Annotated in this window: 117 protein-coding genes, 1 tRNA gene and 4 pseudogenes (1 of these 122 only partly in view); 89 read left to right on the top strand and 33 right to left on the bottom strand. The window is 52.5% G+C overall.

Translation table 11 applies throughout. The features are described from left to right. The 23 genes from ACL2XJ_RS03485 to pilV all read left to right on the top strand — a co-directional run. On the top strand, window positions 1-1,034 hold the 3' portion of the coding sequence (locus ACL2XJ_RS03485) for a ParB family protein (RefSeq protein ID WP_187514545.1). Its footprint begins 703 nt before the window's first position; 1,034 of the gene's 1,737 nt are visible here — the last part of the coding sequence; the start codon falls outside the window, past its left edge; the stop codon is at window positions 1,032-1,034. Continuing rightward, window positions 1,024-1,275, top strand: coding sequence for a TraR/DksA C4-type zinc finger protein (locus ACL2XJ_RS03480; protein ID WP_072270529.1), 252 nt, complete (start codon window positions 1,024-1,026; stop codon window positions 1,273-1,275). The genes ACL2XJ_RS03485 and ACL2XJ_RS03480 overlap by 11 nt, the downstream gene beginning before the upstream one ends. Beyond that, the gene (locus ACL2XJ_RS03475) at window positions 1,259-2,017 is read left to right on the top strand and encodes a DUF2786 domain-containing protein (RefSeq protein WP_187514544.1); all 759 of its coding nucleotides are present in this window, start codon (window positions 1,259-1,261) and stop codon (window positions 2,015-2,017) included. The genes ACL2XJ_RS03480 and ACL2XJ_RS03475 overlap by 17 nt, the downstream gene beginning before the upstream one ends. Window positions 2,018-2,101: 84 nt before the next feature. Beyond that, on the top strand, window positions 2,102-2,683 hold the full coding sequence (locus tag ACL2XJ_RS03470) for a DUF2857 domain-containing protein (protein WP_060435768.1): 582 nt from the start codon (window positions 2,102-2,104) through the stop codon (window positions 2,681-2,683). Continuing rightward, on the top strand, window positions 2,680-2,913 hold the full coding sequence (locus ACL2XJ_RS03465) for a hypothetical protein (RefSeq protein ID WP_187514543.1): 234 nt from the start codon (window positions 2,680-2,682) through the stop codon (window positions 2,911-2,913). The genes ACL2XJ_RS03470 and ACL2XJ_RS03465 overlap by 4 nt, the downstream gene beginning before the upstream one ends. Before the next feature lie 101 nt (window positions 2,914-3,014). Next, a complete protein-coding gene (locus tag ACL2XJ_RS03460) occupies window positions 3,015-4,274 on the top strand; it encodes an STY4528 family pathogenicity island replication protein (protein ID WP_413725610.1) in 1,260 nt (419 codons plus the stop codon). Between the two features lie 266 nt (window positions 4,275-4,540). Next, on the top strand, window positions 4,541-5,281 hold the full coding sequence (locus tag ACL2XJ_RS03455; RefSeq protein ID WP_047609017.1) for a PFL_4669 family integrating conjugative element protein: 741 nt from the start codon (window positions 4,541-4,543) through the stop codon (window positions 5,279-5,281). Between the two features lie 10 nt (window positions 5,282-5,291). Next, on the top strand, window positions 5,292-7,304 hold the full coding sequence (locus ACL2XJ_RS03450) for a DNA topoisomerase III (RefSeq protein ID WP_187514541.1): 2,013 nt from the start codon (window positions 5,292-5,294) through the stop codon (window positions 7,302-7,304). 625 nt (window positions 7,305-7,929) lie between these two features. Further along, a complete protein-coding gene (locus ACL2XJ_RS03445; RefSeq protein WP_047609019.1) occupies window positions 7,930-8,430 on the top strand; it encodes an STY4534 family ICE replication protein in 501 nt (166 codons plus the stop codon). A 75-nt stretch (window positions 8,431-8,505) separates the two neighbouring features. Further along, window positions 8,506-9,054: a single-stranded DNA-binding protein gene (locus ACL2XJ_RS03440; protein ID WP_187514540.1), complete on the top strand. Its 549-nt coding sequence runs from the start codon at window positions 8,506-8,508 to the stop codon at window positions 9,052-9,054. 87 nt (window positions 9,055-9,141) lie between these two features. After that, window positions 9,142-9,777: a hypothetical protein gene (locus tag ACL2XJ_RS03435; RefSeq protein WP_187514539.1), complete on the top strand. Its 636-nt coding sequence runs from the start codon at window positions 9,142-9,144 to the stop codon at window positions 9,775-9,777. A gap of 99 nt (window positions 9,778-9,876) precedes the next feature. After that, window positions 9,877-10,308 carry a DUF29 domain-containing protein gene (locus ACL2XJ_RS03430; RefSeq protein ID WP_047609022.1) on the top strand — a complete coding sequence of 144 codons (432 nt, stop codon included), beginning with the start codon at window positions 9,877-9,879 and terminating at the stop codon, window positions 10,306-10,308. Window positions 10,309-10,543: 235 nt separating this feature from the next. Then, entirely contained in the window at window positions 10,544-11,794 is a 1,251-nt protein-coding gene (locus ACL2XJ_RS03425) for a TcpQ domain-containing protein (RefSeq protein ID WP_187514538.1), read from the top strand. Then, window positions 11,794-12,231, top strand: coding sequence for a type IV pilus biogenesis protein PilM (gene pilM, locus ACL2XJ_RS03420; protein ID WP_187514537.1), 438 nt, complete (start codon window positions 11,794-11,796; stop codon window positions 12,229-12,231). The genes ACL2XJ_RS03425 and pilM overlap by 1 nt, the downstream gene beginning before the upstream one ends. Window positions 12,232-12,242: 11 nt before the next feature. Continuing rightward, window positions 12,243-13,931: a PilN family type IVB pilus formation outer membrane protein gene (locus ACL2XJ_RS03415; RefSeq protein ID WP_413725609.1), complete on the top strand. Its 1,689-nt coding sequence runs from the start codon at window positions 12,243-12,245 to the stop codon at window positions 13,929-13,931. Further along, window positions 13,931-15,223: a type 4b pilus protein PilO2 gene (gene pilO2 / locus ACL2XJ_RS03410; protein WP_413725608.1), complete on the top strand. Its 1,293-nt coding sequence runs from the start codon at window positions 13,931-13,933 to the stop codon at window positions 15,221-15,223. The genes ACL2XJ_RS03415 and pilO2 overlap by 1 nt, the downstream gene beginning before the upstream one ends. Next, the gene (gene pilP / locus ACL2XJ_RS03405; protein WP_187514534.1) at window positions 15,210-15,731 is read left to right on the top strand and encodes a type IV pilus biogenesis protein PilP; all 522 of its coding nucleotides are present in this window, start codon (window positions 15,210-15,212) and stop codon (window positions 15,729-15,731) included. Before pilO2 ends, pilP begins: the two co-directional genes overlap by 14 nt. Before the next feature lie 13 nt (window positions 15,732-15,744). Continuing rightward, a complete protein-coding gene (locus ACL2XJ_RS03400) occupies window positions 15,745-17,313 on the top strand; it encodes an ATPase, T2SS/T4P/T4SS family (RefSeq protein ID WP_187514533.1) in 1,569 nt (522 codons plus the stop codon). After that, window positions 17,306-18,424, top strand: a complete 1,119-nt coding sequence (locus ACL2XJ_RS03395) for a type II secretion system F family protein (protein WP_187514532.1) — start codon at window positions 17,306-17,308, stop codon at window positions 18,422-18,424. Before ACL2XJ_RS03400 ends, ACL2XJ_RS03395 begins: the two co-directional genes overlap by 8 nt. A gap of 10 nt (window positions 18,425-18,434) precedes the next feature. After that, on the top strand, window positions 18,435-19,025 hold the full coding sequence (locus ACL2XJ_RS03390) for a type 4 pilus major pilin (protein WP_187514531.1): 591 nt from the start codon (window positions 18,435-18,437) through the stop codon (window positions 19,023-19,025). A gap of 6 nt (window positions 19,026-19,031) precedes the next feature. Further along, window positions 19,032-19,508 (top strand): lytic transglycosylase domain-containing protein, encoded by a 477-nt coding sequence (locus tag ACL2XJ_RS03385; RefSeq protein ID WP_047609031.1) that lies wholly within the window; start codon window positions 19,032-19,034, stop codon window positions 19,506-19,508. Then, a complete protein-coding gene (locus tag ACL2XJ_RS03380) occupies window positions 19,505-20,185 on the top strand; it encodes a prepilin peptidase (RefSeq protein WP_413725607.1) in 681 nt (226 codons plus the stop codon). Before ACL2XJ_RS03385 ends, ACL2XJ_RS03380 begins: the two co-directional genes overlap by 4 nt. Window positions 20,186-20,188: 3 nt before the next feature. After that, window positions 20,189-21,571, top strand: a complete 1,383-nt coding sequence (gene pilV / locus ACL2XJ_RS03375) for a shufflon system plasmid conjugative transfer pilus tip adhesin PilV (RefSeq protein WP_413725606.1) — start codon at window positions 20,189-20,191, stop codon at window positions 21,569-21,571. 49 nt (window positions 21,572-21,620) lie between these two features. On the opposite strand, the gene ACL2XJ_RS03370 is transcribed toward pilV, so the two are convergent. Next, window positions 21,621-22,721, bottom strand: coding sequence for an acyltransferase family protein (locus ACL2XJ_RS03370; protein ID WP_413725605.1), 1,101 nt, complete (start codon window positions 22,719-22,721; stop codon window positions 21,621-21,623). Window positions 22,722-22,954: 233 nt separating this feature from the next. On the opposite strand from ACL2XJ_RS03370, the gene ACL2XJ_RS03365 reads away from it, so the two are divergent. The 9 genes from ACL2XJ_RS03365 (at window position 22,955) to ACL2XJ_RS03325 (ending at window position 29,858) form a co-directional block, all read left to right on the top strand. Further along, complete coding sequence (locus ACL2XJ_RS03365) at window positions 22,955-23,800, top strand: plasmid transfer protein (protein ID WP_413725604.1); 846 nt, start codon at window positions 22,955-22,957, stop codon at window positions 23,798-23,800. A gap of 33 nt (window positions 23,801-23,833) precedes the next feature. Continuing rightward, complete coding sequence (locus tag ACL2XJ_RS03360) at window positions 23,834-24,532, top strand: TIGR03759 family integrating conjugative element protein (protein ID WP_413725603.1); 699 nt, start codon at window positions 23,834-23,836, stop codon at window positions 24,530-24,532. Beyond that, a complete protein-coding gene (locus ACL2XJ_RS03355; protein WP_187514525.1) occupies window positions 24,511-25,146 on the top strand; it encodes a transglycosylase SLT domain-containing protein in 636 nt (211 codons plus the stop codon). Before ACL2XJ_RS03360 ends, ACL2XJ_RS03355 begins: the two co-directional genes overlap by 22 nt. Beyond that, the gene (locus ACL2XJ_RS03350; protein ID WP_413725602.1) at window positions 25,143-25,661 is read left to right on the top strand and encodes an integrating conjugative element protein; all 519 of its coding nucleotides are present in this window, start codon (window positions 25,143-25,145) and stop codon (window positions 25,659-25,661) included. The genes ACL2XJ_RS03355 and ACL2XJ_RS03350 overlap by 4 nt, the downstream gene beginning before the upstream one ends. After that, window positions 25,658-26,245: a restriction endonuclease gene (locus ACL2XJ_RS03345; RefSeq protein WP_187514523.1), complete on the top strand. Its 588-nt coding sequence runs from the start codon at window positions 25,658-25,660 to the stop codon at window positions 26,243-26,245. The genes ACL2XJ_RS03350 and ACL2XJ_RS03345 overlap by 4 nt, the downstream gene beginning before the upstream one ends. A 10-nt stretch (window positions 26,246-26,255) precedes the next feature. Next, on the top strand, window positions 26,256-26,657 hold the full coding sequence (locus ACL2XJ_RS03340; protein WP_187514522.1) for a hypothetical protein: 402 nt from the start codon (window positions 26,256-26,258) through the stop codon (window positions 26,655-26,657). Further along, window positions 26,654-28,756: a type IV conjugative transfer system coupling protein TraD gene (traD, locus tag ACL2XJ_RS03335; RefSeq protein ID WP_187514521.1), complete on the top strand. Its 2,103-nt coding sequence runs from the start codon at window positions 26,654-26,656 to the stop codon at window positions 28,754-28,756. Before ACL2XJ_RS03340 ends, traD begins: the two co-directional genes overlap by 4 nt. Further along, the gene (locus ACL2XJ_RS03330) at window positions 28,756-29,508 is read left to right on the top strand and encodes a TIGR03747 family integrating conjugative element membrane protein (protein WP_187514520.1); all 753 of its coding nucleotides are present in this window, start codon (window positions 28,756-28,758) and stop codon (window positions 29,506-29,508) included. The genes traD and ACL2XJ_RS03330 overlap by 1 nt, the downstream gene beginning before the upstream one ends. 116 nt (window positions 29,509-29,624) lie before the next feature. Next, on the top strand, window positions 29,625-29,858 hold the full coding sequence (locus ACL2XJ_RS03325; RefSeq protein WP_187514519.1) for a PerC family transcriptional regulator: 234 nt from the start codon (window positions 29,625-29,627) through the stop codon (window positions 29,856-29,858). Window position 29,859: 1 nt separating this feature from the next. Here the strand turns inward: ACL2XJ_RS03325 and ACL2XJ_RS03320 are convergent, their stop codons facing one another. Further along, window positions 29,860-30,012, bottom strand: coding sequence for a DUF4113 domain-containing protein (locus ACL2XJ_RS03320; protein WP_413726843.1), 153 nt, complete (start codon window positions 30,010-30,012; stop codon window positions 29,860-29,862). A 128-nt stretch (window positions 30,013-30,140) separates the two neighbouring features. Between ACL2XJ_RS03320 and ACL2XJ_RS03315 the strand changes: the two genes are divergently transcribed. The 3 genes from ACL2XJ_RS03315 to ACL2XJ_RS03305 all read left to right on the top strand — a co-directional run bounded on the left by ACL2XJ_RS03315 (window position 30,141) and on the right by ACL2XJ_RS03305 (window position 32,504). Further along, window positions 30,141-30,440, top strand: coding sequence for an ArsR/SmtB family transcription factor (locus ACL2XJ_RS03315; protein ID WP_187514517.1), 300 nt, complete (start codon window positions 30,141-30,143; stop codon window positions 30,438-30,440). Window positions 30,441-30,475: 35 nt separating this feature from the next. After that, window positions 30,476-31,186 carry an arsenical resistance protein ArsH gene (gene arsH, locus ACL2XJ_RS03310; protein WP_187514553.1) on the top strand — a complete coding sequence of 237 codons (711 nt, stop codon included), beginning with the start codon at window positions 30,476-30,478 and terminating at the stop codon, window positions 31,184-31,186. 136 nt (window positions 31,187-31,322) lie between these two features. Next, window positions 31,323-32,504, top strand: a complete 1,182-nt coding sequence (locus tag ACL2XJ_RS03305; RefSeq protein WP_187514516.1) for an MFS transporter — start codon at window positions 31,323-31,325, stop codon at window positions 32,502-32,504. Window positions 32,505-32,569: 65 nt separating this feature from the next. Here the strand turns inward: ACL2XJ_RS03305 and ACL2XJ_RS03300 are convergent, their stop codons facing one another. The 6 genes from ACL2XJ_RS03300 to ACL2XJ_RS03275 form a co-directional block, all read right to left on the bottom strand. Next, the gene (locus ACL2XJ_RS03300; RefSeq protein ID WP_187514515.1) at window positions 32,570-33,067 is read right to left on the bottom strand and encodes an arsenate reductase ArsC; all 498 of its coding nucleotides are present in this window, start codon (window positions 33,065-33,067) and stop codon (window positions 32,570-32,572) included. Between the two features lie 63 nt (window positions 33,068-33,130). After that, the gene (arsC, locus tag ACL2XJ_RS03295) at window positions 33,131-33,559 is read right to left on the bottom strand and encodes a glutaredoxin-dependent arsenate reductase (protein WP_187514514.1); all 429 of its coding nucleotides are present in this window, start codon (window positions 33,557-33,559) and stop codon (window positions 33,131-33,133) included. A 64-nt stretch (window positions 33,560-33,623) separates the two neighbouring features. After that, on the bottom strand, window positions 33,624-34,913 hold the full coding sequence (locus tag ACL2XJ_RS03290; protein ID WP_187514513.1) for an arsenic transporter: 1,290 nt from the start codon (window positions 34,911-34,913) through the stop codon (window positions 33,624-33,626). 48 nt (window positions 34,914-34,961) lie between these two features. Beyond that, window positions 34,962-36,719: an arsenical pump-driving ATPase gene (gene arsA, locus ACL2XJ_RS03285; protein ID WP_187514512.1), complete on the bottom strand. Its 1,758-nt coding sequence runs from the start codon at window positions 36,717-36,719 to the stop codon at window positions 34,962-34,964. Between the two features lie 29 nt (window positions 36,720-36,748). Further along, entirely contained in the window at window positions 36,749-37,114 is a 366-nt protein-coding gene (gene arsD / locus ACL2XJ_RS03280; RefSeq protein ID WP_187514511.1) for an arsenite efflux transporter metallochaperone ArsD, read from the bottom strand. Window positions 37,115-37,223: 109 nt separating this feature from the next. After that, window positions 37,224-37,577 (bottom strand): metalloregulator ArsR/SmtB family transcription factor, encoded by a 354-nt coding sequence (locus ACL2XJ_RS03275; RefSeq protein ID WP_187514510.1) that lies wholly within the window; start codon window positions 37,575-37,577, stop codon window positions 37,224-37,226. A gap of 566 nt (window positions 37,578-38,143) precedes the next feature. On the opposite strand from ACL2XJ_RS03275, the gene ACL2XJ_RS03270 reads away from it, so the two are divergent. Genes ACL2XJ_RS03270 through ACL2XJ_RS03220 form a run of 11 tightly spaced genes read left to right on the top strand, consistent with a single transcriptional unit; the run spans window position 38,144 to window position 46,552 of the window. Beyond that, window positions 38,144-38,461, top strand: a complete 318-nt coding sequence (locus ACL2XJ_RS03270) for an RAQPRD family integrative conjugative element protein (protein WP_187514509.1) — start codon at window positions 38,144-38,146, stop codon at window positions 38,459-38,461. Further along, window positions 38,461-38,706, top strand: a complete 246-nt coding sequence (locus ACL2XJ_RS03265) for a TIGR03758 family integrating conjugative element protein (protein ID WP_060435735.1) — start codon at window positions 38,461-38,463, stop codon at window positions 38,704-38,706. The genes ACL2XJ_RS03270 and ACL2XJ_RS03265 overlap by 1 nt, the downstream gene beginning before the upstream one ends. Before the next feature lie 15 nt (window positions 38,707-38,721). Further along, window positions 38,722-39,072: a TIGR03745 family integrating conjugative element membrane protein gene (locus ACL2XJ_RS03260; RefSeq protein WP_061552882.1), complete on the top strand. Its 351-nt coding sequence runs from the start codon at window positions 38,722-38,724 to the stop codon at window positions 39,070-39,072. A 9-nt stretch (window positions 39,073-39,081) separates the two neighbouring features. Continuing rightward, a complete protein-coding gene (locus ACL2XJ_RS03255) occupies window positions 39,082-39,456 on the top strand; it encodes a TIGR03750 family conjugal transfer protein (protein WP_187514508.1) in 375 nt (124 codons plus the stop codon). Continuing rightward, complete coding sequence (locus tag ACL2XJ_RS03250) at window positions 39,453-40,112, top strand: PFL_4703 family integrating conjugative element protein (protein WP_187514507.1); 660 nt, start codon at window positions 39,453-39,455, stop codon at window positions 40,110-40,112. The genes ACL2XJ_RS03255 and ACL2XJ_RS03250 overlap by 4 nt, the downstream gene beginning before the upstream one ends. After that, the gene (locus ACL2XJ_RS03245) at window positions 40,109-41,002 is read left to right on the top strand and encodes a TIGR03749 family integrating conjugative element protein (protein ID WP_321187218.1); all 894 of its coding nucleotides are present in this window, start codon (window positions 40,109-40,111) and stop codon (window positions 41,000-41,002) included. Before ACL2XJ_RS03250 ends, ACL2XJ_RS03245 begins: the two co-directional genes overlap by 4 nt. Then, window positions 40,999-42,525: a TIGR03752 family integrating conjugative element protein gene (locus ACL2XJ_RS03240; protein WP_187514506.1), complete on the top strand. Its 1,527-nt coding sequence runs from the start codon at window positions 40,999-41,001 to the stop codon at window positions 42,523-42,525. Before ACL2XJ_RS03245 ends, ACL2XJ_RS03240 begins: the two co-directional genes overlap by 4 nt. A 14-nt stretch (window positions 42,526-42,539) precedes the next feature. Continuing rightward, on the top strand, window positions 42,540-42,926 hold the full coding sequence (locus ACL2XJ_RS03235; RefSeq protein ID WP_187514505.1) for a hypothetical protein: 387 nt from the start codon (window positions 42,540-42,542) through the stop codon (window positions 42,924-42,926). Between the two features lie 4 nt (window positions 42,927-42,930). After that, the gene (locus ACL2XJ_RS03230) at window positions 42,931-43,338 is read left to right on the top strand and encodes a TIGR03751 family conjugal transfer lipoprotein (RefSeq protein ID WP_187514504.1); all 408 of its coding nucleotides are present in this window, start codon (window positions 42,931-42,933) and stop codon (window positions 43,336-43,338) included. Continuing rightward, window positions 43,338-46,157: a conjugative transfer ATPase gene (locus tag ACL2XJ_RS03225; protein ID WP_187514503.1), complete on the top strand. Its 2,820-nt coding sequence runs from the start codon at window positions 43,338-43,340 to the stop codon at window positions 46,155-46,157. Before ACL2XJ_RS03230 ends, ACL2XJ_RS03225 begins: the two co-directional genes overlap by 1 nt. After that, the gene (locus ACL2XJ_RS03220; protein ID WP_187514502.1) at window positions 46,154-46,552 is read left to right on the top strand and encodes a hypothetical protein; all 399 of its coding nucleotides are present in this window, start codon (window positions 46,154-46,156) and stop codon (window positions 46,550-46,552) included. The genes ACL2XJ_RS03225 and ACL2XJ_RS03220 overlap by 4 nt, the downstream gene beginning before the upstream one ends. 747 nt (window positions 46,553-47,299) lie before the next feature. Here ACL2XJ_RS03220 and ACL2XJ_RS03215 read toward each other — a convergent pair. After that, window positions 47,300-47,620 (bottom strand): metalloregulator ArsR/SmtB family transcription factor, encoded by a 321-nt coding sequence (locus ACL2XJ_RS03215; RefSeq protein ID WP_187514501.1) that lies wholly within the window; start codon window positions 47,618-47,620, stop codon window positions 47,300-47,302. 460 nt (window positions 47,621-48,080) lie between these two features. On the opposite strand from ACL2XJ_RS03215, the gene arsL reads away from it, so the two are divergent. Genes arsL through ACL2XJ_RS03180 form a run of 7 tightly spaced genes read left to right on the top strand, consistent with a single transcriptional unit; the run spans window position 48,081 to window position 54,598 of the window. Continuing rightward, on the top strand, window positions 48,081-49,352 hold the full coding sequence (gene arsL, locus ACL2XJ_RS03210; protein WP_187514500.1) for an arsinothricin biosynthesis radical SAM protein ArsL: 1,272 nt from the start codon (window positions 48,081-48,083) through the stop codon (window positions 49,350-49,352). A 13-nt stretch (window positions 49,353-49,365) separates the two neighbouring features. Further along, on the top strand, window positions 49,366-49,641 hold the full coding sequence (locus ACL2XJ_RS03205; protein ID WP_187514499.1) for a hypothetical protein: 276 nt from the start codon (window positions 49,366-49,368) through the stop codon (window positions 49,639-49,641). A gap of 10 nt (window positions 49,642-49,651) precedes the next feature. After that, on the top strand, window positions 49,652-50,857 hold the full coding sequence (locus tag ACL2XJ_RS03200) for an ATP-grasp domain-containing protein (protein WP_187514498.1): 1,206 nt from the start codon (window positions 49,652-49,654) through the stop codon (window positions 50,855-50,857). Beyond that, entirely contained in the window at window positions 50,826-52,046 is a 1,221-nt protein-coding gene (locus tag ACL2XJ_RS03195) for an MFS transporter (protein ID WP_187514497.1), read from the top strand. The genes ACL2XJ_RS03200 and ACL2XJ_RS03195 overlap by 32 nt, the downstream gene beginning before the upstream one ends. Next, window positions 52,033-52,824, top strand: a complete 792-nt coding sequence (gene arsM, locus ACL2XJ_RS03190) for a putative arsinothricin biosynthesis methyltransferase ArsM (RefSeq protein ID WP_187514496.1) — start codon at window positions 52,033-52,035, stop codon at window positions 52,822-52,824. The genes ACL2XJ_RS03195 and arsM overlap by 14 nt, the downstream gene beginning before the upstream one ends. A 10-nt stretch (window positions 52,825-52,834) precedes the next feature. After that, window positions 52,835-53,932, top strand: coding sequence for a GTP-binding protein (locus ACL2XJ_RS03185; protein WP_413725601.1), 1,098 nt, complete (start codon window positions 52,835-52,837; stop codon window positions 53,930-53,932). 3 nt (window positions 53,933-53,935) lie between these two features. Next, window positions 53,936-54,598: an aquaporin gene (locus ACL2XJ_RS03180; RefSeq protein ID WP_187514494.1), complete on the top strand. Its 663-nt coding sequence runs from the start codon at window positions 53,936-53,938 to the stop codon at window positions 54,596-54,598. A gap of 39 nt (window positions 54,599-54,637) precedes the next feature. Here ACL2XJ_RS03180 and ACL2XJ_RS03175 read toward each other — a convergent pair whose 3' ends face one another. After that, entirely contained in the window at window positions 54,638-55,135 is a 498-nt protein-coding gene (locus ACL2XJ_RS03175) for a GNAT family N-acetyltransferase (RefSeq protein ID WP_187514493.1), read from the bottom strand. A 244-nt stretch (window positions 55,136-55,379) separates the two neighbouring features. On the opposite strand from ACL2XJ_RS03175, the pseudogene ACL2XJ_RS03170 reads away from it, so the two are divergent. Then, a pseudogene (locus ACL2XJ_RS03170) lies at window positions 55,380-55,712 on the top strand (metalloregulator ArsR/SmtB family transcription factor). Between the two features lie 115 nt (window positions 55,713-55,827). On the opposite strand, the pseudogene ACL2XJ_RS03165 reads toward ACL2XJ_RS03170, so the two are convergent. Further along, window positions 55,828-56,073: pseudogene (locus tag ACL2XJ_RS03165) on the bottom strand (transposase); the annotation flags it as partial. A 46-nt stretch (window positions 56,074-56,119) separates the two neighbouring features. Here ACL2XJ_RS03165 and ACL2XJ_RS03160 point away from each other — a divergent pair. The 7 genes and pseudogenes from ACL2XJ_RS03160 to ACL2XJ_RS03130 all read left to right on the top strand — a co-directional run. Beyond that, window positions 56,120-56,699, top strand: a pseudogene (locus ACL2XJ_RS03160) (transposase); the annotation flags it as partial. 97 nt (window positions 56,700-56,796) lie between these two features. Then, entirely contained in the window at window positions 56,797-56,964 is a 168-nt protein-coding gene (locus ACL2XJ_RS03155; RefSeq protein ID WP_187514491.1) for a hypothetical protein, read from the top strand. A gap of 89 nt (window positions 56,965-57,053) precedes the next feature. Continuing rightward, window positions 57,054-57,458, top strand: a complete 405-nt coding sequence (locus ACL2XJ_RS03150; protein ID WP_187514490.1) for a TIGR03757 family integrating conjugative element protein — start codon at window positions 57,054-57,056, stop codon at window positions 57,456-57,458. Continuing rightward, window positions 57,455-58,429 (top strand): TIGR03756 family integrating conjugative element protein, encoded by a 975-nt coding sequence (locus ACL2XJ_RS03145; RefSeq protein ID WP_187514489.1) that lies wholly within the window; start codon window positions 57,455-57,457, stop codon window positions 58,427-58,429. The genes ACL2XJ_RS03150 and ACL2XJ_RS03145 overlap by 4 nt, the downstream gene beginning before the upstream one ends. Window positions 58,430-58,490: 61 nt before the next feature. Next, a complete protein-coding gene (locus ACL2XJ_RS03140) occupies window positions 58,491-59,855 on the top strand; it encodes an integrating conjugative element protein (RefSeq protein WP_187514551.1) in 1,365 nt (454 codons plus the stop codon). Further along, window positions 59,855-60,202 (top strand): hypothetical protein, encoded by a 348-nt coding sequence (locus ACL2XJ_RS03135; RefSeq protein ID WP_187514488.1) that lies wholly within the window; start codon window positions 59,855-59,857, stop codon window positions 60,200-60,202. Before ACL2XJ_RS03140 ends, ACL2XJ_RS03135 begins: the two co-directional genes overlap by 1 nt. A 9-nt stretch (window positions 60,203-60,211) precedes the next feature. Then, complete coding sequence (locus ACL2XJ_RS03130; protein WP_187514487.1) at window positions 60,212-61,738, top strand: conjugal transfer protein TraG N-terminal domain-containing protein; 1,527 nt, start codon at window positions 60,212-60,214, stop codon at window positions 61,736-61,738. A 43-nt stretch (window positions 61,739-61,781) separates the two neighbouring features. Here ACL2XJ_RS03130 and ACL2XJ_RS03125 read toward each other — a convergent pair whose 3' ends face one another. After that, complete coding sequence (locus ACL2XJ_RS03125; RefSeq protein WP_187514486.1) at window positions 61,782-62,063, bottom strand: hypothetical protein; 282 nt, start codon at window positions 62,061-62,063, stop codon at window positions 61,782-61,784. 227 nt (window positions 62,064-62,290) lie between these two features. Between ACL2XJ_RS03125 and ACL2XJ_RS03120 the strand changes: the two genes are divergently transcribed. After that, complete coding sequence (locus ACL2XJ_RS03120) at window positions 62,291-62,998, top strand: SOS response-associated peptidase family protein (RefSeq protein ID WP_187514485.1); 708 nt, start codon at window positions 62,291-62,293, stop codon at window positions 62,996-62,998. Here the strand turns inward: ACL2XJ_RS03120 and ACL2XJ_RS03115 are convergent. The 3 genes from ACL2XJ_RS03115 to ACL2XJ_RS03105 all read right to left on the bottom strand — a co-directional run bounded on the left by ACL2XJ_RS03115 (window position 62,995) and on the right by ACL2XJ_RS03105 (window position 65,527). Continuing rightward, window positions 62,995-64,260, bottom strand: a complete 1,266-nt coding sequence (locus ACL2XJ_RS03115; protein WP_187514484.1) for a Y-family DNA polymerase — start codon at window positions 64,258-64,260, stop codon at window positions 62,995-62,997. The two genes, ACL2XJ_RS03120 and ACL2XJ_RS03115, sit on opposite strands and share 4 nt — an antisense overlap. After that, a complete protein-coding gene (gene umuD / locus ACL2XJ_RS03110) occupies window positions 64,260-64,682 on the bottom strand; it encodes a translesion error-prone DNA polymerase V autoproteolytic subunit (RefSeq protein WP_047609079.1) in 423 nt (140 codons plus the stop codon). Before umuD ends, ACL2XJ_RS03115 begins: the two co-directional genes overlap by 1 nt. Window positions 64,683-64,969: 287 nt before the next feature. Further along, window positions 64,970-65,527, bottom strand: coding sequence for a recombinase family protein (locus tag ACL2XJ_RS03105; RefSeq protein ID WP_187514483.1), 558 nt, complete (start codon window positions 65,525-65,527; stop codon window positions 64,970-64,972). 218 nt (window positions 65,528-65,745) lie between these two features. Here ACL2XJ_RS03105 and ACL2XJ_RS03100 point away from each other — a divergent pair, with 218 nt between their 5' ends. The 4 genes and pseudogenes from ACL2XJ_RS03100 to ACL2XJ_RS03085 all read left to right on the top strand — a co-directional run bounded on the left by ACL2XJ_RS03100 (window position 65,746) and on the right by ACL2XJ_RS03085 (window position 70,996). Further along, window positions 65,746-66,993: a DUF3644 domain-containing protein gene (locus ACL2XJ_RS03100; RefSeq protein ID WP_413725600.1), complete on the top strand. Its 1,248-nt coding sequence runs from the start codon at window positions 65,746-65,748 to the stop codon at window positions 66,991-66,993. Between the two features lie 909 nt (window positions 66,994-67,902). Next, entirely contained in the window at window positions 67,903-68,793 is an 891-nt protein-coding gene (locus tag ACL2XJ_RS03095; RefSeq protein ID WP_413725599.1) for an integrase domain-containing protein, read from the top strand. 84 nt (window positions 68,794-68,877) lie between these two features. Further along, a pseudogene (locus ACL2XJ_RS03090) lies at window positions 68,878-69,453 on the top strand (transposase); the annotation flags it as partial. 415 nt (window positions 69,454-69,868) lie between these two features. Further along, entirely contained in the window at window positions 69,869-70,996 is a 1,128-nt protein-coding gene (locus tag ACL2XJ_RS03085) for a DUF3800 domain-containing protein (protein WP_413725598.1), read from the top strand. A gap of 167 nt (window positions 70,997-71,163) precedes the next feature. Here ACL2XJ_RS03085 and ACL2XJ_RS03080 read toward each other — a convergent pair whose 3' ends face one another. The 3 genes from ACL2XJ_RS03080 to ACL2XJ_RS03070 form a co-directional block, all read right to left on the bottom strand. After that, entirely contained in the window at window positions 71,164-71,952 is a 789-nt protein-coding gene (locus ACL2XJ_RS03080; RefSeq protein ID WP_413725597.1) for a hypothetical protein, read from the bottom strand. Between the two features lie 291 nt (window positions 71,953-72,243). Further along, complete coding sequence (locus tag ACL2XJ_RS03075) at window positions 72,244-72,861, bottom strand: LysE family translocator (RefSeq protein ID WP_055773908.1); 618 nt, start codon at window positions 72,859-72,861, stop codon at window positions 72,244-72,246. A gap of 270 nt (window positions 72,862-73,131) precedes the next feature. Next, window positions 73,132-74,139 (bottom strand): hypothetical protein, encoded by a 1,008-nt coding sequence (locus ACL2XJ_RS03070; RefSeq protein ID WP_013576003.1) that lies wholly within the window; start codon window positions 74,137-74,139, stop codon window positions 73,132-73,134. A 624-nt stretch (window positions 74,140-74,763) separates the two neighbouring features. Here ACL2XJ_RS03070 and ACL2XJ_RS03065 point away from each other — a divergent pair. The 9 genes from ACL2XJ_RS03065 to ACL2XJ_RS03025 all read left to right on the top strand — a co-directional run bounded on the left by ACL2XJ_RS03065 (window position 74,764) and on the right by ACL2XJ_RS03025 (window position 80,155). Continuing rightward, complete coding sequence (locus ACL2XJ_RS03065) at window positions 74,764-75,105, top strand: hypothetical protein (protein ID WP_336369277.1); 342 nt, start codon at window positions 74,764-74,766, stop codon at window positions 75,103-75,105. 107 nt (window positions 75,106-75,212) lie between these two features. Continuing rightward, window positions 75,213-75,542: a hypothetical protein gene (locus ACL2XJ_RS03060; RefSeq protein ID WP_240433009.1), complete on the top strand. Its 330-nt coding sequence runs from the start codon at window positions 75,213-75,215 to the stop codon at window positions 75,540-75,542. A gap of 75 nt (window positions 75,543-75,617) precedes the next feature. Next, a complete protein-coding gene (locus tag ACL2XJ_RS03055) occupies window positions 75,618-76,223 on the top strand; it encodes a hypothetical protein (RefSeq protein ID WP_314523310.1) in 606 nt (201 codons plus the stop codon). A 68-nt stretch (window positions 76,224-76,291) separates the two neighbouring features. Next, a complete protein-coding gene (locus ACL2XJ_RS03050) occupies window positions 76,292-77,293 on the top strand; it encodes an ArdC family protein (RefSeq protein ID WP_413725596.1) in 1,002 nt (333 codons plus the stop codon). 8 nt (window positions 77,294-77,301) lie between these two features. Then, complete coding sequence (locus ACL2XJ_RS03045; RefSeq protein WP_413725595.1) at window positions 77,302-77,589, top strand: TA system toxin CbtA family protein; 288 nt, start codon at window positions 77,302-77,304, stop codon at window positions 77,587-77,589. A 99-nt stretch (window positions 77,590-77,688) separates the two neighbouring features. Further along, entirely contained in the window at window positions 77,689-78,612 is a 924-nt protein-coding gene (locus tag ACL2XJ_RS03040) for a DUF1281 domain-containing protein (protein ID WP_413725594.1), read from the top strand. Window position 78,613: 1 nt separating this feature from the next. Beyond that, window positions 78,614-78,946, top strand: a complete 333-nt coding sequence (locus ACL2XJ_RS03035) for a DUF5983 family protein (RefSeq protein WP_060435712.1) — start codon at window positions 78,614-78,616, stop codon at window positions 78,944-78,946. Window positions 78,947-79,038: 92 nt separating this feature from the next. Next, window positions 79,039-79,392 (top strand): DUF3085 domain-containing protein, encoded by a 354-nt coding sequence (locus ACL2XJ_RS03030; protein ID WP_162906078.1) that lies wholly within the window; start codon window positions 79,039-79,041, stop codon window positions 79,390-79,392. A 100-nt stretch (window positions 79,393-79,492) separates the two neighbouring features. Continuing rightward, complete coding sequence (locus ACL2XJ_RS03025; protein ID WP_413725593.1) at window positions 79,493-80,155, top strand: N-6 DNA methylase; 663 nt, start codon at window positions 79,493-79,495, stop codon at window positions 80,153-80,155. 71 nt (window positions 80,156-80,226) lie between these two features. Here the strand turns inward: ACL2XJ_RS03025 and ACL2XJ_RS03020 are convergent, their stop codons facing one another. The 6 genes from ACL2XJ_RS03020 to ACL2XJ_RS02995 all read right to left on the bottom strand — a co-directional run bounded on the left by ACL2XJ_RS03020 (window position 80,227) and on the right by ACL2XJ_RS02995 (window position 85,396). Next, a complete protein-coding gene (locus tag ACL2XJ_RS03020; RefSeq protein WP_413725592.1) occupies window positions 80,227-80,832 on the bottom strand; it encodes a serine acetyltransferase in 606 nt (201 codons plus the stop codon). Between the two features lie 127 nt (window positions 80,833-80,959). Then, on the bottom strand, window positions 80,960-81,505 hold the full coding sequence (locus tag ACL2XJ_RS03015) for a hypothetical protein (RefSeq protein WP_413725591.1): 546 nt from the start codon (window positions 81,503-81,505) through the stop codon (window positions 80,960-80,962). Window positions 81,506-81,555: 50 nt separating this feature from the next. After that, window positions 81,556-82,287 (bottom strand): hypothetical protein, encoded by a 732-nt coding sequence (locus ACL2XJ_RS03010; RefSeq protein WP_413725590.1) that lies wholly within the window; start codon window positions 82,285-82,287, stop codon window positions 81,556-81,558. 50 nt (window positions 82,288-82,337) lie between these two features. After that, window positions 82,338-83,546: a conjugal transfer protein TraF gene (locus ACL2XJ_RS03005; protein WP_413725589.1), complete on the bottom strand. Its 1,209-nt coding sequence runs from the start codon at window positions 83,544-83,546 to the stop codon at window positions 82,338-82,340. Between the two features lie 95 nt (window positions 83,547-83,641). After that, window positions 83,642-84,610 (bottom strand): hypothetical protein, encoded by a 969-nt coding sequence (locus ACL2XJ_RS03000; protein WP_413725588.1) that lies wholly within the window; start codon window positions 84,608-84,610, stop codon window positions 83,642-83,644. Window positions 84,611-84,841: 231 nt separating this feature from the next. Beyond that, window positions 84,842-85,396: a hypothetical protein gene (locus tag ACL2XJ_RS02995; RefSeq protein WP_413725587.1), complete on the bottom strand. Its 555-nt coding sequence runs from the start codon at window positions 85,394-85,396 to the stop codon at window positions 84,842-84,844. Window positions 85,397-85,806: 410 nt separating this feature from the next. Between ACL2XJ_RS02995 and ACL2XJ_RS02990 the strand changes: the two genes are divergently transcribed. After that, a complete protein-coding gene (locus tag ACL2XJ_RS02990; RefSeq protein ID WP_413725586.1) occupies window positions 85,807-87,300 on the top strand; it encodes a TraI domain-containing protein in 1,494 nt (497 codons plus the stop codon). A gap of 34 nt (window positions 87,301-87,334) precedes the next feature. Then, the gene (locus ACL2XJ_RS02985) at window positions 87,335-88,291 is read left to right on the top strand and encodes a tyrosine-type recombinase/integrase (protein WP_115061113.1); all 957 of its coding nucleotides are present in this window, start codon (window positions 87,335-87,337) and stop codon (window positions 88,289-88,291) included. A gap of 265 nt (window positions 88,292-88,556) precedes the next feature. On the opposite strand, the gene ACL2XJ_RS02980 is transcribed toward ACL2XJ_RS02985, so the two are convergent. From ACL2XJ_RS02980 to aspA, 5 genes are all read right to left on the bottom strand, one after another. After that, a tRNA-Phe gene (locus ACL2XJ_RS02980) sits at window positions 88,557-88,632 on the bottom strand. Between the two features lie 108 nt (window positions 88,633-88,740). Next, window positions 88,741-89,316 (bottom strand): division control transcriptional repressor DicD, encoded by a 576-nt coding sequence (dicD, locus tag ACL2XJ_RS02975; protein WP_413725585.1) that lies wholly within the window; start codon window positions 89,314-89,316, stop codon window positions 88,741-88,743. Between the two features lie 57 nt (window positions 89,317-89,373). Continuing rightward, on the bottom strand, window positions 89,374-91,107 hold the full coding sequence (locus ACL2XJ_RS02970; RefSeq protein WP_413725584.1) for a protein-disulfide reductase DsbD: 1,734 nt from the start codon (window positions 91,105-91,107) through the stop codon (window positions 89,374-89,376). After that, a complete protein-coding gene (cutA, locus tag ACL2XJ_RS02965; RefSeq protein WP_413725583.1) occupies window positions 91,083-91,472 on the bottom strand; it encodes a divalent cation tolerance protein CutA in 390 nt (129 codons plus the stop codon). The genes ACL2XJ_RS02970 and cutA overlap by 25 nt, the downstream gene beginning before the upstream one ends. Before the next feature lie 62 nt (window positions 91,473-91,534). Next, window positions 91,535-92,971 carry an aspartate ammonia-lyase gene (gene aspA / locus ACL2XJ_RS02960; RefSeq protein WP_132925598.1) on the bottom strand — a complete coding sequence of 479 codons (1,437 nt, stop codon included), beginning with the start codon at window positions 92,969-92,971 and terminating at the stop codon, window positions 91,535-91,537. 293 nt (window positions 92,972-93,264) lie between these two features. Between aspA and ACL2XJ_RS02955 the strand changes: the two genes are divergently transcribed. From ACL2XJ_RS02955 to ACL2XJ_RS02940, 4 genes are all read left to right on the top strand, one after another. Next, on the top strand, window positions 93,265-93,735 hold the full coding sequence (locus ACL2XJ_RS02955; protein WP_132925600.1) for an FxsA family protein: 471 nt from the start codon (window positions 93,265-93,267) through the stop codon (window positions 93,733-93,735). Window positions 93,736-93,949: 214 nt separating this feature from the next. Next, window positions 93,950-94,243, top strand: coding sequence for a co-chaperone GroES (locus ACL2XJ_RS02950; protein WP_132925602.1), 294 nt, complete (start codon window positions 93,950-93,952; stop codon window positions 94,241-94,243). 45 nt (window positions 94,244-94,288) lie between these two features. Next, a complete protein-coding gene (groL, locus tag ACL2XJ_RS02945) occupies window positions 94,289-95,938 on the top strand; it encodes a chaperonin GroEL (protein WP_413725582.1) in 1,650 nt (549 codons plus the stop codon). A 207-nt stretch (window positions 95,939-96,145) separates the two neighbouring features. Next, window positions 96,146-96,502, top strand: coding sequence for a DUF4156 domain-containing protein (locus ACL2XJ_RS02940; RefSeq protein WP_132925606.1), 357 nt, complete (start codon window positions 96,146-96,148; stop codon window positions 96,500-96,502). 56 nt (window positions 96,503-96,558) lie between these two features. Here ACL2XJ_RS02940 and epmB read toward each other — a convergent pair whose 3' ends face one another. Beyond that, the gene (epmB, locus tag ACL2XJ_RS02935; RefSeq protein ID WP_413725581.1) at window positions 96,559-97,587 is read right to left on the bottom strand and encodes an EF-P beta-lysylation protein EpmB; all 1,029 of its coding nucleotides are present in this window, start codon (window positions 97,585-97,587) and stop codon (window positions 96,559-96,561) included. 41 nt (window positions 97,588-97,628) lie between these two features. Here epmB and efp point away from each other — a divergent pair, with 41 nt between their 5' ends. The 7 genes from efp (at window position 97,629) to epmA (ending at window position 104,409) form a co-directional block, all read left to right on the top strand. After that, a complete protein-coding gene (gene efp, locus ACL2XJ_RS02930) occupies window positions 97,629-98,195 on the top strand; it encodes an elongation factor P (protein ID WP_413725580.1) in 567 nt (188 codons plus the stop codon). 83 nt (window positions 98,196-98,278) lie between these two features. Next, window positions 98,279-98,404 (top strand): entericidin A/B family lipoprotein, encoded by a 126-nt coding sequence (locus tag ACL2XJ_RS02925; RefSeq protein ID WP_413726842.1) that lies wholly within the window; start codon window positions 98,279-98,281, stop codon window positions 98,402-98,404. A gap of 111 nt (window positions 98,405-98,515) precedes the next feature. Continuing rightward, window positions 98,516-98,647 (top strand): entericidin A/B family lipoprotein, encoded by a 132-nt coding sequence (locus ACL2XJ_RS02920; RefSeq protein ID WP_132925614.1) that lies wholly within the window; start codon window positions 98,516-98,518, stop codon window positions 98,645-98,647. 540 nt (window positions 98,648-99,187) lie between these two features. After that, window positions 99,188-99,961 (top strand): fumarate reductase cytochrome b subunit, encoded by a 774-nt coding sequence (locus ACL2XJ_RS02915; RefSeq protein ID WP_132925616.1) that lies wholly within the window; start codon window positions 99,188-99,190, stop codon window positions 99,959-99,961. Then, window positions 99,958-101,943 carry a fumarate reductase flavoprotein subunit gene (locus ACL2XJ_RS02910; protein WP_132925618.1) on the top strand — a complete coding sequence of 662 codons (1,986 nt, stop codon included), beginning with the start codon at window positions 99,958-99,960 and terminating at the stop codon, window positions 101,941-101,943. Before ACL2XJ_RS02915 ends, ACL2XJ_RS02910 begins: the two co-directional genes overlap by 4 nt. A 7-nt stretch (window positions 101,944-101,950) precedes the next feature. Next, a complete protein-coding gene (locus ACL2XJ_RS02905) occupies window positions 101,951-102,757 on the top strand; it encodes a fumarate reductase iron-sulfur subunit (RefSeq protein WP_132925620.1) in 807 nt (268 codons plus the stop codon). Between the two features lie 674 nt (window positions 102,758-103,431). Beyond that, on the top strand, window positions 103,432-104,409 hold the full coding sequence (gene epmA / locus ACL2XJ_RS02900; protein ID WP_132925622.1) for an elongation factor P--(R)-beta-lysine ligase: 978 nt from the start codon (window positions 103,432-103,434) through the stop codon (window positions 104,407-104,409). Between the two features lie 15 nt (window positions 104,410-104,424). Here epmA and mscM read toward each other — a convergent pair whose 3' ends face one another. From mscM to rsgA, 3 genes are all read right to left on the bottom strand, one after another. Next, window positions 104,425-107,730, bottom strand: a complete 3,306-nt coding sequence (mscM, locus tag ACL2XJ_RS02895; RefSeq protein WP_413725579.1) for a miniconductance mechanosensitive channel MscM — start codon at window positions 107,728-107,730, stop codon at window positions 104,425-104,427. A 31-nt stretch (window positions 107,731-107,761) separates the two neighbouring features. After that, the gene (gene asd, locus ACL2XJ_RS02890; protein ID WP_413725578.1) at window positions 107,762-108,652 is read right to left on the bottom strand and encodes an archaetidylserine decarboxylase; all 891 of its coding nucleotides are present in this window, start codon (window positions 108,650-108,652) and stop codon (window positions 107,762-107,764) included. Between the two features lie 68 nt (window positions 108,653-108,720). Then, entirely contained in the window at window positions 108,721-109,767 is a 1,047-nt protein-coding gene (gene rsgA / locus ACL2XJ_RS02885) for a small ribosomal subunit biogenesis GTPase RsgA (RefSeq protein ID WP_413725577.1), read from the bottom strand. A 103-nt stretch (window positions 109,768-109,870) separates the two neighbouring features. Here rsgA and orn point away from each other — a divergent pair, with 103 nt between their 5' ends. Beyond that, window positions 109,871-110,416, top strand: a complete 546-nt coding sequence (gene orn / locus ACL2XJ_RS02880) for an oligoribonuclease (RefSeq protein ID WP_203523996.1) — start codon at window positions 109,871-109,873, stop codon at window positions 110,414-110,416. Window positions 110,417-110,434: the final 18 nt, after the last annotated feature.

Raw genomic sequence — 110,434 nt, 5'->3', positions numbered from 1 at the left:
TTGCTCCTGACGTATCGGCTAAACGTGATTTTCATGAGGTTTTCGCCAATACCTGCTGTTTGTTCAATAACCCAGAACTGTACTCCTTTGAGATGTTTCGCGATGAGCTCATTGGCGAGCTTCTCAAAGCATTACCTCACCCATCTCTGAACTATGACCGCTGGCTGATTGAGCTTGACCCGAAAGAGCAGCAGCGTCGAGAGATGTTTGGTGAACCGCCAGCACCGCCCGTAATGAGCCCAGTTCAGGATACGTCCCTCTCAGTATTACAAGAAAAAGAAGTGAGGCAGTTACCACCGCAGCCTGATGATAAAACGCACTTAACCGGGCTGCGCTCCGGCACGCTGACAGGAACGCATAACCGACCTGAACCTGCTCCGGATAACAATGCTGAAGTAGAGGTTCCAACATTACCGGCTTCTTTGCAGTCTCTTACAGATGGTAGTCAGCTGCGCCCTGCGGAACGAACGGAGACACAGCCAGATCTTTATGGTGGGCCCGCTGTTCTCAGCGGTGAGCCGAGTGGGCAATCAGCATTTAATGATATTAGTTTGTTTTCCGCGTTGTCTGAGTCATCTGATGAGTCTGCTCAGTCGGTGGTTCATGAGTCATCTGTTGCTTTTGCCGCGACGGGGCTTGAGCCGGTCACTGATATCTGGCACATCCCGGTACTACAGGATGATATCGAGCACCTGCAGGACATGGCCTACCGTCTGGCCTTTGAACTCGCAGAGGCTATGGGATGTGAAGAGAGCATTTATGAAGATAAATCTAATCAATCAGCGGGTTACAACGCTTCCGAACAGAGCAGCAATGAGTTCGTCCTGTTCTTGGCGGGCATGACGGGTGATCTTCCGAAGCAGCCCTTCAATATGTTTATGTTCTGCCTGAATTTTTTCGGCTCACCGGTTATCAGCGACCAGCCCGTTTTTACCGATCAGCACGTCGTTAAAGTTATGCGCCTGATCCGCGTTTTACGTCGCCTGCGTGAGTTACAGCGTGATGCAGCGAAGGGAGGTTCCCATGACCTTTGATCTCAATGATGAAATGGCACAGGCAGTCACTGAGCAGCAGCTCAGGGCAAGTCTGAGTCTTATTCTTGACGAAGTCCGTTCTGATAAACCGTCACATCACTTTTGTGAGGACTGTGGAGCAGCCATCCCAGAAGCGCGCCGTCAGGCGGTTCGTGGCGTCCGTTTTTGCATCGGCTGTCAGGAAGTCCGGGAACATTATCAGCACATTGGTACGGGGAAACGCTATGACAGCCGGAGATAATGAAAAGCTCTTGCGCCGTATCCGTAAGCTTATGGCTTTAGGAACCCGCAATAACAACGCTTATGAGGCCGCGCGCGCCGTGCGTCTTGCACAGGTTCTTATGCAGCGACACAACCTCTCGCCAGAGGATTTAGCACTCGGCGACGTCCAGGAAGCGGTCAGTTATCAAATCTATTCCGATGCCATCAGTATCCCGGGGTGGCTGAATGCACTGGCTGCCGTGGTATGCATGGCAACGGGATGCCGTTGCTGGTTTAGCTGGCATCACTCCGCCACCCGAACCGGCCAGGCCCGCCGCCGGCGCTCACTGCACTTTTATGGACTGAATGAACGTCCTGAGGTGGGGTTGTACGTGTTCACTGTCCTCTCCCGCCAGCTCAGGGAGGCCACCGATTTGCACATGCACTCAGCCTACCGGCTTAAGCGCCTCAAGGTACAAACAAAGCGAAACCGGGCTGACCAGTTTCGTGAGGGCTGGGTAGTGGGAGTTTGGAACGTTCTTGAGTCGTTCGAACCCTCAGAGAAAGAATCGGGAGTTTTGCGGAACTGGTTGACACAGCGATGCGGAAATCAGGCGCTGTCTGAGCTTAATGTAAGGGAGGCACGCAGTTGCCGCGGTGACTCAAAAGCCCGCGAATCAGGGTGGATGGCCGGGCGGCAAGCCCAGCTGAGTCGGGGGCTTAATGGTCAGGCGTCGCATTTGAAAGCCTTGTCCGTGATCGGAGGAAAAGATGATGAGTAATGCGCTGATTTTCATAGCATGTACTGCCTGCTGGATGACGGATGCTTGGTTACTTGCGGATTTGGGGATGAACGGGGGGTTACTGTGAGCCAAAACTTATCTCAGGCAACGAATGCCATATTGACACACCTCCTTATGGAGCTGAAATCAGGGAATATTCGCCGGTGCGAGTCGTTAGGGATGACAATCGAAGAAGTGCGTCAGTTGAGTCAATTGACCGTCGACGACCTGCATTACCTGATGCAAAGCAGCGTGTCGGTACTGAATCTTAGCATCAATCATGACAATTTCTGGATCATCGTTCAGCAGTCCAGAACTGAGCAGAAGCGCATGCAGCGCATTGACCGGGCGTTAGCGCTCGGCGGTTCCATCGAGCTGATGCAGACTTACTTTGGCCTCAGTGCGGCAGAGGTCAGCGCCCGGCGTCGTCTCAAAGGGATTGATACCGCCCGTGGGCGGACGCAGGCACCGGATGAAGAGGCGGATGCCGGCATCTGGACGCAGTGGGACGCATCGGGTCTTAACTCGCCAGACTCTCATGACGCACTGGATGTAATGATGCTCGCCGCCGAACTCCATAATGTCTCACTGACTGCCGTCTGGACGCGCGTAACCACATGGTGTCGTGAACGTGAACGTAAGGGCAATAAACGGGAGGCGGTATGACTGAGCTTCTCGATTTCAACCCGCGTCAGCACATCACCCCTGCGGTGCGTCGTAAAGCCATAGGGATGGTGAACTCTCTTGAGAGCGGCCAAAAGGTATGCAAGCGTCTGGATGTAAAAGGCTATCTCAAAATTGATATCGGTCCATTCTGGCGGATGCTTAGCAAAGACGGCGGGCACCGCTGGTTCCTGATGAATCACGAGACCTATAACCGTGAAATCAAGAAATAACGCAGAAGGTTAAGCACAGTTTTACGATGACGCACACATCCAGAAACGGGGCCTTTATGGCCCCGCAGTGCTGTCACTGTCATGTATCAAGAGGACGCGAGATGGGATTACCGCCAGACAGTATCGTAGAGTTTACGCTGTCACGAATGCAGAACAGCCTTGCCAGCAGAACGCCGGAAAATGACGTCACCAGCGAACGCAGCGGCCTGCTTTTCCTGGGAAACGTGCATGATGCTTTTCCACGTCAGCTGTTTATGGATACGCGTCTTTCGCCGCTGGATAAAACGGCGTGGGTAATGATCCGCCTCTATGCGCAGCAAAATGAGGGCGCGGTGTTTCCTACCTACGATGAATTGCAACTCCAGCTCGCTTCGCCTCATGCGGAAAAGGCGTCCCGCGAAACCATCAGCAGAGTGCTTCTCATGCTGAGGATAACCGGCTGGCTGAGCCTGTGTAAGCGCGTCCGTGATGCGCGCGGTCGCGTAAGGGGAAACATTTATGCCCAGCACGATGAACCGCTCAGTTGCCGTGATGCGGAAACCTTTGATCCCGGTTGGCTTGACCTTGTTGCATCGAGTTGCCAGCACCGTAATAAGGCAGTCCGCTTGACAGCCATGGCCGTGCTTGCCGACATTAAGAATGACCCCACCATGCGTCACCGTCATTCGCGTTTGGCCATGATTGAAAGTCGGCTCGGTTCGCCATCAGCGCCGCGGGAGATGGCTAGCCTACGCCGTGCTTATCAGCCGGGTTCGGTTCCCGAACTAAGTATAAAAAACGCAGAAAAGCATTATGAGATACCGGGTTCGGATACCGAACTCAGTAAAAAAGAGGGAAGTGTTGAACCGGGTTCTGATACCGAACTCAGTCTAAAATCAGCAAGTTACGCCGGAGTTCGGAAATCGAACTGTAACGTACGTATTTTCACACAAGGTGTGAATAAAAAAACGTACGTACCGGATGAGAACGGTGGTAAGGGCTTGTCGGTACCGGAACTGCCTGAGTCGCTGACCAGCAAGATATCAACTGAGGATGCGGCAGCGCTGTCTGCTCAGCTGGCTGCCTTGCCTGAGCCGGAGTCTTCTGCGCTTATGGGTATGCTGAAAAAACAGCTGCGTAAGGGCCAGTTAACCAACCCTATGGGCTGGATGCTGGCCATGCTCAAACGGGCCCGTGATGGACACCTTGTGATGCCCGACGCTGTCACTTCGTCCCAGACTGTCGGACAGGCAAACGCCGCCTTATCACCGATGCCAGTATTTCAACGGCCTGCACAACGGGCCTCTGCCGAAAGTGTTTCAAGCGTTATCGCTGACATTCGGAATGCGATGTTGCGGGGCACAGAGGTGGTTAAAAAGTAATCTTGTTGCGGCCCGCAACAAGATTAAAAAATAGCCAGATATTTTAGTGGTTCCATAAAGTGATTATTAATTATCGCTGGTTGCCTAAAAAATAACCTTGTTGCGGGGCGCAACAAGGTCAAAAAATGCACATTAACCTATTTCGCAACCGGCTTTGGGATAGTGTGGCCTTATATTCAGAAAATGAATGAAGACTTTTACGTTGTTGGGACCTCTGTATTTTCAGGACTATCAGCTCCTTCTTAACTGATAAGACGGTGACAACGATGGCGGATAATACCGAGAAAAGAACGGGTGCATTGCACTCAGAGTTGAAAATTGAACTCCACAGCCACTATGCGATTGGGTTATGGCAGGGCAGGCGAGCAGAGAAAGGAGTAGAGGGGAGTAAAGGCAAGCCTGCCATCATGGGAATGCCGCGTTTTCTCAGTCTGGCATCCAAAATCAATCAGGACTCTCTTAAGAATAATCCTTGGGCAGATGCCACAATGTGGACGATGGAGGTGAAGCTCAATGCCGCGAATAAAAAGATGCAATCGCTGATCGAAGGTCTTGAAAAAGACATGCAATGGTTACCGAAAGGGGCAACGTTAAGTGAGGCTTCCGTTTCTGAACCCCTTGATATCCGGGTGTTCAGTAATACCCCCCTTGGTTACCGCTGTGTTTTTCTGCTTCTTGGTTTTGATCAGTTTGCCAAGCAGGTCCTTCAGGCTTCGCACTATGGAATGATTTCACGTCAACAACGTTACGACATGTTAAGTGAAGGAAGTCGCCTCCTTCGTGAGATTTATGGTACTGCGATGAGTTATCGCTCAGTAAATGTTTCCAGGCAGGACGCAGTCGAAAATAACCCTGTTTGGAAGCAGGCCGTTTTGGAGCTTGGTGAACCTGATGTTGACGTGCTGCTGGGTAACCATCGGTCTGCTTTCTCCCCGCCCGTTAATGAGGCCAGTGTTAACCTCCTGCGGATCCGCTACCGGGCTAATAATAGCGATAATGCTAAATAAAGGAGGGAGAATGCGCCTATTCCTTTGTGAAAAACCCTCTCAGGGGAGGGACATCGCTGCCATAGTCGGTGCCACGAAAAGAGGCACCGGCTTCCTTCAGGGGCCTGGGGTGACGGTCACCTGGGCAGTTGGCCATTTACTAGAAAACGCCTCTCCGGAGGCGTATGGTCCTCAGTTCGGGAAACCCTGGAACATTTCAGCCCTCCCGGTATTGCCAGCACAGTGGCAAATGACAGTGAAGAAGGACACGGAAGATCAGTTTAAGACGATCGCAAAATTATTGAAGCAGGTTGATGAAGTGGTGATAGCCACCGACGCAGACCGGGAAGGCGAAGTCATTGCCCGGGAGTTGCTGGACTTTTGCCAGTGGCGGGGACCGGTAAATCGGCTATGGCTATCAGCGCTGGATGAACAGAGTATTCGTGATGGGCTCAATCACATCAAACCCGGTAACGAGACTCAGGCTTTATACTATGCGGGACTGGGGCGCGCCCGTGCTGACTGGTTGACGGGTATGAATCTTACCCGCCTTTATACATTAAAGGCCCGTGAAAAAGGGTTTGATGGGGTGCTGTCGGTAGGTCGGGTACAGACACCGACGCTGGCACTTCTGGTAACCCGGGACAGAGAGATTGCCGCTTTTGTCCCGAAACCCTACTGGCAGGTCAGTGCGGTTTTGCATGCGGGTGATGTGACGTTTGCTGCCCAGTGGGTAGCTGCGAAAATGTACACCGACGAGGAAAAACGCTGTGTCCATCAGGGCATTGCCCAGCAGGTGGCCCAGCTGTGCCGTCAGACGGGGCAGGCTCAGGTTCTTGAGCAGGAGAAAAAGCGTGAGACACAAGCGGCTCCGCTGGCCTTTTCATTAGGTGCTTTGCAGCAGGCCTGTGGGAAACTCTGGGAAATGTCACCTCAGCAGGTGCTTGATACCGCCCAAAGTTTGTATGAGACCCATAAGGCCACGACCTACCCCCGTACCGACTGTGGTTTTTTGCCGGAGTCGATGCGTGAAGAAATCCCTCAGGTACTTGCCGCCCTGACCAAAACTGACCCTTCCCTCACACCTGTGATTGCAACCCTGGATCCCCGTTTTGCTTCACGTATCTGGAATGATAAAAAGCTCACGGCTCACCACGGGATCATTCCGACTAAGCATGCCTGCGACCTGGGAAAAATGAATGACGCAGAGAAGCGGGTGTATGAACTCATTCGTCGCCACTACCTCGCCCAGTTCCTTCCTTTGCACGAGAGCGATGTGACACGCCTGGACCTCAGCATCGGGGGACAGCTTTTTCGCACAACTGGCCGGGTGGTCGTAGTGCCCGGTTGGAAAATATTGTTTAACTCAGTCACTGACGGGAAAGAGAACACCGGGGACGAGCAGGACAACGCGCTCCCCGCGCTGAACAAAGGTGATGTGTGCACAGTGACGGCTGCTGAGGTCAAGAGTCTTAAAACGAAAGCACCGCTGCATTTCACGTTCGATACGCTGATAGCCGCGATGATGAACGCGGCGTCTTACGTGACAGATTTGCAGTTAAAAAAGGTCCTGAAAGAGAATGCGGGTCTGGGAACAGAAGCGACCCGCGCCGGTATCATCGACACGCTCCTGAAGCGGGGATATATCGTCATTAAGGGCCGCTATCTGCGGGCCACCGAAGTGGCGATGGATCTGATAGATGCCTTGCCTGCCCCTTTGAAAGAGCCGGGTATGACAGCACTATGGGAGCAGGCGCTCGATGAGGTTGCTGCAGGTCGGATGCGACTGGAAGACTTTATGGCGCGACAGACGGGCTGGACTCGACAACTCGTTGCTCAGGGGCAGGTTCAAAATGTCACTATCCGCGTGCCCCCGACCCCGCAATGCCCCCTTTGTGGCAGTAAAACCCGGCTGAGGCACGGCGAGAAAGGGACGTTTTACAGCTGTGAGAAATACCCGGCCTGCAAAGGCGTCGTCAACGCCACTGACCAGGCGAAGAAAAAGCCTTCTAAGCCTAAGTCACGTAAGTCAAAGCAGAATTAACCGATTGCGGGTGGGGCATGTATTTTGCTATGTTTCTCGTGGCTCTGAAGCCGCACCCCGTGACTGCGGTCTGCCAGAATGCTACATGCATTGCGTTCTGGCCGAACAGTCTGACAGACCGCTCCCACACCTGAGAGAAGAGTCTGTAAGGCACATAACCTCCGTGAAAACCGTGCCGGGTCCTGAACATGCCCCGGAGCTGCTGTGCAAACAGCTTAACCTCAGATCGATGGTGCAGATCGCAATGGCGGTACCTTAGGGTGCCGCTGTTTATTTATGCCTCTCCATTTTCAATTTTTTAGACCCGCTATATTGACTTCTCCCCGCCGCGGTTTAAAACTGAACAGGCCAATCGTTGTCTCTGACAACTGCCAATGTTCCGGTGATTTGAGAGGAACGCCTTCGGGTAATCACATGCCAATGCCATCACAACCTGAGAGATGGCGCTTTCGGGCGGTTACGTTAAATCTGTTAACCTTTGTAAACAGAGACCTTCGGGTTAAGGCCACCTTCACAAATTCAGCCAGTCAGTGACCTCGTTACTGACTTCCCTGCGGGAAACACTCTCCCGCACGGGATGATTGTTTCTCCGCTACCTGTTTATTTTCACTCCGGAGAGAACATCATGACTGCTACTGCAAATACCCCTGCTTCAAACAACGCTTCACATTCTTCCTCTCAGCCTAAGGCTGAATATTTCAATCTCAATGTTACCGGCATCGGATACCTTAAAAACATCCGCAAAGTGGCTGGCACCACCGGTGAATTCACCTGTGCCGTTATTAATGCCCTGACCGGCCCTACAGACAATGCGTCATACACCCGTTTTGACGTGACTGTTGCAGGCAAGGAAAGTGTTTCGCTCATCAATCGCTGCCAAAAGTCAGTGGATGAAGAGAAACAGGTGCTGATTGGTTTTGTCCTGAGCGGTCTTACTGCTGACGTATTTACCTTGTCTAAAGGAGATCACGCCGGTGAAAGTCGCCCAAGCTTAAAAGCCCGGCTTATTGCGGTCGAGTGGATAAAGATTGGTGGCGAGATCGTGTTCAAGTCCGAAAAACCGACCTCTACTCCGCCGGGACAGAATGCAGAGCAGCTGAAAAGCTACGCTGACAATTCATTCTGACCTGACACGGATACACACCCAGCTGGAACACACCAGCGGGTGTGTTCCTCTCACCTTTTTTAAGAGGAATTCAATATGTCCAGTCGCGGCGTAAACAAAGTTATCCTGATCGGTTTTTTAGGGCAGGAACCTGAAGTTCGTTATCTTCCAAACGGTATGGCAGTGACGAACATTTCATTGGCCACGTCTGAATCCTGGCGTGATAAACAAACAGGCGAAGAGAAAGAGCGTACTGAATGGCACCGCGTGGTGCTGTTTGGCAAGCTTGCTGAAATCGCCGGAGAATACCTGCATAAAGGTTCTCAGGTTTACATCGAAGGCCAGTTGCAAACCCGTAAGTGGACTGACAATGCAGGGGTCGAACGCTGGACAACTGAAATCGTGGTCAAACAGCAGGGCACAATGCAGATGCTGGGCAGCAACAATCGCACCAACACCAGTGGAAGTGGTCAGCCTGCAAATAAACAGCATTCTGCTGCAGCGCCTGCGCAGAGCGGGACACCTCAGTCACAGTCAGCGCCGCAGTCTATGGGCAATGAACCGCCGATGGATTTTGAAGACGACATCCCGTTCCTTGGTTATGGATATGGAGTATGTCGCGGCGCGCTTTACGGTATTTCCTGAGCAGTATTTTTACTCATTGCTTGTAAGCATCCACCCTGTGGGGAGAACTCCCCCAGGGAGATTCTCCTTTTTTATCGGAGAATATTTATGACTCACCTTAACCCTCAGTTTATCCACACGCCTTACGAACCCGGCGTTTCGCTTCGTGCCGATGTCTATGCTCGTCAGTTTTCGGTCGTTGTTGCAGGTACTACAACGTATCCGGAAGATGATCTTAACTGCGGGACTTACACCCGTGAAGAGACATACAGTGTTTGCACCGGTGCGACGCTGAGTGAGGTTATCACTCAAATTACTGACATCAGTCAGCGGAAAGCCTGGGCTTTCCGGGACGATGAGAAAGACTACTATGACGCTGAGTTAGGTCATGATTGTGGTCCGGTAAGCTTCTTTGCTCAGTCTGTTTGCATCAGTGACAGACTGGGTCGAAAAGTCCTCGGAGGGTGTATCCGTAACGGTAAAATTTTCTGGATCATCCCGGTAAAAGACAACGCTGCGGCAGCAAAACTTCATCAACAATGTGATGCCTTGCTTGCCGAGGCTGCTTTTGAAAGCGGGTGGGATAATTTTTCCACAGCTAAAACGCTCAGGCGTGAGGCCAGACAGCTTCTTCTTGCCGATGTAGCCCCTTTTTGGCGTCAGCATCCGGAAGTGTTAGCCCTTATGGAACCTGAACTTTTTGATGTTCAGGACCCGGAGGTTTTAGCCGCTTACGCTGTATGAAGCCTTGTGTACATTACTCTTCGCCAGTTTTGACTGGCGTTCGATTCTCTGACAGACTCACCTTATCGAAGGTAAAGTGCGCTGTTGGCGGAGGACACTATGACTAACCGTTATAATACTGATTTTTATGGCTGGACTAAGGAGCAGGCAGATTTGCTGCGTTCCGGCAGCCTGGGTCAGTTAGATACACAGAACCTTCTGGAGGAAATCGAGAGCATGGGCAATAGCCAACGAAGCGAGCTGGAGTCACGCCTTGAGGTTTTGTTCCTTCATCTTCTTAAGTGGGCTTTCCAGCCTTCCCATCGAGGGCGCAGCTGGCAACTGACCATTGCAGAGCAACGTCGTAAAGTTGCGCGTCGTCTTTCAAAAAGTCCAAGCTTAAAGCGTGAGCTGGATGAGATGACGACAGACGCTTACGGCGATGCCATTTTGTCTGCAGCAAGAGAAACAGGGATGGATGAAAACACGTTCCCAAAATCATGTCCGTGGTCGTTTGAACAGATCATGGACAGTGAATTTTATCCTGATTAATCCCATCAGTTTTTCTGCACGAAACGCCGGCTTGTCCGGCGTTTTTTTTATCCTTCTGCTGTAAAAAACTGTCTCCTCATGCACTCCCCGCTAATGCTCACGTCCTAGCTATCACTTCTGCTAACCCGGTTACAGGGTTTTTCTTCAGTTTTCAGAAAGAGTTTAACGTTGTCCCACTTTATGCCGTCGTCAGAATATCCGTCTCTCATTAGGAATACTCTTACGGTGAACATCGATGGCACAACTGACCCAGCATCCCGGGCGCAAACTGGCATGGCTTACGCTGTCACTGCTGACCGCCGGATGCACCAATAACGGCACGTCCACTGACGTGTTGCCGCGTATTTCCGCCAATCCCCGTGTCAGCGATATCTACCAGGGCCAGTCGCCCGAGGTGGTGCGCTATGACAAGTACACCCTGGTCAGCACCCGGCCAGCGGATGCGCAGCGTGATCCGTTAAACCAGATGGTCGATATTACAATGCCGGCGCAGTTAGTGCGCTCCGTCGGGGATGGTTTCCGCTACCTGCTGCTGGAGTCTGGTTACTCTCTTTGCCCGGCATCCTCTTCCGTATTTACCGAGTTGCTCAGCAGCCCGTTACCGGCCGTGCAGCGCTCGATAGGTCCTGTTCGTCTGAGCGAGGCGTTGCAGGTCCTGGCCGGCCCCGCATGGCGTTTACGCGTTGATGATGTCAACCGCGAGGTGTGTTTTACGCTTCGTGATGCTTATCGTGATTTCGCTCCACGCGCATCGACGCCCGTATCCTCCCGTGCACTGACTACAGTGACGGCTTCCCCGCGACTGTCGGGTAATCCCTTCACCGCTGCGTCAGTTGGAGTCTCAGACAATAATCCGGCTACATCTCTGCTTCCCGTGACCGCTGCGGGACAGCCAAAACCCGTGCTGAAACCGGAAAGTGTCCCGGTACCCTCTCCGGTGCTGACAACCGTGAAGAGCGGAACACTGGGAAGTAAATCAACCCCCGTTGGCTCGAAATATTCGCCTGCTGTGTCACCAACCAGGCAACCAAGGCTGACGGTGCAACCCCCAGCAAAAACGTCATCACCTTCTGTCGCGGCAGCGGGCACGACGTCTTTATTAACTTCCCAGACTTCCCCGGTGCCTAAAGCACCTCCTTTACAAAATCCCTCGACCTCTGCCTCAGGCCCGCTGTTTGTCCCAGGCACGCCGGTAACCGCAGCCCAGTCCGGGCAGCTGTGGCGTGCCGAGGTGGGGTCCACGTTAAAAGAGACGCTAACCCGTTGGGCAAGTTCGGCGAAGTGCGACAACGGCGGGAGTTGGGTCGTTATCTGGCCGGTATCACTCGATTACCGCATCGATGCGCCTCTGACGTTTCACGGCAACTTTGAGTCGGTGCTGGTTCAGGTTTTTGACCTGTATCGCCAGGCTGACAAACCGCTTTATGCCGCCGCCAGCCGACTGCAGTGCTTGGTATCGGTCAGTGACCAGCCCGGTCGTAACTAATGGGATACGCCATCGCCGCACTGGCCCTGATTTTTTTGCTGATAGTCGGCAACGTTCAGATCCGGGAGGCCTCCCGCTTTGAGCGTCAGGGGATCCAGGTGAATGCCAGCCGTCTCGCCTCGGACATGCTTCGGTTGGCCAGCGCGGTGAATGACTGGCGATACACCCGCCAGTTAGCCGAGGGGGCGCTTGCCGTTGGTCAGTTTGGCATTGTTCCGGTCCCTGACAGTCACATTCAGGCAGCAATTCAGGGAGGGAGACTTTGGGTCTGGTCTGGGGATAGCCCGGGCCTGGTCGACTCCCTGAACAGCCAGTCAGTCGGTTCAGCCCTGGTATGCACAGTATCGGGCGGACGTCTGAAAATGTCTGATGGTACCGATATGAATTTGTCCCTTCCCGCCGGCGTGGCGGAAGGCAACGTTGTTTATCTCAACTGAAGGAATCGAGAATGCTGAAGTTTTGCCTTTCCCGACCCGTTCTCCTCGCTGCTATCACGGCCGCATTGGTGATGCTGGCCGGATGTTCTCTCAAAGAAATTAATCGCATGGACCGCCAGGCGGATAGTGATGCGGATACCGCACAACGGATCACCCAAAGCCGAACGAATTTACAGCAAGCACCGGTGACCTGGACGGATAAGCCCTGGGTAAATCTCCAGCCTGTCATCCCTGTCGTGTCAACCCCAGAAGACAGCGCATTCCCTGACTGCGATATCTCCATTAACCGGCCTGAAGGAATGACCCTGCCTGAGATTGGGCAGCGCATCACGGCAATGTGTGGTCTGAGGGTAACTATTACACCTGATGCCTTGCAAGCGCTGGTCTCAACAGGTGGTGGGAGTATCACTACCCAGCAGCTGACGGGCAAACTGCCAGCACCGGATGATAATGGCAGAGTTCCTCTGCCCAATATTGGAGGACAAGCGCAGCAGGCCGCTTCTGTCTCGTTGACAGACCCGGTACTCACCGGCCTGAAATGGCAGGGCAAACTTCGCGGGTTCCTGGATATGGTGTCCAGCCGCCTTGGACTGTCCGCGCGTAATGACCACGGTACGATTGTTTTTTATCAGCTCGATACCCGTACATATCAGTTGGTGATCCTGAATACCAAAATCGACAGTACTGCGTCGGTTAACTCAGGTTCCGGTAATCAGTTGGGCAGCAGTGGCGGGGGAAGCTCAGGTACCTCAGGGGATATCAACTCGGCGCAAAAAACAGCCTATGATCTCAGCAGCAATCTTTATGATGATATCCGTAAAACCATCGATAACATGATCACCCCATCCAAGGGGCGCTATTGGCTATCGTCTGCCAGCGGAACATTAACGGTAACGGATACACCGGTCGTGCTCGACCGCATTGGTCGTTATATCGATTACCAGAACAAAGTTTTAAACCGCCAGGTGCAACTGAGCGTACGTGTACTCAGTGTAACGCAGACCCGTAATGAACAGATGGGACTCGACTGGGGGCTGGTGTACAAATCTTTGCATACGGCCGGCGCGACGCTTTCCGGTAATTTCACTAACGCTGCTGACAATGCCGTCTCATCAGGATTCTCCATTCTGGATACGGCCAGCGGCAGTGCGGCGCGTTTTTCCGGCTCACAGCTGCTGATCAAGGCCCTGTCTGAGCAAGGTAACGTCAGCGTTGTCACCCAGCTCAATCGTGCGACCACAAACCTTACACCTGTTCCTTATCAGCTCTCCAATCAAAAAGGCATTCTGACCAGCTCAAGCTCGACAGCGACGGCGAACGTCGGGGTCACATCCTCTATGCAAACCAGCATTCTGACGACTGGCCTGTTCATGACCATGCTGCCGTATATCCAGGAAAACGGTGATGTGCAGCTGCAGTTTGCGTTCAGCTATTCCAGCCCCCCACAAGTCGAAAAGTTTCTCAGCAAAGACGGCAATACCCGCAATGATGTCCCGACGTTCCAGCAGGAAGCGCTGACCCAAAAAGTCAACATGCGTGCCGGGGAAACGCTGGTTTTGACAGGGTCTGACCAGGTCACCACCTCAGCAGATAAACAAGGAACATTCACGCCGGGCAACTTCATGTTTGGCGGAGGGCAAAATGGCAGTACTACGCGCACCACCCTGGTCATTTTAGTTACACCAGTATTGCTGAGGTAATGATGAAAAATCCTAAAGAAAATCGTCCTTCACCGGCGACACAGCCCGTTCTTCTTAAGGGGCGCTGCGGATGGCTGGCAGGAGTACGCTGGGCAGATGAAAAGGGCGCCGGGATTGGTTTTGGACGCAATAACCGCGGCGATACCCATCGGATCCTGACGGGCAGAAAACCCAACAGGATGGTTGGCTTCGCCAGACCTGCCCGGGTCAGGCGTGGCGTTGGCCTCTTTTCGCTGGCTGCTGCATTTTTAATACGCGAAGGGGACAACAGCTACGGCATTTATCGTGTTGAAGAAGGCGCTGACCGCTGGGTGTTTTTTGCGACGGTCGGGGGGCGCCTCTCCGTCATGGGAGACGTGGTCGGAACATTGCAAGAGGTGAACGCTGCCCAGGAACGTTTCATTGAGTTCAATGAGCCGGGTGATGTGCAGCGCGGCTGGCAATGTACTGCGACGCCCGAAGCCCCTCAATCCTGGCAAAGCCTGAGCGGTTCATTAACTCGCCAGCAGCGTCGTCGCGTTCAACTGCGTCAAATCCCCTCTTTGCCAAAATTAGGCGCGCTGGTATTGCTGGTAGCAGGTATCTGCGCCGCGCTCTTTTACTGGCGTGATGATGCGGCCTTGCGGGCCAGGCAGGCGGCTGCGCTGGCCGAGTATAAAGCGCAGGCCCTGACGGCGACGAAGCCCAGTATTCCAACAAAGGCTGCACATCCGTGGGCCTCTTTATTGCCATCCTCTGTTTTTCTGAGTCAGTGCTGGTTTACCCGCGAGCCCCTGCCTGTTTCGGTGGTGGGATGGCGGCTTACCGCCGGCGAATGTACCCAGACGGGGCTGCGCTTGCGGTATGTGGCGATGCCCGGTACCACGGTGGAGGATTTTGCCCGCCGGGCTAAACAGATTTTTGGGCAGAGCGCGGAGTTCAACCTGAAAGAGGGCGGACAGAACGGGGATGTCAATGTGCCCTATGCTTCCAGCACTCAGCCCGTGAGAGATGAGGACGTACCCGACGGCAACGCACAACTGATGCGCTTTGTTTCTCATCTGCAGCGGCGCGACATCCACGTCCAGTTTACCGAGATAAAACCGCCGGAAGTCATCCCCGGTGCAGCCAATCCTCCTCCCCCTCAGGACTGGCGTGAGTTTACCTTTGCGGTCAATGCCCGTCTGGCTCCGGAGTGGATGCTGGCCGGCTGCGATGATACCGGGCTTCGTCTCTTCAGTATTGCCTTTACGCTCAGCCCACAGGGGCAGTTTGACTACACCGTTAAGGGGAGTCTCTATGCACAACGTTAAGCCCGCCTCCCGACTCTGGCTGCTGGGCATTTTTGCTGTCTTTAGCCCACCGTGCCTGGCGGCAGAAAGCCCGGTCTCTGCCGATACGGGGAATGTCACGATCGGCCAGCTCGAGGCCATTCAGTCCCGCAACTTCCTGCTGGAACAGCAGGTGCAAACCGCCAGACTCACGCGGCAGCTGCGTGAGAGCGAAAGTGAAATTCAGATGAGTCAGGCAAGCCCTGTGGCCAATGCCCCCGCGTCGCTGCCTTTCATCCCTTCAGGCTCCCCGACTGCGGGGGCGGAGCAGCAAGCTACCCGAGCACCGTCAGAGAAGAGTGTCCCGGCACCTGTCCGCCTTCAGGAGATTTATGGAAAGGGCGCGCAGCTGCGTGCCCGCATTGTTCTGCCTCAGGGTGGGGTGACCGAGATTTCTCCAGGCGATCAGTTGCCGGGAAGCAAGCTGACGGTCAAATCAGTCACCCTGAATGCAGTGAAACTGAGTGACGGGACAGAACTGTCCTTCTGATTAAGGAAAAACCATGCAACCGGACAGTGAAATTATGGATTTTGTGCTGGCTGAGGAGGTTCCCGACAGTCATGGGGCCGTCAGGCTGGTCATTGACACCAACCGCCGAACGGATCCTCGGGTTCAGCGCTGGGTCATGGATAGGGTCAAGGCCTATCCGTTGGCCACAAAAGAGTTTGTGTCACTCAGTGAGCTCAATGCCCGGCGTGACAGGCAGGCAAATAGCGGGGCCAGCGCGCGCTCTACCGGTCCGCAGATGCAGGATCTCAGTGCAACCCAGCAAAAAGTGCTGACCTATATGGGTGCCGCGGGACGGCTGGCGTCCTCGGATATTCACCTGACACTGAGCAAGAATGAAAAGATTACCGTCATTGAAATGCGCATACACGGTGAGCTGGAAGTCATTGACGAGCTGACCTATGACGAAGGCTTGTCTCTGGTATCAACGATTTACCGCTCCATGTGTGACTTGCTTTCGACTGACTTCCTTGAACATATTGCGCAAAAGGGCAGGGTAGCCTCGGAGTATGCCCGCCGTGCCGGGGTGTTTGGCGCGCGTTATCAGCATATGGCGACACCGGACGGGCTTTACGTCGTGCTGCGTATTATTCCGGACGACAGTGATAAAGTGCCTACTTTGGAACAACTTGGCTTCCTTCCCGAGCAACAGGCATTGATTGAAAAAATCCTGAGAATACCGGAAGGCATGGTGACGCTGACGGGGCCAACGGGGTCCGGGAAAAGTACGACGTTGCGCACCTTTAGCCGGCTCTGGCTCGATCGTACAAGGGGTAAAAAACGCCTGCTGACCATCGAATATCCCGTTGAGGGTCGCATTGCCGGGGCTATTCAAACCTCAGTAACACCCAAAAGTAGTGCCCGCGAAGACGTTGTTGAGGCCTGGGAAGACTCCAACGCCGCTGCTCTCCGCTCAGATCCGGACGGTATCGTGATCGGGGAAATGCAGGAGCGCAATTCCGTCATGGCGGCTATTCACGCCGTTGAGTCTGGCCACGTCGTTTTCGATACGCTGCATGCGCCCAGCGCAGCCGGTGCTATTCCCCGTATAAGTTCGATGGGTGTTAATCTTCAACTCATTGCCGATCCGCAAATCATGGTTGGGCTGCTGAGTCAGCGCCTTGTTCAGACTCTGTGTCCGCATTGCCGCGTTTCCTGGTCTGAGAAGGCCCCGACCCTTACGGCGCATGTCAGAGAAAGACTGGAGAAATACTGCAATGAACCCGACATTTGCTCACCGGAGCAGCTTTGGTTTCGTCACCCCGACGGCTGCGAGCATTGTCAGAAAAAGGTCGAGCTTACCGGACGCATCGTCAGCCGCGGCGTGACCGGCCGTACCGTACTGGCCGAAGTGATCCGACCCGACGCCCGTTTTATGAGCCTGTTACTGTCTCATGGAACCTCTGTCGCGCGGCAATACTGGTTGCAGCATCTTGGCGGGATCAGCCGGCGCACACATCTTCTGAGACGCCTGGCCGAAGGGCTTGTAGACCCGCTTGACGGCGATCTCGTGTGTCCGCTCGATGAAGATGAGCTGCTCGCCTGCGAGGTGCCTCATGTCTGAGTATTCCACCGTAACCTACCGCGCACAGGAGATGAACCTGTTAGAACGCGTTCGTTACGAGCTTGTGCGCAGGACCTTCACCGGGAGATACCGTCAACCCTTTTACGAGACGCTGCGTTTTCTGCTGGAAAACAAGAAATCATTCAAAGAGGCATTGACGATGATCGGGGAGGTGCATACCGATTTTGGCCGTCGCTGGCATCCTTATATCGAACTGGTGGAGGATTGCCTTGAAGCGCTTGCAGATAACAGCGCAGGCCATTCTCTGTCTGACGTTCTGGCCACCTGGGTTCCGCGGGAAGAGGCCGCGCTTATCAGCGCCGGTATCCGCAGCGGCAGCGTGCCTCGCTCTCTTGAGCAAGCCGACAAGTTGATTGTCGCCCGGCGGCGGATTATGGCACAGGTAATGATGGCCTCCGTCTATCCGATTTTACTGCTCTCCCTGGGCGCCGGCCTGCTGACAGTCAATAACCGGCTGCTTATTCCGACGCTCAGCAAACTGTCTCCTCCTGAGTCCTGGACGGGCTCCCTCGGATTCATGAACCAGGTGTCAGCGTTCACCACGGCTTACGGCAGCGTGGCTGCTATTGGTAGTGTGGCATTAGTGGGACTCGTGTTTTGGTCACTGCCGCGCTGGCGGGGCCGGCTGCGTCGCTTTGCTGACCGGCTGATGCCGTGGTCCATTTACAAAGATCTGCAGGGTGCCGTTTTTCTCATGAACATCTCTGCGCTGCTTGAGGCGGGCGTGCCGCATCTTGATGCCGTCAGAATATTGCATGATTTTGGCTCCCCCTGGCTACGTGAGCGGCTTAGTGCCGTGATGGACGGTATCAGCATGGGCAGCGGCCTTGGCAGGTCGCTGCGCGATTGCGGATACCAGTTCCCCAGTCAGGAAGCGGCCAACTACCTGTCGATTTTGGGACAGGGCGACGGCGCATCCACGCTTATCAGTCGCTACGCTGACCGCTGGCTTGAGCAGGTGCTGGTAGTGGTTGGCCAGCGCGCCAATGTCGCAAAACTTTTCTCTCTGTTTTTGATAATCACTTTCTTCTTACTCATGTTGGGCATGGTGATGCAAATTCAGGACATGACCCACACTTCTCCTCATTAAAGGACCTCTTATGTCAGCTAATCCGTTATCCCTTTCAGTTCGTCGTCAGCCTCATCGCGGGTGGGGCATTATTGAAAATGGAACGCTCGCCATCTTGGCCATTATTGTCATCGTGTACGTCGTCAGTAAGCTGTGGGGGTTGTGGACGCAGAAGGATGTGGCCATGGAGGTCACGAATTACCAAAGCATCATCACCTATGTCCGGGGCAATTTTAAACAAACGAGCGGGTATAACTTCACCAGCGCAGCCACAATGACTGGTACCGTGATTGCTGCTGGCGGGGCCAAGGGCATGACCATTCAGGGGGACGAAACCTCAGGGACTGCCACAATGACCAACACCTTCGGTGGTCAGGTGGTAATTACGCCTGTCGCGGCCAATGGCTTCAACAACGGATTCTCCCTTTCTTCTGCCAAAATCCCGCAGGATGCCTGTATTTCTATCGCGCAGCAAATGGGTAACGGTGCGTATACCAGCGTGAGTATTAACAGCTCGGCACACACAGACGGCAACGTGTCTGCTGAAACGGCGACTAAGGAGTGCATTAAAGACAGCGGTGGTACGGGGCAGAACACGCTGACTTTTACGGTTAACGGGTAAAAGTGCATGGCACGCGTTCTTTTCTTCCTGCTTCTGGTCGTGTGCCAGCCGGCGGCCGCATTTTGTTTTGATGCGGCCGGTGCCAAATACCACATCGATCCTCTTTTGTTAAAGGCCATTGCCCGGGGAGAAAGCAGCCTGAATCCCTCCGCCATTAACATTAACCGTGACAAACGGACCGGCCGTGCCCTGAGTGAGGATTACGGGCTGATGCAGGTCAACTCAACGCATATCCCGGAGCTTATTCGCGACGGGGTGATTACTCAAAAAAGCGATCTCCTGACGCGCCCCTGTCTCAATGTGCAAATCGGAACGCGGATTCTGGCGTCACATTTTCAGGTCTGTGGCATCAGCTGGAACTGTCTGGGCTCCTACAATGCCGGTTTTCGTAAAGACCGCCATGAAACGCGTGAGTCCTACGCCAACCGTATTTATGCCATCTACAAACGGATCCTGAAACAGGAAAAGGGAATAGTCATATGACCGAACCTGTCACAGTATTGACGATAGTGGGCCCCTGGCCGCTGTCGCTCCCGCTGTTTTGCCTTGCACTACTGTTCTTGCGTTCTGAGAGCGCTCAGGTAACGGACGTGATGAAGGATTACGGGCATCAGGCATTTTCTGAATCTGATGCGCGTGCTATCAAACAGCACATCTGGCTTCACGCCATTGCCCTGTGCGCAATAGTCATGTTGTCTTCACTCAGCAAACCGTTTGAGCTGATGACGTCGGTTCTTTTTGTCGTATTTATCTTTCGGATGAGCCTCATCGACGCCCTGACGGGATGGTTACCTCGGGATTTTACCTGGCCGTTTACTGCAGCAGGTTTTTGCGTTGCCTGGGGTAATCAGTGTCTTCCTGCCCATGCGTTAACGTCCTTCATTCTGTTCAGCTTCGGGTGGCTCATCCGCGATCTGGGAGAGCGTCTCGCTCAGCGGGAAGTGCTTGGGCTGGGCGACGTCTGGCTGGCTGCAGGTCTGGGTGCCTGGTTTGGTTCACCCCTCACGCTGTTTACTCTCATGGTGGGGCTGGTCGGTTTTATTCTCTGGCACGCCGGATCGCGGGAGGCCTCCCGCGGTGGTCCCCTGGGACCGTGGCTGGGTTACGGGGCGCTGCTGTGCATGGCGCTCAACGTTTCAGATCCTTTATTCATGTGGTGACGTATGGCGACAAATTCTAAACGTGTTCACCGCGGCTGGACGGTGATGAGTACCGGTATCGGACTGCTTATCCTCCTGGCGGTGGCGGTGTGGTCCATGGGGTATTACAACGATTATATCCAGCAACGCGGCTGGCAGGTCACGGCATCCCAACTGACCCGCTTCCGATCGTCGGTGAAAGCCTATGTGGGCCGCTACTATGACACTCTTCTGTCCGCTGCAGGAACCACTGCACCGGTGATTATTACCCCGCAGATGCTTAAAAATACGGGGCTTATCGAACCCGGATTCAGTAATACCACGGCTGACGGGCAGCAGATCAGTGCAGCGGTCACGCGCAATGCGACGAACACTGACCAGCTGCAGGCGCTGGTGATCACCCAGGGCGGAGAAAGCCTACCGTATGCCGCACTGCGACAGATCTCCGTGGATATTGATAGCCAGGGTGCGTACGTCTGGAAAAGTACCAATGTGACCGGCGCGATGGAGAGCTGGAGCGTGCCCTTAGCCAGCTTTGGCGTCAGTACATCCAGCGGGCACGTCGGAGCGCTTATCCCTTCTGATGAGCTGGGTGTTGCCCGGGAGGAGAGTGACCGTCTGTACCGTTTTTCGGTGACAGGAAAACCTGACCTGAACCGCATGCATACGAGCGTTGATATGGGGAGTAATAACCTCAACAATACCAATACGGTCAACGCGCAGACGGGAAACTTTAGTGGCAATGTTACTGCTGCTGGTACAGTTCAGGGGGGAAATGTGAATGCTATCTCCAACGTAACGGCCAATAATAGCATTACCGCTGGAAACGCCATCACCGCAGGCGGTGATATTCGCAGTAATAACGGGTGGCTGATAACCCGAGACAGTAAAGGTTGGCTCAATGAGACCCATGGGGGGGGCTTTACCATGACTGATAATGACTGGGTACGAGCCATCAATGATAAAAACATCTACACCGGTGGTCAGATCAGAGGGGGGAGCGTTCGTGCAGATGATCGTCTTTCTGCAGGGGGTATCCTGCAGCTTGACCAAATAAACAATGAGGGTTGGGGATGTGATGCGGGAGGTGTTAGTCATGATTCCACAGGGGCCTTGCTTTCATGCCAATCTGGAGTGTGGAAACGTCAAACTCCAGCATTTGACATTCAAACCGTGATTAGCCCATCTGCGTGCGCTAACCTAACGGTGGCTTATGCGACTTGTCCAGCAGGAACTAAATTAATTTCTGGAGGGTATCAACTGACGAAGTGGACTGAAGGTGGAGCTTACAACTCTCCAGACTCAAATTATGCAGATAATCCTGGAAATCGTTGGGTAATAACAACGCCGAATAATCAAGGAAGGCCATCATGTTATGCCGCAGTGGCATCCTGTGTTCGACAATAAAATGGCCTTGTGATTATCAGGCAGAAGGCCATTTTATTATCTGCCGACTTCACTGGTCGGCAAGTAAATTATCTGCTTTTCTATTTTGATCGCCTTTTTTACTTCTGCTGAAAAATAATGCTTCAATGTATCGATGTGAAAGAGTTGCTAATATCAACGAAATAAGAGAATAAACCACAAACCCAATTACTCCATCAGTAAGACCAGTCCACGCAAGCCTTTTTCCAAGGCCTGTGTTCATTAATGTATGGATTAAGTACAGTGAGTACGAAATGTTCCCAATGAAAATTAACCATCTCGGGGTGAGTCGTCTCAACCATGTATCATTCATAACCACCCCACTCATAAGGAATATCAGAGCTAAGCCAGATGATAACAACCCATGACCAATTTGCTTAAGGAAAAACAAGCTATATACGGCATAGAGGGTTACACATGCTAAGTAGGTTACTCTTAGTGGTGCCGGTAAGCGTTGTGCAAGAGGTACTAACTGAGCAATAAGCACACCGGAAATGAACATCCAACTTATTGGATTTGTGAGAAGATTTAAATAAGGGTTATTGAATTGATACCCTTCTGAGGATAAAGTGAATTGCTGTCCACTTATGATGGGTATAATAACAAGTGCGGTCATGAAAAATGACAGTAAACATAATAATGGTCTTTTAGTTAAAAGACAGAGCGAGGAAATTAAATAGAAATAAATCTCGTAATTTAACGTCCATCTAACACCATATACGCCGCTGTCATTAATATAGAATGGTGCGTTAGAGGTATATATTGGGCGGAAGGATAGCGCGCTGACAAAATTAGCTAATTTATCTGAATAATGAAATATACTCATGCCGCCAGATAATATGAAAACTACCAGAAGAATGATAAAGTAGGTCGGCATTATCCTTTTTAATCTACTTTTAATAAAGGTCAAGGATGCTCTTATTCCAGTGCCTAGTTTTTGTGCGGAGAGTGTAATGACAAAACCGCTGATAATAAAAAACAGGTCAACGCCGATCGCTCCCCACCCAAAAAGATAATTTCCGGTATTAGGGAATTCATTGTTTATGAGATATCTGAAATGGAAGAGCATTACGGCTAATGCGGCAAGTCCCCTAAAAGCTTGAATCGAATCATACGTCTTAACATTGTGCATGGTTTTTAAACTGCTATGTTGGCCCTAACAGGGTAAGGGCAATTTGGAGAGGCCATTATCTTACGAATACCCAACACTTCTTACAATAAAATTACATAGATTTTGATCTTTGCGGTTAAGTTTTGAAGCTTAACCCTGGAAATTTTTAGACAGTAATATTGAGTTAAGCATCGCCTTATTTCCTTGGTTTTTGCACCTTACACCTTTCTGAACCGTTGTAAGGATGATGTGCAATGACCTTCGAAACATTGCCAGAACACGAACCTGTCCCAGACCCCGTTATAAGTGAAAGCGTTGGTGAACGAAATGCCACTGCCGTTCGACGTTCCTCGTTCTCGCTTAGTCAGTCAGCCCTGCTCAAACGTACTGCCATCGGTTTCGCTGCCCTCTTTGTTATTGCTCCGGGCGTGCTCAGCGTCGTGTTGTATCTTCAGCTGAATAACATGGACATTCGGGTTAACTCTCTCGAAGCCGCATTCCGCAGCGGCCAGATCAGCCAGCTCTCATCGTCAGTGGCCGCGCTGGAAAAGCACGTTGCTGAGCAAGATGAACGCTTTGCGCTAAGAGCCGGCGTGCTGAAAGGAATGAGTGAACTCGGTAAAGTGCTGGACGGTCAAATCGCTGACCAGAACAAAAAAATTGACCTATTAGACAGTCAAATCAGTGAGCAGAAAAAAGCGCTTCAGTATGAGCTTGATAATGGTCAGGCGAGCGCTCTCGAGTTTTCCTCCCTCAAAGCCACTGTTGACGCCCTCAAGGCAAGTCAGGCTCAGAAACCACCCGCTACCGCTTCAGGCGGTGCGGTGACCGCTGGAAAAAAACATAAAACCAGTGTCTCAAAAAAGTCTCTGCGGTCAGCCAGAACTGTGCCACTGGCTGCGCCGTTTATTCTGACGGGCATTGAGCAGCGGGGCGGTCAGAATTTTGCTGTCATTGCGCCGCAGGGCGCTACGAACTTATCTCAGATGCAACTTTTGTCGCCGGGCGATTCTGCCTGGGGATGGCAGCTGCGCAGCATTGAGGGCAATCAGGCAGTGTTCTCTGTTAACGGTATACCACAGCGCCTCAGCGCGCAGTAAACAGGAGTCGTGATGAAAATCAGTCGCTTAGTGATGCTATTCATATTGTTGGCAACGTGTGCCGCCAGAGCGGATACCGTTAACAGCGCAACCAGCACCACGTCAACCGCAAGCAGTCTTCAGGATAAGTCTCTCCAGTCTCAGTCTCAGCAATCCTCCCAGCAATGGGGGCTAAGTGATACAGAGTGGCAGAAGTATCAGCAACTGAAACAGGGTAAGCGAGGGATCCAGTCTCCCGGGCTTGATCCGCTGACCACGCTGGGTGTGGAAAGCGACAGCGTTTCAGAACGCCGTCGGCTCGCAGAACTGTGGGTGAAAGAAGAATACCAGCGCACGGAAAAAGAACTGGCGTTCCAGCGGGAAGTTAACGCGGCCTGGAGCCGTCTGTACCCTAATGCGCTGTCGGTCAATATGGGGAACGCCTCTGGGCTTGCTCATGACACTAACGGCCGCATGGCGTTGTTTGTTCGCGACAACTGTGAACGCTGTGATGCGCGTCTCGCCGCCGTCCTGGCGGACAATCGCCCGGTTGATATCTACCTGGTGGGCAGTGATGGCAAAGATGACACGGTGCGCAAATGGGCGGTCAGCCACAACATTCCGGTGGACCGGGTCAGAAGTCGTCAAATCACACTGAATCACGATCGCGGCTTGTGGCTGACCTACGGTCAGGGGCAAATGCCGGTGATCCTGCAGCAAGGGGAAAACGGATGGCAACTCGCCGCATTCTGATGTCAGCACTGTTAATGCTGCCGCTGTGCGGCGTTGCGAAAAGCGTTCAGCCGCTTCAGCAAATTCCGCCCGCCTATCATCAGATTGCGGCAGCGGCACGGGTGCCGGCAGAATCCTTATATTCCCTGGCCCTGACCGAAAGCTCCCGGCGGCTTTCGTATGGCGAACGCCCGTGGCCCTGGACAATTAATGTGGCGGGCAAAGGCTATCGTTTTGAGACCCGCGAAGCCGCCTGGCAAGCCCTGCTGCAATTTGTCCGTAAATATCCGCTCAAACGCATCGATGTCGGTATTGCCCAGGTCAACCTGGGGTGGAATGGTCATCTGTTTACCTCCTTTTATGAAGCCTTCGACCCGTACACCAACCTGCGCGTCGCGGCCAATATCCTGCGAACCTGCTATGACGCCAGTCCGGGGAGCTGGATTAAAGCTGCTGGGTGTTACCACCACCCAGCCGGCGGTAAAGCCGCGGCTATCTATATAGCGATCGTGCGCCGTAAGCTCGACACCCTGGCCCCCGTTCAGCAGGCCTCTGACACACAATATCTGATGCCGACGCCGCTTAAGGGAGTTGCGCTGGCCAGTAATCAACTCACCTGGATAGAGCCCAAATGAAATTCTTAAAAATGATGGTATTGATGTGCGCTGTGGGGTGTTCAACGGCGGGGTATTCGGCGTTGACTGTGGTGGGAGACCTCGGGGGAGAGCCGACGGATACCTATTTTGATGCGGTGAATGACCAGCCCGGTGAATTTACGCCGCCGGAATCAGTGGCGCAGGCTCAGGTACCCGCGCAGGTCTCGGTGGCGACTGCATTACCTGTCCGCACGCCTGAGCTTTCACCCGGTGCCGTGACGCCCAGAAAGCTCACCCTCCCTGGGATGCCGCCCGTTTTTATTATCGGCGATGATGACCTGTCCAGACAGTGGCTGGCTCAGCGCAGGGTCGAGCTTACGCGTCTCAATGCCACGGGATTTGTGGTGAACGTTGCCGACCAGGACCGCCTGAAGGCTTTGCAGGCATTGCTCCCGGGAAGCGATATGGTGCCGGTTTCCGGCAGCGACCTGGCTCGCCGTCTGCAGATAACCCACTACCCGCTGATCATTACCGAGAAGGGGCTTGCACAATGAGTCCTGCACTTACAGGGGGCGAGTTTCTCAGTGCCCTGCGACAGGGCGCGCTGGGATGGTGGTTGAGCGTTCTGCTACTTCCTCTGGCATTCATGCTGCTGCCGTTTCTCTTCGGCACGGCAAGTCAGCGCCGCCACCGGCGTTATCAGCGTCAGGCCGAGCGTATTCTTGCCCGTCTCCCGCAACTGAGGGATGACGCTGCCAGGCTGGTTTACCTTCGAAAAATCAATCCCTATGTTTTTGAAGAAATGCTTATGACGGCGTTTGCCCGTCAGGGATGTCGGATAAAGCGAAATGCCCGCTACAGCGGCGACGGCGGGGTCGATGGTCAGGTCTGGATTAATGGCCAGCGCTGGTTAATACAGGCAAAACGCTATTCCAGCTGCATTTCATCCGGGCATGTCCTGGACTTTGGGGCGTTGGTACGTCAGGAGCGCTGTCGGGGATTCTTTGTGCATACCGGGCGAACCGGGGAGGTCAGCCGCGAAGCGTTGCGCGCCGTTCCCGACGTTTCGCTTATCAGCGGCAATCGTCTGTTAAAACTGCTGTCCGGTAACGCCGGCTGGCAATACATCGATCAGTGAGAGGCCGGTTATGACATCCCCTCAATCCTTTATTTCAAAATTCAATCGACTGCGACAGCTGGGCTTTGGTCGTCTTGAAGCATTTGCATTGCTTATGGTCGATCCATTTCGTTATGGGCTTAGGCTGTTTTGGCGGGTGTGTGTCGCAGTGCCTTTCTTCTTAATTGGTGCGTCGACGTTCGGCTTCTGGCTTTTCCTTCCTATGGGACAACTTGTTGACTTGGCCAGAATGGTTCTGGGAGATCACTACCTGATGAATCAAATAGGGAAGTGCGTCCTTCTCTTTAGCGTGCTGCTGGAGGGAATGCGCTACGTCTGGAGTATGAATGCGTCATTGCTAAAACCGGCAGTAAGTGCGGTAGAAACAGCAGAGGAAAAGGTCAGCAATAATCTGAAGGATAAGCAGCGATGAGCGACCGTTATGTCATGGAATCCCTTTTGCGACCTGCGGTAGAGCTGTATACGGCAGGGACCGCCTGGAGTGCAACCTACATCTGTCTAACGGCACCCTGGGCCGTTGCCCTGGCCCCTTCTGTCAGTTGGGTCACTGCCGCCGGCTTTGGCGTGTTGGCTCTTCAACGTACGCGGCAAGGGCTGCGTATCCTGCGTTATCGTCGTAATATTAAGCGGTTGCCGCGCTATGAGTTGAGCAGCCGGCAAATCCCCGTCAGCCAGCGGTATTTGTTTCTGGGGCGCGGATTTCATTGGACGCAAAAACACACGCAACGTCTGCTGGAGGCGAGGCGGCCTGAAGCGGAACATTATGTTCAGCCTTCCGTTATCTATCGCATGGCTCGCGACCTGGAGAAACGGCTGGAATACAGCCTGCCGTGGCTGTGTCGTCTTACGCAGACCGACTCAATATTCAATCCCGCACGGCCTTTACCGCCAGTGGGAGGCAGTCCTGTTTATCACGGTGTCGAACCTGATGAAAGTGACGTGCTGTATGACCTGGGTGAGCGGGTGGGGCATACGCTGGTGATCGGTACCACCCGTGTGGGTAAAACCCGTCTGGCCGAGGTGCTTGTTACCCAGGACATTCGTCGCGGTGATGTTACGGTAATGTTTGACCCCAAGGGGGACGCAGACTTGCTCAAACGCATGTATGCAGAAGCTCGGAGAGCGGGAAGGGAGAATGAGTTTTACGTCTTTCACCTGGGGTGGCCAGACGTCAGCGCACGGTATAACGCCATCGGCCGCTTTAGCCGCATCTCTGAAGTGGCCTCACGCGTCGCAGGGCAGCTGTCCGGTGAGGGGAACTCGGCGGCGTTTCGTGAATTCGCCTGGCGTTTTGTGAATATCATCACCCGGGCGCTGGTGGCACTTGGACAGCGTCCTGACTACACCCTTATCCTGCGCTACGTCACCAACATTGGTGAGCTCTATGAAACCTACGTAGAAAATATGCTGGCCTCGAAGGCGCCTCACCTGCTGATGCAGGTAGAAAATTTGCTGTCTTCGGGCATGCTCAAAGAAAAAGACTTGCCACGCAACATGCAGGGACAGGCCAACGCGCTGCGGGTATGGGCCATTGAGATGACATTGAGCACGGATGAAGGGAAGAAACTGTGGGATCCGGTACTGGACGGACTGCGGAGCGCAGTTCGCTATGACCGAACCTATTTTGATAAAATCGTGGCCTCCCTGTTGCCCCTGCTGGAGAAGCTGACCACGGGCAAGACGGCGGCGCTGCTGGCTCCGGATTACAACGATATGGACGATAAACGTCCCATCTTTGACTGGCAGGAAGTGATCCGTAAAAAAGGGATTGTGTATGTCGGCCTCGACGCACTCTCGGATTCGGAGGTCGCCTCGGCCGTTGGCAACAGCATGTTTGCAGATCTGGTTTCTGTCGCCGGCCATATTTATAAATTTGGTCTGGCAGATGAAACCGGCTCCGCTTCGCAAAAGAAAGTCCCTATCAATCTGCACTGCGACGAATTCAATGAGCTGATGGGGGATGAGTTCATCCCGCTTATCAACAAGGGGGGCGGTGCCGGTATCCAGGTGACGGCGTACACCCAAACTCTCTCTGATATCGAGGCCCGCGTAGGGAGCCGTGCGAAGGCGAACCAGGTTGTCGGTAACTTCAACTCACTGATTATGCTGCGGGTACGTGAGAACAGCACGGCGGAGCTACTGACCAAACAATTGCCAGAAGTCGATGTGTACAATAAAACCCTCACCTCCGGCGTGACCGACGTGTCGCGCCCTGGTGAGGGAACCGATTTTAACAGTAACGTGCAGGATCAGGTGACACTGGCCAGAATGCCGATGATCACACCGGCGGATATCATCAACCTGCCTAAGGGGCAGGCATTTGCCCTGCTGGAAGGGGGGCGGTTGTGGAAAATCCGGATGCCGTTACCGGGGAGCGGTAACGACCCGCTGATGCCGGAAAGCATCAGCCGCATCGCAGAATACATGCAACAGAATTATCGCACCGGCGAAACCTGGTGGACGGGCAGCGCCTTACCTTCTGATGCCCTGGCGGCATCTGCGGAGGGATAATGGCCGAGGAGAAAGTTCAGCAGAGACAGCAGACGGCTCCGCCCAAGCAGCCCGGTCTGTTCATTACCCTGTTCTGGCTGATGCCCTGGAAGGTGATTGGGATATTACTGGCCTCTCTTCTGGTCAGCCTGCTTATCGAGTATGCCGGCATGACGTTTATCTGGGCGGGTGAGGGGGCCGAACACAGCCGACAAGTCATGCTAACGGAAAGCGGTTATTTGTCTGAAGGCTTTACCCGCAGCCTGATACTCTCACAGCCGGTGACAGTCATCAGCGCGTGGATACAACAGGCGTACCAATGGATTTTTGTGGATACCGGATTTATCAGCTGGGTGAACACCGCCCGCAGTGTGCACAGTCAGGGCGGTACAGTAGAGACGCTTAGCCGGGCTGGTAGCTGGCTGGCGAGGGCATTGTGGGAATATTTACAGGCCACGGTGTATGTAACCATTATCTTCGCCATTCGCGTGGCTATCCTGGTGTTGTCAGTACCGCTATTTATCATGGTTAGCGTTATTGGCATTGTTGACGGCCTCGTTCGTCGGGATTTACGTCGCTACGGCGCTGGTTATGAGTCCAGCTTTGTTTACCATCACGCGAAGCGTTACGTGAAACCCGCAATGTACGGCCCCTGTATGCTCTATCTAGCCTGGCCAACGGCGGTATGGCCTAATTTGCTGCTGTTACCCTCGGCGATTATGTTGGGTTTTGTGCTGACGGTTGTTACGGGTGCCTTTAAAAAATACCTGTAAAAAACATCGCGTATTTTGGGTGAGCGTCGCGTGCTGAATCCGACGGGCTTCTGTTACCTTGTAATGAATGTTTCTTCCCCGCCTCTCCCTGAGGCAGTTTTATTAGTGAGAAAGGAATGAGAGTAAAAGACGACATCGCAGAATCACTGGAGCATAAAGGATGGTGGCACCGTGCAGCTCGTCGTTGGCTGGAAGTGCTTGACCTGACTGATGACGATTGTGCTCGAGAAGCTATTGCCAGGCGTCGAGATCATTGTTTTGGCATGGTAGGAGTTATATCTCCCGAGCAGCGCCGTAGGAAAAACCGTAAACAATATAAACAACAATGTCGATTTAATGAGGGATACTGATTTACCGTATAACAGCCAAGGGAAGTTCCTTCCAACTAGTTGTGTAAGCTGGCGATAATATCTCACAGCGCATTTTCCAAAAGGTTTCAACCAGTGAGCGAGATCCAATATCTGTGCTAACGAATAGTGTTTCTTCTTCAAAGGATCCCTGCATGCAAGCAACTTTTGTCCATTTTGACTGATTAGTATACATAACCATTCTAACTCAGTACTTAAAATTCCGGGGTATTGATTTATTCTATATTTCTATTATTCTAGAAATATAGAATTATGGAGATTGTAATGGAACTCAATGACGTCGCCAACGCGCTAAAAGAGCTTGGCCACCCAACCCGTCTCACCGTGTATAAGTCGCTTGTGAAGTCGGGGCATAAGGGCCTGCCCGTGGGTGAGTTGCAAAAACGCCTGGACATACCTGCCTCCACACTCAGTCATCATGTCGCTGCCTTGGTTGCGGTGGGGCTGGTACGCCAAAACCGGCAGGGCAGAACGCTGTATTGCTTACCGCAGTATGAGGTTCTGAACGAAATTATAGTCTTCTTTATCGACGAATGCTGCGCCGAGAAGGACCAAACCTGTTGAAGACACTACACAGAGAACGAAATATGTCAGATTCGATGAACGAACTTATCAACATTCAGCCTGAAATTTTCGATACCCATATCAGCACGGAAAGGCTCTCCCTGACCGCATGCCGCCATGCCCCGCGAATTTTGATGCTTTACGGTTCAGTACGAGAACGGTCATACAGCCGGTTAGCTACAGAAGAGGCTGCCCGCCTGCTTACGGCGATGGGCGCCGAGGTGAAAATATTCAATCCTTCCGGGCTCCCGCTTCCCGATGATGCGCCGGATACGCACCCAAAAGTCCTTGAACTGCGTGAGCTTGTGATGTGGTCAGAAGGTATGGTCTGGTGTTCACCTGAACGCCACGGTGCGATGACCGGCATCATGAAGGCCCAGATTGACTGGATCCCGCTATCGGTAGGCGCTGTTCGTCCTTCTCAGGGGAAAACCCTTGCCATTATGCAGGTCAGTGGCGGTTCACAGTCGTTTAATGCCCTGAATCAGATGCGCATTCTTGGCCGATGGATGCGCATGATCACCATCCCGAATCAGTCCTCCGTCGCCAAGGCGTTTCTGGAGTTCGATGAAAACGGCAGGATGAAGCCTTCCGCTTATTACGACCGCATTGTCGACGTGATGGAAGAGCTATTGAAATTTACGTTGTTAACCCGTGGTAATGCTGAATACCTGGTTGACCGTTACAGCGAACGCAAAGAAAGTGCCGCCGAATTGTCCGTCAGAGTTAACCAGAAAAGCATTTGAGAGCGTCACATCCTGCATGCAGTGGCGCGGCTGTGTAGCACGCGCAGCCATAGCCGGATAAATGCCTCAGATGAGTAAGTAGAGGTGTAATAATTCTCCTGTAATCTCCCGGTCTTTTCCCCAAGGAGCATTCCCGTTGGAACAGGTCATTGTAAAGGGCAGGGTGACGTTATTCGTGGGGTTAACCCAGCTGATTAACTGGGGCATTACCTTTTACCTGCTGGGCGCATTTGGTCAGGCTATCGGCAGAGAGCTGGGATGGACGCAGGTGATGACCTATTCCGGGCAGACGTTGTCCATGGGCATAATGGGGCTCACCTCGCCATTTTCCGGCAGAATATTGAAACACCTGGGCGGAAAAAAGATGATGGTCAGCGGCATCGTGCTGAACGCCACCGGATGTCTTTTGTTAGCGGCCAGTCAGGGGCCTCTGAGCTACTGGGCAGCCTGGGTTATCATGGGCGCAGGGATGCGATTGTCTCTTTATGACGCTGCCTTCGCCGTTCTGGTGGATATCGCGGGTCCATCGGCACGAAAATCCATGACGCAGGTAACGCTGCTGGGCGGTCTTGCTTCCGTGGCCTTCTGGCCGGTAGGTGCGTGGCTCTTAACGGTGATGGGATGGCGTGCAGGTACGGTTTGCTATGGGCTGTTTGCGCTGATGAGCCTTCTCTTACTCCGTTGTCTGCCCGATAAAATGTCATCGCCAGTGACTTCCGGTACCCAACCAGCCCCGTCACCCTGTGGGTTAGTCGACGACAATAACCGGTGGTCTGGCTGGATTTACGCCGCTCTGATGGCCTTGCTGAGCTTTTTATCCACGGGGATTTCCGCGCATCTCCCCGCCATGCTTGCAGGCTTCGGCGTACCGGTATTGATTGGCACACTCTGGGGTGTCGGTCAGGTCAGCGCCCGCCTGAGCGACGTTTTTATGGGCGCAAAAGGCTCGCCGCTTGGGCTGAATATGCTGGTGGGGGGAATATTGCCATTCTGTTTTGTGTTCAGTCTGTTCAGTTTCCACTCTACCGTAAGCGCTGCTCTCTTTGTATTAAGTTATGGTGCAGCCAACGGCCTGTCGACGCTGGTTAGGGCTACTTTACCTCTCGTTCTGTTCGATAAACATCAGTATGCAGACAAACTCGGTACACTGCTGATGCCAAGCTTTTTCCTTTCCGCTCTGGCACCGGCCATCTATGCCAGCCTGCTGGACGCCATGGGCATTTATGACACCTTGTTGTTTTCTCTGTCTGTGTCACTGATAATTACGGTCCTGAGTGTTGCTCTTTCGTTTAGGGAACGGTACAGGCAGGGTGCATGAGGTGAGAAAGCCGGGGAGAACAGGGCGTGGGTCTCAGCAGACTGTCTCGCAAGCAATGTTGAGGATTAATCGTCGCTTCCCCATTGTCGAAGCTGGACCTGAAGAGACATGCGTTCAATTTTATCAACGGGCAGGCTGACGAACAGCCGCAGCCGTGTGGCTATTTGTTTCTCAACCTGGATAAAACCCCGCATCTTCTCCTCTTCAGTGCCTTCAATAGCTGTGGGATCAGGAAATCCCCAGTGAGCTGTTATCGGCTGCCCAGGTATAGCCGGACAGCCTTCTCCGACGGTTTTGTCGCAAAGCGTAAAGATAAAATCCATGTGCGGGGCATCACTGCCGGTAAAATGCTCTAATCCCTTGCTGTATAACGATGACGTATCCATACCCTGCATGGTCAGCACCTCCAGCGTCAGCGGATGAGGTGCGTCCATCGGAGCGCTCCCTGCGCTGAACGCCTCAAATTTATCGCCGGCAATCTTATTGAGCAGAGCTTCGGCAAACAGGCTTCTGGCTGAGTTGCCCGAACACACGAACAGAACCCGATGTTTTTTCATAGCCATTCTTTAACCCCTTATGGAAGAGAGGCACCCCTTTGATGGGGTGCCTCTCTGTTTCACTCTGGTTTATTTAGAAACCCGCTTTCCCTGGGCGTCGACTACGGCTTCACCGTCTTCTTTGGTGAAGGCACCCTGCTGCGCGTCCGGGAGAATATCCAGAACGGCCTCCGACGGGCGACACAGCTTGGTGCCAAGCGGCGTCACGACAATAGGGCGGTTAATGAGAATGGGATATTGCAGCATGTAGTCCACCAGTTGCTCATCGCTGAACTTATCTTCAGTCAGGCCCAGTTGTTCATAAGGTTCGACATTTTTTCTCAGCAGTGATCTCACTGAAATCCCCATGTCGCCGATCAGCTTTATCAGCTCATCGCGGCCCGGTGGCGTTTCAAGATAGTGAATAACGGTTGGCTCAACGCCGCTGTTGCGGATGAGTTCAAGCGTGTTGCGCGAGGTGCCGCAGGCAGGATTATGATAAATCGTGATAGAAGTCATAACGGTGCTCTCTTGTGAGTAAGGCCCGCCGTGCCGTCACGGCAGGCGGGTAGCCAGGGATGAATTAATGGGCGAAAGATAAGCGTAAGGCAAGGGCGGCCAGCGTCACAAACAGTACCGGGAGGGTCATGACAATCCCGACCCGGAAGTAATAGCCCCAGGTGATCTTGATGCCTTTCTGCGACAACACGTGGAGCCATAGCAGGGTCGCCAGGCTACCAATCGGGGTGATTTTTGGCCCCAAATCACTGCCGATGACGTTGGCATAAATCATGGCCTCTTTGATCACACCCGCCGCGCTGCTGCCTTCAATGGACAGCGCGCCGATCAGTACCGTCGGCATGTTGTTCATGATGGAGGAGAGAAAGGCGGTCAGGAAGCCCGTGCCCAGGGTCGCCACCCACAGACCTTGCTCAGCAAAGCGGTCGAGGATCATTGACAGATAATCAGTCAGGCCAGCGTTGCGCAGGCCGTATACCACCAGGTACATACCCAGAGAGAAAATGACGATTTGCCATGGGGCGCCGCGGAGCACTTTGCCGGTGTTGATCGCATGACCGCGCTTTGCCACAATAAATAGAATAAGTGCACCCACCGCTGCGACGGCACTGACCGGCACGCCCAGCGGCTCAAGCCCAAAGAATCCTACCAATAGCAGCAGTAACACAAACCAGCCCGTTTTAAAGGTCAGAGGATCCTTGATGGCCTTGTGCGGCTCCGGCAATTTAGATACGTCGTAGGTGGCCGGAATGTCTTTACGGAAGAACAGGTGCAACATGACCAGCGTTGCCACGATAGACGCAATGTCGACAGATACCATGACGGATGCATAGTCGTTGAAGCCAATTTTGAAAAAGTCGGCCGAGACAATATTCACCAGGTTTGACACGATAAGCGGCAGGCTGGCACTGTCGGCGATGAATCCCGCAGCCATCACGAAGGCCAGCGTCGCGCCGCGGCTGAAGCCCAATGCCAGCAGCATGGCAATCACTATCGGCGTGAGAATGAGCGCGGCCCCGTCGTTGGCAAAGAGCGCGGCAACGGAAGCGCCGAGTAGGACAATGTAAGTAAACAGCAAACGCCCGCGACCATTACCCCACCGTGCGACGTGCAGCGCTGCCCACTCGAAGAAGCCTGACTCATCCAACAGCAGGCTAATGATGATGACCGCGATAAAGGTGGCTGTCGCATTCCACACAATGTTCCACACGACGGGAATGTCGCCAACGTGGACCACGCCGGAGACCAAAGCCAGCGCGGCGCCGATAATGGCGCTCCAGCCGATACCCAGACCTTTAGGCTGCCAGATAACTAACACAATCGTCAGAACAAAAATCGCTCCTGCTAACCACATACTTTCTCTCCTGCGCGGAACTGTTATGCCCGCACGCAATGCCGTTTATTATTGTTTTCCAGCGAGAATGCTAAGACGGTCAATACCGACCGGCTCATCTTCCTGTAGCGGGATCAATGCCAGACGTGTCGCAAGGCCTGACTGAACTTTCCTGATTTGCTCTACTTCATGTGCCGCGCGTATTTTGAGCAACGGGGACGTCGTACGTGCTGCGGCAAGGCTGTTGTTGATGATCCACGCCCACGGCTCAATACCCGCACGGCGAAGATCCTCCTGCAAATTGGCCGCCTCCAGCACCGGTGTCGTTTCAGGTAGCGTCACCAGCAGCACTTTAGTGCGTTCCGCATCCTGTAACTGCATCATCGGCGTAAGATAATGGCCGTTTTCGCCCATGCGCTTCGCCACTTCACGATGATACGCACCGGTGGCATCCAGCAGCAGCAGCGTGTGGCCCGTCGGTGCGGTATCCATCACCACAAAGCGTTTGCCGGCTTCGCGTATGACGCGGGAAAATGCCTGAAACACGGCAATTTCTTCGGTACACGGCGAACGCAGGTCTTCCTGCAGCAGGGCTTTGCCCTGCGCGTCCAGGCCCTTGCCTTTTGTCGCTAACACCGTCTCGCGATAGCGCTCGGTTTCGGCCTGCGGATCAATCCTGCTGACCTGCAGGTTTTTAAGCTGACCATGTAGCGTGTTTTCCAGGTGTGCGGCCGGATCTGACGTGGTGAGGTGAACGTCCAGCCCTCTTTCAGCAAGCCTGACCGCCAAGGCGGCGGCAAGCGTCGTTTTACCTACCCCCCCTTTCCCCATCAGCATGATCAGGCCGTGATCCTGGCGGGCGATGTCCTCAACCAGTGCATCGAGAGAGGGAATATCCGGAACCGCTTCGTCCTGCAGAAAAACTGTTGCGCCCCCGGATTTTTGTGTCTGGAAAAGGCCACGCAGCGCGTCAGGGCCCACCATGTTGACCGGCTGAAGCGCTAAGGTTTCGTGCGGTAAGGCCGCTAATGCTGGCGGAAGGCTTACTAACACGCGCTGCTCGCGTTGATAGAGAGACCGGGCCAGCGCATCTCCCGTGGTTGCGCTTTCAGGCAGCACGCCGTTGATGACCAGGGTCTGATTCTCCAGCCCAACCTGATGAAGCTCATCATGCGTGCGGGCGACCTCAAGCAGGGCAGAGGCCTGAGGACGAGCTACCAGAATCAGACGAGTCTTGGCGGAGTCGGCCAGAACCGACAGGGCATGTGCATAACGCTCACGCTGTTTTTCCAGCCCGGCAAGGGGACCGAGACAGGAAGCCCCCTCCGGATTTTCTGCAATAAAACTGCTCCAGGCACCGGGCAGTTGCAGCAGCCGGATAGTGTGCCCGGTAGGTGCCGTATCGAAAATAATATGGTCGTACTCCAGCAGCAGGGCGTCGTCCGTCAGTAAGCCGGTGAACTCATCAAAGGCGGCAATCTCCGTCGTACAGGCACCGGAGAGCTGTTCTTCAATACTGCGCACCACGTCGTCGGGAAGCACCCCCTTAACGGGATCGACGATGCGTGCGCGATAGAGCTGCGCGGCGGCTTGCGGGTCAATCTCAAGTGCAGTGAGGCCCGGTACGCTATGAATGTCGGTCAGTTGGTTACCAATGGTTTGACCAAAGACCTGCCCCACGTTTGACGCCGGGTCGGTGCTGACCAGTAAAACGCGTTTTCCCTGATCCGCTAGCGAAATGGCCGTCGCGCACGACAGGGAGGTTTTCCCGACTCCGCCTTTGCCGGTGAAAAAGAGAAACGTGGGGGGATTATTCATGAATTGCATGGAGGTATCCTTCTTCCGAATTAATGAGCTCAGCAGCAGTTCGTCTTGCCGCCGGTGCAGCAACCTGATGACGCGGCTTGTTCGCCCTCCAGGGCAAGGCCACACCATCGAGCCAGCTCCTGACGCGTCGGATAGCGGCCGGCCAGTGCAACGTTATTGTCGAGCAGAATCAACGGTAAAGATGAAGCCCCGGAATTCTCAAGAAAAGCTTTAACCTGAGTGTTATTTGCGAACGCCATAGGTTGCTGGGAAAGATTGAAGCGATTTACGGTGACACCTGCCTGTTTAAGCCAGTCACAGTCCGCGGAAAAGTTGACCAGGGCCTGATCAACTTCGCTGCCGCACACGCCCGTGTTACAGCACATTGCTGGATCAAAAACTGAAATGGTTTTCATGACCTTTCCTCTAAATGTCATTTAATGAGTGCGGTCAGCGTGGGCCGCACTTCTCATCGGCTGTGGTGGGGTTTAAATCTGGTTTATCGAATGTATTTTTCGCCTGAGATTACAGACAGACGGCCTTACCCCCGGTGGTATTCTGCTTGCGGGTAATGCTTTTTACCTGTGCAGTGATTTTGTCCTGCTCGCTCAAAAAGGCCTGCTCAATTATGGCCGCTGCCCATGCAGGCATATGCGGAGACAGGCGGTAGTAAATCCATTTTCCGTCCCGGCGATCTATGATGAGCCCGGTTTCTCTGAGCATGGCGAGGTGTCTTGAGATTTTTGGCTGCGACTCATTAAGCACACCGATGATTTCACAGACGCACAGTTCCCCGGCTTCTCTGAGCAGCATGACGATCGACAGACGTGTTTCATCGGACAGGTTTTTAAACAACAGAAGTGAAGACAGACTCTTCATAAGGTCTCCTTTGCATGATGGCGCCATGGTAGGGCTTGCTCAAAAAATGTCAATTACATATTTGAAATTTCGAATGTGTAATATCAGGCTTATAACAACTAGAATAATGAACCGAAGGAGCGGTATTACGGGAAGCGACAATGAAAAATCTATACAAAAGAGTGTGAGATAACATGGTGGAATAGTTCTTTTATCCACTGAGCGGCCAATCTTTTCACGAGTATGAAGGGAAAGCGTCCAAGCAGTTGGCTGCAGTAGTAAAAAACCGATCATGAACCACTGTGTTTTTTACACCGATAAAGCAACAGCATAATCTTGTTTTATGCAGAGGAGAGAAAGCGGCGTTATAGCTACCCATCATCACCGAGGTTGAGGCTACACGGAGAGCGCTCCTACTCTCGACCACCATAGGGATCCTGATCACGGTTTTGTTTGTTTCGTTACTTAAATTAAATTCCTTCACTTCTTTTTTTAATTTTCACCCCGCCATAAACACTTTCCTGCTGCTCTCCCTGTTCGGTTGCGTCAGTCTTTCCCCCGCAACCTTAAACACACAGGAGAGCGTCATGCGCCCAACCCCCGGACTCTGCGTACTGCTGCTGGCTATGTGCAGCTTCAGCACGTTCCCGACGCAGGCTTCCGAAAAAGACGAACTGGCCCTGGTGATGCGTCAGCTTGATCAGGTTCAGGCCGGACTGGACAGGGCTCGCGTCGTGGCCAACCAGAATGGTCAGGATGCCCGTTTCTACTTCGACTACCTCAGCGCAACCCGCGACATCACCACGATGAAGCAGGGCATAGCGCGCTATCTGGAACCTTCCCGCGCTCAACCTTCGATACCGATGTCAGTCACTGGCCAGTACCGCGGCGAGGAGGATCGCTGATGTCTATGACCTCTGCTCAGCAGTCTGGCTGGAGTGCCGGCACCGGCGGCGGCATGGAGCCGTCGGCGCTCAATTTGCTGATTTTAGGTCTGCTGGGGGCGGTACTGTTTCTGTTCGTTGCCTGGGTGCTGGTGACGGCCTATCGCGGCGTGTCTGACAAATCCATTCCCATGAGCAAGCTGCCAGAGTCGGCTATCCGCCTGGTGGTTCTGCTGCTCGTAACACTCTTCCTGTTTTTCCACTGAAGTAAGGATAATTCTATGAAATTAATGACATTTTTCCGTAACAAATTTTCCCTGCTGGCAGGCAGCACCCTGTTTTATATCGGTAATGCCCTGGCTGACCTGCCGCCCATTGAGCAGCCTTCATCAGGAGGCGGGAGCGGTACCTATGCCACCATCAAAGGCTATTTGCGCGACGGTCTGACGCTGGGCGGTCTGATTATTGCTGCCGTGGCCTTTATCGTTGTCGCTAATGCGGCAATCAGCTGCTTCCATCACGTCCGTCAGGGTAAGGCGACCTGGACGGAATTCGGCACCTTCGTGATTATTGGCGTCATCTTGCTGGTCGTCGTTATCTGGCTTGTCACCAAATCCAGCGACATCATCTGAGGAGGCGGTATGGCCGTGATCGAGTTTTTACCTGACCGTCTGAATACCCCGCCCGTCGTCTGGAGAGGCTTCACCGCCGGAGAGTTTCTTCTGGCGGCCGCGGTGGGTTTTGTACTCGGTATCCCGGTCTCTCTTCCTCTGGTCTTCATCCCCGCAGTCGGCTGGATTGCAATCCCGACCTGCATGCTGATTATGCCCATCATCGTGGTATTTATCGGCGGGCGCTGGGTCAGTAATTACAAACGCGGAAAACCAGACAACTATCTGTGGCGTCGGCTGGAGGAGCTGCGCGCCCGCGCCGGCCTTTTTCGGGGGCTGATCGTCCACAGCCAGGCATGGGCGCTGCGGCGTACGCGCCCGGTTAAACGGGGAGTTATTCAATGAGCCGTTTTCGCAATGCGGTGAGCGCACGCGACAATCATATTTTTACCCTTCGGCTGGTGTGCGGCATGTTGTTTGTCGCGCTGCTGACAACCAGCACCGGCTGGATGCTGGCACCCCGTAACCTGACCATCCACAATCCGCCCGATCTGCGGTCGGGCAGTACCAAAAAATGGTGGGAAGTGCCGCCGTCAACGGTATACAGCTTTGCCTTTTACATTTTCCAGCAGCTCAATGCCTGGCCAAAAGACGGGGAGGTGGACTATCCGGCAAAAATTGCCCAGATGAGTCCTTTCCTGACGCCTGCCTGCCAGGATTTTTTGAACAAGGATGCCGAATTTCGCACTAACAGCGGCGAGCTGAAAGACCGCGTGCGTGTGGTTTACGAGATCCCCAGGCGCGGTTACAGCAGTAAAAGCGTGGAGATCAAATCCGAGGATGAATGGGTGGCCCGCCTTGATCTGGTGGCGGACGAGTATTACCACACCGAACCGGTTAAGCGGGCGATGGTGCGTTATCCGATAAAGGTGATCCGCTGGGAGGGGGACCCTGAGCGTAATCCGTTTGGGCTGGCCATGGACTGCTATGACGGTGTGCCGCAGCGTCTGGAGGCGATGCCTGTCCAGGCACCGGAGAAGAAAACGGGGGTATTCCAGTGAAATTAAACATCCTGGTAGCCGGTGGGTTACTGATAGCAACGGCCGGTGCCGCCCATGCCGTGGAGCTGATGAAGTGGGAGCGGATCCCTCTGCAGATACCCCTCAACGTGGGGCAGGAGCGGATCGTGTTCGTGGACAAAAACGTGCGGGTGGGTTTTCCACCTTCCCTTAACGGCAAGCTGCGGGTGCAGAGCAGCGGAGGGGCGGTCTATCTGGATGCCACCGACGCTTTTCCTCTGACGCGCCTGCAGTTGCAGAACAAGGAAAACGGCGAAATTATCCTGCTCGACGTCAGTGCGGCGGCGGGGAAAGCAACCCGTGAGCCGGTTCAGGTGGTCTATGACGGTGAGGTGTCGTCAGCCTCTGCCAGCGATAAAACCCAGGTCAGCGGTGCCGGCAACAGCGGGCAGCCGGCAACCACGCAGGGGGAGGGGACAACAGAACGACGTAAACCCGCGAAGCTGAATGCGCCGCTACCTGTGGTGCTGACCCGCTATGCCGCGCAAAGCCTTTATGGGCCGCTGCGGACGGTTGAAGCGGTGCCGGGCATCAGTACAGTCGCCCTGAAATTACCGTCCCGGGTCACGACCCTTTATCCCTCAGCGCCGGTGATGGTCAGCCCGCTGGCCGCCTGGACCCTCAATGGTTACAGCGTGGTGGCTCTGCAGGTACGCAATACGTCGGCGGCAAAAGTCATTCTCGATCCCCGTGAACTGAACGGGCAATTTGTGTCGGCGACGTTCCAGCACCGGTGGTTAGGAAATGCCGGGACGCCGGAAGATACCACGGTATTGTATCTGGTGGTTGAAGGCCGTCCTGAAGGGGCTTTCCTGGCCGAGCCCGCCTTGACGCCCATTCATGCCAAAAAGTCCCGGAGCTCCCGTCAATGAAAATCAAATCCAATGGTTTAGTCAAACTCATGGTGCCTCTGGCCATCCTTGGCGCGGTGTTTATCGGCGTCAAATCCTGCTCATCAGGCGGTGGCGAGAAGAAAGCGCAGACCACGGCCGGAACGGTTGTGCCTGACCTGACGCCGGAGGACATGAAGGCCATGGGCATCGAGGGGGACACGCCGCAGGATACCCTGAGAACGCTGGTCGGCAGCCTGAAGACGGTGACCAAACGGCAAAATCAGCTCGATGCGGACAACAAAAGCCTGGCGGAGGAAAACAAGAACCTGAAGCAGACTAACCAGAACGTCGATGAGCGCATTAATCAGGCGGTGGTCAACGCGCAGTCCGTGGCTGACAAGGAGCAGAGCCAACTGAAGAACCAGGTGCAGGATCTGACGTCGAAAATTGGCGGCCTCATGCAGCAGTTACAGGAAAAAGGCAGCCGTACCCAGGAGACGGTGACAGGAAATTCCTCCACGGTCGGCAGCGATATCCCTGTGGGATTAGGCCTCGAGGGTGGCGGCACTCCCGCCTCCGCGCCTGGCAGCGACGGCCTCCAGTGGATTGAGCCGAAAGACGGCGTTGCCGTCGATGCCAGCGGCAAACCCGTGGGTGAGGGAAACACCAATGCCGCCAGCGGGTTCTCCTTTGCCACCTCTTTTATGGACGACAACGCCATTACCCGTCAGAAAGCGGAGCTGGCCAACAAAACGAATACCGGCCAGACGCTGAGCGGCAATAAAGCCGCCGAAGGGCCGGTAGACCCGGTGTATACCCTGCCTGAGAACTCTACCTTAATCGGCAGCCGGGCGATGACCGCGCTGCTTGGCCGCGTTCCCATCGATGGGAAAGTGACTGACCCTTACCCCTTCAAGGTGCTGATAGGAAAAGACAACCTGACCGCAAACGGCATCGATCTGCCGGATGTGCAGGGGGCTGTCGTATCCGGTACGGCGACGGGAGACTGGACGCTGTCGTGCGTGCGCGGCTCAGTGACCAGCATTACGTTTGTGTTTTCAGACGGTACCGTCCGCACCCTGCCAAGGCCTGCCGGGCAGGCTGACAGTCAGGGGGGAGGCCAGGGCGAAAGCAACGGGAGTGCGAGCAGTATTGGCTGGCTGTCTGATGAAAACGGTATTCCGTGCCTTTCCGGAGAGCGTAAATCCAACGCCTCGACTTACCTTCCGACGCTCTTTGCGCTGGGGGCCAGCAGCGCGGCGGGTGATGCCCTGGCTCAGAACCAGAACAGCACGCAGACCAACGGATATGGCGGGGTGACCTCTACGCTGACGGGGGATGCCGGGCAGGCCGTGCTGGGTAAGGCCTTGTCCGGGGGCATGCGGGATACGGCGGATTGGGTGAAAGCCCGCTATGGCCAAACCTTTGATGCCATTTACGTGCCGCCGGGTATGAAGGTGGCGATCCATATCACCAAACAGCTTGCCATTGATTATGAAGAGAAGGGCCGAAAGGTGAACTATGGCTTTAGCCTGAGCCAGGCCGGTACCGGTCTTGATTAATGGGGGATGTCGGGATGGTTTCAGACTCAGCACAGGCGTTGTTTCTCTCGCTCATCACGCATCAGGTCACGCCCTGGCAGTCTGTCTGCCACGCCCCGGCGATGCCAGGCTTTGGTGCGAAGGAGGTGAGTGCACTGCTGTTTTCTGGCGTGCTGCAACCGATGTGGTGGTGCTGTCGTGGACCGGGGCCGGTCGCCCCCCGCAAAAAGAATTCACTCAGCTGGATGGTCGCGCTGGTCAATGACCCGACGCCTGCGGCGGCGCAGCTTTGGCTGCCCGCTGCGGCATTACGGATCCCGCGTGTCACAGGAGAGCGTCAGCGAGAGGCGCTGGACAGATTTTTACTGCGTTGTTTTCAGGACTTTGCTTCAGCGGATGAACTCTACAAGAAAGGCGGGTAGGCGGATGAAAAAGAGAAGAACATTTCTGATGTATGCAGGGGTACTTATGCTGCTGAGCGGCTGCAGTACCAGCAAAGATACGATGTTACCCCCGGGTGACAGTACCATGCTGGAGTTGTGGAATGATGGTGCATCAACGACGCACGCGACCGGGGAAGGACGCACTACACTTCGCCGAACGCTCAACGATCGCGAACGCACCGCGTCAACGCAGGTGGCTGAAAGTTACAGCCGAACGCAGGAAAATGAAATACAGCAGACGTTTCCACGCCTGCCCAATCCGGACATGGTGATGTACGTGTACCCGCACATCGCCGATGGCAATGCGCCGGTGCCGGGATACAGCACGGTGTTTCCGTTCTACAGCCAGATCCAATATGCCCTGCCGGGCGAACGCACGGGAGAGTTGTAATGTTTTCACTGTTTCGTCGTCAACCCGATACCTCAGACGTACAGCTTAGTGGCAACGGACCCTTCGCGGTTGAGGGGCATGAGCCGTTCAGCCGTGAGGGGCGGTTCACCCACAGCGATGAGGCCAGAGCCTATGGCCTACAGCCGTCGATTATTGATTATATGCCCTGGGGCGAATATCTCCCGGAGGGGCGCTGCCTGCTTCTCGATGACGGCGTGTCCGTCGGCGCCGTGTTTGAGGTGATCCCGGTGGGCACGGAGGGGCGTCCGGCCGAACGTCTGGAAGAAATCCGCGACGTAGTGGAGGATGCGCTGCAGGACAGCCTCCCGGAGCTCGACGGGAATCAGTGGGTGGTGCAGTTTTACTGTCAGGATGAAACTGACGTGACGGCCTATATGGATAAGCTGCGGGGCTATGTCAAACCCTGGGCACAGGGGACGCCGTTTACCCGCGCCTGGCTGGCCGAAACTGAACGACATATGCAAAGTATTTCAGTAGAAAAGGGGCTTTTTGAGGACAAGATTGTCACCGGCGCGCCCTGGCGTGGTCAGACCCGCCGCACGCGCATGGTTATTTATCGATATGTCGAGAAGAATGCCCGTGATCCGCTGCCGCCGGCCGTCCTGCTTAATCAGGTGTGTGACCGGCTGACCTCGGCGCTGGCCGGTGCCGGCATTCGCTGTGAGCGACAAAACGGGGAGCAGATCCACAGCTGGCTGCTGCGCTGGTTTAATCCGAGTCCACAGTGGGTGGCGCCCGAGGTGCTCTACCGCGCCGCACGGCACGACGACGGTGAACCGGACAGCCTGCCTATTCTGAATGATTTCAGCGAAACCCTGTGGTTTACGCGCCCGCGCAGCGATGCCGAGCGGGGCGTGTGGTGGTTTGATAACGTCGCTCATAAGGCCGTGCCGGTTGAGCGTTTACGCCGCGCGCCGCAAACGGGCCATCTGACCGGCGAAGTGCGGCGGGGGGAGAACATCAATACCCTGATGGACCTGATGCCGGAGGGTACCATGATCGCTATGACGCTGATTGTACAGCCTCAGGACGTGCTGGAAGAAGAGTTCAGCCGCCTTGGCCGTAACGCTATGGGGGAAAATATTGAATCCACCCGCGCCCGTGAAGATGCAAAAAAAGCACGTGAATACCTGGGCGACCAGCATAAACTGTACCGGTCTGCGCTGACGTTTCTTCTGCGCGCGCCCGACCTTAACAGCCTCGATAAGCGTTATCTCGATATCAGTGCCAAACTGCTCAATGCCGGGCTGCAGCCGGTAAATCCTGAGCACGATGTGGCTCCGCTGAACGGATATCTGCGTGCCATGCCGATGTGCTTTAACCCGTCGGTGGATAAAAACCATTGGTACAGCCGGCTGACGTTTGTGCAGCATTTTGCCTGCCTGTTGCCGGTTTTTGGCCGCGATACCGGCACCGGTAATCCGGGGTTTTCCTTCTTCAACCGCGGCGGCGCTCCGCTGACCTTCGATCCGATGAACAAAGATGACCGCACGCAGAACGCGCACCTGTTGCTGTTCGGTCCAACCGGCTCAGGTAAATCGGCCACGCTTTGTGCTTCGCTGTCTCAGCTGATGGCGGTACACCGTTCCCGGTTATTCCTGCTGGAGGCGGGAAACTCGTTTGGGTTGTTTGCAGATTATTGTGAGTCGCTGGGGCTGACCGTCAATAAAATCAGTGTGAAGCCGGGGAAAGGTGTCTCGCTGGCCCCCTTCGCCGATGCCCATCTGTTGCTCCAGGCCTCACCCGATGAGCTGGTCATTGATGAGTCAGCCCTGCCAGAGCTTGATGCCGGCACGGGCGATGAGGAAGACGATGAAAAACGTGACATCCTGGGGGAAATGGAAATTGCGGCGCGTCTGATGGTAACCGGCGGGGAGGCGGCCGAGGAGGCCCGCATGACGCGGGCCGATCGCGGGATGTTGCGTGAAGCTATCCTCGCGGCGGCGCGCACATCCTTTAATGAGAACCGGCAAATGTTGCCTGAGGATCTGATGCATGCGCTGGAAAATATTGCACGCGATAACTCAAAAGATGCCGACGGCCGCGAACGCAGAACGGCCAGCCGGCGGGCACGTGCCGAAGAAATGTCAGAAGCACTGCGGATGTTCACTGAAGGCTTTGAGGGAGAGCTGTTTAACCGGCCAGGTACGCCGTGGCCGGAGGCGGACGTCACACTGATTGATTTGGGAACGCTTGCCAGGGAAGGTTATGAAGCGCAGATGGCGGTGGCGGTCATTGCCCTGGTCAATACGGTGAACAACATTGCCGAACGTGATCAGTATCTTGACCGCGAAATCAATATGGTGATTGATGAGGCCCATATCGTGACCACAAACCCTCTGCTGTCGCCTTACATGACCAAGGTGGTGAAAATGTGGCGTAAGCTCGGTGCCTGGCTGTGGCTGGCCACCCAGAACCTCGCGGACTACCCGGACACGGCGGAAAAAATGCTCAACATGGCTGAATGGTGGCTGTGTCTGACCATGCCGCCGGATGAAGTGGAGCAAATTTCACGCTTTAAAAAGCTCACGGTGGAGCAAAAAGCCATGCTGTTGTCGGCGACCAAACTCCCGCGTTGCTATACCGAAGGTGTGGTCCTGGCCAAAAGGGTAGAGGCACTGTTCCGGGCGGTGCCGCCCAGCCTGTACCTGGCACTCGGGATGACAGAGAAAGAAGAAAAAGCGGAGCGGCGCGCACTGATGAATGAATACCACTGTAGTGAACTGGAAGCGGCGTTCCACGTTGCCCGAAAGCTCGATAAGGCCCGGGGAATACTCACTGAAGCGAGGGCGGTATGAGACGACTGGGAATGTTACCACCTGCCGTAGTCAATGATAATGAAGTGAGTCTGGCCGTCATGTTTGATGTGCCACCGCAGGGAGAGGCCCGTATCGGTGTTACTGATCATGGTCAGCTTATGACGCTCTGCGACCATATCCGAAAGCGCCTGCAGTCTACGGCCTTTCTCTCGATGCGGCCGCACCGGGTGGGCTCGCTCAACTGTGTCTCCGTACACCTGAAAGATAAGGCAGGGGCCACTCTGGATTTATTGATCACCATTACGGGTAGCACTGTCTGGCCAGATGATAATGAGTATGTACGGGGAGCCAGATGGTATATCAATGTTGCGGATGCCACTGACATGATGTGGTTGCTGAAATCACTGGATGTGTTGACGATCAAAGAAGGATAAATAGGGAAACTGGCGACGGCTGCTCAAATCTTTTGTGCAGACGACGCCAGTTGAACAAGCCGCAGGCGCGTTAGCTATATTAGCTCAGACTTGACCTGACACAACTACGGCACAAGCCAAAGCTAATCTGACAGGCAGGTCTGTGCCAGTTACGGACATTGCTCACGCATTTGTCACTTAATAATATGGGAGCAGTTACCTTACTTGATTATTTTTGCAGCTTCTAATATATCCACTCAGGGATTTTTTTTAACGTCTGTAGGATGAATATTATTGGTCTAAAACCAGGTCCTAAACGAATTGCTGATTCGACAGGAAAGCCCGATCAGTGCCAGCGGGATAATAAAAAAATCCCGTTAATAATCCGAGGGTTAAACCCTGTAAACCTAAAGAAAAATAACAAACTCAGGGCACAGATGATTTATGTGCCCTGACATCCCATCAGCCGGATAACTGCGAGTTTCCCTTCCAATAAAGTCTGTCGCGGTGATCATGGGGATCATTACGATGGCATCCCAAAAAAATCAACCAGCCGTAATCATTCTTAACAACTGCAGCCTCAGGCAGCACAAGCACACTGCTTGTTTGCATCAGGCTATACAGCCAGCATCTCTGTAAAAACATACCAGACTGAAGCTTACAGGCCCCACTGCATGCGTTTCATGTATTCTGCTGTTAAGCAGTTTACGGGCAGGGAACAGCTCACCCCCGCCCCGACAGCCGCCAGCATACCGTTTGCCGTCAGGGTTAATTCGAATGAACCGGCAGGTCCTGCCGTACCTGGCCGGATATGTGCTGGTTTTGTCGTTGCGTTATTTCAAGAATATCGTGCATCCACACCGGTAATGACTCACAGAGCCGGTAGTAAACCCATTTTCCGTTGCGGCGGTCGGTCAGAACGCCGGCGCCTTTCAGCATGGCGAGATTACGGGATATTGCCGGCTGGGAGCTATCCAGCGACGCGCAGATGTGGCATACGCACAGCTCACCGGACTCCCTCAGGAGGAGAAGGATATTCAGGCGACTCTCGTCTGAAAGCAGCCGGTAAAAGGCAGATGGTGGGATCATATTGTCAGGCCGGTAGTCAGATTTGATAAAAATTAAAACATATCATGCCTTCTGTCGCCAGACATCAAACCGCCCGGGATAAGTCCTTTCCGGAATTGAAATTCTGAGTTCAGGCAATGGAAAAAATACCATAAAACTGACTGTCATTCACCCGAAGTCCAGTTTTTAGGCAAGGCGGCTGAACGAACTGAAAACATTTATTCTGGTGCAGAATAAATTAATTAGCATGATGCTCTGTGCGGAAAGACAAAATTATTAGCCGGATTTATGCTATTTCTCAGTCATCTGTATTCACCAAGATTTAATGTTATTTAAAATCAATTATATATACAATACATTACGTTCTTTGACAATAATTTGCGCGGGGTGGTATAAGTAAGTCGAAACTATCCAGCGGGTTATCATCCGCTAACACATAAAACATTCGCCATATGTTATATAACTTCGCGCAGGTGAACGGATGAATGTATTGCTTGTTTCCATCTTTGAAGGCGGCTACCAGCCGATAACCATCTCTACGGCCTACCAGGCGCTGGCAGGGGAAGCCGCTGTCACTAACATTGACGTCCTGGATACCTACGTACACGGGCCGGATGAATCAAAAATCAGAGGGCGGGATCTCATTTTTATTTCACTGCCGCTGTTCGATGCGGTGATGCCGGGGGTTGAGTTGCTCGCAACCATAAAACGCCTGAATCCGGCCACAAAAGTGTGTTTCTATGGCCAGCATGCCACCATTCATGCGACCCGACTGACAGAGAAAGGAGCGGATTTCTGTATCCTCGGCGACTGGGAGTTAACCATGAAATCCCTGATTAACGCCCTTTTTACCGGCGCCCGCATATCATTGCCCGGCGTTATGAATCAAGGCGATCTCACTGAACCGGCGCCCTTTTTTTCCAAAAAAGGTTTCAGTGTGCCCAACCGGAAAATCCTCCCTTCACTGGATAAATATCCCAATAAGCAGCTAAACAAGCTGCTCGGAAAAGATGTTACTGTCGGGTCAACAGAACTGGCAAGGGGATGTAAGCATAAATGCCTGTACTGCTCGGTCTACGCCGCTTATGACGGTCGGGTGATAAAAATTCCCGCTGACATTATCATCGACGATGTCAAAAACATGGTCGACGGAGGCATGACGCACCTGACCTTTATTGATGCAGACTGGTTCAGTACCCGGCATTACGGAATAGAAATTCTCACCGATCTTCACAAAATCCACCCTGAACTGACATTCGATATTACGACCCGGGTGGATCACATTATTGAAAATGAAAGTCGCATGGCGCTTCTGAGGGATCTGAACGTAAGGATTATTACTTCCGCGCTGGAGTTCCCCAGCGACAATGTCCTGAGGATATTCAACAAGCAGGTCACCGTCCGTGATACGGAGAAGGCCATCCGCATAATGAAGAGCTCCGGCATCATGCTGAACCCCACATTCATTATGTATAACCCTTGGGCGGGACTCAGGGACATGGAGCATTTCCAGGAGTGGATAGACGGCGTCAACCTGCGTGACGATATTGACCCCATTCAGTTTGAAACCCGCCTGTCGCTCTATAAAGGCTCGCCCCTGCTTCTTTCGGATGACATAAAAAATGTCAGCCTCACTGAATACGATTTCCACTATGACTGGTCCCACAACGATCCGTGGGTTGATGAGCTTTACGCTGCAAGTGTCACCCCGGCTGAAGAAGGCGTGTTCAAGCGCTGCTGTCTCAAATGCTGACAGGATAATCAACATGTTTATTAATGAATTTTCAAAGCTGACTGCCTTTGCGCAGGAAAAATCCACTCTGGAAGCTGGCACGCTGGGCCTGATCAAAATGGCCGTGCTGCTGGCAATGGACAAACCGGAAGAGGCAAAAGCACTGATGCTTGAATATAAAAACGCCGGAGGCGGGCAGGATAACATTGATGCCGTCTTTGCCATTATCGCCAGCGTAAAGCTTTCGTATATCTACAGTGAAACCGTCAAGAATGAGAAGCCTTCGGGTTCTTCTTCGTGCTGTTCATAAGGGGGTGAGAATGGAACACGGTTATGTTGTTCTTATTGGAAGCAGAGACCCTGAGCAGGAAACGCGCATCATCAGAAAGCACGGTTACAGGGTGCTGCTGATCAATACCCGTATATCCCTGAAAGAACTCTGCTTTGTGGACAGAGCCATTGAGGCAGACCTCAATGACAGTGACGGTATTACCAATCAGATAGCTGCTCTCCTGCAGGACGGCATGCACCTGGTTTCTGTTCTTACGCTGAATGAGTACCGTACCGAGCTGGCAGCGAAAATCGCAACCCTGGCGGGTACCTGCTTTCTGTCTGAACAGGCGGCGGCCATCTGCAGAAACAAATCCAGCGTCAGAAACGCGCTCCGGGGAACGCCGCTCGACACCGTGCCTTACGTTGTGAATGAAAACATTCGCGCGCTGCTCAGTGACACCGAAGGTATGGATTTTCCGGTAGTGGCCAAACCGGAAAATGATGCCGGCAGTAACCACGTCTACATCTGCCGGAACACAGAGGAGCTCTGGGACGCGGTCAGCATCATCGGTAATCTGAAAAAGAACCATGTCCTTCAGGCGATGGGAGGCCGGACGCTGATTGAACGGTATCTGGAGGGCCGGGAGTTCAGCGTGGAAGCATTATCTGACATGTCATCCACGCGCGTTATTGCCGTTACTGAAAAGTTTACTCAGGGCAGTGTTGAAAAAGCTCACCTGGTACCGGCACGCATAAGTCCGGAAGAGCGGAACGCCATAAAATCTTTTGTTTCTTCCCTTCACAAACAGCTGGACATCCGGCATGCCGTTACGCATACCGAAATCAAGCTGCACGAAGGTGTGCCCGGCCTGATAGAAATTAACGGCCGGATCGGAGGAGACAATATTGCCGATCTCGTCCGGCTCACCACCGGGCTGGATTTGTTCGAGGCCGCGCTGCTTCTGTCGCTGGGGCATTCCGTGGATGACGTTCTTACCGCACTGGGCTGTGTCACAGAAAGCCCGGCATCGGCCATGAGTATCTTTCTGTTTGCCGCTGAAGACGGGTATGTCCGTTATAAGTCCTGCCCTTATCCGGTGCAGCGGGCTTTTCCGGCGGGTTCTTTCGTCACCCGGACGACCAGCAACTACACCCGACTGGGTTCGTACATTATCTCCAGTGCATCCTCTTTAGATCCGCTTGAAAGGATTACCGAGTCAGATGAATACTTCACCGTTGAATGCTGTCAGTGAATCCACCCGCGATAATCGCAGGATGCAACTGCTCCTCTGCACAGCTGTTTTTCTGCTTGTCAGCGGAACCGGGATTATTGCCCCGTTGCTGGCTCCGTATGCCGGCACCATGGGTATATCAACCTATGCGATCGGCTTCCTTTTCAGCGGCTTTTACATTGTCAGGCTGATAATCGGCACGCCCGTAGGGTTTTTCTCAGAAAAATACGGGGCGAGAACGACGCTTATCGTCTCTCTTGTGGTCTATCCCTTTGTCTCGCTAACCTATTTTTTTGCCGGTGATGCCGTTACCCTTCTCGGCGCCCGCCTGTTGCACGGTATCGCCTCCGCCATGATGTTGCCCATGGCCATGGCTTACATGGGTAATATCAGCCTCAGGGGAAGGGAAGGATATTACATCGGCATACTCAATACGGTTATCCTGTCCGCCGGCGCGTTCGGTCCGGTAGCGGGCGGTTTCATAGCCCAGTACTGGGGCTTTCGTACAGCCTTTTCGTGTCTTTTCTTTCTCTCACTTATCTCCCTGCTGGTTGTGATCCTGCTGCCACACGAGCACCCGACGCAGAATACGTCACAGAGCAGAGCGACACCGGACAGTGCACGGCAGACAAGCGTCACCCTGACCCGCGGCGTCATTGTGCTGGCACTGTTCAATACCGTCATTGCCGTCTTTGATATTTTCATCATTTCCTTCTTCCCTCTGTATGCGCTGAAGATGAATCTGTCTCCCTCCGTTCTGGGAACCCTTATTGCCGTAAACAGCCTCATCATGGCTGGGCTTCAGATCCCCTTCGGGCGACTCGTCGATCGGCACTCCAGGCAAACTTGTATCCTTATCTCGGTCGTCAGCATGTCGGCAAGTCTTCTGCTCACCCCGGTGATTAGCGGATACGCGGCTTGGGCTGGGCTCTGCTTCTTTGTCTGCACGACTGCCGTCAGTGTGGCGCTGTGCATGGCTGGCGTGTCGGCTTTGTCTGTGGAAACCGGTAAGAAGAACGGTATGGGCAGGATCATGGGTTTCCTGGGTTCTGCCAGCAGTTTTGGTATGGTGATCGGCCCGATGCTGAACGCATTTCTCGTCGATCGCGTGTCTTATAACTCCATCTTTTATGTCACCGCCGCCCTGTGGCTGCTCACAGGCGCTGTATTTGTTTGCGTAACCAGAGGCTCTCATCATGACCACCACTAACTGCTGTGCCCCGGCAAAAGCGCCGGCGCTGAATCCCATCAGGGAGTTTTACAATCAGGCTGCCCTCGGGGGATCGGGATATTCTCAGGGAACGGATAAGTTTTCTCCCGGCGCCCCCACGGAAAGCATCCTCCGCTACATTGCGGCCCGGCAGCCATCAACCATCCTGGATATCGGCTGCGGGATGGGGACCACTCTTTTCGACGCCGCGCCAGTTCTGCATCAGCCGGAGAAAATAATCGGCATCGACTTTAGCGACAATATGATCAAGCTGGCCCGTCAGAGAAAAGCTGAAACGGACGCCCCCTTCACGGAGAAAATGGCATTTTTCGTTGCAGATGCTCAGGATCTCCCCTTCATGGATAACGCTTTTGATTTCATTTACAGCGAATGTGTCCTCAACCTGGTGCCGGACAGGAATAAGGTTCTGCAGGAGATTCATCGCGTCCTGTCACCAGGCGGCATTTTCATTTACACGGACTTTGTTGCGTACGAAACCGTTCCGCAAAACATCCGTGAAAACATCAACCTTATGAGCGGATGCCGCGCAGGCAGCCTGCTACTGAGTGAAAACCTCACCTCTCTTGAGCAGAATGAATTTACCTCTTTCGTGGTGGAAAACCATACGGATGATAAAAACCTGCGTTACGCCCAGATGCTTGAAAACAGCGAAGAATATAAAAAGCAGTATTTTGAGCTGCAGGAAAAAGAGCCGGAGGCTTCATCATTTATTGAACACAAACTGGGTTATTACCTTGTGAGCAGTCTCAAAAAATAAGGTGGCCACAATGAAAAAAGTAAAAATATTACTGCTGAGTGGATTTCTGGGGGCCGGAAAGACCACGACGGCCCTTAGGCTGATTTCACATGTTGAAAGAAAAGGACTGTCCGCAGTATACATTGCCAATGACCAGGGAAGCCTGCTGATTGATACCGAAATGGGTGAAGGTAAGGGCATAGTGACCAGGCAGGTCGGGAACGGGTGTTTTTGCTGCCGATTTGAAGATCTGATAGAAGCGGTACAGGGCCTGATTGCAGAAAAACAACCGGACGTCATTATTGCAGAAGCCGTGGGCAGCTGTACGGATCTGGTTTCAACGGTCATCAGGCCGCTTAAAAAGTACTACGGCGCTCAGTTGGAAGTGCTGCCTTTTCCGGTGGTGCTGGACGGCAACCGCTACGCTGATATGCAGCGCCTGCTTGGAACCCGTCTGAACTACCTTTTTACAAAGCAGATAGAAGATGCGCAGATAATTGGCCTCTCCAAGTCAGACAGTATTCCTGACGACGACCGGGCAGCGTTTATTGCGGCGTTGCATCAGCAATATCCGGCCAAGCCGGTTATAACATATTCCTCGCAGACCGGTGACGGCATCGCTGAATTTGCCGATGCGCTCATCTTCACGCCTCAGCTGTCTGCAGATACCCTCACGCCTCTGGAGATTGATTATGAAACCTACGGGGCCGCTGAAGCCGATATGGCGTGGGTGGATATAAGCCTGGACCTGACGGCCAATGACCGGCTTATTGCGCCTGATGTCTGGATCCGGACCTGTCTTGAGAATCTGAGATCTGCCCCCTCACTCAGTAACCGGGTGATTGGTCATATTAAAATAGCACTGGGTAACGGCGTGACACTCACAAAAGCAAGCCTGGTCGACATACATAAAGAAATCCAGTTTGATGAGCGTTGCTGCGATCCGGCAGAAGCCTGTGTTGCACTCATCAATGCCCGCGCTGAAGGGCAGCCGGCTGAAATTTATGCGATCGTGGAGGCGGCGGTCAAACATACGGCCTCACTGACAGAATCGCAGGTCATCTTCCGGGAACATAATGCGTTCAGTCCCGGTATGCCGACACCCGTTCACCGCATCCTTCAGGACTGACCCATGAAGACTTTATGCAATTGTAAATCCCGTGATGTGCTTTCGGAATGTCTCGGTACATTCATGCTGGTTATGATTGGTGTCGGTTCCATTTCTGTCAATGAAATCAGCGAGGTAATTGGCAATTTCGGTATAGCGCTCAGTTTTGGTCTGGCCGTTTACTTTTGCATAAATTTGTTCTCGGCCAGCAGCGGGGCACACCTGAATCCAGTGGTCACCATGATTTTTTATCTAATCAGGGCCTGCTCTCTGCGCTCGGCAATGAGCTACGTCCTGGCTCAACTGCTGGGCGCAAGTGCTGCAGCCTTGTGCCTGAAGGCCGTGTTTGGTCATGCGCTGCTGGCAGGCGTAACCCGGGTTCATATGGACGTATCCCTATATAACGCGTTCTTCATTGAGGGGATCATGACGTTTTTTTTAATCATGAGCATCCTGACAACACGGAATGCCGCCATCATCAGCATTGCGGTCTTTCTGGATGCCTTTATCGGCGGCCCTCTAACCGGTGCTAGCATGAATCCCGCCAGAAGTTTCGGCCCGGCTTTCGCCATGGGGTACTGGGATAACCAGTGGCTGTACTGGTGCGCTCCGCTGTGCGGCGGTCTGGCAGCCGTCTTCTGCAGTCAGTTCATAATGCAGAATCCCAAGGCCATCTCCGTAGAATAATGTTAATACCCTGGATGCCTCCGCTCAGCGGAGGCTTGTTCAGTAACAGACCGCACGACTTCTGCGTTCAAAAATCAGAACATCGCGCCATACGCCATTCATTTCCCCAACCTTTTCCCTGCAGCCAACCTCCCTGAATCCCAGGCCGAGATGCAGGGAAATGCTTGCCTTATTTTCCGGAAATATGCCGGCCAATATGGTCCAGAACCCGGCCTTTTCTGATCCTCTGATGAGCTCCGAGAGCAGCGCTTTGCCCACTCCGCAACCCTGATAGCCGGAACCGACATAAATGCTCAGCTCAGCAACGCCGCGGTATGCATTCCGGCGGGAATAGAGAGATAATGCAGCCCATCCCGCCACACTGTTCTCAACACAGGCAACATAACGGCATTCCCTGATATGACCGCTGTCCCATTCCTGCCATTCCGGTGGTACCATCTGGAAGGTGGCATTGCCGGTAGCAATCCCCTCCTGATAAATCTCCCTGACTGGATTCCAGTCTTCATCGTTCATCTTTCTTATGCTGACTTTTGCCATCTTAACTGTTCCGTATCTAAGGTTATATTAAGTAGCCGACAGAAATGGCGCCTGCCACGGATTTTGGGAGGCGAACCGGGCAGCGTACCCGGGCAGTGCTGCCACCCTGTCGTATTACGTGAACCGCACCTCTACTTTGGCCGATTCATATGCATTTATCCATACATATAATTGCTAATCTTTTTCTTTACCCTCAGACCATCTTCTGACTGAACAGGAGTTAATATGTCACTGCTACCCCCTTATGTTTTTCCAGGCTCTTGCTGAGGAAACCCGTCTGGCTCTGATCCTCCTGCTGTGTGAAAAAGGCGAACTTTGCGTTTGTGAGCTCTCCGCTATCCTGCAGAAATCCCAGCTAAAAATGTTCCGTCATCTTGCCCTGCTGAAAGAAAGGGGCATCCTGCATGACCGGTGCTAGGGGAAGTGGATCCATTATCGCCTTTCCCCGCATATGCCGGCCTGGGCGGCAGCCTTTATTGAGTAGGCTTACCCTTGTCAGCGGGATGCGCTTCTGCAACTGACCCGTCAGGCTGAACGGGATAACGCAACCACCAACGGCAACCCTATCTGTGTCTAAAAATCTTGCGCTTACATATTCGTTTTATCGAATGTTATAGCTATTGCATGACATCGTTTTTAACCGGTTATTGTATTTCAAAGGAGCAGTTGTATTTAAAGTCAATGAGTGCTGGTCAGTTTATCACCCATTCACTGTTATCTCGGAGCATCGCATTCAGGATCGTGATTAGCTTTCTCATGCAGGCTGTTAATGCGACCTTTTTCACTTTCCTCTGGGCTACCAACTGATCATAAAAGGCTTTTATCCGCACGTTGCTTCGTGCTGCCGATAATATTGCCATGTATAACGCAGTTCGAACCGCCGAACGTCCATCCCAGATCGTTCGTTTACCTTTCAATGTTCCGCTTTCACGTGTGAGTTCAACGGGTCGATGCAACGTCATCCTTAATCAAGGGGGTGTTGCCATGAAACGAAGAACGCGGATTCACTACACGCCAGAACAGAAAGCCATTATCTGGGACAGATATAAACAAGGTGATTCCTTGCATGATATCGCCAGAATGTTCGACAGATACCATTCTTCCATCATGCCCAGTATCCGCCAGACTGGTGGATACTGCCCCCCTTGTCCGAAAGCGGCACCGGTTAGCTCTTTCGCTTGATGAAAGAGAGGAGATATCCAGAGGACTGGTAGCAAAACGTAGCATCAGGGACATCACTGACAAATTATCAAGAGTCCTCTCAACAGTTAGCCGCGAGATCAAGATGCATGGGGGCAAAATAATACCGTGCAGCAAAAGCGGATACTGCTGCGTGGGAAAGTGTTCTGAGACCAAAACTTTGCAAGCTAATTGAAAGCCCCACATTGTGTAAAATCATTGCAGAGAAGATGCATCAGGACTGGTCGCCGGAACAAATTGCTGGTTGGCTGAAACGTTGTTATCCGGATAATCAGGAAATGCATGTGTCACACGAAACGATTTATAAAACGCTTTTTATACAAAACCGGGGAACATTAAAAAAGAACTACAGCAATGCCTCAAACCAGACTGTCAGATTAAGTCTGAGCTAATACACGTTAGCTCATGTTACAGATTACCTTTATTATTTTCCGCCATCTCATGCAGACTGGGAGGCGAAAATGCAAAGCGCAATCTCCCCGGACTGGAAGCCATACCTGCGGCAGGGGGAAACACGCTGGGTAATTGAGCGGAATGCCGCCGCAGTGGGTTTTACGGGATATTTTCATGCGGAATTGAAATACCTGAAGTGGCGTGCAGAGCAGGAGGCTGACGAGCAGACCGGATAAATTTTCGTAGTCAGATATTGAGTTGTTTACTGACGTGAACAGCGTATCGACGCACCTTAGGCGGGTTATCCGCTTAAGGAGTGTTCTCCATGAAAAAACTCATCAGCTGTTTGTCGGCACTGTGCCTGTCTGCCAGTGCCTGCGCCGGCACCGTCATTTATACTGACAGTTCGAACCCCGTTAGTTCCCCCTCTCCAGATATTCCTGTGGTGTACCTCGATGCGCCCGAGCATGTTCAAACGGATATCTTTGGCATCCTCCCCGCAAATCCCGCCCTGGCTGAAAAACAGGCCCGGGATGTTCTCAACTCACCTGCGTTCTCATCGCAACAACAGCAATTGACCAGCGCCTATCAGGGGGTGATGAAAGCCTGGTCACTGGGGCTGACCAAATACCCTGCGGTCGTGTTTGACGATAAATGGGTGGTTTACGGTACTACGGACGTCAGTGTGGCCATGCACCATTTGGCGGACTGGCGAGGGGAAAACCAATGATATTTTCCTCACCCCGTTCCCGCCGGCTGCTGCTGGCCACGTTGTTGACCGGCAGTGGGCTGTGTGCGGCCAGCGTCAACACCGCCAGCCTGATTTCCAGTGCAGCCAGCGTCTCCTGTATCGGCTGGAAGGTGAAGGGGATCTGCTACTGGCTCCTCTGTACGCCTTTTGGCTGTTCTGTCAAAACGTCCGTGAAGGTTGAACATTTCATCCCGGAAGCTGTGGTGTCAGCCTATTCCGGCCCCGGCGATAATCCCTGGACGGAAATATCCGCTGTCAGCGGTGCGGCCGGCAGCGGAGAAAGCGGCGTCATCGGTTCTCTGAGCGGCGTCAGCGCGGGCGGGGGACAACAAGAAATGAAGGCTCCCGGGCTACGTAAACAAAATCTACATTTTCATTATGCCGATGCCTATGGCCATCCGGCCACCACGCTTATCGGGGGACAAATAGCCGGGTACTCCTGCAAGTCCGCCGCCACGCCTTTTGTTCCTTATTTTGTCAGTTCGCTCGATGCGCTGGTCTGGCGAAGCGGCCTGCCGGAAGGCCTGTACCCGGAAGCCCTTATTCCCGGACAACGTGAGCTGGGCAGTCAGGCAGGTGCCAATATGTGGGGAAACATCTATCCGCGCAGCGGTTTTGTCACCCAGGAAGACGGGTATAAGTCCGCAGCCGTCGTCGCCCAGCGCGTGGCCGATGTCATCACCCGGACCGGCCAGTTGCACGTCTACCAGCCGCTGGTAGGCCAGAAATCCCCTGGCTACTGGCCACCTGCACCGGTGAAAGAGAATACCGGTACCCAAAACCATAAGTGGCAACGTCTTTCTCCGACGCTCTCGACCACCTGTGCGGTCTTCCCCGACACTGGCGCGACGGTTTCTCAGGACGGTAATTATGCCTGGGCACTCTGGCAACCTTACAGCTGCTGTAAACGCCGCGGTCAGACCTTCCTTTCCAGCACTGATTTTTCGTGAGACTCACACTATGACAATGCTAAAAAATGTCCCTCTCGCTCTCCCGTTGACGTTGCTGGTGATGTTAGCCGGCGGCACACCCAATGCATACGCCGAGGTCACTACCTCTCCCAGCGGCGCTTCTGCCAACGGAGCCATCAGTGACGGCCTGTTTTATTCCATTGGCGGAGGCTCGGTCATCTCGCCACCCGCTTCCCGAAACAGCATGACGCGTCTGGGCATGAACGCTGGCATGAGCAGCGACCTGATGTGCGGAAATTTTGACCTGAAAACGACGGTAGGTAATCAGCTTAACGGTGTGACCAGCGGCTTTAAGGATCTGATGGGCACCGTGATTCAGGGGGCGACCGGTGCGGTCTCCAGTATGCCGGCGATGATTATCCAGCGCGCCAATCCCGGGCTGTACGAAATGCTGACCAACGGCGTGTTGCAGGCCGGACTGAGTTTTGACAAGGCCAAACTCAACTGCCAGAACATGGCCAATAAAATGGCCGATTATACGATGGGGAACAAGTGGACGCAGGCGGCCGTCACCGAGGAGTACAAGGATATTGTCGCCTCCAGCGACGGTGATGCCGTCAGCAGCGACCAGAAACTGCAGAAGGCGACGGGTGAGGACGGTGCGACATGGATCGGGGGACAGAAACGCGGCGGTAAAGGGCAGCCAGCCATTAAACCGACGCATGACCTGGCTAAAGCCGGTTACAACATGATGAACAACCTGCCTGTGACCAGCAACAACAACGTAGGCGCTTCAAGCTGTAACGGCTCGGTTTGCCAGCGTTATCCGAATTCAGAAGCTGCCGCAGCAGCGGTCGTAAAAGTACTGGGAGATCGTTCTATCCGCACCTGCCGCGATGCCAGTGTATGCAACAGCGGTGGGGGCGAGAATGCAGCCGGCAGCACGGTTGCCGGCACGGGGTTTGCACCAATACTTGAGGATACGACCAAAGAGAACCTGGATGAACTGACGAAACTCGTTGGCGGCTCAGATGCGCCGACGGCGGATAATCTGGCCAAGCTTAAAACGGGTAGTCTGGTGGTAACGCGCGGGGTTATTCAGTCCCTGAAAGACGACCCGGACAACGCGGCGCTGGTACAGCGCCTCGCCGGCGAACTGGCCATGTCTGACACAGTGGAACAGGCGTTGACCATGCGACGCATGCTGACTACCGGCCAGTCTGAACCCAATGCGGCCGACCAGCCGGAAGCGCTGGCTGAGGGGGACCGTCGCGTTGATGCGCTCGACCGGGAGCTGGCCGCGCTGAGTAACGAAATGGCATTGAGAAAGTCCATCAGCAATAACAGTCTGCTCACAACCCTGGAACGTCAAGGGGTACGCAATCAGGACAGCCGCCTGCAGCAGCACAGCGGAAGTCAGGATCAGGGATTCAATAACATGAGCCAGAAATCAGGAGCACAATAATGACGATACCCGTCTCCCCTCAGCGTCGTTTTGGCCGTACGCGCCGTTTCGTGCTGACTTTTCTGGTTATCCTCGCGCTGACTGTGGGGCTTTTCTTCATTGCCTCAGTGTTGTTTGAAGCCGATCCGGATGGGCATAAGGTGCGCGACTGGCTGAGTGCAAGCCGGTACGGACTGTTTGTTTGGCGGCTGACAATTTATACCGGGCTTTGCTGGGCCTGGTTTTATGTTGTGCGACCGCAGGTTGTGAAGAAATCTCCGGGTCAATCACTTCATCGCCTTGAGTGGATGGCGGCAGGTTTTATTATCGTTATCGAATTCGCCGCCTGGCGTTCCGTACTGGCATAAGGAGGCGTCATGACGGCCAACAGTTTTCTGGAGTACTTCCTGGTGTTGTTCGGCTGGATGCTGAATAACGCCCTGTGGAACATCCTTATTAGTACGGGACTTTTCGCGCTGCCTCTGGTTTTCAAGGTCCTGGGTATCTGGTTGAAGGTGCGAGAAGAAGGCGCCGATGAGGGGAATAAAGGTGTTCTTGCACTGCCGCGGGTTGAGCACGCGCTCTACGTATCATTTTGCGTGATGCTGTTCTGTTGCATTCCGCTGTTGCCGGTCGATATCAGCACCATTAAATTCGACACTTCACGGGCGAAACAGTGCGGCGTAAGCGTATCTACGCCCCAGAACTCCGGTTACAAGGGGCTGGTTAACGACTTTGACGGCAAGACGGCAGAAGTCCCGGTCTGGTGGTATCTCTTGCATATGATATCCAAGGGCATCACCCAGGCGATGATTGCCTCGATCCCCTGCGGAGACCAGCTCCGCCAGATGCGCTTTGACGTGCAAAACACCAAAATTCGCGACCCTATAGTGCTGCAGGAAGTGCAGGATTTTGCAGATCAGTGCTATTCCCGTTCTTACTTCAAGCTTAAAAACAGCAACAGCCAGCTGAGTGACGCAACAATCAATTCAGTAGGGTGGATAGGCAGCAGCTACTTTCTCAATACCAGTGGTTACTATGATTATTACACATCGACCAGCCCGCGCAGCCAGTGGCCGTATGACAATGCCCGGGACAGCGGCTATCCGGATGTGGGAAAAGGTGGATATCCTACCTGTAAACAGTGGTGGTCTGACGGCACTAATGGCCTGAAGGCCCGGGTGCTGGCCAATATGGATGAGTCGACTAAGGCAGAGCTACAGCGGAAATTTAGCAAGGATCAGTGGGAGGAGATGGCACTGCGCTGGCTGGTGAGTCCGCGCAACGTTGGGCTTTCAGGCAGCGGTGAGACTTATGCTACTGGCAGCAGTGATGTGGGTTCAGGCCTGGCATTTAACGTGACCCGCCTCGTGTCGACAATTGGTGTGGGAATTAAGCAGGCGGAAGCGTTGCCGGGGTTTGATGCACTAAAGCAGGCATTGCCAATGATACAAGCTCTGTTGGAGATGATGATTATAATTGTCATTCCGGTGCTGATGATGTTCAGCGCCTATGAACCTAAGACGGTAGTGACCATTTCGTTTGCGCTGTTTGCACTGATATTCATTACATTTTGGTGGGAACTGGCGGGCTGGCTCGATGACAGGATGATTACCATTTTGTATGACAGCATGTCCGCGCAGGGCATTTCGAACAGCAGTGTGCCTTTTGCAGAATTTACCAGCTCAACCGCTGATGGTTGGATCATGAACCTTGTGTTGGGGAGCATGTACGTTGTATTTCCAGCATTTTGGGTCGGCACCCTTGGCTGGGCTGGAGCGAAGATTGGTAGTGTAGTTGATTCAGCTGTAAGTGCTGGGTCTAAAATGCCACAACAGGCAGGAAGCGAAGGGGGGAAACTTGCTGTAGATGCTGCTAAAACTGCGGTTAAAAAAGGGGGGTAGTTATTAATTTTATGTTGAAGAGCCAGCAAGAAATTTTGGCTCTTCAATCATAGAGTTTCACTCCATTTTCATAATATCCGTAACCTTGAGAACCATTCTGCCAACCATCGCTATTCGGCAAACCATCATCAATATTTGAATTTCTGGTTGGTATAACACTTACGACTACGGCCGCAGCCATTACACTTCCAATGACTACATCAACAGAACCTAAAAGCAGATTGCGACCTAATTCTTTGTAATCAGATTTCTTCATTGTGAATTTTGCCCGCTTCCTGGTGCAAATTTCTTGCAAGTCTTTCGGATCAAAACCTTTCGAATTCATGCTCTTTATGCTCTGGTTATAAATCACGCATATTCAAAATATCATGGCCGGCGAATAGACTCAAGTCAGTGCCTTGCCATAGTTTGTAGCAGTAAAAAGAAATATCTATGGACGGCGTATTTAGCACCAGTGAAATCAAGGGAGGTACATCTTCTTCTGATCAGGGATGACGCATCTCGAAATTTTATTAACGTCTATACTTAATATCCGTTAATGGAGGATTTCATATGTGTGGACGCTTCACTCAATACGAACCCCGATCTCATTACATTGAAGTCCTCTCGCCCGATAAAGAGATCGCCAGTGGCTTGGATGACATCCCACTCGATCGTTACAATGTTGCGCCTGGTACACGCGTTCTGCTACTCAATCAGCGCGACGATAAAATCTATCTCGATCCTGTTAAATGGGGATATCAACCCGGCTGGGCGAAGGAGTCAAAACGGCCACCGATGATTAATGCTCGTGTTGAGACCGTTGCAACGAGCCGGATGTTTAAACCACTCTTTGAGCACGGCCGCGCGATTGTGATGGCAGATGGATGGTATGAATGGAAGAAAGGCCCTACTGATGCGAAAATTAAGCAGCCCTATTTTATCTACCACAAATCACATACACCATTATTCTTAGCGGCCATAAGCCGGTATCACCCTGATGTGGCAGAAACACCTGAGGATGACGGGTTTGTGATTGTTACCGCTGCAAGCGATGAAGGATTATTAGATATCCATGACCGCCGACCGCTCGTACTTGATCCCGAACAAGCGCTGGAATGGCTGGACGGAGACACTCTTCCTGAGCGCGCGCTGGAAATAGCGGAAAAGGAGTCCGTATCGCCTTCAAGATTCGCCTGGCATCCTGTTATGAAAAAGGTCGGAAGCATTAGGAACAACGGCCCGGAGCTGATTGAACAAATATCTGACCCGCTGGTTTAGACTCTTACGCGCATCAAATCACTGAAGCGTGTCGTGTAAGCTGGCGAGAGCATCTGACGCTTCATCTCCCAACTTTTCTGAATACCTTGTCCGGCAAACCATACGCGTCCCTTTCCGCTGTGATTGATGCCATCCAGCACAGCCATCAATTGCTCACTGTTAGAGCGCGGCTTGTACTCATCGAAAAGACCAAGCTGTGCGACGCCCTGACTGTAGAAATCCCCTAACATCACACCGCATTTCTGGAACCTGTGGCCGTCCTGCCAGATCGCATCAAGGCATTTGGTTGCGGCGGCAACGATATCCCGACTATCTTGTGTCGGTATCTGTAATTTAGTGCCAGCTGTTTTACCGTAGTAAACCTCATTCACGGCAAATGGGCTCGTTTTGACGAATGCTGAAATATGGCGACAGTACTGATGCTCTCCACGAAGCTTTTCTGCTGCACGTACTGCATGACTGCAGATTGCTTCACGCATTAAGTCGTATTCAGACACTCTATCGCCAAACGATCGTGAGCAGATGATCTGCTGCTTGGTTGGAGCAAACTCCTCAAGCTCTAAGCAAGGCTCCCCACGTAGTTCTCTCACAGTTCTCTCTAAAACTATGTTGAAATGCTTGCGGATCAGCGGCGTAGGCGTATCTGCAAGCTGGAGTGCGGTTTTAATTCCCATGTCGTTCAGCTTTTTTGAAATTTTGCGTCCGATTCCCCAAACCTCACCAACCTCGACAAGAGCCATCAGTTTTCTTTGACGAGCAAGTAACGATAAATCAACGACACCGCCGGTCTTTGTCCACTTCTTTGCAGCATAATTAGCAAGTTTGGCGAGGGTCTTAGTCGGGGCAATTCCAACGCCTACGGTCAAACCGGTCCACTGAAGAACCTTGGCCCTCACTTCACGGCCAAACTCTTCTAAATCCCGGCAATTACTAACCCCTTGCAGATTCATGAATGCTTCGTCTATTGAATAGACTTCCACGGCTGGAGACATTTCTTCCAGAACGGTCATAACCCGTGAGCTCATGTCTGCGTAAAGCGCGTAGTTACTGCTGAATGTAACAACCTTGTGCTTTTCGAAGATGTCACGCATCTTGAAGAATGGATCGCCCATACGGATACCTAATTTTTTTGCTTCCATACTGCGAGCTATTACGCAACCATCGTTGTTACTTAAAACGACGACAGGTCGTCCGCGTAAGTCAGGGCGAAACACCGTTTCGCAACTGGCATAGAAGCTGTTCACATCCGCCAGCGCAAACATTATTGAAACCCGTTGATGCTAAATGTGACAACGCCGAAAACTTCCAGCTCATCCCCACCGTCATGAAGAACTATCGGAGGGAAATCAGGATTCATAGGGATGAGCTGAACAACCGGGTGCAAGCAAAGGCGCTTGACCGTGTACTCACCTGCCAGAGATGCGATGATGATATCTCCATGCTTTGCCTGCAGGCTGCGGTCTACGACAAGAAGTGATCCTTCGTAGATTCCGGCATCAACCATCGACATGCCAGTCGCCATGACAAAGTAGGTTGCTGCGGGGTGACTTATACAAAGCTCATTCAAATCAATGCCTTTTTCTATATAATCCTGCGCGGGCGAAGGAAATCCTGCCTGAACCCTGTCCTGAAAAAAAGGTATCAAAAGTTTCAATGGGTCCGGGGTTGGATAAAAAACGGTCATAAGGCGCCTCACGATTATACTGTTTATGCATACAGTATAATCATGAGTGTTTTAGATTGTGAAGCGCGGTGATTTAGAAAAATCTTAGGTTGATGATCAACAAGGAAAGAATTTAAGAGGCCTCTACAGCAGGATAGGGCATTCCATATGCGGTTTTACTACCTTAGATTTCATGCTCATCAGCCAAACTAACGAATGGCAATTATTGATCTCACTCAAGATGCAATCGAGTCTGTTGAAAATAATTATTTTAAACAGCAAGTTAGTTTGTTATCGGAGCTTAAACTTTATACTTTACGGATGTAACGGTATAGGGTTTCTCTACTTATACCGAACTGTTTCGCGAGATGAGTCTTGTTCTGACCTTCAGAGGCCAGTTGTTTTATCTTCTCAATTCCCTGCGCATCTAAAGTTTTTTTACGTCCTCGATATACGCCACGCTTTTTTGCTAAATCGATCCCTTCTCTTTGCCGTTCTTTGATGAGCGAACGTTCAAATTCAGCAAATGCACCCATCACCGAAAGAAGTAGTTGGGCAATCGGTGAATCATCGCCGCTGAAGGTCAGCCCTTCTTTAATAAACTGGACTCGTGCGCCTTTGGCAGTTAATTCCTTTACCAGGCTGCGTAGATTATCAAGGTTCCTGGCAAGTCGATCCATACTGTGGATTATTATGGTATCCCCTTCTCGGGCAAACGATAGCAAAAGCTTCAGCTCTGGTCGGTTAGTATCTTTCCCAGAAACCTTATCGATAAAAATCTTATCAAGGTGGAGCCCATTCAGTTGGCGCTCAACAGATTGCTCTTCAGAACTAACGCGTACATAACCAATTCGTTGCCCTTGCATTAGTTTCCCCTCTAAAAATGTCATATTGGGGTGTACTCTAAAGTGATGTCTTAAGAGATCATCAAAGATGTGTATCTGGGGTTCTGAAAATATTTTGTTGACACAATTTGCTTGAACTCATAGAACCTAATATGACATTTCGTTTTTTTACCTATGGAGCACCAAACGTACAAAATTTATCATGGTGCAATAATGCTGTTAGGTTAGGGAGAGATAGAATGAGCAAGTTTGATAAAGTGGACTTAGCATATGATTTCTTGGTTTTGAGAGAACGGAACCAAGAGTCATTTACCATAGAAGAATTGGCGGCGGCTACTGGATGGAAAGTAAAAACCTGCAAGACTTATCCTACAAAAACATGGAATAAATTTATATCTAGAGATGGGGAACAATATACAACTCTTGGGATAAAATATCTTAGCAAGGAAGATTTTCGTCATGTTAATACCCAAAAGAATATGGATTCAATTCCGCAATCAGAGCGAAGCATTAATCTAAAAAAGGCCAGAGAGTTTGCGCTACTCGCTGTGGCTACATATAACAACCCTTTTACTGAATTTAAAACATATGGTTTCATTGTTAACATTGTTATAGCGTACACATCTTTATTCCATGCTATTTTTGCCAAAAATGGTACTCCATATAATTATCTCGAAGAAGATGGGAGGCCTAAATTAGTCGATGGCGAAGAGAAAGCTTGGGAGTTAAAAACTTGTTGTCAAGAGTATTGGCCTGGTGTTGAATCTGCCGAAAAGGCAAACTTAATCTTCCTTATTGGGTTGAGAAACATAATAGAGCATCGAGGACTACCCGCTGTTGATTTATTAACGTTTGGCGAATGCCAAGCTGCAATAAATAACTTTGAGAACTTAGTTATAAAAGAGTTTGGTGAAACGAGTGCTTTGATGATTAATTTAGCTCTTGCAATGCAATTGACGAGAGCAACCCAACAGGCACAAATTGATGCAATTAAACAATTCCAGACTGAGAATTTTAATGTTGTTAAAAAATTCATGGAGGATTATAAAAGTGAACTGTCAGATGAAATAGTCCAAAGCCAACAGTATAGGCTTAGGGCATTGTTAGTGCCCTTGGTGGGCAAAAATGCCAAGCAATCAGATTTGGCAATTGAATTCATAAATGTTAGTAATCTCAGTGAGGAGGAAATAGAAACATACGAGTCTGGGATTGCATTTATAAAGAACGTGGAAAATCAGTTCAAATTGAAGCCGACGCGAGTTGTTGCATTAGTACAAAGAAAAGAGAGAAACTTTAACATTACAACTCATACGAAATTTTGGAAATATTATGATGCCAGGCCGAGTGGTAATGATAAAAAATATAAAGGAAAATATAGCGGCTATGTCGAAGGTTTCGATGGATATTTATATTGCCAAGAATGGGTACGCTTTATTCATGAGGTTTATAAAGATAAAACTGAGTTAGAAAAAGTTCTTCGCTCCTAGTAAGGAGCGCTTAATTCTTGAAAATCCTTCTCTAAATGATCTAAGATGTGAGTGTTGTAACGTTGCTATCTGCAACATGCCAATGCCCCAGCGATCTGAGAGGGGCGCCTTCGGGTGATCGCACTGCCAATGCCACCCTAACCTGAGAGGTGGCGCCTTCGGGCGGTACCCCCGTCAACCTTTGAGAATGGGGATCGCGATTGGATCGCGGTAAGGTCTCTTCTACTTCAATTTGCTGATATTTACGCAATTACGTTTTGCAATTTTCACTGCAGTTTCACTTCGATTTGATGCTTTGACGTCAGCTACCGGTTGCGAGATTTGCGGACCGTGGGTATGCCAATTGGAACATTTGGCATCTTCCACGTACGCATTGAGAGCAGAGGAGCGCGGCGTCACTTGCGTTCGAGTGAAACGAGTACCAAGTGACGCGCGCAGCGCACAACCGGCAGCACTGACGTACTGCCACTTCAACAACATTTCTACCATCTGACCAACACGTAGTGACGGTTTTAAAACGCATAACAGATCGTTTAACTGTCATTCAGGTCATTAATCACCCACCAACTGTCTTATCAGCGGAAACTCGGATGAAGACAACTTTTAAATTAGAGGAGGTAAATCAACACGACATCGATGGCGACACCAGGAAACTGGTGTGTGGAGGTAGACTGATGTAAATCAGCCCGGCGTAAGCCGCGAACAGGTCTGAGACCTGGGGAGCCTCGCAAGAACTCAACATTTCGCCGCCCCGATGCACAGATGTCTGTTGAGACGCAGGAAGCGCAAAATTAACCGTGTCGTCGGGGTGAGATGTTTTTAACTGAAGTATCCGGGGAGCCGGTGAGTTAGGCATTCCGTTCACCGGGACGGAATGCCTAACTCACCTTGTGTCAATTTGGAGTGTTTATGGCGAAATTAAATAAAAGCCTGGTCACACTTGCTCGCCAGGCGGGAGGCAGTTTTAAGACCGTTTCCGACAGAATGAAAATAGCCGATCGTTTGGCAGACCGTTTATTAAAAATGAATATTCAAATTCGCGATGCCGGGAACTTGAAAACACAGCATATTGCGCTTTACATGAAAAGCCGGCTTTCAGAGAACATATCCAAACGTACGTTGCAAAATGAAATGGCAGCAATCCGGGCGATACTTCGCACTGCGGGTAAAACGTTTATGGCTAATCCAGAGCATGAGAAATTAAGCAACGCGGCGTTAGGTATTTCAGGGACCAGCCGAGAGGGTACCAAAGTCGCTATTCCTGATGATGTATATAAAGAGACTCTTGATAAAATTCGTGAAGTCGATGCGGGTGCTGCGATCGCCGTGGAATTATCGCGTCATCTTGGTTTACGTACGGAAGAAACGATGCAATCTGTTAAGTCATTAATGACCTGGCAAAAGGTACTTAAGAGTGACCAGGAAAAAGTCAGGATCGTCTTCGGTACGAAAGGGGGGCGACCTCGCGATACGACGATAATTGATCGCCAGACTTTGCTTAGCGTCGTAAATAATGCAATACGCTTTATGAAAAATAACAACGGGAAACTGATAGATAAAGCGGGGATCCACCTTGCCATTGAACGATACCGCAATATTGTCAGAGAGGCCGGTCTGGTCGGTAAATATGCTCCCCACAGTTTGCGATATGCTTATTCAAGAGATGCCATGAAATACCATTTAGACAAGGGATTCAGCCAGAAAGAAGCCGAGGCATTAGTGTCCATGGATTTAGGCCATGGAGACGGTCGGGGGCATTACGTGACTCGTGTTTATAATAAGGTAGAGAGCGATAAGTAAAAAGGTTGTCGTTTGTGCAGCGCATTCGGTTATTGGGTGCGTGTTCTGGAAGTATACCTATGAGGGTGACGTTAACATGCCCGACTAGATAACGCGATCTCATTGACGACAGACCCGAGTGTTATAGAGGCTAATGCTTTGATGGCAACAGCACTGGCGACACAAATTAAAGTCGTGAGTGAAATCATCAAAGCCTATGACGAACGAATCGAAGCGCTGTTTGACACATTGCCAGATGCGGGGCTATTCAAATCACTTCCGGGCATGGGGCCGTGTATGGGCCCACGGATGCTTGCTGCACTTGGTGATAACCGTGACCGGTTTAACAGGGCTGAAGAAATTCAAAACTACGCAGGTATTGCACCGGTGACAGAACGAAGTGGCCAGAAATCCTGGGTTCACTGGCGATGGCAGTGTGCCAAGTTCGTCAGGCAGACCTTTGTTGAATGGGCTGCCAAGACGGTTACCTCATCATACTGGGCCAGGCTGTATTATCAGGGACTGCGAGAAAAAGGAAAATCTCACCAATCTGCAATCCGGGCTCTGGCCTTCAAATGGATAAGGATCATTTACCGCTGCTGGAAGACCAGAACCCGGTACGACGAAGCGAAATATTTGCTGGCTCTCGAAGCGCGACACTTGCCCTTACTGAAGCCATAAAAAGCTTGTCGAATGTCTCAGGGCGTGAAGCGGACCTAACCGTGGTATGTTATGCAACATTGAACTGAAAACCTAAAAAGGGTTTCATTTCCAGTGAAATTAGACAATTACCAGACCTGTAGCCAGCCAATGAGCAAAATGCCCAAAACACTGAATTTTGATTGTGATGGCGATTGTTTAAGTTGCATGGCTTGGCATGGTGATCCAGACGCAATTGAGGTCGTTTAGAGACTTACTGGCGATAAAGGTAATGTCCGTGGACGTTCATATCGTTCATGTAAGGTTGAAGGTCAACCATGAGCGAGAAAAGTAAGTTTGCAGCTGATCTCACGGCACGATGGGGAAATCACTAATATTACCGCGTGTTAATCAACTGGCAATAGGTCATTTGGTGTTTAATTATTGAGGGTGAAGTATGAATTACTATCTTGATGAATGTGGCCATACCGGTGATTTAATTAGTGATAAATATGATTTCAATTACTATAACCAAAGACTTTTTGCGCTTACAGCCATAGGCCTTACGAAATACAACCATATACTTCTATCAACTTTCATTGGCGCACTTAAAAAGAAGCATAAAATACAGGGTGATGAACTAAAAAGTAAAAACTTAATTCCCAACAACATTGAGTTTGTTATTGAGTTATTTACAAAATTGCGTGAGATTAAAGCTCCGATTTTTATAGAGTTAGTTGATAAAAAATTTTTCACAGCAACAAATATATCATACTATCAAATAGATCCTGGTTATTTCTACCCAAGAGATACCTGGTCTAAAGCTCAGTTAGCATCTGATGTTATATTCAAAAACAAGTTTGCAGAAGATTTAACTGCTTTAGAAGATACTTCTTCTTTGGAGAGATATATAGACTGTTGTTTAAACCCAACAGAGGATAACTTACGAATATCTTTCTCCAATACAAAAGACTCTATTTTTAATAATAAAGATAAGTTTGAGTATCATGAGTTGCTAATAGAATGCTTGGATATGACATTAGACGATTATCGTATTTTTAAAGAGAAAGAAGGTGATAATGCTGTTCTACGATTCTTACCACTTCCTGATAAGTCTAAATCTGGTAAATTGATATGGTTACTTCCTCATACATCGTCATTGATCAATATAGTTTTAAGACTAAATAAAAAATACAACAAAAAAATTTCAAAAATAAAATTGCATCATGATACACAAATTCAGTTGGACAGCATTCTGCATGGGAATTTATCTAACTTATCAAGATTTAACATAGTCGCACCCAATGTTAAAGGGGTTGATTACTCTATTCATTGTATACCGACTATGACATTTGAAGATTCTAAGAAAGAGATTGGGATTCAGATCGCTGATATAATATCAGGATTTGTAGTACGCTATACTTCAGATAGATTATTTAACAGTAAATATATTGACGAAAGATACCACGTGGCAGCATCATTAATTGAAGGGATATTCCCCAGCAATAAAAACCCCGTAGGGATAAATTATGTCATGCCAATTGAACTTATTAGGGAGCGTGCCATCCCTAACGTCCGGATATAATTTAATATATAGAAAATCGACAAAAATATAAAAAGAGGTATTATATGACGCCTCTTTTTATTTTTAATTGTAGTTTTGTAATCGTCATATTATTAAGAGAATTAACGTCAGCTACTGGCACAGGACGAACACTTCTTCATATGATAGATGTGAAATTAAAGCTTATGTTAGTCGCAATTAACCTTCTTTATTTTTTCTAGAATAGTACTTATATGACTTTCTTCATTTTTGCTATTCGGGGGATAACCGCCTTCAATTATCAATATATCGCTAATATACAATTTCTCACTGAGGAAATTAATTATATGACTGATTGGATAGGGGGAACCGTAATGGCATTCACATATGTGACGAATCATTTCCCCCATCGTGATTGGTAGAAATGATTGCCTTTGCGATTTACACAAATAATCCACATTAGAATCGGTCCAGATTGTAGTGTTCGGTACTGGAGCATGTAAATTGTAGGCCAACTCATGAAATATACAACTTGAACCTTCTTGATTTCTATATCCTTGATGAGGCGCATTTATATCTTTTTTAGTATAAAATTGCTCCCAAACAGCAAATTCAAGATTTATAGCACGGACTTGTTTTTCAAGTTGCGTTGAAAAATGGGATATTGTAGTGGATGTTTGACAGTAATCCCAATTTTGACGATCTGTTTTTGCTTCAAAAAAACAGATCTTACCGAGATTTAAATTATGGTCTATTAACACAACCATAGCATCTGCCCCCCAGTAACGCTCTTGAGTTGGAGGCAGTTTTTGGGAGAATGTATAAACACTTAAAGGTAATGCGGCATTAATTATCCTTCTAATATGTGAAGTCAAATTTGAAGTATAATCATTTTCGTCAACAATGTAGCCATTATAAAAATCTTTCCTAATTTCCATATCTGCCACATCGATTAATCTTTCAAGTGCATCTCTGAGATTATTATCAAATAAAGCCATACCATCTCCTCTTACAATATATTATCAATCAATAAACTGAGTGATGTTTTATATCAGCAGTGGATGATTTTTCTTTAACTAAATGTCAAAGTCAACTCGTAAGATTGTGACTTCAACTTTTCTAATGAAAAAACGATATCCTCAATGTCCGCTCTTGGCACAGGGCTGCTGTTGCAGCCCTGACAACCTTAGACTTCAATCGACTCAGAGATCTCTAACAAAATGTCCGAAATGATTAGACCATTACACATGAACACTTCGTATCACTAGACGACATCGTACTCGTCAGTCTCACTTCAACAGCAGTCGTATTCCCAAAAAGGCCATAACGCCTCCGCTTAGTTTATCTATAAACTTACGGTATTTAATGTAAGCCTGACGTGGCCCGTCAGTTGATAATAAGCACGCAACGACTGCATACCAGAGCACATCAATAACGAATGCCATTGTGGGCAGGATGATGTACATAACAGGCTGAATATTTTTGCTAAGCGCTGCGGAAAAAATACTGGCAAATACCAGCGCAGTATGGGGATTGCTGATTTGCGTAAAAACGCCAGTCATAAAAGCTTTTGAAACGCTTACTTCCTCTGTACCGGCAGAATCATTAAAACGATTTGAAGGACGACGAAACATTTTCAACGCCAGCCATAAAAGATAGCAACCGCCTGCAACCTTAAGTCCTGTGTAAAGTGATGGGACCAGAGTCAGCAGGGTGTGAAGACCTGCTAACGCTATGGCAGCAAAAACAGACGCACCAAAACCCATACCTGCAGCAACAGATAAAGCCGCCCGTCTCGAACTGGACATGGCCATTCGGGCGACGAGAAGAAAGCTAACTCCCGGGCTCATTGCACCAAACAGGATAGCTACGCCAATAGCAGAAACCGCGATCAAATCACTTGTCATTCATCTTCTCCATCATTAATTAGTGTCAGACAGCTCCCTCATTGCTCGAACCGCACACCCTATGAACTTCTCCCGGTTAACAACATAACACTATGCCAACAACGTCCGCTTTGGCACACAGCAGACAAACACCTGACGCTGAAGGTCTGCTGAGAGCGAGTAGCGGAAGTCCGCAATCGTTCTCACAGATGTTGGCGGATAAACCCATAGCAAATAATATGTATTATCGCTTAATTGGCCACAGGCATACCAATGTATGTGTGTGAATGGTCAGTTTCGTTTTTCTAAGTCGGCTAATGCATATCTTCCGCGTTCTGCTACTGATGGCGACCTATCAGAAGCCAATATATTTGCCAGATTGAATGCTTCATCACCGATGTTATTCAATTCTTTTATGAGCATTTCGCCAGCTATACGCCGAACCATTGGTGAGCGGTCGGTTGTTGCCATTCTCAAAGTATCAATAAAGGGGCGAGTTGTAGGTATTATTCGTTCTTTTAAAGCAGGGATGCGTCGCTGTATGCCGTATATTTTGTCAATCCAGTGCCATGTCAGCCCTTCAGCCCAAACAAATTTACTTTCAAACTGGCAACGATACGCTTTGGCTCGCAGGGAGGGTTGAATTGATTTTTCTGAAATCTCAGCTAAAAATTTATCCAGAGCTGTTGTGCGTCCTGCCTGCGAAAATATAGTAGCAACAGGCCCTGAAGAGGATGTTAGAAGCCGTTTTTTTAAAGCATTAATTACTTTCTCCATCATAACCACTTTCATGAGTACCTCTTTCTCGATATCTTCCATTCTCCCCCAGGAATCCCAGTAGGGAAGAGTTATAAATAAGACATCAACAATAAACTCAGGGTCAGATTCTTCAGCAACCAATGGCAAAGCATCACGGGCTGCAGCTCTTACCTGCGGAACCCAGTCATTTAGCTTACGAACAACTAAAGCTAATAAAAAACTATTTGGTGCACCACCAGATAGTGTCCTTAGCGCTCTTTCGCGTCTGAAACCATCAGCGCTACATATGTCCATCCATCTGAGTGATCCAACTTGCTGGAAATCATTATCACTTTGCTTCTGACTATACTGTCGAAGTGAATAGAAAATCTCTGCTCGAATTAATCGTTCCCATTCATCGAGGCCTTTTAAGGATAGCTTTGAGGTGGCATTGATGAATTTTGATATGTCAGGTCTTATTCTTTGATATAGGATATCGAAAGTGAGTGATTTTTTAATAGATGCAATGATTTCTTGCTGAAGGCTATCCTGCTGCAACATGAGCCAGCTTCCTTTATAAAATTTTATAGGCTTACATTTCTTTTAAAGTGACAAAGAGCTAAAGTCAAGAATCATTTATCTATCAGATTTTTATTTATATATGGTTCCCCGATTTAAAGGGGGCGAAATGCGCAAAATAATAGACTACACAAGAAAAGTCAGTCTTGAGCTTAAAGACAATGCGTCCGCTTTTGGCACAGAGCGGCCTTTCAGATTAGGTTTGGCTCTGTGCCCCTGTTGTATCAGGTCAAGTCTGAGCTAATACAGCTTATAGTACGACGTGGGAAAATCTATACGTTGACGCTATTGCCGGAGATGAGGGGATTGTGTACGATTAATTTGCTTACGTTGTCTCTGACAACTGCCAATGTTCCGGTGATTTGAGAGGAACGCCTTCGGGTAATCACATGCCAATGCCATCATGACCTGAGAGATGGCGCTTTCGGGCGGTGTTAAATCTGTTAACCTTTGCAAACAGAGACCTTCGGGTTAAGGCTCACTTCACACGTTTTACTCTTTTCGCTCTACCTCACGGCGTTTTGCCATCTAGCTTTTCACATTTTTTACTCTGCCGGGACTTTGCTCCCTGCGGGCATTGTACCCCTTTACCTCGAGGATTTTACCATGTCTTCATACGACATGACTGTCGGGCGTATCCATGCGTGTACACGTTCAACTGTCGATTTTATCGTGCTGGTTTCAGACATTGAAACGGCATTACTGTCGATACGTGCGTTGGAACGTTGTGGTATTGCGGATGACGTCGATGCTGACGGCTTCCCATCACGAACCTGGGAAATAATTTGGATCGCTAAACATCTCGGCCAGGCCTGCGAGTCCGGCCTGATACCAAATTATCTTTTTCAAAAGTATGTGACCGAGCTCGTGCTTCTTGGTCACGCTATAGATGCATACGCCTGGAGTTATGGTTTCCGTAAAGGCGTCGAGGCTGTTTACGATTATTAATTGCGTTTCACTCATGTCCTGACGGGACTATTTAACTGACCACCCACGCGGGGAAACTTCCCCCGCTGGTGGTGAAGATTTCTCCGCTCAACTGCAGGAGAAACACCATGAAAATTATCATTTCATTTTTACAGAAGGCGTCCGATGTCCTGGCTCATTGTTCTGCTGTGCTTGGGCAGAACGACAATGACTGGTTTACTAACCGTACGGGGCATCTGAGTTTCCGTCCCGAGGTGATTCGAAACGGCCAGGGGCAGTTTACCGCCAGGATAGCGTGCCGTACGGGGTGCAGTTCCCGCGACTGGAAGGTACAGGGTTTTGGTACCTGCGGCCAATGGCGATCTGCACGTCAGGCCATGAAAGCGGCCCGAATAATGGCCCGCGATCTGGCTTTGTACCGTTATCGTTTTAGCGATGGTGCTAAAAACGTCGCGTAATACCTTATTTGACCTTACTTCCCGGAGAGACTTCCTCCCGGGAAGTCTCTCCTGTGAATCACAGGAGTCTTTATCATGTTCCGTTTTACTTCCGCTTCTCTGCGTAAGGTATTAACTCTCCCGTCCGGCCTGAATAAACCGATCACGTTAGAAAACGGCTACGGCTTTTACATCCGGGCTGAGGATGAAAAACAACCCGGGTATATGAACATGGCTTATGCCGAGGGTTTCGATCCCCGACGAGACGATGGATGGGAGGAAAAGATCTGCGAACTGCTTCCAGGCATCGACTATTCCTTCACCTTCTTTATCAGTCACACCACGAGGGAGGCGATCCTCAACGAACATCATGACTTCTTGGTGACGCCCCTGATTTCAACCGTACGGAGTGAAACCCGGCTTCCGGAGAAAGTTTTTATACCGGTCGCAGAGTTCCGAAATGGTATCGAACGGATGTTTGATCAGTCGCATAAACACTTTCATGCCTGCGTAGGTCGGCGGGAGAAAGCAGCGTGGCGTCTGGCGGCACTTTATGTGCTCGATGACGTTATCCGGACTGATTGCAAGCGGGCAAAACCGGCTGACCACGAACAATTTGTTCGCGCGTTCTCCCGGCTCAAAGACCGAATAAGTTCGGTGACACCGACAGGGGACATTATCACCCCTTATCTCACGCATTAATTTTCATCCACTCCCAGTGGCGTATCCCGCCACTGGCCGGGATACGCCCTTTTTTTAAGGTTTATCCCATGAAAAAACATACCTCAGCCCGCAGGGCATCCAAAACTGAACGTGCGGACCTGTATCAGCAGGTCACTGACAAAATCATTGCGGCTCTTGAGAAAGGCACCGCGCCATGGCGTAAACCTTGGCGTGCTGCACAAAAGAGAACCGGCAGCTGCCTGCCAGCGAATGCCACAACAGGCAAAGCCTACAGCGGGATAAATATTCCACTGCTTTGGATGGCGGCGGAGGAGCATGGGTTTAGCTCTGACCGCTGGCTCACCTTCCGGCAGGCGCAGCTCGCCGGCGGACACGTCCGCCCGGGAGAGACCTGCAGTCTTGCTGTAATTTTCAAACCGTTTGAGGTCCAGGCGGAAGATAAGCAGGGCACCAAACTTACTGACAAGGATGGTAACCCCGTCATGGAGTCCCGGACGATGCTCAGACCTCTGCAGCTGTTTAACATCCAGCAGTGCGACGGTCTGCCGGCAGCGCTTTCCGATGAACTGGACACATTGATGACTGAAGAAGAAGTGGAGACGGTTTCTGTATCGGTGATGAACCGGGTGATGGAAATTTTCAACGCGAGCGGCGTGGCCGTCAACTTTCTGGAGCAAAACCGTGCCTATTACCGGCCGGTGGTGGATCAGATAGTGATGCCCACCTCCGGGCAGTTTTTTACTGAGGCTGATTACTGGTCTACGTTACTTCACGAACTGGTGCATGCGAGTGGGCATCAAAAACGGCTAAACCGAGAGGGAATAACTTCATCAACCCGAAAATTCGAAGATCCGGTATATGCGTTTGAGGAGCTCATTGCCGAGATGGGCAGCGCCTTTCTCTGCGCAGAACTTGGCGTTTACGGTGAGGTGCAGCATGAAAGCTACGTTAGTGGTTGGCTAAAGGCCCTCAAAGAAGACAAAAGAGCGCTGTTCCGGGCATGCCGGCAGGCGCGGGAAGCGTCAGAGTTTCTCTTAACTCTGACGGCTGACACTCAGGCAGTATCAACGGCCTCAAAAGTGGCCTGAAGGAGACAATGATGCAGACACCACAATTCTGGCAGGCCACCGCATCGGCGCTGCTGGCCAGGCACTATGGCCTGACGTTGAATGATACCGATTTATGCGACGACGCCTGTGTGGCAGCGTTGCAAAAAGCGGGCGTGAAGCCCTTTGAAGCCATTAATGACCTGGTGGACAAATATCATCTGACGCACCTTGAAGACTCTGCTTACCTGCCACGCTCGCCTTATCTGAGCGCGGCCGATGAGCTGATTGCCTGCCTTGAGGCCGGTGCCACACTCGGGATTATCAGCCACCCGTGATCCGGGGCTGACCCGACTTAACCTGTAAACCACCCATCGGGGGAGACCTCCCCCGATGGGGAGGCTCCCTCTTTTATAGTCTGAAGAGGAGAAGTAACGATGTTTGAATGGTGCAAAAACCGCCTGGAAATTACCGGCCGTTCCGTGTTTATCGACGTCATGCTGCAGTGGGTTACCGGCGATGAGGTGCCGCTATACCGCCACGCCGTACAACAGAGCATTCAGCTGTTTCTGGCAGGCTCAGGCGGGGTCCTTAAGCCGGTGAAAACTGTTGAATATCTCCCTTATCCGGGGTTGGTCTCCCACGGAACCGGTCCGGCTGTCGCCTCCAACCTGGCTTTCCAGCACTGGCTGGAATTGCTGCAGAAGGATGCGGTACTCAATCCGGATACCGTCAGACAAATTGACCGTATCTGGACGCAGTCGGGGCTCGGTGCTGTCCGGTGGGAAGCTCTCCCGATAGGCGCACGTCAGATAATGGCGCAGCTGATGACCCGACAGTACGTTGACTGGTTTGGTGTGGCCACCTGGTCGCCCCATATCGACGGTGGAGAGTGTTGGGAGAAACTGGGGAGAAGGCCTGAGCGTGCCTGTCACTGCGACATGCTGATGATTATTCCCTCCCGGCTTGCGGCGGAAATCAACGGCAACAGCCGCCTGCTGGCAGGTATGTCCAGTACGGGCAGTTTGTACAGCCGCATTCACGGGATGGAGTGGCCGTGTGGCCATAACGTTCTCTGGCATCGTGATCGTATAAACAGTTTGCGCCTGGAGTTTGATTCACCGTCGTATCCGCCTTCCAGCGAGCTGATGGGGGAACTCTCGGCCGTGTCTGACTGTGAGATCCGCCACTGGTATCAGGAGCCGGTCAACGGTGTCCTGGGTTATGACTGTTATGACCGCGGAGATCACGTTGACAGCGGGAAGTACGGGGCCGGGCCGTTTTCGGCTCCGTTGATGGCTTTCCCGCCGGAGGCGCTGCCGGTGCAGGAGCAAAGTGCGTCACCAGCAGGGGATGCTTAACATGGCCACTATCAACGAAGTGCGACCTGTTGAACTGTACCAGTATGTCGTGTGCAGTACGGCGCACCTGACTGAACAAGACGCTGAACTGTTTCATCGTCTGGGGCATCAGCGTTGCGAGTGGGGGGATGCCGAGTGGATCCACCTCACCGGTACCGGCTATTTAGTACGGCTGAGTGCCTATAACTTTCCGCAGCTTGAATTAAAGAAGCGGGGGTTTTCAAAAGATGCGCGCCGCCTGACCTACGTACTGATGAAGCGGTTTAATGTTTCGCTCGTTCATTTTGACTGCTGTGGTGAGGTATTAGCCGGATTTGCCGTCCATGACTGGTAGGCCCATGTTCTGGCTGATATCTCGTTAACCAAACCCCAGGGGGAAATCATCCCCTGGGGTGATTTTCCCCTTAATTAATGAAGGTGAAAATCATGTTGTTGTTCAAAAATGCTGTTCTGAAACCTGTGATGGAAGAGCTGCAGGAAAAAGGTGGGAACATGCTTTTAGTCAAAGATACAGGGATTTACCTGATGGCTGAAAAGGGCGCATTCAGAAAAGGCCGCAGGCTGCATATCGCCTATGCGGAAGGTTTTGATCCCCGATTAACTGAAAACGAAGACTGGTATGAAAAGGCTTATCTCGAAGTGGGCGGCGATGACTTTGGGGAAGTTCTTGGAAACGATTTTTGGGGCACCTTTCTGGAAGAAGTCATTAATAAGGGATGTGACGTGTTCATTGATGTGTCCGAAACGCAATTACGTGCAGGTTATATTGAGCATTCATAATTCGATAACATAAGAGGAACGTCGTTCCGCATCACTTACCATCCTGAAGGGGAAATATCCCCTTCAGGGCATATTTCCCCGGAGATATGCGATAAAAATCATGGTTGACCATAAGAAGCAATTCATCTCAATTTTCAACGAAACCGCCCGCTATCATCACCGTAATAAAGTCTTCCGAGACTTTATTACCCTTGCTGCAGCGTCGATTCATAACGGAATAAACTGTAATGATGAGCTGGAGAAGGATTACATGGAAACGGTACGCCAGTACGAGGAAAAAGATGCTGAGCGGATGGCCATGTTACTGGCAGAGGTTGTCATGGGGCTGGAAGCTGAGAGTGGTGACTTCCTGGGCTCTCTTTACATGACACTGGAACTCGGTGAAGCAGCTCGTGGTCAGTTATTTACGCCGTTTTGCGTCTCACGAATGATGGCAGAAATGCAGTTGGGTGATATCGACAGCCTGCTGGCAGATAAACCTTTTTTTACTGTTTACGAGCCGGCATGTGGTTCGGCTGGCATGCTTCTGGCTATTGCAGAAGTCTTACGCGAAAAGGGATTCAATCCAACGCGACATTTGTGGGTTTCCTGTATCGATATTGATCCTGTGGCATCCGGAATGGCCTATATACAATTGTCTCTGATGGGGTTAGCAGGTGAAGTTGTTACGGGCAACGCACTGAACGGTGAACGCAGGCGAGTGATGTATACGCCGGCGCATTGGATTGGAAACTGGTCATTACGTCTAAGAAAGACAAATTAAGTTGTGAGTAAGCATAAGTTAAGCCTCTTTTTTGAAGAGGCTTTTTTATTGGCGTGTCGTTTGATACACAATCAATGCTGATTCGTAGACTCGATGTTTTTGATTACGATCTGAGTAGTTTTTTGACTATAAACAAGGGCGTTTGCGGGGATATCTTTATTGATAAATGACATTGCCCCAATAGTGACATTGTCTCCAATAAATATGTCCCCAAGGATGCAGGAGTTAGCACCGATATCGACGTTATTACCGATTGTGATATATCCTATATCAGGTGTTGATTTTTTCCTTCCAATAGTCGTGTTTTGACGGATATTCACATTGTCGCCAATCACACATTCAGCTCTGATTACGATCCCCACATAATGGTTTATTTTCATACCGGTTCCGATATGCGCAGCAATGCTTATGTCTGCACCATACTTTCTGGCTAAGTTAACACCAATTATTTTGGCGATTCTCTGCTGACGAGATGATGAGGATTTATACAAATAGTTTGCAATTCGCCACCAAAAGTAGAAGCGTTTTTTGCGATTAAAAGCAACACGGTGAAGAACTTTCAACCATGAGAATGCCTTGCCCCCATCTCTTTTTATCACTTCTATTCTTAAACATTCCTTCAAATGTTCATAGTCTGTAACTTTATTACTTTTGGAACTGACTATAGGATTATCCATATTGTATTACCGTTAAATAAAAGCAATTAAGCACTTATCGGCATTGAACAAATAAACTTTAAAAGTATAACTTGGGTAGAGGATATGCCCGAAAAATCGTGTACAGGTTCTGATGGATAAGGGATGCCTAACGAATTTTACCTTCCGCCACTGGTCCAATTTGCGCCCAAAGCTTTTTCGTCCAGGCTTCTTTCAGATGAGCTGGATCAGTTGAGCGATAGGTTGCAATGACCTGACTGTGACTCCCTTCGCGACTGACCTCAAGAGTTAGGTGGTCCGCTTTTCCCCATATACGGCTCATACGGTAGTAAGAGCCTGGCTGGGCGCTCCAGTCAGTGCCTTCAGCCATCGCGCTGGCGACCCAACCCGAGTTCCCTTTACCGCTGTTACCGGCTGCGGTGATTTCATCGGTTGATGTAAAGCGGTAATAACGTTTAAGTCTTACTGCGGCTGTATCGATATCTGCATGTACTGTCAGGGTTTTGGTGACTTCACCCCATTCAGGTGATTTCACATTGTCATTTGAAGCATTTGAAGGCATCAGCGAGGAACTCAGGGTGCTGACCTGATGCGTTATCGCCTTCAGGTCGCTATTGCTGCACCCTGTCGTTCCCAGCAGCATTGCTATAACCAAAATGGCAGGGGTAAAGCGAAGTTGTTTTACGATCGTCATGTTATATCTCCGTTAAAGGGGCTTGCATGCAATGCCTGCCCCGGTCAGATTCAGAAGTTGATATAAGTCGCGTGAACTATCCAAACCAGGTAGCGATTCCCCATGCGGTTAACATTCAACAACGCACCGCCGTTTTTAATCAGCATTCGCCCGCTGCTGCTAGCGATGTCATTAACCCCACTGCCAGAACCTACTGGCAAGCCTGCTATAAGCTTGAAGTTCAATAGCGTTTGAATCTGAGAGGTTGAATCTTCGTTGTCTGTGTTGCGCGAAAGGCTCAATATTTTTTGATTGAAAGTTTCAGACGATGGCTTCAAGAACGTGGTTGAAGGGACAGCCTTCATGTTGAGTTCAGCGCGGAAAGTCCCAGCAGACGAAACTAATTCCAATGGCAGTGGTTCCCCAAAAATAGACATCGCATGCCAAAGCACTAAAGGATCTAATGTTCCTGATTGCCTAAAAGTGTCAGCAGCGACAGTGCTTTTATCGGGTGAAATTACCCTTTGGCCCTCGACCTCATCAGGCTCCCCCTCAGGGAGTGTATTAAGTGATTGGAGAATGTTTTTGAGCGCGTCAGGGCGCGTCGGCGTAAACATCCAAACTGATACATCATAAGAAACGCAACTCCCACAAGCCTGCGGAATTAAGACTTCTCCGGCTGCCTTTTCTGTTGAATTGGTAATTGTCGAGGCTCGCGCGTTCGCGGAGGTAAGCACCGTGATACAAAGCATTGAGAAGACTACAAGGAGTGAGGGTAAATGGTTTTTTTTCACGATTGTCATGGCATTTCTCCGGTGAAGGAAAAGGGCATGTTGAACATGCCCTGTCAGGGTCAGAAGGTGACAGCGAGCTGAGCCACGGCACCATATGTTCGATCTGTCCCGGCCATGCCAGTCAGGTCGAGGTGAACAACATCAAACGGTGAAATGCCGATACCGGCCGTTACGACGTTGTTGTCACTGTTACGCATGTCAGCGCGGTAGCCAGCGCGCAGCTGCGCCCAGGACCAGGCATTGAGCTCTGCACCGACGCCGGCATATTGTCTTTTCTCATCGGAGGTGAATCCGCTGGCGGGTGTCATGTCTACGTCGGCTGCAAAAGTCACGAGCCCGTTACTCCAGGCTGTGCCCGCAGTAGCCTGAGGGCGGATTTTGAAGTTGTCCTGCAGGTCATTCACTTCACGGGTATCAACACTGCGTGCCACGAGGTTTTGTCCAGCCAGGGCGATAGTCCATTCAGGCGTCAGGTCAGCAGAAAAACCAAGGTCAACGTTGGCACCGCTCTCTGAGCGCTTCCAGTCACCGCTGCGAAAGTCGGAGGTGCTGTAGTTATTGATGGCTACATTGTAATTCCAGGTATCCACACGCTGAAATTTGGGGGTGATCCCAACCGATACCGGAATACCACCCAGCATAAAATGATGTGCCATCGCGATGCCGTACTCGCTCACCAGAGCTGCCACGCCTTCAGCGCGTGAGCTGAGGCTATTAAGGGCGGTTTCATCAGGCTGAACCAGGCCAGCACCGGCGGCATCGAGATAAGCCAGATCGCTGTTGCTTACTTCAGCGCGAGCTTTCGCCTGACCCCAGCCTTTAATGACCAGAGCAAAGGGCAGTGTGTCATTAGGTACGGCAATCACTACGCCTGCGCCGGCATCCGCACGGCCGCTGTGGCCCGAAATATCGGTCAGCGATTTCCTGAGTTCTGTCGCTGAGGAGGCGCTGTTGCCGGTGCCGCTGGCATTCTCGAGGTTATCCCAGGCATGCTTGACGTTATCAAAGCCGTCCTGCAGGTTGTCCGGGTCACTGACCTGGGCGCCCACGGTTGGCAGGATAATGCTGAGGTTATCTCCGGGTTCTGACTTTGTTAGTAAGGCCGGGTTAAGCAACGGAGCCGCGCCGTATTTTGATGAAGCAACGCCGGTTCCTCCCATCGCATCGTTCCTGGCTTCAAACCAGGTGCCGGAAGCATGTGCCGCGGGCAGTGAAGAGACCAGCCCGGCAAACATCAGACAACGTGTTATTAACGTGGCTTTCATCATTATATTTTCCTGTGCAGTTTATGTTTTTTAGGTAAAAGAATTCCCTGATGCAGACGCACCAATAAAAAAGATTTGCTAGTTAATGAGTTTATTAATTAGTTCAGATTATCTATTTCTTTTAGCCACTCCTCTGTAACGTATTTCTCCGGATAATGAAGCAGATTAAGTTCTTCTTTTTTCCATTGACTCAAATAATTCTGATTTAGTCGTTTATCCAATAACATGACGGGTAAGACTTTACCGGATGACAAGAGTTCTAAAGAAGGGGCATCTGTTGTACAGGCTGTAACAATGGCCCGTCTTTTCTTTTGTAAGACACCGCAATAAGCCATGAAATCAATAAAGAGCTGTTCGTGTCCGCCATACGGTATTTGTTCGCCTAAGTATTCAGCAACGCGCAGGGGGAGCCCATTTTTCAATTTCACAGTGATTAAACACACGCCAATCAGCGTTTCATAGCTGAAGTGATCGACTGAGGGAGCCAGAGTATCCCGAATTAAAATAATCTGCGGTAAGGCCTTTAATGAAACATCCGCTATTTTATTGCTAATTTGCAGTGCTAACTTATGCCAGTCGGGAATGTTGCCTGGTGCGACAATTGGTGATGATGACGCCGCTGTTAGCCAACTTTTATTAATGCTAAACCACTCCGCTATTTCGGAAAGCAAAGGGTCTGTCAGATAATCCATGGTGCGCTCACGGCTTTCCAGTACGCTCAGTCCGATATTCCACGGTGACAGCAGCGTCGCGACGTCAGTGATGTTCAAACCGTGGGCGTCCATGAGCAGTTGAAACCTTTCAACGACCTGGGTAGCGCGTGTTTGAAAGGGGGACAGCGTTTCCCTTATCACACCTTCTATTAAGATATTGATGAATTCAGACGCTGATATGCCCAGTTTTGCAGAGGCGAGTGTTATGTACCCGCGTATCCCTGGTTTAAATCTTACGGCCAGCGGGTCGCCCGATTTTTTACTTTCTGTCGCCGCTGCGCTGAGCAGGGCGTTGAGTTTATCGTCCTGTTCCAGGGTCAGGCGTGAAAGCAGTGACGTGACGCTAAGATTCATGAGACTCCCCGGTGTTGAATAGGATGTTGGTATAACCAACTAAAATTTATGATTTTTATTATTTGTATTCGATGTGAATACAATAATCGGGTGATACGCTTTTGTATAACGGACAATTTCGATCGTTCAGATCGATACGCTTCATGTAGCCAGTATGAATACGTTTAAACAGAGATTTAACGGGAAATTATGTATTCAGATTTACAAATTAATATTCCGGGGTAGAGCTATTCACCGCTGTTTTCCTCTCCAGAGACGAATTATTTTTCCAAACAATGGTTTGTATTCCTCCTCCTGTAGCCAGCCGGCTATGAAACCTTCAATCCACAATGTGAGACGATCAAAACGACTTAGTTGGTAATTGTAATGAAAGGCCGCTTCTTCCTCCTCACAGATGTTCCTGCAGGCGCGTTCGGTGGCTTTCATCAGTTTCCAGGAGAGCATCGTCGACATTACCTCTTTTCTTTTTTGCGTATCACCAGGACGCCGCATTGCATTGAGGGAGTGTACCAACGCCATTCCTTCAGGAATGTGTCGATCTGCAAGCCAGTTCGTTCCGCGTGGCCGATGGGTCTGCTCAAGGTGTGGCAGCGATAATGTTCTGCGGGGAAGTGTCGTAACAACCGGGCTGTTCGTCGGGGACTGAGCAGGTGAGACGACAGGATAATTGTGTGCCTGGGCGTTTTCATGGCAGTGCGGAGAGTGTCTGACAGGGCATGCCAGTAACCTTTCATATCCCGGCTCCCCGGCTGGCCGATAGCAAGCCAGGGATTGAGGTGTAGCCATAACCGGCGTCTCTTTTTCATCAATACGAAGGGGTATGGCCTGAGAAAAAACACAACTTTTGCCAGGGGGTTGAACAGCGCGGGCGTACCGGTGAGCGTGATAAATACGATCAGACTGCCCAATGTGTAAAGTCCACTAGTGATGAGGGTTGTGAGCGCTGAGCAAATCAACATCCAGCAGGTGATTATTATGGCCACAGGAACAGCGTCCGATTTCATGGCGGTTTCTTCTCTTTGAAAAGCCATATTCAGGCACGTTTGGAAGCTCATGGCCTGCAAAAATTATTCATGCAGATCCAAAAAATAAAGATCAAGGGGTTAATCGAGGAAACGAATATAGAGTTCTCGCTTGCCAGAAGAGGGGGAAAGCATAGCGTAATGCCCCTTTATCGATGACTGACGGGGGCGGCAATGCTGAAGTGGATGACAGGTAGATTTCATAATCAGAAAGTAGATACCGCACCGAAGGTACGTAAGGAGTCAGAGAGACCAAATGCAGCGGGGTGGTTTTTACCGCTGAGCGCAGATGCACTGTTGTCCACACGACACAGAAAACAGGCGCTGCAGCAATTATGGGACAATAGCCCTTTCTCCAGGCCAGTTTGGGAGACATTTTGGCTGGAGCCGGTGAAGCTGCTGGCTGTGAGCCTGCAGCAGCTGCCGGCTGCGTCATCGGGACCCTACGCACGCGAAGGCGGCATGCTGGATGAAGCGCTTGAGGTGGCAGTTTGCGCGGTGAGGTTATCCAGGGGATGGATGCTGCCGCCAGGGGCACCACCGGAAGAACAGTCGGCGCAGAGCGCAGCCTGGTGTACAGCCATTTTCTGGGCAGCATTGATGCATGACCTGGGCAGCCTCGAACAGATGGCGGCTTTCTACGAAGATGGTCGCCGGTGGTTTCCAGGTCTGGGGATGCCTGAAGCTCCCTGGCGGATGAAATTTTGTGAGCAAGAAGCAAATTCAGTAGTTCGCGCTGCCACTTGCGCTTATCGCCTGATACCTTACGAGGGGCTTATCTGGGTAGCGCGCTGGCCATCGCTGGCGGATGCATTGCTGGTTTACCTGTCAGGTAATAAACCTGCCGGGGCCATTCTTCATGCCGCTGTGAGTGAGGCTCGCGAAAAATGTGGACTGTTCGCTCAAAACTCATTTGCTCAGCCTTCAGTCAAACTTGCCACAGATAATACTGAAGCCTTAAGTCAGAGCGCCTCTTCTGATCCTGCCGAGCATCCTACTAATGAAATTCCTGTTCAATCCTTTGTTTCCAATGAAATTGACGACAATAAGATATCTTCACTAAGCAGCGCGGATGCTCTTCCGATCATGCCAGAACTGGTCTCAGCCATCAGCGCATCAGGGTTGGTTGAAAAGGATGTAGAACTGGGAACGGATGGGCAAATAGAGGGAGGGACGCCTGGGGAATTGCTGACGCTGCTGGATAAAATGACAAGCGCTGAAGTAGTCGATGAAACAATCTCTGATGATAACCCCGTCGTGGAAACATTTAAGCAGCCTGATTCTGCCAGAACGCTCACATTGGGCGAACTTTTTTGGGACTGGCTGGTTGATTCCATTGAGGAGGGGGCACTCAGTGTTAATGCACAGGACAGTCTGTTGCATGTTATGGCTCAGTACGTCTTTATTCAGACGCCGGATTGTTTTTACCGATATCTGTCGACACAAGAAAAAACAGAGCCAGACAAAGATGAAATTCAAAAAAGTTTTGAAGCGCTGAACAAACATTTTTCAAGAAGTGGAAAGGGGATATACATCTACAAGAAATATGAGAATGAGGGCCGTGAGGGGCGTTTTACCCGAATGTCAGGCTATATGATTCTTGCAACACAACTGTTTAAAGAAGGTGTCGTTCTATCTGACAGCCAGTGGTTGTCACCTAATAAATAGTTAAAGCATTTAATTGATGAATAGGGAGAGGAAGATGGAATTAATCAGTTATGACGATATCCTTAAGGACTACTTTTTTAGTAAGACATTGAGGCCAGCCACTGAGTGGAGTTACAGAAAAGTTATCAATTCATTCCGACGTTATATTGGAGATAACGTTTTCCCGGGTCAGGTCGATAGACTAACAGTTTTAAACTGGCGTCGGCATGTTTTAAGTGAGCAGGGGCTATCATCAATAACATGGAATAATAAAGTTGCACATATGCGTGCAATTTATAATCATGCACTGCAGCAAGAATTCGTAACTCTAAAAGATAATCCCTTCAATGGTGTGATTGCCAGACCAGATATCAAAAGGAAAAAAACGCTCACCGAGTCAGAGATTAAAAAAATATATTTATTACTCGAAGCGAGAGAAAAAGAGGAAAGTTTGGGGATAATTGAAAAATCACGCTCGGCTCTGCGACCGGCCTGGTTCTGGCTCAGCGTGGTAGATACGCTCCGTTATACCGGTATGAGGCAGAATCAGCTACTCAACATCCGCCTGGAAGATGTTCACTTAGAAGGGGGATGGATAAATTTGCGTCCTGAAGCTTCAAAAAATCACAGAGAACACCGGGTTCCGATTACGCGATTATTACGACCAAGGCTTGAACGATTGATGCTGGCTGCGGTTGAGCGCGGAGCAGCACATGGCGATATGTTATTTAATGCGAGCAGGTTTGATGGGAGAAAAAATATCTTAACAGACGTGATGGCTTATCAACCCCTGCGTGGCTTCTTCCGCCGACTTTCAACAGAGTGTCAGTGTGTCATTACGCCACATAGGTTCAGGCATACCATTGCTACCGACATGATGAAATCCCCTGATCGTAATCTCAAAGTTGTTCAAACGTTGTTAGGACATTCAAGTGTGGCTGTTACGCTGGAATATGTGGAAGGTAACATGGACAGTTTACGTGTAGCTTTAGATGAAGTTTTTGGAGGATAGGATTAATCTTAAGTGAAATCTAAGTGACTGAAAGCAAAAAAATGAGGCTTTTCTTTACATAAGATTGACACTACCGGTGGGATACTGTCAAAATTCTTATCGGAAGGACGTGAGAAAGCCAGAGAGTGCGTCTAACACTCTCCGGCTTCTTAGTCCCGAATGTTCAACCATCGATGCGATAAGCCTATTTATCACATGAAGCTGTTTCGGGTACTTATGTCTTGCCCGTTAAGGATCTCAACCCTTAACGGACAGGCTCTGAAGATGGTGCCCGGACTCGGAATCGAACCAAGGACACAGGGATTTTCAATCCCCTGCTCTACCGACTGAGCTATCCGGGCAACGGGCCGCATTAAACCGTATTGACCGCATTTCGTCAATGTGTTTATGGCGGTTTCACCTTAAATCCCGCTTAATTGCTCTCTTTTCAGGCAAATTTGCGTGCTGCTTCATGCCAGCGCGCCGTTTTTACGGCATAGCGCCAGGCGTAGAATATCCTCCGCCAGACGCCTTGCGATGGCCACATCCTGCAACTGGTGTTTAACCAGTAATTTGCTCAGGCAGCCTTCGAGAATCAGCTCCATTTGATGGGCGACCATGGTGGCGTCGTCGGCTTCCAACTGGGTCAGCAGCGCGTGGGTATAGGCAAATGAGGCCTGTTTTTGCTGCTCGGCCAGTTGGTGAATCGGGTGGTCGGCGGCGGGGTAAAACGTGCAGGCGGCCACAAACAGGCAGCCGGGATAACGCTGCTGGCGTACCTGCTCGTCCAGTATCCGGTAACGCGCCAGCAGCTTCTGCTGCGGGTCTAAGGTATTGTCCAGCAGGACTTTACTGCGCCAGCTGTCGATCTGATCGGCGTGATAACGCAGGCAGTCATAGTGTAAAGCCTCGCGTTCGGGCCAGAACTGCTGGAGCTGCGCAACCGGGATGGAAAGCTCATCCGCCAGCATCTCAAGCGTTACCCGGGTAAACCCTTTTTGCTCCAGCAGGTTTAACGCGCGATTCAGGACGTGTTCACGTTGCATAGATGCCTCCATATAAAAGCCTCCGGAAAGCTGGCTGGTCCCGTTGAAACAGGTAGTCTACGGGATAATTTTCTGTAAGTGCCGCTGAAACTCCGCCGCGTCCATAAAGCCCGTCACCCGGGAGCCGGGGATTTCCCGTCCCTGGGCGTCAAAAAACATAATGGTCGGTAAACCCAGGACCCGCAGCTGCTTCAACAGTGCGGCATGTTCCTGGGTATTGGCCGTGACGTCCGCCTGGAGCAGCGTCATCCTGTCCATGGCCTGCCGTACCCCGGCGGCGTTAAAGGTGTATTTCTCAAACTCTTTGCAGGCTACGCACCAGTCGGCATAAAAATCCAGCATAACCGGTTTGCCGGCGGAGTTATTGACCTCGCGGGTCAATTCATCCAGCGTGCCGATCCGGTTAAATCCCGGCGCGGGGGCAAGATTTGCCTCGGCGCCGGCGCCCCGTTCGGCGGGAAACGCCCAGTCCTGCAAGGGCCGCGCCGCTACCAGCATAACGGCCAGCAGGGCGATTTGCACGATGCGGCTGCCGTGGTAGGCGCCTTTGAGGCTCAGTAAAAACCCCCAGCCGAAAAACGCCACCGCCAGCAGGCTCCATAGCCGGTCGCCCCACCGGTCCCCCAGCATACGCTCCAGCAGAAAGATCGGCAGGGCCAGGATAACAAAACCCAGCCCTTCTTTAACCTGTTTCATCCAGGCGCCGCCGCGGGGCAGCAGTCTGTGGCCGAACAACGCCGCCAGGATAAGCGGAATGCCCATGCCCAGGGCATAAAGATACAGCGTGGCGCCGCCCAGCAGGAGATTGCCGCTCTGGGCAATATACAGCAATATCGCGCTGAGGGGAGCGGTGGTGCAGGGGGAGCAAAACAGCGCCGCCAGCGCGCCCATGACAAATACCCCCCAGGGCGAGCCGGACCGTTGCCGGTTGCTCCATAGGGTCAGGCGCGTTTGCACCGAGGAGGGCAGTTGCAACGTGAACAGACCGAACATGGAGAGCGCCAGGGCGATAAACAGCGCCGAGAGGGTGATCAGCACCGCCGGCTGCTGCAGTGCCGCCTGCAGCGGCAATCCCGCCGCCGCCACGGCGATGCCCAGCAGGGTATAGGTAATGGCCATGCCCTGGACATAGACCAGGGCCAATATCAGCACACGGCCGGTGCTGAGGGACGCCCGATCGCCGCCGAGGATAATACCGGAAATCAGCGGATACATGGGCAGCACGCAGGGGGTAAAGGCAATGCCGATGCCTATCAGCAGCGCCCACCATAGGGAAAAGGGCGAGGCGGCGTCGGTGGCCGGCGCCGGTGAAACGGTCCCGGCGGGGGCAAGTGAAGCGAACATGTCCCCCGAGGCGATGGGCAGGGGAACGGTGCGGGTTTCGGGAGGGTAGCAGAACCCGGCATCGGCGCAGCCCTGATAGGTGACCCGCAGCGTGGCGCCTTCAGCCGCGTGCTGCAAGGGGATGCCAATCTGCAATGTGTTCCGGTAGATCTCGGTATCGCCGAAGAATTCATCGTGGTGATTGCCGCCGGCGGGCATGACCACCTTGCCCAGCACCGCATCCACCGGTTCGAGCTTGATTTGCTGGCGATAAAGATAATAACCCGGACGAATCCGCCAATTCAGGCGGATATCGGTGCCGTGCCGCTGGAAATCAAAGGCAAACGCCTCATCGGCTTTGACGAACGCCGGGGCGGCGTTGCCGCCGAACAGGGCGGCCGACGCCGGCGCCGGCGGGAAACCGAGCAGCAGCGCCAGGACAATCAGCGTAAAGAGGCGTTGAGCCATGACAAATAATCCGCATCCCCGCCCAGTACGGGCAGCACCAGCAGTTCAGGGGTTTGATAGGGGTGGTGGGTTTTTATCAACGTAATCAGCTCCTGTTGATGCCGGGTATGGCTTTTGATCAGCATCTGTACTTCCTGCTGCTGCTCCAGTTTACCTTCCCAGCGATACAGGGAGAGGGCGCCGGGCAGCATGGTAACACAGGCCGCCAGCCTGTTATCCAGGAGTTTGGCCGCCAAATCGCGGGCCGCGGCTTCATCGGGCGCGGTGCAAAGCACCACCACGTTTCCCGGCGCGGCGCCGCCGGGATGGCCGGGGGATATAGGCTGGACGGCGGGATCTGTCCGGTCCGGGGATTGCGCTGCCATGATGGCCTCCTGTGATGATGACCACCGCAGTATAACCGGTTATCCCGCCGCGGGCCGCGTGGTTATAACTGTTTTTCGTCGTCGTAGCGCCGGGCTTTGTATGTCGGATGCATCAGGTTATCCAGCGAGAAAATATCATCCAGCTGCGCGGGGGTGAGCAGTCCGCGCTCCAGCACCACCTCGCGGACGCTTTTACCGGTTTCGGCGCAGATCTTACCGACGATATCCCCGTTATGATGGCCGATAAACGGGTTCAGGAAGGTGACGATGCCGATGGAGTTAAAGACATAGGATTCGCAGACCTCCCGGTTGGCGGTGATGCCGCCGATGCATTTTTCCAGCAGGTTGTCGCAGGCGTGGGTCAGGATATGGATGGATTCAAACATGGCCTGCCCGATAACCGGTTCCATGACGTTAAGCTGCAGTTGGCCCGCTTCCGCCGCCATGGTGATGCAGGTGTCGTTGCCGATGACTTTAAAGCAAACCTGGTTCACCACCTCGGGAATGACCGGGTTGACCTTGGCGGGCATGATGGAGGAGCCGGCCTGGAGCTGGGGCAGGTTGATCTCATTGAGGCCGGCGCGGGGGCCGGAAGAGAGCAGGCGCAGGTCGTTGCAGATTTTTGAGAGTTTTACCGCCAGGCGCTTTAATGCGCTGTGCACCATGACATAAGCGCCGCAGTCCGAGGTGGCTTCTATCAGATCTTCCGCCGGGATGCAGGGGAGGCCGCTGACCTCGGCCAGCTTTTGCACCGCCAGGACCTGATAGCCTTCCGGGGTATTGAGCCGGGTGCCGATGGCGGTGGCCCCGAGATTCACCTCCAGCAGCAGTTCGGCGGTGCGCAGCAGGTTTTTGTTTTCTTCTTTCAAAAGAACGGCGAAGGCGTGGAATTCCTGGCCCAGCGTCATGGGCACCGCGTCCTGCAGCTGGGTGCGGCCCATTTTGAGGATAGTGGAAAACTCCCGCGCCTTGCGTTCAAAACCCTCTCCCAGGCGATCGATGGCGTCTATCAAGGTGAGAATGGAGCTGTAGACCGCGATGCGAAAGCCGGTGGGATAAACGTCGTTGGTGGACTGGCATTTATTGAGATGATCGTTGGGGTTGAGGAACGGATAGTCCCCTTTATGATGCCCCATCAGCTCCAAGCCGATATTGGCCAGTACTTCGTTGGTGTTCATGTTCACCGAGGTGCCGGCGCCCCCCTGGAAGACGTCGATGGGAAATTGATCCAGGCAGCGGCCCTTATTCAGGACTTCATCGCAGGCGGCGACGATGACATCGGCGATGGCAGGGGGCAGGGTATTAAGCTCTTTGTTGGCCAATGCCGCGGCTTTTTTTACCAGCACCATGCCGCGCACGAATTCCGGTATATCGCCGATTTTAGTCTTGCTGATACGAAAATTTTCGATGGCGCGCAGGGTGTGGATGCCATAATAGGCGTCGGAGGGAACTTCACGGGTGCCTAGCAGGTCTTCTTCTATACGGATGTTATTCGCCATGGCGTACTTCCTTAAAAAGCGATGATGTGGACTGGTGTTAAGGGATAATAGCGCAATCATTTTAATATCCAGCGCGTTACACTGGCAATGCGCATTGTGTGCGTCATTATATGCTGAAAAGCTTTATCGGCTATTAGCTTGATCACGAATGTTTAACTTTTTTATTACAGAAGCGCACTAGGTGTAAAGTGTGGTAAAGAAGCCCGGTCCACGGGTTGAATAACGCCTGCGCTGATGCCATTACAATTAAAGGCGTTATATTAAGCGGTTGAATTTACTCTGAGGAGAGTCTGGTGCGTTGGTTACCCTTGCTGGTTATTTTTCTGGTGGTTTATATCGAAATCACCCTGTTTATCCAGGTGGCGCAGGCCATCGGCGTGCTGCTTACCCTGCTGCTGGTGATCCTGACCTCGTTTATCGGCGTCTCGCTGGTTCGGGCGCAGGGCATGATCATCCTGACCCAAATGCAGGTCAAGATAGCCAATGGCGAAAGCCCGGCGGCGGAAATGATCAAAAGCGTGTCTGTCCTGCTGGCGGGATTTTTACTGTTATTGCCGGGCTTTTTTACCGATTTCCTCGGCCTGCTGCTGCTGCTGCCCCCCGTGCAGACTTCCCTGACCCTGCGGTTGCTGCCCTATTTGCATTTTCAGCGCGGCGGCGGCTTCGGTTCCCAGGGCGGCGGCGAGACGTTCGAAGGAGAGTTCAAGCGTAAAGACGTTTCCCGCGACCGCATCGAGCATCACCCGGACGATGAAAATAGATAAAATCGCACATGAAGAAACATGTTATTTAACTGATTGATTTAGAATGTGTTTCATTCGCAGTGTGTAAAATATGGCCATTCGGGCAAAAAAAATCTTCATTTCCCCCTTGAAGCGTAACTGAACGCCCCCATCTTAAACACCACGAGGCCGGGCATGAGGGCATGCCTGGCATTCATCCCGAAACAGATACGGACTTTCTTAAGGAGAGCTTTCAATGAAAATTCGTCCATTACATGATCGCGTTATCGTCAAGCGCAAAGAAGTTGAATCCAAATCGGCCGGCGGTATCGTCCTGACCGGTTCCGCGGCGGGCAAATCCACCCGTGGCGAAGTCCTGGCGATTGGCCATGGCCGCATCCTTGAAAACGGCGAAATCAAAGCGCTGGATGTGAAAGTAGGCGACATCGTGATTTTCAACGACGGTTATGGCGTGAAAGTAGAAAAGATCGATAACGAAGAAGTCTTGATCATGTCCGAAAGCGACATTCTGGCAATTGTTGAGGCGTAATTCGCGCGTAATCATCTGAACTGAACGAATTTAAGGGAAATTCAAATGGCAGCTAAAGACGTAAAATTCGGTAACGACGCTCGCATCAAAATGCTTCGCGGCGTTAATGTCCTGGCAGACGCGGTAAAAGTGACCCTGGGTCCCAAAGGCCGTAACGTTGTGCTGGATAAATCCTTCGGTGCGCCCGTTATCACCAAAGACGGTGTCTCCGTAGCGCGTGAAATCGAATTGGAAGACAAATTCGAAAACATGGGCGCCCAGATGTTGAAAGAAGTCGCCTCCAAAGCGAATGACGCTGCGGGCGACGGCACCACCACCGCCACCGTTCTGGCTCAATCCATCGTCAATGAAGGCCTGAAGGCCGTTGCCGCCGGCATGAACCCGATGGATCTGAAACGCGGTATCGACAAAGCGGTTATCGCCGCGGTTGAAGAACTGAAAAAACTGTCCGTGCCCTGTTCCGATTTCAAAGCCATCGCCCAGGTGGGCACCATCTCCGCCAATTCCGATGAAACCGTGGGCCAGCTTATTGCTCAAGCCATGGAAAAAGTGACCAAGGAAGGCGTGATTACCGTTGAAGAAGGTTCAGGTCTGCAAGACGAACTGGACGTGGTGGAAGGTATGCAGTTCGACCGCGGCTACCTCTCTCCTTATTTCATCAACAAACCGGAAACCGGCACCATTGAACTGGAAAGCCCGTTCATCCTGTTGGCTGATAAAAAGATCTCCAACATCCGCGAAATGCTGCCGGTGCTGGAAGCCGTTGCCAAAGCAGGCAAACCGCTGCTGATCATCGCTGAAGACGTTGAGGGCGAAGCCCTGGCCACTCTGGTGGTGAACACCATGCGCGGCATCGTTAAAGTTGCCGCGGTGAAAGCCCCTGGTTTTGGCGACCGTCGCAAAGCCATGCTGCAGGATATCGCCATCCTCACCGGCGGTACCGTGATTTCCGAAGAAATCGCCATGGAACTGGAAAAAGCCACTCTGGAAGACATGGGCCAGGCTAAACGTGTGGTTATCACCAAAGACACCACCACCATCATCGACGGTATCGGTGATAAAGCCGATATCGACAGCCGTATCGCCACCATCAAGCAGCAAAGCGAAGACGCCACTTCCGATTACGATCGTGAAAAACTGCAGGAACGTATCGCCAAGCTGAGCGGCGGCGTAGCCGTCATCAAAGTCGGCGCCGCTACCGAAGTGGAAATGAAAGAGAAAAAAGCCCGCGTGGAAGACGCCCTGCATGCTACCCGTGCCGCGGTTGAAGAAGGCGTGGTCGCCGGCGGCGGCGTTGCGCTGATTCGCGTTGCCAACAGCATCACCGAACTGCGTGGCGATAACGAAGATCAAAACGTCGGCATCAAGATTGCCCGTCGCGCCATGGAAGCGCCGCTGCGCCAGATCGTGGCCAATGCCGGCGAAGAACCTTCCGTCATCGCCAACAACGTTAAAGCCAGCAACGGCAACATGGGCTATAACGCGGCATCGGAAGAGTACGGCGACATGATCTCCATGGGTATCCTGGATCCGACCAAGGTCACCCGTTCTGCACTGCAATATGCAGCATCCATTGCCAGTCTGATGATCACCACTGAAGCGATGATCACCGAACTGCCCCGTGACGACAAACCTGATTTAGGTGGTGCCGGCGGCGGTATGGGCGGAATGGGCGGCATGGGCGGCATGATGTAATGCCCCTGCCTCACCAGTAGTTTTCTCAACCCCCGGTCTCCGGGGGTTTTGTTTTTTTGGCAAAAAATTATCAACCGGCACGTTTTTAAGGTATAAACAGTGGGCAGTATGGGCAAGGTTAACAGTGGTTTTTCGCTGTCGGTTGCCCAAGGGAAGCATGGCGCACAGTAAAACTTTTGCCGGACAAATTAAAATTCGAGGAAAACGATGCGAATCAAATTTCTACTCTGTCTTTGCGCAGGCTCTTTGTTATTAGCGGGATGCAGTACCGGTAACCAATTGTCCGCGGCGGGCCAGTCGGTTAAATTCACCGAGGATCAGCCGGCGGCCAACTGCCGTCTGCTGGGTACGGTGGTCGGTACGCAAAGCAACTGGCTGTCGGGGCAAGGCGGCGAAGACAGCTCAATGCGCGGCGCGGCCAATGACCTGCGCAATAAAGCCGCGGCAATGGGCGGTAACGTTATTTACAAGGCCGCAAGCCCGGTAAGTAAGACGGAAACCTACCTGTCCAGCTTTGTGCCGCTGGACAGCAAGCTTCAGGGCGAAGTGTATAATTGCCCTTAGTCTTTCACGCACCCGCACGCCAGCCATCGTCCCGATAACCGGGACGGTGACATCGATTACCGCTGTCGCAGTCCTATGTCAATCAGCGTTTTGCTGCGCTCGCCGCCGATTTCCCGCGCCAGCTTCGGCACCAGATAACCCGAGACCCTGGTCATCAGCTGCTGCATGATTATCCGGGCTTCGTCATCGGGCACCATAAAATGCGCCGCGCCCCGCACCCGGTCCAGGACATGCAGATAATAGGGCAGTATCCCGGCGGCAAAGAGCGCTTCGCTCAGCGCCGCCAGGGTATCGGCGCTGTCATTGACGCCCCGCAGCAGCACGCTTTGATTGAGCAGAACCACCTGCGCCCGGCGCAGTTGTGCCATACTTTCCGTGAACGGCCGGTCTATTTCGTTGGCGTGGTTGATATGGGTTATCAGCACCGTTTTCAGACGGCTGTCCGCCAGGCGTTGGCACAGCGCCGGCGTAATGCGGGCGGGTATCACTACCGGCAGGCGGGTGTGAATGCGCAGGGTTTTAAGATGATCAATGGTTTCGAGGCCGCTTATCAGCTCCGCCAGTTCGCGATCTTTCGCCATCAGGGGGTCGCCGCCGGAAAAAATGATTTCGTTCAGTTCCGGATGACGGCGGATATACTCAAGGGCGGCAGCCCAGTTGCCCTTGCTGCCCTGATTATCCTGATAGGGGAAATGGCGTCTGAAGCAGTAGCGGCAATTCACCGCACAGCCGCCTTTGACCAGCAGCAACGCGCGGTTATGGTATTTGTGCAGCAGGCCCGGCACCACGCTTTGGTGTTCTTCCAGCGGATCGGCGCTAAAACCCGGTACATCCAGGAATTCCTCCCTGGATGTCAAAATTTGCCGTAACAAGGGGTCGTGGGGGTTGCCCGGTTCCATGCGCTTGACAAAGGCTCTTGGCACTCGAAAAGGGAACAGTCGCCGCGCGGCGGCCCCTTCACGTAATTCCTTGTGGTTGTCGAGATGGAGTTGTTGCAGCAGTTCAATGGGATCGGTGACGACATCAGCAAGTTGCAGCAACCAATCTTCTCTAGTTGGGGTATTTCGGGTTACAATGTCTGCCATTTTTTTGGCTTAATTACCAAGTTTATATTAAGAGGACCACCATGGCGTCTTATAGTACCAACGAATTCCGTTCCGGTCTCAAAATCATGCAAGACGATGAGCCCTGTGCGATCGTTGATAATGAGTTTGTAAAACCAGGCAAAGGCCAGGCGTTCAACCGCGTAAGGATTCGCAAGCTGCTCTCCGGAAGGGAGTATGAAAAAACGTTTAAATCCGGCGACTCCGTTGAAGCGGCGGATGTGATGGATGTGAACCTGACTTACCTTTATAACGACGGTGAATTCTGGCATTTCATGAATAATGAAACCTTCGACCAGCTGGCCGCCGATGTCAAAGCCGTGGGCGATAGCGCCAAGTGGCTGGTAGAGCAGGCCGAGTGTATCCTAACGCTGTGGAACGGCCAGCCCATCGCCGTGACGCCGCCCAATTTTGTCGAGCTGGAAATCACCGATACCGATCCGGGCCTGAAGGGCGACACCGCCGGCACCGGCGGTAAACCCGCCACGCTGAGCACCGGCGCGGTGGTGAAAGTGCCGCTGTTCGTGCAGATTGGCGAAGTGATCAAGGTAGATACCCGCTCCGGCGCTTATGTCTCCCGCGTGAAATAAAGGCAGGCCGGGAATGCTGTCAATAGACGGTTTTTCCGGTGTTTTACAGGCAAGCAAGGAATACGGCGATTATGTTATCCAGAATGACAAAACTGATCGTTATTACTTTTTTGACGTTGGCGACGCTGAGCGGCTGTAACACCACCCGCGGTTTTGGCGAGGATGTGCAGCATCTGGGCGGGAAAATCTCCCACGCCGCCTCCAAATAGGCCGGCTGGCGGCACTATTACAGAATATTTCAGCGAAAGGCGAGCGCTATACACTTTTTTTACTAAGCTTAAAGAGACGTACTTCTAAAGCTCACTAAAAAGGAAATTGTTATGCTGAAAAAAAGTGTTTTGGCCGTCGCTGCCCTGCTGATCCTTTCCTCACTCGCGGCGTGCAACACCACGCGCGGGGTAGGGGAAGATGTCTCTGCCGGTGGCCAGGCTATTCAGCGCACTGCGCAATAAATAGTTGATGTGTCGCGGCTGCGTATCTTTGCCGGTCTTGATTCTGGCACAGGCACTTTGCCTCTTAGCGCGATTGCGCCGGATTTATCCCGATAATGCCGGCTCTTTGGCGCGTTGAACAGCGTCAATGGCTCCCTGGTTTTTGTGGAGCCTTATTTCATCTATGCTGTGAAGAAGCGTGATAGGGAAAAGAGTTGTATCCCTTTATCGTCCCCCCGAGTGGAACCGTTGTACCCTCCGTAGCGACGGCAAGCTGAATCGATCAATAACACAAGCCGGCTATAACGAATTTTCATAAACCCGCCGTTTAACGATATTTGATACCTGCGTCAAAAGTTACTTCAATATACTCCGCTATACTCTGAGGTTTGGGCAAATTAAATATTGGGAAATATAATTAATTTACTCAAAAAAAATAATACTTTTCTTATGCTTCTTCTATGAATTGACAGAAATCAAGACCACGCTATTCCAACCCTTATAATCTGCAGTTCAACAAAAAGCCTTTTAGCTTTTTCTTGTTTCCAATGGAGGGACTCCATGTCAAACGAAGAAGATGTACTGATAGACCGAGCAGGTTTAGCCGATAAGGCTAAGAAGTCGCGTCTGCCCGCCCGGCTGGATTTGCTGCAAAGCTTATCCGGCCTGTTATTATTTTTGTTCATGTGCGGGCATATGTTTTTTGTCGCATCCATTCTGCTGGGCCGCGATGCGATGTGGACCATCACCAAGTTTTTTGAAGGCTATTTCTTTTTCGGCGGAAAAAGCTATCCCTGGATCGTGTCCATCGTCGTAGGCTGCGTGGCCTTTCTTTTTGTGTTCCATGCCCTGCTGGCAGTGCGTAAATTTCCCGGCAGCTATAAGCAATATCGCGCCTATCGCGTTCATATGAAAGGCATGCATCACGAAGACACCACGCTGTGGATATGGCAGGTGTATACCGGCTTCGCCCTCTTCTTCCTGGCGTCTGCCCATCTGTACCAGATGTTTTTCTGGCCTCAGCTCATCGGTCCTTACGGATCCGGCGCGCGCATGTGGAGCGATATGCTATGGCCCTTTTACCTGATTATGCTGATTGCCATTGAATTACACGGCGGTATCGGTATTTATCGCCTGGCGATCAAATGGTGTATTCCCAATGCTCCGCGCAAGACTCTGAAAAAAATAAAATGGGGTTTGACCGCATTTTTCATGATTATCGGCTTACTCACGCTGGTCGCTTATATGAAAATCGGCTATGAACACAGGCATAATCCTAATGAAACCTACACCCCAACCTGGGCTGTTCAATCAGTAAATGAGGGTGGTAAATGAAAACTATCGTAACGGATGTACTGGTTATCGGCGGCGGTTTGGCGGGCTTGCGTTTAGGCGTCGGCGCGAAACGCCGCGGACATGATGTCACCCTTCTTTCACTGGTTCCACCCAAGCGCTCCCACTCCGCCGCGGCACAGGGCGGTATGCAGGCGTCGCTGGCTAACGTCATCAAGGGGCAGGGAGATACCGAAGACATTCATTTTGAAGACACGGTGCGCGGCAGCGACTGGGGCGCGGACCAGGATGTGGTGCGCATGTTTGTGAATACTTCCCCCAAGGCCGTGCGTGAGCTGGCCGCCTGGGGCTGTCCTTGGAGCCGGATTACCAAGGGCGATCGCGAGGTTATCATCAACAGCCAAAAGGTCACCATTACCGAACGTGACGAGGCGCAGGGTCTGATTGCCCAGCGCGACTTCGGCGGTACGAAAAAATGGCGCACCTGCTACGTTTCCGACGGTACCGGCCATGCCATGCTCTTTACCGCCAGCGATCGCGCCATTGCGGAAAAAATCGATATCCACGAGCGTAAGGAAGCCCTGGCGCTGATCCACGACGGTTCCCGCTGCTATGGGGCCATTGTGCGGGATCTTATCACCGGTGAACTGGTTGCCTATGTGGCCAAGGCCACCGCCATCGCCACCGGCGGGGCCGGCAGGCTGTACCGGGTGTCCACCAACGCCGTGATTTGCGAAGGCATGGGGCATGCGCTGGCGCTGGAAACCGGCGTTGCGCCGCTGGGCAATATGGAGGCCGTGCAGTTCCATCCTACCGCCATCGTACCGGCGGGCATCCTGGTGACGGAAGGCTGCCGCGGCGACGGCGGGCTGTTGCGGGATGTGGACGGCCACCGTTTTATGCCGGACTATGAACCGGAGAAAAAGGAGCTGGCTTCCCGGGATGTGGTATCGCGTCGTATGGAGGAGCATATCCTCAAGGGCAAGGGGGCCAAATCCCGCTTCGGCGATCACCTGTGGCTGGATATCACCTTGCTGGGGCGCCATCACATCGAGCACAACCTGCGTGAAGTCAAAGAAATCTGCGAAAGCTTTCTTGGCATCGACCCGGCGGAAAAATGGATCCCGGTCCGCCCGGCGCAGCACTACACCATGGGCGGGGTGCGTACCAATCCCACCGGCGAGTCCCGTAAATTAAAGGGCCTGTTTGCCGCCGGGGAAGCCGCCTGCTGGGATATGCACGGCTTTAACCGCCTGGGGGGGAACTCGGTGGCGGAAACCGTGGTGGCCGGTATGATCGTCGGCGAATTCATCGCTGATTTTTGCGATAACATCGGCAGCAATTTTGATATTCCCATGGGGCTGGTGAATGAGTTCGGCCGGCGGGAAGAGGCGAAGCTTAAGGTCTTGCTGAACGGCGGCGGTACTGAAAACGCCTTTAAGCTCAATATGGAAATGCAGGACACCATGACCCGCTGCGTGGGGATTTTCCGCAGCGGCGAGGCCTTGCAGGAAGGGGTGGCGAAGCTGCAGGAGCTGTTGGTGCGCAGCCGCAATATCGGCGTGAGCAATCGGGTTCCCGGCGTGAACCCCGAGCTGGTGATGGCGTATCGGGTGCAGAAAATGATCAAGCTGGCGCTCACCGTTTCCTATGGCGCCCTGCAGCGTACCGAGAGTCGCGGCGCCCATTTCCGCAGGGACTTCCCGCACCGTAATGACGAGCAGTGGCTCAAGCGTACCCTCTCTTTCTGGCGGGATGACAACGCCACGCTGCCGGAGCTGGAATACGAAGACCTGGACGTGATGAAAATGGAGCTCCCGCCGGGATGGCGTGGTTATGGCGCCAAAGACTATATCGATCATCCCGATACTCCCAAGCGCGCCGCCGAAGTGGAAGAAATCAAGCAGCGCATGGCCGGTCAGGATCGATATGCCGTTCAGGACGCGATCATGTCTTACACCGATAAGCTGCCAGCCAAACTGCGCGGGCTTAATGAACGCATTGATGAGCCACTGGATAGATGAGCTGACTATGAACGAAAATCAAAATAATGACGTACCGCTTACCCCGGCCCAGGTCGCTGCTTATACCGGTAATGGTAACAATGAGAAGCAGGCGCCGAATCGTTTGCTGACGTTGCGCGTTTTGCGCTATAACCCGCAGGATCCCGCCAGTAAGCCGCATATGCAAAGCTATCAGGTGGAAGAAGCGGTAGGTATGACCCTGTTTATCGCCTTGAATGAGATACGGCAGCATCAGGATCCGACCCTGCAATTCGATTTTGTCTGCCGGGCGGGTATTTGCGGTAGCTGCGCGATGACCATCAACGGCCGGCCCGGTCTGGCCTGTCGTACCCTGACCAAATCCTTGGGGACCGAGATCTCTTTGACCCCGCTGCCGTTCTTTGAGCTGATTGGCGATTTGTCCGTGAATACCGGCAAGTGGATGCACGGCATGAGCGAGCGGCTGCAAACCTGGGTGCATATCAAGGAGCAGGAGATCAATCTGAGCAAGGCGGAAGAGCGGATGGATCCCACGCTGGCCGAGAAAATCTATGAGCTTGACCGCTGTATCGAATGCGGTTCGTGCGTTGCCGCCTGCGGTACCGCACAGATGCGGCACGATTTTATCGGCGCGGTGGGTATGGGTAAAATAGCCCGTTTCCGGATGGATCCACGGGACGATCGCACCGATGACGATTATTATGAGGTTATCGGCGATGATAACGGCGTGTTCGGCTGCATGTCGCTGCTGGCCTGCCATGATGTCTGCCCGAAACAGCTGCCGCTGCAAAGCCAGATAGCCTATCTGCGCAGGAAGATGGCGACCATCGCTTAGCCGCGGAGGAGGGGTGGTCTCCCTTTGACACGTTCGCTGCGCGTCCGATGATCGCGGGCTTACCGCGCCATGGGGCGCTCGGGCAGGCGGGAAAACCACGCCTGCTTCGACCCCATCGGCACGGTCTCCCTTTAACCGGTTCGTTGCACGCTCGGTGATGGCGGGCCTACCGCGCCATGGGGCGCTCGGGCAGGCGGGAAAACCACGCCTGCTTCGACCCCATCGGCACGGTCTCCCTTTAACATGTCCGTTGCACGCTCGGTGATGGCGGGCCTACCGCGCCATGGGGCGCTCGGGCAGGCGGGAAAACCACGCCTGCTTCGGCCCCATCGGCACGGTCTCCCTTTAACACGCCCGGTTTCACATCATGTGAAAACGGGACTACCGCATTCTGGCATTGTCAGTTCATGGGCACGATTGCTGAAAGTTTGAGTGAAGCCAATGGGGAGGGGCAGGATGATAGAAGAGTAAACCGTCCACGCCAGGGATGGCGTGGATCGAGCCTCCAGGGACGGATTTACGGCGTGTTTACGATCTATCATTCTGCCCCGACCTGACACCTTATCGAACGGCGTGCAATGGGCTATACCTCTCTTCGGGTGTGACGATGAATTTGTTTACCCGGCGGGATACGGGTAGACTGCATCCCCGGTTTGAATCAGGAGGGACTGAACATGAGCGAAACGGCAAGCTGGCAACCCAGCGCCTCCATCGCCAATCTATTAAAACGCGCGGCTATTATGACGCAGATCCGGCAGTTTTTTACCGATCGCGGCTTACTGGAAGTGGAAACCCCCGCCATGAGCCAGGCGACGGTGACGGACGTGCATCTTTCTCCTTTCCAGACCCGTTTTGTCGGGCCGGGTGCGGCGCAGGGCCTGACGCTCTATCTGATGACCAGCCCCGAATATCATATGAAACGCCTGCTGGCGGCCGGAAGCGGACCGATTTTCCAGATTGGCCGCAGTTTTCGCAACGAAGAGGCCGGGCGGCATCATAATCCCGAATTCACCATGCTTGAGTGGTACCGGCCCCATTACGATATGTACCGGCTGATGAACGAAGTGGATGATTTATTGCAGCAGACCCTGGATTGCGACAGCGCGGAGACCGTTTCCTATCAGCAGGTCTTTATCCGCCATATCGGCATCGATCCTCTTTCAGCCGATAAGGCGCAGCTGTGCGACGCCGCGGCAAAGCTTGATTTGGCGGATGTATGCACGCCGGATGAAGATCGCGATACGCTTTTGCAGATGCTGTTCGCCATGGGCGTGGAGCCGAATATCGGCCGCGATAAACCGACCTTTGTTTATCACTTTCCCGCCACCCAGGCGGCGCTGGCGGAAATCAGCTCCGAGGACCACCGGGTCGCCGATCGTTTTGAAGCCTATTTCAAAGGGGTGGAATTGGCCAATGGCTTTCGTGAGTTATCCGACGCTACCGAGCAGCGCCAGCGTTTTGTGCAGGATAACCGCAAGCGTGCCGCCATGTCGCTGCCGGAGCAACCCATTGATGAGCACCTGCTGGCGGCCCTGGCGCACGGTATCCCTGAGTGTTCAGGGGTCGCGCTGGGGGTGGATCGGCTGGTGATGCTGGCGCTCAAGGCGGACAGCCTGGCGGATGTCATCGCTTTTACGGTGGAGAGGGCTTAAGCCCCGTCTGGACCGCTATCGCGAGCCGGCTTCAAAGCCGGCGGGCCGCTTCACTATCCCCATCCTGACCTGGAACGGCGGGAACGGCATTTCCAGGCCGTGTTCACGGTACCCCTCGAGAATCAGCTGATTGAGCTGATGCCGCAGCGGCATGCGATGGCCCATTTCCGCCGCGTGTACCCGCAATTCAAACAGCATGATCCCCTGTTGCAAATCCACCAGAAACGCCTCGGGCTGAGGATTGGCCAGCACCAGGGGACAGCGCTGCGCCGCGTGTTTAAGCAGCAGGGTGACCGTTTCGCTGTCGGCGTCGGCCGGGGCGGGAATGGTCAGCACAATGCGCGTCACCGAATCCGACAGGGACCAGTTGATAAACTGCTCGGTGATAAAGGCCTTGTTGGGCACGATGATCTCTTTGCGATCCCAGTCGGTAATGGTCGTGGCGCGGGTGTTGATGCGGGTAATGCTGCCGGTAAGCTCCCGGATGGTGACGGTATCGCCGATACGGATGGGTTTTTCAAACAGGATCATCAGGCCGGAAATAAAATTGGCAAAGATCTCCTGCAGGCCGAAACCGAGCCCGACGCCGAGCGCGGCCACAAGCCACTGCAGTTTCGCCCATTCAATGCCTATCCATGAGAAGCCGATCAGCCCGCCGACCAGCATCAGCAGATACTTGGTGACGGTGGTAATGGCGTAGCCGGTGCCCGGCGTTAAATCCAGATGCTGCAACAGCGCCAGTTCCAGCAGCGCCGGCAGGTTGCGCACCAGCTGCGCGGTGATGATAACCACCAGCACCGCGATCAGAACCGACGCCAGGGTGATGGGCTGAATGCTTTCCACGCCCTTGACGGTGGAACTCACATCCCATAGCCGGATATTTTCCAGGAAGCCGAACGCCGAATGGATTTCCGACCACAGCCAGAGCACCGATATAAAGGCGACCAGGGTCAATATCGAGCGTACCAGGCGCAGCGACTGGGCGCTGATGGCGTCCAGGTCCACGACAGGTTCGTCCATTTCCGCCGCAGCGTCGTTTTGCTGGGAAGGCGATAGGTCCTCTTCGCTGCGCGCCCGCTGCGCCAGGATCTCCGACCGCCGCTGTTTGGCGCGATCGAAGGCGATACGGCGCCGCTGGATAAACATCCACCGGCGAATGATATGGTAGATAACCAGCAAAAAGAACCAGATTGCCACTGAGGTCTCCAGCCGTGCCAGCAGCGCCTGGGCGGTGGCCAGATGCCCGAGGCAGGCCGCCGCCGCCGCCGCCAGGGGCGCGCACTGCAGCAAATTCCACAGCGTGCGGTTAACTCCATTATCTCCCGAACCGGATTTATCCAGATAGAGGGGAATGCCGGATCGTTTCAGGCTGTTGGTCACCAGGCTCAGGGCGGCGCACAGCAGCACGAAGCATAAGCGGCCCAGGGTGCCGGAAAATTCCCGGTCATTGAGATTATCAAAGGCGATTAACGCCATGATAAGCGGCACGATAAGCCAGATGGACAGGCGGTAATACCGCATCGCCCGCGCCACCCGATGCGCCGGCCAGCCGAGGTGGGCGATGAATAAGCCGCGGGGCTGGGCAAAGTGGGCGCTGATCATAAACAGCCATAATACCGGAACCGTGGCTATCAGGCCGTCGCCAAGGGCCACCGCCACCGGATAGGGCCAGGCATGCTGCAGCCCGAAGCCCAGGGCGGCCCACAGCACCGGCAGGGGCAGCGCCAGCACGATGGACCAGAATACCGTGCGCAGGGTAAGGTAAAAATAGTCCTGGTTGACTTTGCCCACCTTGCCGGCCGCGCGATCGAGGAAGGCATGGTAGTGATGGCGGGAACTGATGCTGAACCCCACCAGCAATACCGCGCAAAACAGCGGTATCAGGGTCTCCTGGCTGGTGAGCATCATGATGAGCGCGTGGCTGAGCTGGGTGAAGGTATCGATGGACAGCAAGCCCCTGAGATCCCGCAGCAGCTGCAGCGGAAAATCGAGGCTTAGGGGACCGACATCCGCCACCCAGAACAGGTAGCGGTGGGCGGCCTCCCTGATTTCACTCATGGCGTCCACCAACTGGCCGTTGGCGACCTTGAGCTTGGTGAGCTCCAGAATCTGGGTATCGTAGCCCGATAGCAGGGAGGTCAGCAATTCCCGCTGGGTGCGCAGCTGCGCCGCCAGGATCCTGCTTTGTTCCGCGGTCAGGGGTTTTCCGTCGTCTTGCTTGCCCTGCGCCGGCTGCGGCAATTTGTTCAGCAGATCCTCGTAATGCAGCCGGCTGACGCGCAGCTGCGCCATATCGCTGTTCAACTGCTGCGGTTTGGGTAAATCGGGCAGGCGGGATATCTGGGCGCGCAGCGTTTCCCCCAGCGCCGGCGAGTCTCCTATCCACTGCGCCTGTTCCCGCAGGGTGTTCAGCGCCTGCCTGACCTGCAGGGTTTGGGCGGCGGCCTGGCGCTGCTGCGAGGCGATAAGATCCATGCGCTGGGCCTGCTCGTTGAGCGCAACGGACAGTTCGCGATTGATTTGCAACGGGCCGCTGATGGACTGGGGTAAAATACCGCTCTGTCCGGCCAGCAGTTCAGTGTTCTCCAACACCCGTTCCGCTTCTTGCTGGCGTAAGGCGTTGAGCCGATTGCGCAGCGCCTGCAAATACAGGTCGACGCCGTCATGGCGTTTTCTCAGCACATCGGCGCGCAGGCGCGACAATTCCTGGCGATTATTGGCGCTGAGCTGCGCCAGCTCCAGCTCATCCACCCGGGCGCGCCGGGCGGCGGCCTCTGCCTGAAGCCGCCGGCTTTGCGCCTGCGCCAACGGCGACGAGGGGGCGCCGTTTCGCGACTGCAGACGTTGTTCGGCGTCCCGCAGGGCTTTCCTCGCCTGCGTTTGCTGCTGGGGCAGCAGGCTTAACGATTCGCTGATCTCCCGCGCCTGCTCCTGCTCCTGCTGCAATTGCCGGCTGAGCTCCAGCAGCTGGCTGCTGGTTTGCACGATTTGCTGCTCCAGGGCGCTTGCGGACAGTTTGCCGCTGACCTCGGCGGGTTTTTCCGGCTCGGTCTCCAACTGTTGGCGCAGCGCGGCGGTGAGCTTGGGAAAATCGTCAATGGCGTTCTGGTATTGCCGGCCGCGCTCGGCGGAGACCTTGCCCTCGGTGATGAAGTCCAGCGCGCCCTGCAGGGATTCAACGATTTCCCCCTGGTGAGGGACGGCTTTGTTGGATTCGGCCTGTTGCAGCTCTTTTCGGACCTGCGCTTCATCGGGGAAGGCGGCGGCAAAAAGCGGGGCGGATAACATCCACCCCAGCAGTATGATTATGGTTATACGCACGCTTTTCCCTCTTTACGCGCCGGGGGGCAGCTCAGGGCTGCGGGCTGTCGGCCGCGTGCGGGATGCCGTCGGCCAGACGTTCGCCGACGCGGGTGATGGCACGGGCATGCAGGCGATCGTTGAGCGTCACGCCGCCCTTGGCGAACAGATTGACCACGGTGGAACCCAGCTTGAAACGGCCCATCTCCTGGCCTTTCAGCAGGACCACCGCGTTATCGTCGTTTGCCTGCGGGTAATGCCAGCGCTTGATGATGCCCTCGCGTGGCGGGGTGACGGTGCCGGACCAGACGGTCTCAATGCTGCCGACGATGGTGGCGCCCACCAGGATTTGCGCCATCGGTCCGAAATCGGTGGAAAACAGGCAAATGACCCGTTCATTGCGGGCGAATAGATTCGGGATCGAGGCCGCCGTCAGCGGATTCACGGAAAACAGCTCCCCAGGCACATAAATCATCTCCCGCAGAATGCCGTTGCAGGGCATATGCACCCGATGATAATCCCTTGGGGCAAGATAGGTGGTGACAAACGTCCCGTCGCGGAATTCTTCTATCAGCCGCTCGTTGCCGGCCAGCAGCGCTTCCAGGCTGTAATCGTGGCCCTTGGCCTGGAAAATGCGGTCGTCCAGGATGGGGCCGGACTGGGAAATGATGCCGTCCGCCGGCATCGTCAGGACGTTCGGGTCGGCATCGATGGGCCGCGCGTCGTCACGCAGCGGGCGTACGAAAAACGCGTTGAAGGTGGGGTAAGCCGAGATGTCCGGCTGCTGCGCTTCTTGCATATCCACCCGGTAGTAGCGCACGAACAGGCTGATGGCCATCTTGGTCAGCCAGCCGCCCCGGTAGTCCGCTCCCCTGCCGGCCAGCAGGGTCAGGGCGCGTTTGGGCAGTAAATACTGCAATGCTATTTTCATCCTATCCAGCACCTAAAACCTCGTACGTGAGTGGTTGAAGAAAAAAAGAGGGAAAAGTGTACCGGCGGCAAGGATAAATGTCAGCGATCGGTTTCGGAAAAGGATTTACGCGTCTTTACCTGCGACATGCTGTCCAGTATCTGATGATAATTTTCGAAACGCACCGCCGATATTTCCCCCGCATCCACGGCGGCGCGAATGGCGCAGCCGGGATCGGTATTATGGCGACAGTCACGGAATTTACAACTGCCTAAATACTCTCTGAATTCGACATAGCCGCGGGTGATTTGTTCCGGCTCCAGATGCCATAAACCGAATTCCCGTACCCCTGGGGAATCGATAAGCAGGCCGCCGTGCTTGAAGTGGTACATGCGGGCGGCGGTGGTGGTGTGCTGACCGAGACCGGAGTTGTCGGAGACATTATTGACGACGATAGGGGCCAATTCGTCGGGAAGCAGGGCGTTCAACAGGCTGGATTTACCCACCCCGGACTGTCCGGCGAAGATGCTGATGCGATCCGTCAGCGCGGTTTTGAACGCATCCATGCCTTCCAGGGTTTGGCTGGAGACCATGATGACCCGGTAGCCGATGCGGCTGTAGATAGCCATGGTTTTATCCACCCACAGCCGGGCTTCCTTATCCAGCAAATCGATTTTATTCAAAACGATAAGCGGCTCAACCTCTACCGTCTCGCAGGCCACCAGGTAGCGATCGATGATATTCACCGATAATTCCGGCAGGATCGCCGAGACGATGACGATTTGATCCATGTTTGCCGCGATGGGTTTGACCCCGTCGTAAAAATCGGGGCGGGTAAGCACCGAGGTGCGGGGATGAACCGCTTCGACGATACCGCTGATGCCCGCCAGCGCTTCGGTGCCGGGACGCCATACCACGCGATCGCCGGTGACCAGCGAGGTAAGGGTGCGGCGGATATTACAGCGATGCAGGGTACCCTCGGCGGATTCCACGTCGGCGTGCATGCCAAAGCGGCTGATCACGATGCCTTCCTGGGCTTCCCCCAGCAGCGCGTCATCCACATCGACGCCGCGGTCTTTTCTCAGACGGCGCTGGTGGTTGGCCTGTACGCGGCGTTGCTGGCCTTTGGACAGTTTATTTTTGCTCACTGCGCCTCACTTGTAGCACATGGATCGCCTGGGGCGACTAAAACGTCTATGATACACAGTATTCTATCAGATACGCCGTAAAACCCTTTACAACGAGAAAAACATGTCGGTAAACGAGAACAACCTAATATGGATCGACCTGGAAATGACCGGGCTGGATCCGGAGCGCGATCGCATCATTGAAATCGCCACCCTGGTGACGGACGCCAACCTGAACGTCCTCGCGGAGGGTCCGGTTCTGGCGGTGCGCCAGTCCGATGAACAGCTGGCCCTGATGGATGAGTGGAATGTCCGCACCCATACCGCCAGCGGGCTGGTGGACCGGGTCAAGGCCAGCACGGTGGACGAAGACGCCGCGGTGGAGCAAACCCTGGAATTCCTGCGCCAATGGGTGCCGGAAGGCAAATCCCCCATTTGCGGCAACAGCATCGGCCAGGATCGACGCTTCCTGTTCCGTTATATGCCGGCGCTGGAAGCCTATTTCCACTACCGTTATCTGGATGTCAGTACCCTGAAAGAGCTGGCGCGCCGCTGGAAACCGGAAATCCTGGAAGGCCTGACCAAGAAAAGCACCCATCAGGCCCTGGATGATATTCGCGAGTCGGTGGCCGAGCTGGCCTATTACCGCGAACATTTTATCCGGCTATGAGGGGCTGACCGCGCGCGG

The sequence above is a fragment of the Sodalis sp. RH16 genome (assembly GCF_047324245.1).
GTDB lineage: Bacteria > Pseudomonadota > Gammaproteobacteria > Enterobacterales > Enterobacteriaceae > Acerihabitans > Acerihabitans ligni.
This window is presented reverse-complemented; position numbering and strand designations above follow the sequence as displayed.

What these genes read in the sequence shown, in the direction of transcription:
- ACL2XJ_RS03480 (WP_072270529.1), top strand. Translation starts at nt 1,024, where the DNA reads ATGACCTTTGATCTCAATGATGAAATGGCACAGGCAGTCACTGAGCAG.
- ACL2XJ_RS03475 (WP_187514544.1), top strand. Translation starts at nt 1,259, where the DNA reads ATGACAGCCGGAGATAATGAAAAGCTCTTGCGCCGTATCCGTAAGCTT.
- ACL2XJ_RS03465 (WP_187514543.1), top strand. Translation starts at nt 2,680, where the DNA reads ATGACTGAGCTTCTCGATTTCAACCCGCGTCAGCACATCACCCCTGCG.
- ACL2XJ_RS03460 (WP_413725610.1), top strand. Translation starts at nt 3,015, where the DNA reads ATGGGATTACCGCCAGACAGTATCGTAGAGTTTACGCTGTCACGAATG.
- ACL2XJ_RS03455 (WP_047609017.1), top strand. Translation starts at nt 4,541, where the DNA reads ATGGCGGATAATACCGAGAAAAGAACGGGTGCATTGCACTCAGAGTTG.
- ACL2XJ_RS03450 (WP_187514541.1), top strand. Translation starts at nt 5,292, where the DNA reads ATGCGCCTATTCCTTTGTGAAAAACCCTCTCAGGGGAGGGACATCGCT.
- ACL2XJ_RS03445 (WP_047609019.1), top strand. Translation starts at nt 7,930, where the DNA reads ATGACTGCTACTGCAAATACCCCTGCTTCAAACAACGCTTCACATTCT.
- ACL2XJ_RS03440 (WP_187514540.1), top strand. Translation starts at nt 8,506, where the DNA reads ATGTCCAGTCGCGGCGTAAACAAAGTTATCCTGATCGGTTTTTTAGGG.
- ACL2XJ_RS03435 (WP_187514539.1), top strand. Translation starts at nt 9,142, where the DNA reads ATGACTCACCTTAACCCTCAGTTTATCCACACGCCTTACGAACCCGGC.
- ACL2XJ_RS03430 (WP_047609022.1), top strand. Translation starts at nt 9,877, where the DNA reads ATGACTAACCGTTATAATACTGATTTTTATGGCTGGACTAAGGAGCAG.
- ACL2XJ_RS03425 (WP_187514538.1), top strand. Translation starts at nt 10,544, where the DNA reads ATGGCACAACTGACCCAGCATCCCGGGCGCAAACTGGCATGGCTTACG.
- pilM (WP_187514537.1), top strand. Translation starts at nt 11,794, where the DNA reads ATGGGATACGCCATCGCCGCACTGGCCCTGATTTTTTTGCTGATAGTC.
- ACL2XJ_RS03415 (WP_413725609.1), top strand. Translation starts at nt 12,243, where the DNA reads ATGCTGAAGTTTTGCCTTTCCCGACCCGTTCTCCTCGCTGCTATCACG.
- pilO2 (WP_413725608.1), top strand. Translation starts at nt 13,931, where the DNA reads ATGATGAAAAATCCTAAAGAAAATCGTCCTTCACCGGCGACACAGCCC.
- pilP (WP_187514534.1), top strand. Translation starts at nt 15,210, where the DNA reads ATGCACAACGTTAAGCCCGCCTCCCGACTCTGGCTGCTGGGCATTTTT.
- ACL2XJ_RS03400 (WP_187514533.1), top strand. Translation starts at nt 15,745, where the DNA reads ATGCAACCGGACAGTGAAATTATGGATTTTGTGCTGGCTGAGGAGGTT.
- ACL2XJ_RS03395 (WP_187514532.1), top strand. Translation starts at nt 17,306, where the DNA reads ATGTCTGAGTATTCCACCGTAACCTACCGCGCACAGGAGATGAACCTG.
- ACL2XJ_RS03390 (WP_187514531.1), top strand. Translation starts at nt 18,435, where the DNA reads ATGTCAGCTAATCCGTTATCCCTTTCAGTTCGTCGTCAGCCTCATCGC.
- ACL2XJ_RS03385 (WP_047609031.1), top strand. Translation starts at nt 19,032, where the DNA reads ATGGCACGCGTTCTTTTCTTCCTGCTTCTGGTCGTGTGCCAGCCGGCG.
- ACL2XJ_RS03380 (WP_413725607.1), top strand. Translation starts at nt 19,505, where the DNA reads ATGACCGAACCTGTCACAGTATTGACGATAGTGGGCCCCTGGCCGCTG.
- pilV (WP_413725606.1), top strand. Translation starts at nt 20,189, where the DNA reads ATGGCGACAAATTCTAAACGTGTTCACCGCGGCTGGACGGTGATGAGT.
- ACL2XJ_RS03370 (WP_413725605.1), bottom strand. Translation starts at nt 22,721, where the DNA reads ATGCACAATGTTAAGACGTATGATTCGATTCAAGCTTTTAGGGGACTT.
- ACL2XJ_RS03365 (WP_413725604.1), top strand. Translation starts at nt 22,955, where the DNA reads ATGACCTTCGAAACATTGCCAGAACACGAACCTGTCCCAGACCCCGTT.
- ACL2XJ_RS03360 (WP_413725603.1), top strand. Translation starts at nt 23,834, where the DNA reads ATGCTATTCATATTGTTGGCAACGTGTGCCGCCAGAGCGGATACCGTT.
- ACL2XJ_RS03355 (WP_187514525.1), top strand. Translation starts at nt 24,511, where the DNA reads ATGGCAACTCGCCGCATTCTGATGTCAGCACTGTTAATGCTGCCGCTG.
- ACL2XJ_RS03350 (WP_413725602.1), top strand. Translation starts at nt 25,143, where the DNA reads ATGAAATTCTTAAAAATGATGGTATTGATGTGCGCTGTGGGGTGTTCA.
- ACL2XJ_RS03345 (WP_187514523.1), top strand. Translation starts at nt 25,658, where the DNA reads ATGAGTCCTGCACTTACAGGGGGCGAGTTTCTCAGTGCCCTGCGACAG.
- ACL2XJ_RS03340 (WP_187514522.1), top strand. Translation starts at nt 26,256, where the DNA reads ATGACATCCCCTCAATCCTTTATTTCAAAATTCAATCGACTGCGACAG.
- traD (WP_187514521.1), top strand. Translation starts at nt 26,654, where the DNA reads ATGAGCGACCGTTATGTCATGGAATCCCTTTTGCGACCTGCGGTAGAG.
- ACL2XJ_RS03330 (WP_187514520.1), top strand. Translation starts at nt 28,756, where the DNA reads ATGGCCGAGGAGAAAGTTCAGCAGAGACAGCAGACGGCTCCGCCCAAG.
- ACL2XJ_RS03325 (WP_187514519.1), top strand. Translation starts at nt 29,625, where the DNA reads ATGAGAGTAAAAGACGACATCGCAGAATCACTGGAGCATAAAGGATGG.
- ACL2XJ_RS03320 (WP_413726843.1), bottom strand. Translation starts at nt 30,012, where the DNA reads ATGCAGGGATCCTTTGAAGAAGAAACACTATTCGTTAGCACAGATATT.
- ACL2XJ_RS03315 (WP_187514517.1), top strand. Translation starts at nt 30,141, where the DNA reads ATGGAACTCAATGACGTCGCCAACGCGCTAAAAGAGCTTGGCCACCCA.
- arsH (WP_187514553.1), top strand. Translation starts at nt 30,476, where the DNA reads ATGAACGAACTTATCAACATTCAGCCTGAAATTTTCGATACCCATATC.
- ACL2XJ_RS03300 (WP_187514515.1), bottom strand. Translation starts at nt 33,067, where the DNA reads ATGGCTATGAAAAAACATCGGGTTCTGTTCGTGTGTTCGGGCAACTCA.
- arsC (WP_187514514.1), bottom strand. Translation starts at nt 33,559, where the DNA reads ATGACTTCTATCACGATTTATCATAATCCTGCCTGCGGCACCTCGCGC.
- ACL2XJ_RS03290 (WP_187514513.1), bottom strand. Translation starts at nt 34,913, where the DNA reads ATGTGGTTAGCAGGAGCGATTTTTGTTCTGACGATTGTGTTAGTTATC.
- arsA (WP_187514512.1), bottom strand. Translation starts at nt 36,719, where the DNA reads ATGCAATTCATGAATAATCCCCCCACGTTTCTCTTTTTCACCGGCAAA.
- arsD (WP_187514511.1), bottom strand. Translation starts at nt 37,114, where the DNA reads ATGAAAACCATTTCAGTTTTTGATCCAGCAATGTGCTGTAACACGGGC.
- ACL2XJ_RS03275 (WP_187514510.1), bottom strand. Translation starts at nt 37,577, where the DNA reads ATGAAGAGTCTGTCTTCACTTCTGTTGTTTAAAAACCTGTCCGATGAA.
- ACL2XJ_RS03270 (WP_187514509.1), top strand. Translation starts at nt 38,144, where the DNA reads ATGCGCCCAACCCCCGGACTCTGCGTACTGCTGCTGGCTATGTGCAGC.
- ACL2XJ_RS03265 (WP_060435735.1), top strand. Translation starts at nt 38,461, where the DNA reads ATGTCTATGACCTCTGCTCAGCAGTCTGGCTGGAGTGCCGGCACCGGC.
- ACL2XJ_RS03260 (WP_061552882.1), top strand. Translation starts at nt 38,722, where the DNA reads ATGAAATTAATGACATTTTTCCGTAACAAATTTTCCCTGCTGGCAGGC.
- ACL2XJ_RS03255 (WP_187514508.1), top strand. Translation starts at nt 39,082, where the DNA reads ATGGCCGTGATCGAGTTTTTACCTGACCGTCTGAATACCCCGCCCGTC.
- ACL2XJ_RS03250 (WP_187514507.1), top strand. Translation starts at nt 39,453, where the DNA reads ATGAGCCGTTTTCGCAATGCGGTGAGCGCACGCGACAATCATATTTTT.
- ACL2XJ_RS03240 (WP_187514506.1), top strand. Translation starts at nt 40,999, where the DNA reads ATGAAAATCAAATCCAATGGTTTAGTCAAACTCATGGTGCCTCTGGCC.
- ACL2XJ_RS03235 (WP_187514505.1), top strand. Translation starts at nt 42,540, where the DNA reads ATGGTTTCAGACTCAGCACAGGCGTTGTTTCTCTCGCTCATCACGCAT.
- ACL2XJ_RS03230 (WP_187514504.1), top strand. Translation starts at nt 42,931, where the DNA reads ATGAAAAAGAGAAGAACATTTCTGATGTATGCAGGGGTACTTATGCTG.
- ACL2XJ_RS03225 (WP_187514503.1), top strand. Translation starts at nt 43,338, where the DNA reads ATGTTTTCACTGTTTCGTCGTCAACCCGATACCTCAGACGTACAGCTT.
- ACL2XJ_RS03220 (WP_187514502.1), top strand. Translation starts at nt 46,154, where the DNA reads ATGAGACGACTGGGAATGTTACCACCTGCCGTAGTCAATGATAATGAA.
- ACL2XJ_RS03215 (WP_187514501.1), bottom strand. Translation starts at nt 47,620, where the DNA reads ATGATCCCACCATCTGCCTTTTACCGGCTGCTTTCAGACGAGAGTCGC.
- arsL (WP_187514500.1), top strand. Translation starts at nt 48,081, where the DNA reads ATGAATGTATTGCTTGTTTCCATCTTTGAAGGCGGCTACCAGCCGATA.
- ACL2XJ_RS03205 (WP_187514499.1), top strand. Translation starts at nt 49,366, where the DNA reads ATGTTTATTAATGAATTTTCAAAGCTGACTGCCTTTGCGCAGGAAAAA.
- ACL2XJ_RS03200 (WP_187514498.1), top strand. Translation starts at nt 49,652, where the DNA reads ATGGAACACGGTTATGTTGTTCTTATTGGAAGCAGAGACCCTGAGCAG.
- ACL2XJ_RS03195 (WP_187514497.1), top strand. Translation starts at nt 50,826, where the DNA reads ATGAATACTTCACCGTTGAATGCTGTCAGTGAATCCACCCGCGATAAT.
- arsM (WP_187514496.1), top strand. Translation starts at nt 52,033, where the DNA reads ATGACCACCACTAACTGCTGTGCCCCGGCAAAAGCGCCGGCGCTGAAT.
- ACL2XJ_RS03185 (WP_413725601.1), top strand. Translation starts at nt 52,835, where the DNA reads ATGAAAAAAGTAAAAATATTACTGCTGAGTGGATTTCTGGGGGCCGGA.
- ACL2XJ_RS03180 (WP_187514494.1), top strand. Translation starts at nt 53,936, where the DNA reads ATGAAGACTTTATGCAATTGTAAATCCCGTGATGTGCTTTCGGAATGT.
- ACL2XJ_RS03175 (WP_187514493.1), bottom strand. Translation starts at nt 55,135, where the DNA reads ATGGCAAAAGTCAGCATAAGAAAGATGAACGATGAAGACTGGAATCCA.
- ACL2XJ_RS03155 (WP_187514491.1), top strand. Translation starts at nt 56,797, where the DNA reads ATGCAAAGCGCAATCTCCCCGGACTGGAAGCCATACCTGCGGCAGGGG.
- ACL2XJ_RS03150 (WP_187514490.1), top strand. Translation starts at nt 57,054, where the DNA reads ATGAAAAAACTCATCAGCTGTTTGTCGGCACTGTGCCTGTCTGCCAGT.
- ACL2XJ_RS03145 (WP_187514489.1), top strand. Translation starts at nt 57,455, where the DNA reads ATGATATTTTCCTCACCCCGTTCCCGCCGGCTGCTGCTGGCCACGTTG.
- ACL2XJ_RS03140 (WP_187514551.1), top strand. Translation starts at nt 58,491, where the DNA reads ATGTTAGCCGGCGGCACACCCAATGCATACGCCGAGGTCACTACCTCT.
- ACL2XJ_RS03135 (WP_187514488.1), top strand. Translation starts at nt 59,855, where the DNA reads ATGACGATACCCGTCTCCCCTCAGCGTCGTTTTGGCCGTACGCGCCGT.
- ACL2XJ_RS03130 (WP_187514487.1), top strand. Translation starts at nt 60,212, where the DNA reads ATGACGGCCAACAGTTTTCTGGAGTACTTCCTGGTGTTGTTCGGCTGG.
- ACL2XJ_RS03125 (WP_187514486.1), bottom strand. Translation starts at nt 62,063, where the DNA reads ATGAATTCGAAAGGTTTTGATCCGAAAGACTTGCAAGAAATTTGCACC.
- ACL2XJ_RS03120 (WP_187514485.1), top strand. Translation starts at nt 62,291, where the DNA reads ATGTGTGGACGCTTCACTCAATACGAACCCCGATCTCATTACATTGAA.
- ACL2XJ_RS03115 (WP_187514484.1), bottom strand. Translation starts at nt 64,260, where the DNA reads ATGTTTGCGCTGGCGGATGTGAACAGCTTCTATGCCAGTTGCGAAACG.
- umuD (WP_047609079.1), bottom strand. Translation starts at nt 64,682, where the DNA reads ATGACCGTTTTTTATCCAACCCCGGACCCATTGAAACTTTTGATACCT.
- ACL2XJ_RS03105 (WP_187514483.1), bottom strand. Translation starts at nt 65,527, where the DNA reads ATGCAAGGGCAACGAATTGGTTATGTACGCGTTAGTTCTGAAGAGCAA.
- ACL2XJ_RS03100 (WP_413725600.1), top strand. Translation starts at nt 65,746, where the DNA reads ATGAGCAAGTTTGATAAAGTGGACTTAGCATATGATTTCTTGGTTTTG.
- ACL2XJ_RS03095 (WP_413725599.1), top strand. Translation starts at nt 67,903, where the DNA reads ATGGCGAAATTAAATAAAAGCCTGGTCACACTTGCTCGCCAGGCGGGA.
- ACL2XJ_RS03085 (WP_413725598.1), top strand. Translation starts at nt 69,869, where the DNA reads ATGAATTACTATCTTGATGAATGTGGCCATACCGGTGATTTAATTAGT.
- ACL2XJ_RS03080 (WP_413725597.1), bottom strand. Translation starts at nt 71,952, where the DNA reads ATGGCTTTATTTGATAATAATCTCAGAGATGCACTTGAAAGATTAATC.
- ACL2XJ_RS03075 (WP_055773908.1), bottom strand. Translation starts at nt 72,861, where the DNA reads ATGACAAGTGATTTGATCGCGGTTTCTGCTATTGGCGTAGCTATCCTG.
- ACL2XJ_RS03070 (WP_013576003.1), bottom strand. Translation starts at nt 74,139, where the DNA reads ATGTTGCAGCAGGATAGCCTTCAGCAAGAAATCATTGCATCTATTAAA.
- ACL2XJ_RS03065 (WP_336369277.1), top strand. Translation starts at nt 74,764, where the DNA reads ATGTCTTCATACGACATGACTGTCGGGCGTATCCATGCGTGTACACGT.
- ACL2XJ_RS03060 (WP_240433009.1), top strand. Translation starts at nt 75,213, where the DNA reads ATGAAAATTATCATTTCATTTTTACAGAAGGCGTCCGATGTCCTGGCT.
- ACL2XJ_RS03055 (WP_314523310.1), top strand. Translation starts at nt 75,618, where the DNA reads ATGTTCCGTTTTACTTCCGCTTCTCTGCGTAAGGTATTAACTCTCCCG.
- ACL2XJ_RS03050 (WP_413725596.1), top strand. Translation starts at nt 76,292, where the DNA reads ATGAAAAAACATACCTCAGCCCGCAGGGCATCCAAAACTGAACGTGCG.
- ACL2XJ_RS03045 (WP_413725595.1), top strand. Translation starts at nt 77,302, where the DNA reads ATGATGCAGACACCACAATTCTGGCAGGCCACCGCATCGGCGCTGCTG.
- ACL2XJ_RS03040 (WP_413725594.1), top strand. Translation starts at nt 77,689, where the DNA reads ATGTTTGAATGGTGCAAAAACCGCCTGGAAATTACCGGCCGTTCCGTG.
- ACL2XJ_RS03035 (WP_060435712.1), top strand. Translation starts at nt 78,614, where the DNA reads ATGGCCACTATCAACGAAGTGCGACCTGTTGAACTGTACCAGTATGTC.
- ACL2XJ_RS03030 (WP_162906078.1), top strand. Translation starts at nt 79,039, where the DNA reads ATGTTGTTGTTCAAAAATGCTGTTCTGAAACCTGTGATGGAAGAGCTG.
- ACL2XJ_RS03025 (WP_413725593.1), top strand. Translation starts at nt 79,493, where the DNA reads ATGGTTGACCATAAGAAGCAATTCATCTCAATTTTCAACGAAACCGCC.
- ACL2XJ_RS03020 (WP_413725592.1), bottom strand. Translation starts at nt 80,832, where the DNA reads ATGGATAATCCTATAGTCAGTTCCAAAAGTAATAAAGTTACAGACTAT.
- ACL2XJ_RS03015 (WP_413725591.1), bottom strand. Translation starts at nt 81,505, where the DNA reads ATGACGATCGTAAAACAACTTCGCTTTACCCCTGCCATTTTGGTTATA.
- ACL2XJ_RS03010 (WP_413725590.1), bottom strand. Translation starts at nt 82,287, where the DNA reads ATGACAATCGTGAAAAAAAACCATTTACCCTCACTCCTTGTAGTCTTC.
- ACL2XJ_RS03005 (WP_413725589.1), bottom strand. Translation starts at nt 83,546, where the DNA reads ATGATGAAAGCCACGTTAATAACACGTTGTCTGATGTTTGCCGGGCTG.
- ACL2XJ_RS03000 (WP_413725588.1), bottom strand. Translation starts at nt 84,610, where the DNA reads ATGAATCTTAGCGTCACGTCACTGCTTTCACGCCTGACCCTGGAACAG.
- ACL2XJ_RS02995 (WP_413725587.1), bottom strand. Translation starts at nt 85,396, where the DNA reads ATGGCTACACCTCAATCCCTGGCTTGCTATCGGCCAGCCGGGGAGCCG.
- ACL2XJ_RS02990 (WP_413725586.1), top strand. Translation starts at nt 85,807, where the DNA reads ATGCTGAAGTGGATGACAGGTAGATTTCATAATCAGAAAGTAGATACC.
- ACL2XJ_RS02985 (WP_115061113.1), top strand. Translation starts at nt 87,335, where the DNA reads ATGGAATTAATCAGTTATGACGATATCCTTAAGGACTACTTTTTTAGT.
- dicD (WP_413725585.1), bottom strand. Translation starts at nt 89,316, where the DNA reads ATGCAACGTGAACACGTCCTGAATCGCGCGTTAAACCTGCTGGAGCAA.
- ACL2XJ_RS02970 (WP_413725584.1), bottom strand. Translation starts at nt 91,107, where the DNA reads ATGGCTCAACGCCTCTTTACGCTGATTGTCCTGGCGCTGCTGCTCGGT.
- cutA (WP_413725583.1), bottom strand. Translation starts at nt 91,472, where the DNA reads ATGGCAGCGCAATCCCCGGACCGGACAGATCCCGCCGTCCAGCCTATA.
- aspA (WP_132925598.1), bottom strand. Translation starts at nt 92,971, where the DNA reads ATGGCGAATAACATCCGTATAGAAGAAGACCTGCTAGGCACCCGTGAA.
- ACL2XJ_RS02950 (WP_132925602.1), top strand. Translation starts at nt 93,950, where the DNA reads ATGAAAATTCGTCCATTACATGATCGCGTTATCGTCAAGCGCAAAGAA.
- groL (WP_413725582.1), top strand. Translation starts at nt 94,289, where the DNA reads ATGGCAGCTAAAGACGTAAAATTCGGTAACGACGCTCGCATCAAAATG.
- ACL2XJ_RS02940 (WP_132925606.1), top strand. Translation starts at nt 96,146, where the DNA reads ATGCGAATCAAATTTCTACTCTGTCTTTGCGCAGGCTCTTTGTTATTA.
- epmB (WP_413725581.1), bottom strand. Translation starts at nt 97,587, where the DNA reads ATGGCAGACATTGTAACCCGAAATACCCCAACTAGAGAAGATTGGTTG.
- efp (WP_413725580.1), top strand. Translation starts at nt 97,629, where the DNA reads ATGGCGTCTTATAGTACCAACGAATTCCGTTCCGGTCTCAAAATCATG.
- ACL2XJ_RS02925 (WP_413726842.1), top strand. Translation starts at nt 98,279, where the DNA reads ATGACAAAACTGATCGTTATTACTTTTTTGACGTTGGCGACGCTGAGC.
- ACL2XJ_RS02920 (WP_132925614.1), top strand. Translation starts at nt 98,516, where the DNA reads ATGCTGAAAAAAAGTGTTTTGGCCGTCGCTGCCCTGCTGATCCTTTCC.
- ACL2XJ_RS02915 (WP_132925616.1), top strand. Translation starts at nt 99,188, where the DNA reads ATGTCAAACGAAGAAGATGTACTGATAGACCGAGCAGGTTTAGCCGAT.
- ACL2XJ_RS02910 (WP_132925618.1), top strand. Translation starts at nt 99,958, where the DNA reads ATGAAAACTATCGTAACGGATGTACTGGTTATCGGCGGCGGTTTGGCG.
- ACL2XJ_RS02905 (WP_132925620.1), top strand. Translation starts at nt 101,951, where the DNA reads ATGAACGAAAATCAAAATAATGACGTACCGCTTACCCCGGCCCAGGTC.
- epmA (WP_132925622.1), top strand. Translation starts at nt 103,432, where the DNA reads ATGAGCGAAACGGCAAGCTGGCAACCCAGCGCCTCCATCGCCAATCTA.
- orn (WP_203523996.1), top strand. Translation starts at nt 109,871, where the DNA reads ATGTCGGTAAACGAGAACAACCTAATATGGATCGACCTGGAAATGACC.